The 112770-nt window shown below is 68.1% G+C and carries 102 protein-coding genes, 1 pseudogene and 2 riboswitches (1 of these 105 running past the window's edge); of the genes and pseudogenes, 50 read left to right on the forward strand and 53 right to left on the reverse strand.

Going from position 1 to position 112770, the window contains the following annotated elements:
* Positions 1-119: 119 nt before the first annotated feature.
* Positions 120-707 carry a TetR/AcrR family transcriptional regulator gene (locus tag A4F85_RS02325; protein ID WP_013802038.1) on the reverse strand — a complete coding sequence of 196 codons (588 nt, stop codon included), beginning with the start codon at positions 705-707 and terminating at the stop codon, positions 120-122.
* Between the two features lie 144 nt (positions 708-851).
* On the opposite strand from A4F85_RS02325, the gene A4F85_RS02330 reads away from it, so the two are divergent.
* From A4F85_RS02330 to A4F85_RS02345, 4 genes are all read left to right on the forward strand, one after another.
* The gene (locus tag A4F85_RS02330; RefSeq protein ID WP_063325535.1) at positions 852-2051 is read left to right on the forward strand and encodes an MFS transporter; all 1200 of its coding nucleotides are present in this window, start codon (positions 852-854) and stop codon (positions 2049-2051) included.
* 85 nt (positions 2052-2136) lie between these two features.
* Positions 2137-3135, forward strand: a complete 999-nt coding sequence (locus tag A4F85_RS02335; protein WP_063325536.1) for a TlpA family protein disulfide reductase — start codon at positions 2137-2139, stop codon at positions 3133-3135.
* Complete coding sequence (gene dsbG / locus A4F85_RS02340) at positions 3132-3938, forward strand: thiol:disulfide interchange protein DsbG (RefSeq protein WP_063325937.1); 807 nt, start codon at positions 3132-3134, stop codon at positions 3936-3938. The genes A4F85_RS02335 and dsbG overlap by 4 nt, the downstream gene beginning before the upstream one ends.
* Before the next feature lie 11 nt (positions 3939-3949).
* A complete protein-coding gene (locus A4F85_RS02345; protein ID WP_063325537.1) occupies positions 3950-4351 on the forward strand; it encodes a DsrE family protein in 402 nt (133 codons plus the stop codon).
* Here the strand turns inward: A4F85_RS02345 and A4F85_RS02350 are convergent.
* On the reverse strand, positions 4336-4800 hold the full coding sequence (locus tag A4F85_RS02350; protein ID WP_012206046.1) for a hypothetical protein: 465 nt from the start codon (positions 4798-4800) through the stop codon (positions 4336-4338). The genes A4F85_RS02345 and A4F85_RS02350 overlap by 16 nt on opposite strands.
* A 334-nt stretch (positions 4801-5134) precedes the next feature.
* On the opposite strand from A4F85_RS02350, the gene dsrO reads away from it, so the two are divergent.
* The 3 genes from dsrO (at position 5135) to A4F85_RS02365 (ending at position 10319) form a co-directional block, all read left to right on the forward strand.
* A complete protein-coding gene (dsrO, locus tag A4F85_RS02355) occupies positions 5135-5980 on the forward strand; it encodes a sulfate reduction electron transfer complex DsrMKJOP subunit DsrO (protein WP_063325938.1) in 846 nt (281 codons plus the stop codon).
* A 16-nt stretch (positions 5981-5996) separates the two neighbouring features.
* Positions 5997-7040: an NrfD/PsrC family molybdoenzyme membrane anchor subunit gene (gene nrfD / locus A4F85_RS02360; RefSeq protein WP_063325538.1), complete on the forward strand. Its 1044-nt coding sequence runs from the start codon at positions 5997-5999 to the stop codon at positions 7038-7040.
* Positions 7041-7118: 78 nt separating this feature from the next.
* Positions 7119-10319 carry a tetrathionate reductase subunit A gene (locus A4F85_RS02365; protein ID WP_063325539.1) on the forward strand — a complete coding sequence of 1067 codons (3201 nt, stop codon included), beginning with the start codon at positions 7119-7121 and terminating at the stop codon, positions 10317-10319.
* Here the strand turns inward: A4F85_RS02365 and A4F85_RS02370 are convergent, their stop codons facing one another.
* The 8 genes from A4F85_RS02370 to A4F85_RS02405 all read right to left on the reverse strand — a co-directional run bounded on the left by A4F85_RS02370 (position 10320) and on the right by A4F85_RS02405 (position 17814).
* Positions 10320-11774 carry an efflux transporter outer membrane subunit gene (locus A4F85_RS02370; protein ID WP_063325540.1) on the reverse strand — a complete coding sequence of 485 codons (1455 nt, stop codon included), beginning with the start codon at positions 11772-11774 and terminating at the stop codon, positions 10320-10322.
* Complete coding sequence (locus tag A4F85_RS02375) at positions 11771-12964, reverse strand: HlyD family secretion protein (protein WP_063325541.1); 1194 nt, start codon at positions 12962-12964, stop codon at positions 11771-11773. Before A4F85_RS02375 ends, A4F85_RS02370 begins: the two co-directional genes overlap by 4 nt.
* A 29-nt stretch (positions 12965-12993) precedes the next feature.
* A complete protein-coding gene (locus A4F85_RS02380) occupies positions 12994-14769 on the reverse strand; it encodes an MFS transporter (RefSeq protein ID WP_012206052.1) in 1776 nt (591 codons plus the stop codon).
* Between the two features lies 1 nt (position 14770).
* The gene (locus A4F85_RS02385) at positions 14771-15319 is read right to left on the reverse strand and encodes a TetR/AcrR family transcriptional regulator (RefSeq protein ID WP_013802028.1); all 549 of its coding nucleotides are present in this window, start codon (positions 15317-15319) and stop codon (positions 14771-14773) included.
* Positions 15320-15423: 104 nt separating this feature from the next.
* Positions 15424-16341: a pseudouridine synthase gene (locus A4F85_RS02390; protein WP_063325542.1), complete on the reverse strand. Its 918-nt coding sequence runs from the start codon at positions 16339-16341 to the stop codon at positions 15424-15426.
* 12 nt (positions 16342-16353) lie between these two features.
* On the reverse strand, positions 16354-16770 hold the full coding sequence (locus A4F85_RS02395) for a putative toxin-antitoxin system toxin component, PIN family (protein WP_012206055.1): 417 nt from the start codon (positions 16768-16770) through the stop codon (positions 16354-16356).
* Positions 16767-16994 carry an AbrB/MazE/SpoVT family DNA-binding domain-containing protein gene (locus tag A4F85_RS02400; protein WP_013802025.1) on the reverse strand — a complete coding sequence of 76 codons (228 nt, stop codon included), beginning with the start codon at positions 16992-16994 and terminating at the stop codon, positions 16767-16769. Before A4F85_RS02400 ends, A4F85_RS02395 begins: the two co-directional genes overlap by 4 nt.
* 64 nt (positions 16995-17058) lie before the next feature.
* Positions 17059-17814, reverse strand: coding sequence for a GntR family transcriptional regulator (locus tag A4F85_RS02405; protein WP_047216965.1), 756 nt, complete (start codon positions 17812-17814; stop codon positions 17059-17061).
* A 138-nt stretch (positions 17815-17952) separates the two neighbouring features.
* On the opposite strand from A4F85_RS02405, the gene A4F85_RS02410 reads away from it, so the two are divergent.
* The 8 genes from A4F85_RS02410 to tsaA all read left to right on the forward strand — a co-directional run bounded on the left by A4F85_RS02410 (position 17953) and on the right by tsaA (position 27117).
* The gene (locus tag A4F85_RS02410; protein ID WP_063325543.1) at positions 17953-18747 is read left to right on the forward strand and encodes an SDR family oxidoreductase; all 795 of its coding nucleotides are present in this window, start codon (positions 17953-17955) and stop codon (positions 18745-18747) included.
* 54 nt (positions 18748-18801) lie between these two features.
* Positions 18802-19734, forward strand: coding sequence for a 3-keto-5-aminohexanoate cleavage protein (locus tag A4F85_RS02415; protein WP_063325544.1), 933 nt, complete (start codon positions 18802-18804; stop codon positions 19732-19734).
* 46 nt (positions 19735-19780) lie between these two features.
* Positions 19781-20659: an SMP-30/gluconolactonase/LRE family protein gene (locus tag A4F85_RS02420; RefSeq protein ID WP_016446247.1), complete on the forward strand. Its 879-nt coding sequence runs from the start codon at positions 19781-19783 to the stop codon at positions 20657-20659.
* A 121-nt stretch (positions 20660-20780) separates the two neighbouring features.
* Positions 20781-22100, forward strand: a complete 1320-nt coding sequence (locus A4F85_RS02425) for an MFS transporter (protein WP_063325545.1) — start codon at positions 20781-20783, stop codon at positions 22098-22100.
* 37 nt (positions 22101-22137) lie between these two features.
* Positions 22138-23484 carry an MFS transporter gene (locus A4F85_RS02430; protein ID WP_063325546.1) on the forward strand — a complete coding sequence of 449 codons (1347 nt, stop codon included), beginning with the start codon at positions 22138-22140 and terminating at the stop codon, positions 23482-23484.
* 147 nt (positions 23485-23631) lie between these two features.
* Positions 23632-25905 (forward strand): AsmA family protein, encoded by a 2274-nt coding sequence (locus A4F85_RS02435; protein ID WP_063325547.1) that lies wholly within the window; start codon positions 23632-23634, stop codon positions 25903-25905.
* Positions 25906-26257: 352 nt separating this feature from the next.
* Complete coding sequence (locus A4F85_RS02440) at positions 26258-26620, forward strand: winged helix-turn-helix domain-containing protein (protein WP_013802017.1); 363 nt, start codon at positions 26258-26260, stop codon at positions 26618-26620.
* A complete protein-coding gene (gene tsaA / locus A4F85_RS02445) occupies positions 26617-27117 on the forward strand; it encodes a tRNA (N6-threonylcarbamoyladenosine(37)-N6)-methyltransferase TrmO (RefSeq protein WP_063325548.1) in 501 nt (166 codons plus the stop codon). The genes A4F85_RS02440 and tsaA overlap by 4 nt, the downstream gene beginning before the upstream one ends.
* A gap of 29 nt (positions 27118-27146) precedes the next feature.
* Here tsaA and A4F85_RS02450 read toward each other — a convergent pair whose 3' ends face one another.
* The 6 genes from A4F85_RS02450 to A4F85_RS02475 all read right to left on the reverse strand — a co-directional run bounded on the left by A4F85_RS02450 (position 27147) and on the right by A4F85_RS02475 (position 35822).
* A complete protein-coding gene (locus tag A4F85_RS02450; protein WP_063325549.1) occupies positions 27147-30533 on the reverse strand; it encodes an error-prone DNA polymerase in 3387 nt (1128 codons plus the stop codon).
* On the reverse strand, positions 30526-32025 hold the full coding sequence (locus A4F85_RS02455) for a Y-family DNA polymerase (RefSeq protein WP_063325550.1): 1500 nt from the start codon (positions 32023-32025) through the stop codon (positions 30526-30528). The genes A4F85_RS02450 and A4F85_RS02455 overlap by 8 nt, the downstream gene beginning before the upstream one ends.
* A 6-nt stretch (positions 32026-32031) precedes the next feature.
* Positions 32032-32916: a translesion DNA synthesis-associated protein ImuA gene (gene imuA / locus A4F85_RS02460; RefSeq protein WP_063325551.1), complete on the reverse strand. Its 885-nt coding sequence runs from the start codon at positions 32914-32916 to the stop codon at positions 32032-32034.
* 90 nt (positions 32917-33006) lie between these two features.
* A complete protein-coding gene (locus tag A4F85_RS02465; RefSeq protein WP_013802012.1) occupies positions 33007-34371 on the reverse strand; it encodes an HD-GYP domain-containing protein in 1365 nt (454 codons plus the stop codon).
* A gap of 102 nt (positions 34372-34473) precedes the next feature.
* A complete protein-coding gene (locus A4F85_RS02470) occupies positions 34474-35112 on the reverse strand; it encodes a 3-oxoacid CoA-transferase subunit B (protein ID WP_012206068.1) in 639 nt (212 codons plus the stop codon).
* A gap of 2 nt (positions 35113-35114) precedes the next feature.
* Entirely contained in the window at positions 35115-35822 is a 708-nt protein-coding gene (locus tag A4F85_RS02475) for a CoA transferase subunit A (RefSeq protein WP_013802011.1), read from the reverse strand.
* A 73-nt stretch (positions 35823-35895) separates the two neighbouring features.
* Between A4F85_RS02475 and A4F85_RS02480 the strand changes: the two genes are divergently transcribed.
* Positions 35896-36438: a PAS and helix-turn-helix domain-containing protein gene (locus tag A4F85_RS02480; RefSeq protein ID WP_012206070.1), complete on the forward strand. Its 543-nt coding sequence runs from the start codon at positions 35896-35898 to the stop codon at positions 36436-36438.
* A gap of 264 nt (positions 36439-36702) precedes the next feature.
* Positions 36703-38154 (forward strand): catalase, encoded by a 1452-nt coding sequence (locus A4F85_RS02485; RefSeq protein WP_013802010.1) that lies wholly within the window; start codon positions 36703-36705, stop codon positions 38152-38154.
* A gap of 66 nt (positions 38155-38220) precedes the next feature.
* Here A4F85_RS02485 and A4F85_RS02490 read toward each other — a convergent pair whose 3' ends face one another.
* Complete coding sequence (locus A4F85_RS02490) at positions 38221-38661, reverse strand: nuclear transport factor 2 family protein (protein ID WP_063325552.1); 441 nt, start codon at positions 38659-38661, stop codon at positions 38221-38223.
* Positions 38662-38708: 47 nt separating this feature from the next.
* Complete coding sequence (locus tag A4F85_RS02495) at positions 38709-40730, reverse strand: NADPH-dependent 2,4-dienoyl-CoA reductase (protein ID WP_063325553.1); 2022 nt, start codon at positions 40728-40730, stop codon at positions 38709-38711.
* 160 nt (positions 40731-40890) lie between these two features.
* On the opposite strand from A4F85_RS02495, the gene A4F85_RS02500 reads away from it, so the two are divergent.
* Positions 40891-41430 carry a PadR family transcriptional regulator gene (locus tag A4F85_RS02500; protein ID WP_063325554.1) on the forward strand — a complete coding sequence of 180 codons (540 nt, stop codon included), beginning with the start codon at positions 40891-40893 and terminating at the stop codon, positions 41428-41430.
* Between the two features lie 91 nt (positions 41431-41521).
* On the opposite strand, the gene A4F85_RS02505 is transcribed toward A4F85_RS02500, so the two are convergent.
* The 8 genes and pseudogenes from A4F85_RS02505 to A4F85_RS02540 form a co-directional block, all read right to left on the reverse strand.
* Positions 41522-42445 carry an SMP-30/gluconolactonase/LRE family protein gene (locus tag A4F85_RS02505; RefSeq protein WP_063325555.1) on the reverse strand — a complete coding sequence of 308 codons (924 nt, stop codon included), beginning with the start codon at positions 42443-42445 and terminating at the stop codon, positions 41522-41524.
* A gap of 22 nt (positions 42446-42467) precedes the next feature.
* Positions 42468-43376: an amidohydrolase family protein gene (locus tag A4F85_RS02510; RefSeq protein WP_063325556.1), complete on the reverse strand. Its 909-nt coding sequence runs from the start codon at positions 43374-43376 to the stop codon at positions 42468-42470.
* A gap of 4 nt (positions 43377-43380) precedes the next feature.
* Positions 43381-44337, reverse strand: coding sequence for a tripartite tricarboxylate transporter substrate binding protein (locus A4F85_RS02515; RefSeq protein WP_063325557.1), 957 nt, complete (start codon positions 44335-44337; stop codon positions 43381-43383).
* 39 nt (positions 44338-44376) lie between these two features.
* A complete protein-coding gene (locus tag A4F85_RS02520; protein ID WP_063325558.1) occupies positions 44377-45381 on the reverse strand; it encodes a Bug family tripartite tricarboxylate transporter substrate binding protein in 1005 nt (334 codons plus the stop codon).
* Positions 45382-45451: 70 nt separating this feature from the next.
* Positions 45452-46384, reverse strand: coding sequence for an NAD(P)-dependent oxidoreductase (locus A4F85_RS02525; RefSeq protein WP_063325559.1), 933 nt, complete (start codon positions 46382-46384; stop codon positions 45452-45454).
* Positions 46381-47067, reverse strand: coding sequence for a methyltransferase (locus tag A4F85_RS02530; RefSeq protein ID WP_063325560.1), 687 nt, complete (start codon positions 47065-47067; stop codon positions 46381-46383). The genes A4F85_RS02525 and A4F85_RS02530 overlap by 4 nt, the downstream gene beginning before the upstream one ends.
* 57 nt (positions 47068-47124) lie before the next feature.
* Positions 47125-47418: pseudogene (locus tag A4F85_RS02535) on the reverse strand (tripartite tricarboxylate transporter substrate-binding protein); the annotation flags it as partial.
* 101 nt (positions 47419-47519) lie between these two features.
* Positions 47520-48521: a Bug family tripartite tricarboxylate transporter substrate binding protein gene (locus A4F85_RS02540; protein ID WP_063325562.1), complete on the reverse strand. Its 1002-nt coding sequence runs from the start codon at positions 48519-48521 to the stop codon at positions 47520-47522.
* Between the two features lie 127 nt (positions 48522-48648).
* On the opposite strand from A4F85_RS02540, the gene A4F85_RS02545 reads away from it, so the two are divergent.
* Positions 48649-49437, forward strand: a complete 789-nt coding sequence (locus A4F85_RS02545; RefSeq protein WP_063325563.1) for an IclR family transcriptional regulator — start codon at positions 48649-48651, stop codon at positions 49435-49437.
* 40 nt (positions 49438-49477) lie between these two features.
* Here A4F85_RS02545 and A4F85_RS02550 read toward each other — a convergent pair whose 3' ends face one another.
* Positions 49478-51031, reverse strand: coding sequence for a YdgA family protein (locus tag A4F85_RS02550; RefSeq protein WP_063325564.1), 1554 nt, complete (start codon positions 51029-51031; stop codon positions 49478-49480).
* A 15-nt stretch (positions 51032-51046) separates the two neighbouring features.
* Here A4F85_RS02550 and A4F85_RS30215 point away from each other — a divergent pair, with 15 nt between their 5' ends.
* Complete coding sequence (locus A4F85_RS30215; RefSeq protein WP_156516918.1) at positions 51047-51418, forward strand: hypothetical protein; 372 nt, start codon at positions 51047-51049, stop codon at positions 51416-51418.
* Between the two features lie 6 nt (positions 51419-51424).
* Here the strand turns inward: A4F85_RS30215 and A4F85_RS02555 are convergent, their stop codons facing one another.
* On the reverse strand, positions 51425-52327 hold the full coding sequence (locus A4F85_RS02555) for an alpha/beta fold hydrolase (RefSeq protein WP_063325565.1): 903 nt from the start codon (positions 52325-52327) through the stop codon (positions 51425-51427).
* Positions 52328-52460: 133 nt separating this feature from the next.
* Between A4F85_RS02555 and A4F85_RS02560 the strand changes: the two genes are divergently transcribed.
* Positions 52461-53387 carry a LysR family transcriptional regulator gene (locus tag A4F85_RS02560; protein WP_063325566.1) on the forward strand — a complete coding sequence of 309 codons (927 nt, stop codon included), beginning with the start codon at positions 52461-52463 and terminating at the stop codon, positions 53385-53387.
* Between the two features lie 120 nt (positions 53388-53507).
* Entirely contained in the window at positions 53508-54089 is a 582-nt protein-coding gene (locus A4F85_RS02565; RefSeq protein WP_063325939.1) for a peroxidase-related enzyme, read from the forward strand.
* Here the strand turns inward: A4F85_RS02565 and A4F85_RS02570 are convergent.
* Complete coding sequence (locus A4F85_RS02570; RefSeq protein WP_063325567.1) at positions 54058-55551, reverse strand: aminotransferase-like domain-containing protein; 1494 nt, start codon at positions 55549-55551, stop codon at positions 54058-54060. The genes A4F85_RS02565 and A4F85_RS02570 overlap by 32 nt on opposite strands.
* 96 nt (positions 55552-55647) lie before the next feature.
* On the opposite strand from A4F85_RS02570, the gene A4F85_RS02575 reads away from it, so the two are divergent.
* Positions 55648-56442: an arylamine N-acetyltransferase family protein gene (locus tag A4F85_RS02575; protein ID WP_063325568.1), complete on the forward strand. Its 795-nt coding sequence runs from the start codon at positions 55648-55650 to the stop codon at positions 56440-56442.
* 4 nt (positions 56443-56446) lie between these two features.
* Here the strand turns inward: A4F85_RS02575 and A4F85_RS02580 are convergent, their stop codons facing one another.
* Complete coding sequence (locus A4F85_RS02580) at positions 56447-57451, reverse strand: LacI family DNA-binding transcriptional regulator (RefSeq protein WP_063325569.1); 1005 nt, start codon at positions 57449-57451, stop codon at positions 56447-56449.
* 230 nt (positions 57452-57681) lie between these two features.
* Here A4F85_RS02580 and A4F85_RS02585 point away from each other — a divergent pair, with 230 nt between their 5' ends.
* A complete protein-coding gene (locus tag A4F85_RS02585) occupies positions 57682-58650 on the forward strand; it encodes a Bug family tripartite tricarboxylate transporter substrate binding protein (protein ID WP_063325570.1) in 969 nt (322 codons plus the stop codon).
* Positions 58651-58693: 43 nt separating this feature from the next.
* Entirely contained in the window at positions 58694-59851 is a 1158-nt protein-coding gene (locus A4F85_RS02590) for an L-talarate/galactarate dehydratase (protein WP_063325571.1), read from the forward strand.
* A gap of 6 nt (positions 59852-59857) precedes the next feature.
* On the opposite strand, the gene A4F85_RS02595 is transcribed toward A4F85_RS02590, so the two are convergent.
* From A4F85_RS02595 to A4F85_RS02605, 3 genes are read right to left on the reverse strand one after another with little or no spacing between them, the layout of a single operon-like run.
* Positions 59858-61204 carry a sigma-54-dependent transcriptional regulator gene (locus A4F85_RS02595; protein ID WP_063325572.1) on the reverse strand — a complete coding sequence of 449 codons (1347 nt, stop codon included), beginning with the start codon at positions 61202-61204 and terminating at the stop codon, positions 59858-59860.
* Positions 61201-63081: a sensor histidine kinase gene (locus A4F85_RS02600; protein WP_012206097.1), complete on the reverse strand. Its 1881-nt coding sequence runs from the start codon at positions 63079-63081 to the stop codon at positions 61201-61203. Before A4F85_RS02600 ends, A4F85_RS02595 begins: the two co-directional genes overlap by 4 nt.
* Before the next feature lie 46 nt (positions 63082-63127).
* Entirely contained in the window at positions 63128-64435 is a 1308-nt protein-coding gene (locus A4F85_RS02605; protein WP_043821572.1) for a dicarboxylate/amino acid:cation symporter, read from the reverse strand.
* Positions 64436-64984: 549 nt separating this feature from the next.
* Between A4F85_RS02605 and A4F85_RS02610 the strand changes: the two genes are divergently transcribed.
* Complete coding sequence (locus A4F85_RS02610) at positions 64985-65359, forward strand: hypothetical protein (protein ID WP_063325940.1); 375 nt, start codon at positions 64985-64987, stop codon at positions 65357-65359.
* A gap of 85 nt (positions 65360-65444) precedes the next feature.
* On the opposite strand, the gene A4F85_RS02615 is transcribed toward A4F85_RS02610, so the two are convergent.
* A complete protein-coding gene (locus A4F85_RS02615) occupies positions 65445-67019 on the reverse strand; it encodes a methyl-accepting chemotaxis protein (protein ID WP_063325573.1) in 1575 nt (524 codons plus the stop codon).
* A 259-nt stretch (positions 67020-67278) separates the two neighbouring features.
* Here A4F85_RS02615 and A4F85_RS02620 point away from each other — a divergent pair, with 259 nt between their 5' ends.
* From A4F85_RS02620 to A4F85_RS02635, 5 genes are all read left to right on the forward strand, one after another.
* Entirely contained in the window at positions 67279-68262 is a 984-nt protein-coding gene (locus tag A4F85_RS02620) for a MerR family transcriptional regulator (protein WP_063325574.1), read from the forward strand.
* On the forward strand, positions 68223-68855 hold the full coding sequence (locus A4F85_RS02625) for a lipocalin family protein (RefSeq protein WP_063325575.1): 633 nt from the start codon (positions 68223-68225) through the stop codon (positions 68853-68855). Before A4F85_RS02620 ends, A4F85_RS02625 begins: the two co-directional genes overlap by 40 nt.
* Entirely contained in the window at positions 68852-69922 is a 1071-nt protein-coding gene (locus tag A4F85_RS02630; RefSeq protein WP_063325576.1) for an NAD(P)/FAD-dependent oxidoreductase, read from the forward strand. The genes A4F85_RS02625 and A4F85_RS02630 overlap by 4 nt, the downstream gene beginning before the upstream one ends.
* 20 nt (positions 69923-69942) lie before the next feature.
* On the forward strand, positions 69943-70122 hold the full coding sequence (locus tag A4F85_RS29210; RefSeq protein ID WP_082848095.1) for a DUF2256 domain-containing protein: 180 nt from the start codon (positions 69943-69945) through the stop codon (positions 70120-70122).
* A gap of 100 nt (positions 70123-70222) precedes the next feature.
* Positions 70223-70831 (forward strand): DUF4337 domain-containing protein, encoded by a 609-nt coding sequence (locus A4F85_RS02635; protein ID WP_012206105.1) that lies wholly within the window; start codon positions 70223-70225, stop codon positions 70829-70831.
* An 86-nt stretch (positions 70832-70917) separates the two neighbouring features.
* Here A4F85_RS02635 and A4F85_RS02640 read toward each other — a convergent pair whose 3' ends face one another.
* Entirely contained in the window at positions 70918-71409 is a 492-nt protein-coding gene (locus tag A4F85_RS02640) for a hypothetical protein (RefSeq protein ID WP_013801982.1), read from the reverse strand.
* Positions 71410-71545: 136 nt separating this feature from the next.
* Between A4F85_RS02640 and A4F85_RS02645 the strand changes: the two genes are divergently transcribed.
* The 3 genes from A4F85_RS02645 (at position 71546) to A4F85_RS02660 (ending at position 73327) form a co-directional block, all read left to right on the forward strand.
* Positions 71546-72037 carry a helix-turn-helix domain-containing protein gene (locus A4F85_RS02645; RefSeq protein WP_043821580.1) on the forward strand — a complete coding sequence of 164 codons (492 nt, stop codon included), beginning with the start codon at positions 71546-71548 and terminating at the stop codon, positions 72035-72037.
* The gene (locus tag A4F85_RS02650) at positions 72034-72441 is read left to right on the forward strand and encodes a VOC family protein (protein WP_013801980.1); all 408 of its coding nucleotides are present in this window, start codon (positions 72034-72036) and stop codon (positions 72439-72441) included. The genes A4F85_RS02645 and A4F85_RS02650 overlap by 4 nt, the downstream gene beginning before the upstream one ends.
* Before the next feature lie 391 nt (positions 72442-72832).
* A complete protein-coding gene (locus A4F85_RS02660) occupies positions 72833-73327 on the forward strand; it encodes a MerR family transcriptional regulator (RefSeq protein ID WP_063325578.1) in 495 nt (164 codons plus the stop codon).
* A 25-nt stretch (positions 73328-73352) separates the two neighbouring features.
* On the opposite strand, the gene A4F85_RS02665 is transcribed toward A4F85_RS02660, so the two are convergent.
* From A4F85_RS02665 to A4F85_RS02695, 7 genes are all read right to left on the reverse strand, one after another.
* On the reverse strand, positions 73353-74048 hold the full coding sequence (locus tag A4F85_RS02665; protein ID WP_063325579.1) for a type 1 glutamine amidotransferase domain-containing protein: 696 nt from the start codon (positions 74046-74048) through the stop codon (positions 73353-73355).
* Positions 74045-74971, reverse strand: a complete 927-nt coding sequence (locus A4F85_RS02670) for an NAD-dependent epimerase/dehydratase family protein (protein WP_063325580.1) — start codon at positions 74969-74971, stop codon at positions 74045-74047. The genes A4F85_RS02665 and A4F85_RS02670 overlap by 4 nt, the downstream gene beginning before the upstream one ends.
* A gap of 351 nt (positions 74972-75322) precedes the next feature.
* The gene (locus A4F85_RS02675) at positions 75323-76423 is read right to left on the reverse strand and encodes an alpha/beta hydrolase (protein WP_082848096.1); all 1101 of its coding nucleotides are present in this window, start codon (positions 76421-76423) and stop codon (positions 75323-75325) included.
* 54 nt (positions 76424-76477) lie between these two features.
* Positions 76478-77590 carry an alpha/beta hydrolase gene (locus A4F85_RS02680; RefSeq protein WP_231890422.1) on the reverse strand — a complete coding sequence of 371 codons (1113 nt, stop codon included), beginning with the start codon at positions 77588-77590 and terminating at the stop codon, positions 76478-76480.
* Complete coding sequence (locus A4F85_RS02685) at positions 77590-78810, reverse strand: (R)-mandelonitrile lyase (RefSeq protein WP_063325582.1); 1221 nt, start codon at positions 78808-78810, stop codon at positions 77590-77592. Before A4F85_RS02685 ends, A4F85_RS02680 begins: the two co-directional genes overlap by 1 nt.
* Entirely contained in the window at positions 78807-80237 is a 1431-nt protein-coding gene (locus A4F85_RS02690; protein ID WP_063325583.1) for an MFS transporter, read from the reverse strand. Before A4F85_RS02690 ends, A4F85_RS02685 begins: the two co-directional genes overlap by 4 nt.
* A 9-nt stretch (positions 80238-80246) precedes the next feature.
* Positions 80247-81098: an aldo/keto reductase gene (locus A4F85_RS02695; RefSeq protein ID WP_063325584.1), complete on the reverse strand. Its 852-nt coding sequence runs from the start codon at positions 81096-81098 to the stop codon at positions 80247-80249.
* Positions 81099-81223: 125 nt separating this feature from the next.
* On the opposite strand from A4F85_RS02695, the gene A4F85_RS02700 reads away from it, so the two are divergent.
* Positions 81224-82183 carry a LysR family transcriptional regulator gene (locus A4F85_RS02700; protein ID WP_063325942.1) on the forward strand — a complete coding sequence of 320 codons (960 nt, stop codon included), beginning with the start codon at positions 81224-81226 and terminating at the stop codon, positions 82181-82183.
* Positions 82184-82237: 54 nt separating this feature from the next.
* Here A4F85_RS02700 and A4F85_RS02705 read toward each other — a convergent pair whose 3' ends face one another.
* Positions 82238-83122: a LysR family transcriptional regulator gene (locus tag A4F85_RS02705; protein WP_017407463.1), complete on the reverse strand. Its 885-nt coding sequence runs from the start codon at positions 83120-83122 to the stop codon at positions 82238-82240.
* A gap of 119 nt (positions 83123-83241) precedes the next feature.
* Here A4F85_RS02705 and argC point away from each other — a divergent pair, with 119 nt between their 5' ends.
* Positions 83242-84216 (forward strand): N-acetyl-gamma-glutamyl-phosphate reductase, encoded by a 975-nt coding sequence (gene argC / locus A4F85_RS02710; RefSeq protein ID WP_063325585.1) that lies wholly within the window; start codon positions 83242-83244, stop codon positions 84214-84216.
* 125 nt (positions 84217-84341) lie between these two features.
* On the opposite strand, the gene A4F85_RS02715 is transcribed toward argC, so the two are convergent.
* Complete coding sequence (locus A4F85_RS02715) at positions 84342-84923, reverse strand: GDSL-type esterase/lipase family protein (RefSeq protein ID WP_043825486.1); 582 nt, start codon at positions 84921-84923, stop codon at positions 84342-84344.
* Between the two features lie 148 nt (positions 84924-85071).
* On the reverse strand, positions 85072-85491 hold the full coding sequence (locus A4F85_RS02720; protein ID WP_063325943.1) for an acyl-CoA thioesterase: 420 nt from the start codon (positions 85489-85491) through the stop codon (positions 85072-85074).
* A 218-nt stretch (positions 85492-85709) separates the two neighbouring features.
* On the opposite strand from A4F85_RS02720, the gene A4F85_RS02725 reads away from it, so the two are divergent.
* From A4F85_RS02725 to A4F85_RS02740, 4 genes are all read left to right on the forward strand, one after another.
* A complete protein-coding gene (locus A4F85_RS02725) occupies positions 85710-87410 on the forward strand; it encodes an electron transfer flavoprotein-ubiquinone oxidoreductase (protein WP_063325586.1) in 1701 nt (566 codons plus the stop codon).
* A gap of 404 nt (positions 87411-87814) precedes the next feature.
* The gene (locus A4F85_RS02730; RefSeq protein ID WP_012206114.1) at positions 87815-88786 is read left to right on the forward strand and encodes an ABC transporter substrate-binding protein; all 972 of its coding nucleotides are present in this window, start codon (positions 87815-87817) and stop codon (positions 88784-88786) included.
* A 123-nt stretch (positions 88787-88909) separates the two neighbouring features.
* Entirely contained in the window at positions 88910-89797 is an 888-nt protein-coding gene (locus tag A4F85_RS02735; protein ID WP_034394853.1) for an ABC transporter permease, read from the forward strand.
* 16 nt (positions 89798-89813) lie between these two features.
* The gene (locus tag A4F85_RS02740; RefSeq protein ID WP_012206116.1) at positions 89814-90608 is read left to right on the forward strand and encodes an ABC transporter ATP-binding protein; all 795 of its coding nucleotides are present in this window, start codon (positions 89814-89816) and stop codon (positions 90606-90608) included.
* 67 nt (positions 90609-90675) lie between these two features.
* Here the strand turns inward: A4F85_RS02740 and A4F85_RS02745 are convergent, their stop codons facing one another.
* From A4F85_RS02745 to A4F85_RS02755, 3 genes are all read right to left on the reverse strand, one after another.
* The gene (locus A4F85_RS02745; RefSeq protein WP_063325587.1) at positions 90676-91062 is read right to left on the reverse strand and encodes a cupin domain-containing protein; all 387 of its coding nucleotides are present in this window, start codon (positions 91060-91062) and stop codon (positions 90676-90678) included.
* Positions 91063-91138: 76 nt separating this feature from the next.
* Positions 91139-91951: an AraC family transcriptional regulator gene (locus A4F85_RS02750; protein ID WP_063325588.1), complete on the reverse strand. Its 813-nt coding sequence runs from the start codon at positions 91949-91951 to the stop codon at positions 91139-91141.
* Positions 91952-92011: 60 nt separating this feature from the next.
* Positions 92012-93472 (reverse strand): MFS transporter, encoded by a 1461-nt coding sequence (locus tag A4F85_RS02755; RefSeq protein ID WP_063325589.1) that lies wholly within the window; start codon positions 93470-93472, stop codon positions 92012-92014.
* A 93-nt stretch (positions 93473-93565) separates the two neighbouring features.
* Between A4F85_RS02755 and A4F85_RS02760 the strand changes: the two genes are divergently transcribed.
* Together A4F85_RS02760 and A4F85_RS02765 are read left to right on the forward strand one after the other, a co-directional pair.
* Positions 93566-94456: a LysR family transcriptional regulator gene (locus A4F85_RS02760; protein WP_012206120.1), complete on the forward strand. Its 891-nt coding sequence runs from the start codon at positions 93566-93568 to the stop codon at positions 94454-94456.
* Positions 94457-94715: 259 nt separating this feature from the next.
* Positions 94716-96197 carry an amino acid permease gene (locus A4F85_RS02765; protein WP_013801947.1) on the forward strand — a complete coding sequence of 494 codons (1482 nt, stop codon included), beginning with the start codon at positions 94716-94718 and terminating at the stop codon, positions 96195-96197.
* 52 nt (positions 96198-96249) lie between these two features.
* On the opposite strand, the gene A4F85_RS02770 is transcribed toward A4F85_RS02765, so the two are convergent.
* The 3 genes from A4F85_RS02770 to A4F85_RS02780 all read right to left on the reverse strand — a co-directional run bounded on the left by A4F85_RS02770 (position 96250) and on the right by A4F85_RS02780 (position 97925).
* Positions 96250-96612, reverse strand: coding sequence for a VOC family protein (locus A4F85_RS02770; RefSeq protein WP_063325944.1), 363 nt, complete (start codon positions 96610-96612; stop codon positions 96250-96252).
* 84 nt (positions 96613-96696) lie between these two features.
* Complete coding sequence (locus A4F85_RS02775; RefSeq protein WP_063325590.1) at positions 96697-97464, reverse strand: DUF6597 domain-containing transcriptional factor; 768 nt, start codon at positions 97462-97464, stop codon at positions 96697-96699.
* Between the two features lie 5 nt (positions 97465-97469).
* Complete coding sequence (locus A4F85_RS02780; protein ID WP_012206124.1) at positions 97470-97925, reverse strand: Lrp/AsnC family transcriptional regulator; 456 nt, start codon at positions 97923-97925, stop codon at positions 97470-97472.
* 367 nt (positions 97926-98292) lie between these two features.
* On the opposite strand from A4F85_RS02780, the gene A4F85_RS02785 reads away from it, so the two are divergent.
* Entirely contained in the window at positions 98293-100014 is a 1722-nt protein-coding gene (locus A4F85_RS02785) for a sensor histidine kinase (RefSeq protein WP_442856590.1), read from the forward strand.
* A 51-nt stretch (positions 100015-100065) separates the two neighbouring features.
* Here the strand turns inward: A4F85_RS02785 and A4F85_RS02790 are convergent, their stop codons facing one another.
* Positions 100066-100557, reverse strand: a complete 492-nt coding sequence (locus A4F85_RS02790; protein ID WP_063325591.1) for a DMT family transporter — start codon at positions 100555-100557, stop codon at positions 100066-100068.
* 98 nt (positions 100558-100655) lie between these two features.
* Between A4F85_RS02790 and A4F85_RS02795 the strand changes: the two genes are divergently transcribed.
* Positions 100656-101573, forward strand: a complete 918-nt coding sequence (locus A4F85_RS02795) for a LysR family transcriptional regulator (RefSeq protein ID WP_063325592.1) — start codon at positions 100656-100658, stop codon at positions 101571-101573.
* Positions 101574-101588: 15 nt separating this feature from the next.
* Here A4F85_RS02795 and A4F85_RS02800 read toward each other — a convergent pair whose 3' ends face one another.
* Complete coding sequence (locus A4F85_RS02800; RefSeq protein WP_063325946.1) at positions 101589-103193, reverse strand: fatty acid--CoA ligase; 1605 nt, start codon at positions 103191-103193, stop codon at positions 101589-101591.
* Between the two features lie 169 nt (positions 103194-103362).
* Positions 103363-103474, forward strand: a riboswitch (glycine riboswitch).
* 15 nt (positions 103475-103489) lie between these two features.
* A riboswitch (glycine riboswitch) is annotated at positions 103490-103608 on the forward strand.
* 59 nt (positions 103609-103667) lie between these two features.
* On the opposite strand from A4F85_RS02800, the gene gcvT reads away from it, so the two are divergent.
* From gcvT to A4F85_RS02830, 6 genes are all read left to right on the forward strand, one after another.
* Positions 103668-104801 carry a glycine cleavage system aminomethyltransferase GcvT gene (gene gcvT / locus A4F85_RS02805; RefSeq protein WP_442856592.1) on the forward strand — a complete coding sequence of 378 codons (1134 nt, stop codon included), beginning with the start codon at positions 103668-103670 and terminating at the stop codon, positions 104799-104801.
* Positions 104802-104937: 136 nt separating this feature from the next.
* Positions 104938-105312, forward strand: coding sequence for a glycine cleavage system protein GcvH (gene gcvH / locus A4F85_RS02810; protein ID WP_012206130.1), 375 nt, complete (start codon positions 104938-104940; stop codon positions 105310-105312).
* Positions 105313-105383: 71 nt separating this feature from the next.
* Entirely contained in the window at positions 105384-108275 is a 2892-nt protein-coding gene (gene gcvP / locus A4F85_RS02815) for an aminomethyl-transferring glycine dehydrogenase (protein ID WP_063325594.1), read from the forward strand.
* Positions 108276-108429: 154 nt separating this feature from the next.
* Complete coding sequence (locus A4F85_RS02820; protein ID WP_063325948.1) at positions 108430-110649, forward strand: PAS domain-containing hybrid sensor histidine kinase/response regulator; 2220 nt, start codon at positions 108430-108432, stop codon at positions 110647-110649.
* 20 nt (positions 110650-110669) lie between these two features.
* Positions 110670-111374 carry an RluA family pseudouridine synthase gene (locus tag A4F85_RS02825; protein WP_063325947.1) on the forward strand — a complete coding sequence of 235 codons (705 nt, stop codon included), beginning with the start codon at positions 110670-110672 and terminating at the stop codon, positions 111372-111374.
* Positions 111375-111714: 340 nt separating this feature from the next.
* Positions 111715-112770, forward strand: the 5' portion of a protein-coding gene (locus A4F85_RS02830; protein ID WP_012206134.1) for a branched-chain amino acid ABC transporter substrate-binding protein. Its footprint extends 66 nt past the window's final position; the window shows 1056 of its 1122 coding nt (coding positions 1-1056); it begins with the start codon at positions 111715-111717; its stop codon lies off the right edge, out of view.

Consider the following 112770-nt stretch of genomic DNA (forward strand, 5'->3'; position numbering starts at 1 on the left):
GCCGTCTGTATCCAAGTCGGGAACGAAAAGCGACTGAGCATCGCAGATTTGTAGCGAGGTGTGCGCCAGCATGCCGAATCTCGCAGGCACGCGCACAAGAATGCGGCCAGGTGGCCCGCTCAGGGCCGGGCCAGCAGCCCGCCCAGCAGCAGGTCCAGCGCCGCCGCGCCGCGCTCCAGCCGCAGGTCGGCATCCTCGCCCTCGGCAATCCAGAAAGCCGCTTCGGCCAGGCTGCCGTAGATCAGCGATGCCAGCGCCTGCGGATCGGCCCGGGCCACGATGCCCTGCGCCATGAGGTCCGCAATCAGCGCCTGCATGGACGCAATGCAGTGGCGCTGCGATTGCGGCAGCGCACCGCCCAAAGCCGCGCGCGCATCGCGCAGCACGATGCGCTGGATTTCAGGCTCCAGCGCCATTTCCAGGTAGGCCTGGCAGCGACTGCGAAAGCCCTGCCAGGGATCCTGGGCATGGGCGGTGATGGCCTTCAGGCGTTCATCCACCTCGGCATCGATCTGCTCGACCACGGCCGCCAGCAGGCCCTGCTTGTCGCCGAAATGGTGGTACAGCGCGCCCCGCGTCAGGCCCACCTGCGCGGTGAGATCGTCCATGGAGGCATCGGCGTAGCCCTGCTCTCCAAAGGCCTTGCGGGCCGTGGCCAGCAGCGTGGCGCGGGTTTCTTCCATCTCGGCGCGGGTGCGGCGAACCATGGCCAATCTCCTTGCATACGGCGTGCATGATTATTTACATACACCGCGTATGTATATAGGATTCTATTCATACGCAGCGTATGTATTTTCTCTCTCCCGCGACGGCGGTGCAACACCCCCCACCTGTTTGAAGGGATCTGGACCATGAATTCGTCTTCCTCCACGCGGGCCGAACCCGCCGCGCGCCGCCCGTGGCTGGCCGTGTCCGCCGTGGGCCTGGCCACCTTTTCCGTGGTGACCACGGAAATGCTGCCGGTCGGCCTGCTCACATCCATTGCTGGCAGCCTGGGCACCTCCATGGGCAGGGCAGGCCTGATGCTCTCGCTGCCGGCGCTGCTGGCCGCGCTGTTCGCGCCGCTGGTGGTGATGGCGGCGGGCGGCATGGACCGGCGCCGCATCCTGTGCGGACTGCTGGCCCTGCTAGTGCTGGCCAACCTGGCCTCGGCGCTGGCGCCGTCGCTGATCTGGCTGCTGGCCGCGCGCGTCCTGGTGGGCTTTTGCATGGGCGGCATCTGGGCAATCGCGGGCGGGCTGGCGGCACGGCTGGTACCCCAGGCGTCGATGGGCCTGGCAACTTCCATCATCTTTGGCGGCGTGGCGGCGGCCTCGGTGCTGGGCGTGCCGCTGGGCGCGCTGATCGGCGATTTCGCGGGATGGCGCTGGGCCTTTGGTGGCATGGCAGGCTTCAGCGCACTGGTGCTGGCGCTGCACGTGGCCGTTCTACCCGCCCTGCCTGCCACAGGCTCGGCCAGCCTGCGCCAGTTCAGCCTTCAGCTGGCCAACCGCAGGCTGCAGGCCGGGCTGGCACTGACGCTGCTGCTGGTGGCCGGGCATTTCATGTCCTTCACCTTCGTGCGCCCGCTGCTGCTGACGATGTCGGGGTTCGATGCGCAATGGATGAGCGCGCTGCTGCTGGCTTACGGCATCGCGGGCATTGCGGGCAACTTCCTGGCGGGCATCATCGCGGCGCGCCGCACGGCGCCGAGTCTGGCAGCGATCGCCCTGGGCCTGCTGCTGGCGCCTGTGCTGTTCCTGTCCGTGGGCGAATCGCCAACCGGTGGCGGCGCCGTGCTGCTGGTCTGGGGCCTGGCCTACGGCGGCGTATCGGTGGGCCTGATGACCTGGATGATGCAGGCTGCGCCACGCGCCGTGGAAATTGCCACGGCGCTGTACGTTGGCGTCTTCAACATCGGTATTGCCCTGGGCTCATGGGCGGGCGGCCAACTGGTCGATGGCTGGGGGCTGCACGCCACGCTCTGGCTGTCTGGCGGCTTGGCCGCTGCGGCCTTGCTGCTGTCTGCGGCCATGGGATTGGCTGGGCGAAATGGACCGGTCGCAGCCTGATGGCCATGAGGCCGTTAACCCCCCGTTAATTCCCCGCTGCCAGCATCCACGACCTGTCAGCCTGCATGGCTGAAACTCCTTGCCCATGCATCTCCGGTCATCCCCTCTTCTTTCGTCCTTCCTGCCCTTGCTTGCCGGCCTGCTGCTGGCGCCTTCGCCTGTTCTTGCCGGAGCGGCAGAGCCTGGCGGGCCGTCAGCGCTATCGGCGCTGGGCGCCTGGCTGCACCTGCCTGCCAGCCTGGCGCTGGGGCCGCTGGTCCTGCCGATGGGCGTGGTGGTGGCCATGCTGGCCTGGCTGCTGGCGCAGTGGCTGGCGCGCAGGAACGAAAGGCGCACGGGCCAGGCCGTGGATGCGCTGCTGTGGCAAAGCACCCTGGCCGGCCTGCTGGCGGCGCGCCTGGCCTATGTCGCGCAGTGGTGGACCGAGGTCGCGCCGGCCCCCTGGGATTGGAGCGGGATGCCGGCCTTCGCAGGCCGCATCATCGATATCCGCGACGGGGGATGGAACCTCTGGGCCGGTCTGCTGGCCGCGCTGCTGTACATGCTGTGGCGCAGCCGCCGCTCCCCAGTGCTGCGCCGCGCCACAGGGCTGGCGCTGGGCGCGGGGGCGGCCCTGCTGGTGCTGGGCAGCCTGCTGCAGGCGCTGCCCTCCGCAGATGCACCGGCCCTGCCGGCCTTCACCCTGGTCAACGGGCAGGCGCAGCCGGTCTCGCTGCAACAGTTGCAGCAGGCCGATGGCAGGCCCATGGTGATCAACCTCTGGGCCACCTGGTGCCCGCCCTGCCGGCGCGAGATGCCGGTGCTGGCCCAGGCCCAGCAGCAGCGGCCCGATGTGCGCTTCATCTGGATCAACCAGGGCGAGTCAGCCGAGGCCGTGATGGGCTACCTGCGGCGCGAGCAGGCAGCAGCCCCGCTGCCGCTGGCCCAGGTGCTGTTCGACCCGCAGCAGCAGGCCGGTGGGCACTGGCGCCAGCGGGGCCTGCCTTCCACCTATTTCTATGGCGCCGACGGCCGGCTGTGCGGCATGCGCATGGGCGAGCTGTCGCGCGCCAGCCTGGCCCAGCATCTGAAGGAATGTTCATGAGCGCTTCCCCCTTGTTTCCCCTGCCTGCACTGGCAGGAGCCCTGGCCCTGTCGACAGCCTTGGCCCTGCCGGCCGCGGCGTCCGAGCTGCCATCGGAGGAGTTTCTGGCCCAGCAGGGACTGACCCTGGTGGGACCGCTGCCGGCCGTGGGCGGACTCAAGGCCTGGGCCGCCTACCGCGACCGCCAGCCCGTGCCCATCTACCGCATGCCTGACGGCAAGCACTGGGTGCTGGGCACGGTGATCGACGCCCAGGGCCGCGACGTGAACGCCCAGGCCCTGCAGGCCGCCGTGCAAAAGCCCATGGGCGAGCAGCTGTGGAGCGATGTGCAGCGCGCCCAGTCCATACCGGATGGCCGCGCCGACGCGCCGCGTACGGTCTATGTGTTCACCGACCCCAACTGCCCCTATTGCAACCAGCTGTGGAACGATGCCCGGCCCTGGGTGGAGAGCGGCCAGGTGCAGTTGCGCCACATTCTGGTGGGCATCCTCAAGCCCAGCAGCGAGGGCAAGGCCGCCGCCTTGCTGACCGCGCGCCAGCCCGAGCAGGCCCTGGCCGAGCACGCACGCGCCTATGCCAAGGCCGGCCGCGCCAGCGCAGAGGGCGCGGGCGCCACGCCGCTGGCCCCGGTGCCGCAGGCCACGCGGCAGGTGCTGGCCAACCATGCCTCGCTGATGTCCACCTGGGGCCTGCGTGCCACGCCGGCCCTGGTCTGGAAGGATGACAAGGGGCTGGTGCAGGTGCGCACCGGCCTGCCGCCGGGCCTGCTGGAAGAGGTCATGGGGCCGCGTGGCAGGAAATGACGAGGACGACCATGAGCACAAGCCGTTCTCCCGCCGCTTCCACATCCTCCAGCGACTGGAGCGACCTGTTCCCCGCCCGGCCGGATGCGCCGCCGCTGCGCATCGTGCTGCATGCGCCCACGCCCGGCGCCCTGGCCCGTGCGCGCAGCAATCTGGCCAACCTGCGCCAGGACCGGCCCGGTGCCGAGGTCCGCATCGTCATCAACGGCCCGGCCGTCGAGGCGCTGCTGGACGCCGCGCCGGGCACGCCGCAGCATCTGGATGCGGCCGCCCTGGCCCATGCGCTGGTCTGCCCGAACACGCTCAGGAAGCTCGGCCGCGAGGCGCCTGCCGGCATGCGCGTGCTGCCGCAGGGCGGCATCGAGTCACTGGCCCTGCTGCAGCAGTCGGCCTGGTGCTACGTGCGCTGCTGAGCGGCCTGCGCCAGCGAGGCCAGGCAGCGCGCCTGCCATTGGTACTCGGGCTCGAACGATTCGCGGTCCGTGACAGCGCCGTGGCCGCCCTCGCCATAGACCATGGCGTAGGCCGCATAGTCGGCCGCCTGCAGCGCCCGGCCCGCCAGCCCATGCGCCGTGGCATAGGTGGCGGACACGGCGGCATGGCCGCAGCCGTCGAGGGAGCGTGATCCCTGGTGGTGGTTGGCCAGGCTGGCCGCCTCGCGGGCCAGGCGGTCCAGCTCCTGCCTGTCGATCTGGCCGTCCAGGTAGCGGCGAAGGCCTTGTGCGCAGCGGATGACGTCCGGGTCTTCCAGCAGGTGCGCGATGCGGTCCACGCAGGCCTGTGTGAATTGCAGCCTCAGGTGCTCGCCGGCTTCGGCGGCAAGGTCCAGTTCCGAAGCAAGGCTGTTCAGGGCATGGTTCATGGAGAACTCCTTGGCAGTGGCGACACAAGCAGCGTAGACCGGGGCCGCGCGCGGAAACAAGAGGGTGATTTCCGATACGCGCCCCGCATTCCCGAGGAATGCAGTCACCCTGTTAACCCCGTCTTAATCCCTGCGCCACACGCTATGGACTGCCTTGGGCGCCTGTCCATGGCAGGCAGTCGGCAGCCACTTGGAAAGCCCATTGCTTGACTCACATCAAGCCACCAAGGCCCTGAATTTCATATATTAAATTCAATATAAAAAGCATATTTTTAATGCTTTATTGAGTTTGAGCGACCACCCTCCGTGGCCGCAGGACGATGAAAGACAGGCCATGCCAAAAACATCCCGCGCCGGCAGCGGCTGCAACGACTGCAGCTGCAAGCCCTCCTCCCAGGACATCCCCGCCCGCACCGCCGCCCATGCACAGCCCGCCGCAGGAAAGCGCGGCTTCCTGCAGGACCTGCTGGCCGCTGCCATGGCGGCCGTGGCCCTGCCCGTGGCGGCGGCCACGCCCGGCACCCCAGGTTTTCAACCACCGCGCCGCCCCGGCGAGGCCGGCAGGCGCTACGGCATGCTGGTGGACCTGCGCCGCTGCATAGGCTGCCAGGCCTGCACGGTGAGCTGCTCCATGGAGAACCTGCCGCCGCTGGGCCAGTTCCGCACCACGGTGCTGCAGTACGAGGTGCAGCACGCGGGCAACGAGGACCTGCCGCCGGCCATGCTCAACCTGCCGCGCCTGTGCAACCACTGCGACAACCCGCCCTGCGTGCCGGTCTGCCCGGTGCAGGCCACCTTCCAGCGCAGCGACGGCATCGTGCTGGTGGACAACGAGCGCTGCGTGGGCTGCGGCTACTGCGTGCAGGCCTGCCCCTATGACGCACGCTTCATCAACCACGAGACGCAGACCGCCGACAAGTGCACCTTCTGCGAGCACCGCCTGGAAGCCGGCCTGCTGCCGGCCTGCGTGGAAAGCTGCGTGGGCGGCGCCCGCGTGATCGGCGACCTCAACGACGAGGGCAGCGAGATCCGCCAGCGCATGCGCGAGCACGCCAAGGACCTCAAGGTGCTCAAGCCCGCCATGGGCACGGACCCGCATGTGTACTACCTGGGATTGCCCGACGCCTTCGTCGACGGCGTGGACGGGCAGGCCAGCGTGCGGCTGGTCACTTCCCACTGAACGCAAGGAGCACCCCATGCACATCGTCGAACTCCTGACCCCCGCCTACGAATCGGCCTGGCTGCCCTGGGCCGTGCAGTACTTCTTCCTGGCCGGCATTGCCACGGGCGCCGCCCTGCTGGCCGCCGCCTGCGCCTGGGCGCCGCGCGGCAGCGCCATGGCGCGCCTGCTGCCGGCCGCCGTGCTGGTGCTGGCCGTCAGCGCCATCGCCGCACCCGTGTCGCTGCTGGCCGACCTGCACCAGCCTGCGCGCTTCTGGCATTTCTATGCGCACTTCACGCCGTGGTCGTGGATGTCGGTGGGCGCCCTGCTGCTGCCCGTCTTCGTGGGACTGGCGCTGGCCTTCGTGCTGGCCTGGTGGCTGGGCCGGCCGCAGTGGCTGCGCTGGCTGGCGCCGCTGCTGGCCGTGTCGGCGCTGACCATCACCGCCTATACCGGCGCCGAGCTGATGGCCGTGCGCTCGCGCCCGCTGTGGAACACGCTGTGGGTGCCGCTGAACCTGGCGCTCACGGGCTGGCTGGCCACGGTGGGCTGCATGCTGGTGACGGCGCGCTTTCTGCCCGCCCGCCACCGCCCCGATGCCGGCGCCCTGCAGGCCCTGCGCGTGCTGGGCCTGGCGCTGGCGCTGTGCCTGCTGGCCATGGTGGCGGTCTGGGCCGTTGCCGGCTGGCTGGGCCAGGGCCGCTCCTTCCAGGCGGCGCTGCAGCTGTGGCAGCAGTTTCCGGTCTGGCGCCTGAGCATGCTGGGCTCGGCCGTGGCCGGTGCCGCCTTGCTGTGGGCCCTGGTGCGGGGCGGGCAGCGCATGGCCTGCCCGCGCTACACGCTGGCCCTGGGGCTGGGCCTGGCCACCGCGGCCTGGGCCTTCCGCTGGGCGCTGTTCATGGGCGTGCAAGGCGTGCCCAAGTACGGCGCGGGCCTGTACATCTACCACATGCCGCTGGGCGGCGACGGCCTGCTGGGCATGCTGGGCGTGGCCGGCCTGTGCATTGCACTGGTGACGCTCGCCACCTGGGCGCTGGAGCTGTTTCCCGCGCGCTCGGCCACGGCCCGCGCCCTCTGACACCGCCGCCCTGACGACCCCTTACCCATTCACGGAGCGCGGCCCGCCACCGGCCGGCCGCGCCACAGAAAGCCTTTCATGACCGACAAGAAGAAACTCCCCCAAGCTCCCGAAGATTCCCTGGATGCCGAGGCCACACGCCGCCGCCTGCTGCTGCGCGGCGGACTCACCGCCGGTGGGCTGGCCGCCTTTGCGGCCGGCTACGGTGAAACACTGGCGCGCGGTGCCAAGGGCCTGGTCGCAGGCACCTCGGGCACGCCCACGGCCAGCGCCACGCGCGGCAATTCGCTGACGCCGGAGTTCCGCATCGACCCGGCCACGGGCGCGCTCGCCACCCAGCCCGGCCAGGTGGTCAGCCCGTCCAGCTGCCTGGGCTGCTGGACGCAGTGCGGCGTGCGCGTGCGTGTCGATACCGCCAGCAACCGCATCCTGCGCGTGGCAGGCAACCCCTACCACCCACTGGCCACCACGCGCCCGGCCGCCATGGAAGAACCCGTGCGCGAGGTCTACGCCAAGCTGGGCAAGGAGCTGGGCCTGGAGGGCCGCGCCACGTCCTGCGCGCGCGGCTCGTCCATGCTGGAGCACCAGAGTGCGCCGCACCGCGTGCTCACCCCGCTCAAGCGCGTGGGCCCGCGCGGTAGCGGCCGCTGGCAGAGCATTTCCTTCGAGCAGCTGGTGCAGGAAGTCTGCGAGGGCGGCGATCTGTTCGGCGAAGGCCAGGTCGATGGCCTGCGCGCCATCTGGGACACCAGGACGCCGCTGGACGCCGACAACCCCGAGTTCGGCCCGCGCTCCAACCAGTTGCTGGTGACCGACGCCTCCAACGAAGGCCGCGCCCAGCTGCTGCGCCGCTTTGCGGGGCCGTCCTTCGGCACCGTGAACGTCAGCAACCACGGCGCCTACTGCGGCCAGAGCTTTCGCGTGGGTGCGGCAGCGGCCCTGGGCGACCTGCCCGGCATGCCGCACGGCAAGCCGGACTGGAGCCATGCCAGCTTCGGCCTGTTCATCGGCGCGGCGCCCGCGCAGTCCGGCAACCCCTTCCAGCGCCAGGGCCGCGAGCTGGCCGAGGCCCGCTCGCGCGAGGACAACCGTTTCCGCTACGTGGTGGTCTCGCCCGTGCTGCCGACCTCGTCCAGCCTGGCTGCGGGCAGCGGCAACCGCTGGCTGGCCGTCAAGCCGGCCAGCGACCTGGCCCTGGCCATGGCGCTGATCCGTGTCATCCTGGACGAGGCGCGCCATGACACGGGCTTTCTCGCCCAGCCCGGCCCGGCCGCCATGCAGGCGGCGGGCGAGGCGTCCTGGAGCAATGCCACGCACCTGCTGGTCAACGAGCCCGGCCACCCGCGCCATGGCAGCTTTCTGCGTGGCGCCGACCTGGGCTGGGCCCTGCCCGCGCCAGCCGAAGACGGCAAGCCGGCCCAGGATGTGTTCGTGGTGCAGCGTGCCGATGGCAGCCTGGCGCCGCACACCCAGGCCGAGCCTGCACAGCTGATGGTGCGCACCCGCGTGGCCGTGCCCGGCATGAAGGCCGAAGGCGCGGACCAGGCCCCCGAGCTGTCGGTCTGCTCCTCGCTGGCCAAGCTGCATGAGCAGGCCAGCCTCAAGACACTGGACGAGTACGCGGCGCTGTGCGGCGTGGCGCGCGGCGAGATCGAGGCGCTGGCGCGCGAGTTCACCAGCCATGGCAAGCGCGCCGTGGCCGATGCGCACGGCGGCACCATGAGCGGCGCGGGCTTCTACACCGCCTACGCCATCAGCATGCTCAACACCCTGGTGGGCAACCTCAACGTGCAAGGCGGCCTGGTGCTGGATGCCGGCCCGTTCGGCCCCTTCGGCCCGGGCCCGCGCTACGACTTCGCCAACTTCGACGGCAAGGTCAAGCCGCGCGGCCTGGCGCTGTCACGCCACCGCCAGCCCTACGAGAAAAGCGCGGAATTCCAGCGCAAGCGCGAGGGCCAGCCCGAGGGCGCGAAGGACTACCCCGCCGCCCAGGCCCCGTGGTACCCGGCCGTGGGCGGCCTGTCCAGCGAGATGCTGTCCAGCGCGCTGGCCGGCTACCCCTACCGCGCCAAGGCCTGGATCAACCACATGAGCAACCCCGTCTACGGCATTGCGGGCTTTCGCAATGCGCTGGTGGACGATCTCAAGGACCCGAAGAAGCTGCCGCTGATCGTCTCCATCGATCCCTTCATCAACGAGACCAGCGCGCTGGCCGATTTCATCGTGCCCGATACCGTGACCTACGAGAGCTGGGGCATCTCGGCGCCCTGGGCCGACGTGGTGGCCAAAAGCTCCACCGTGCGCTGGCCCGTGGTGCAGCCCGCCGTGGCGCGCACGGCCGGCGGCCAGCCCGTGAACGTGGAGAGCTTCCTCTTTGCCGTGGCAGAACGGCTGGGCCTGCCCGGCTTTGGCGAGGCCGCCATCAAGGACGCCCAGGGCCAGCCCCATGCGCTGCGCTCGGCCGAGGACTTCTTCATCCACGCCCTGGCCAACGTGGCCTGGGCAGGCGGCAAGCCCGTGCCGGCGGCCAGCGATGACGACATCGCCATCACCGGCGTGGACAGGCTGGTGCCCGCGCTGCGCCAGCGCCTGAAGGACGATGAATGGCGCCAGGTGGCCATGCTGCTGACGCGCGGCGGGCGCTTCGACCGCATCGAGGACGCCTGGAAGGACGGCCACACCCGCAAGGCCCACGCGCCTGCCCTGCAGGTGTGGAGCGAGGAGCTGGCCCGCATGCGCCACGCCATGACGGGCGAGCGCTACAGCGGCTGCCCCACCTGGTATCCGGCGCGGCTGGCCGACGGCAGCGCCATGCGCACGCATTTCGGCGAGCAGCAATGGCCGCTGCTGCTGACCTCGTACAAGTCCAACCTGATGAGTTCCATGTCGATTGCCGTCTCGCGGCTGCGCCAGGTGCATCCGCACAACCCGGTGTCCCTGCACCGCGATGACGCCGAGCGGCTGGGCATCGCCAACGGCGACACGGTGCGCATCCGCACGCCGGGCGGCGCGGTGACGGCCGTGGCCATGGTGCGCGACGGCGTGATGCCGGGCACCGTGGCCATCGAGCACGGCTACGGCCACCGCGAGCTGGGCGCGGGCCGCCACAGCATCGACGGCAAGCCCATGCCGGTGAACGCCGAGCATGCCAATGGCGTGAACCTCAATGACCTGGGCTTTGCCGATCCCACGCGGCCCGGCTGCAAAAACGTGTGGGTGGACTGGGTGTCCGGCGCCACGGTGCGCCAGGGCCTGCCTGCGCGCATCGAGAAGGTCTGATCAGCGGGCGGAGCTGGCGACGGGTGAAGTAACGGGTGTAGCGCCTGGTGTGGTGGCGGCCTGCCAGCCGCCGCCCAGCGCCTGGTACAGCGCAATGGCGTTTTCCAGCTGGCTCTGGCGCAGGCGTATGACTTCCTGCTGGGCCTGGAACAGATTGCGCTGGGCGTCCAGCTCTTCCAGGTAGCTGGCGTAGCCGGCCTCGTAGCGGTCCTTGGCAAAGCCCAGGGAACGCTGCAGCACCGCCTCGCGCTCGCTGGCGTGCTGCCACTGCGACTGCAGGCGCTGGGTGCCGACCAGGGCGTTTTCCACATCGGCCAGGGCCTTGATCACCACGCCCCGGTAGGCATAGGCGGCCTGGTCGCGCTGGGCGGTCACGGCGTCGAACTGGCCCTGCAGCCGTCCGCCCGTGAACAGAGGTGCCAGCACGCTGCCGCCCAGGGCCCAGACCGTTGCCGGGTGGTATTGCAGGGCATTGACCAGCAGGCTGCCGGCGCTGGCCGTCAGCGAGACCTGGGGCAGGAAGGCGGTGCGCTGCACGGCCAGGCTTTCGTCGGCGGCCGCCAGCTGCAGTTGGGCCCGTGCAATGTCGGGGCGGCGCTGCAGCAAGGCCGAAGGCAGGCCGGCGGCCGGCGCAGGCGGCGGTGCGCCCAGCGCAGCGGACTGGCCGTCGCTTGTTGCCATGAGCGCGGCTGCCTGCTCGTCACCCTCGCCGCCGGCCAGCAGCAGGAGCGCCGTGCGCTGGCGCGCCAGCGACAGTTCCAGCTGCTCCACGGCCTGCTGCACGGATTGCAGCTCGGCCTGTGCCTGGGTGAGCTGCAGCTGCGAGGTGTAGCCCACGCGCGCCTGATCGTCAGCCAGGCGCAGGGCCTGTTCGCGCGAGCGGGCCGTGGCCTGGGCCACTTGCAGCTGCGACTGCAGCGAGCGCAGGCCCACATAGGCCTGGGCCGTGGTGGCGGCCACGGCCAGGGCCACGGCGTCGCGGTCGGCCTCGCTGGCCTGCAGGCGCAGGGCGGCGGCCTTTTCCAGGTGGGCGATGCGGCCCCACAGATCAGGCTCCCAGCTGGCCTGCAGGCCGGGCTGAACCGAGCGCGTGTGCGCCAGGCCCCTCGCGCCCAGGCTGCGGCCCGTGGAGGCGCCGACCGTGGCCGAGAGCTGGGGCAGGCCCGCAGCGCCTGCCACATCCAGGTTGGCCCGCGCCTCATCCACGCGCGACAGGGCCAGCAGCACATCGTTGTTGCGGAACTGGGCCAGTTCCACCCAGCGCGTGAGCAGCGGATCGCCAAAGGCCTGCCACCACGATGCCTGGACGGCGGCGGCCGGCTCCTGCCCTGCCCCGCTCCACTGGGCGGGCATGGCGGGCCGGGCCGCTTCGGGCGCGGTGTTCAGCGGCGGCACGCTGCAGCCGGCCAGCGCGGCGGCGCAGGCGATGGCCATGGCCAGTGCGCGGGCGGTCATGGGCGGGCCTCCGGTTGGGGTACGGGTTGCTGTGCGGGTTGGGGCTCAGGCTGCGCCGTATCCAGCCGCACCACCACCGACATGCCCGCGCGCAGCCGCGCGGCCAGCTCCTGGTCGGGATCGATTGCAATCTTGACCGGCAGGCGCTGCACGACCTTGGTGAAGTTGCCCGTGGCGTTGTCGGCCTTGAGCACGCTGAATTCCGAGCCCGTGGCCGGCGCGATCTCCAGCACGCGGCCCGTGAGGTGGGCGCCGCCCAGCGCATCGACGCTGAAGCGCACTGCCTGGCCTATGCGCACCTGGGCGGTCTGGGTCTCCTTGAAGTTGGCCACCACCCACAGCGTGTGCGGCACCACGTACATGAGCTGGGAGCCGGCCGTGACGTACTGGCCCTGGCGCACACCCACCTCGCTGACCTGGCCATCGCCGGGCGCGTGCACCACGGTGTTGTCCAGGTTGATCTGGGCCTGGCGCAGCTGAGCCTCGGCCATCTGGACCTGGGCTTCGAGCGAGGCGCGGTTCACCGTCGTCGCCTTGATCTTCTGGGCGTTGATCTCGATGTCGGCCTGGGCCTTGGCCACGTTGGTGGCCGCCAGGCGCGCGGTGGCACGCACCTTGTCGCGCTCGTTGAGCGAGACGGAGCCGCGCTCGGACAGCGCCTGCACGCGCTGCAGTTCGGCTGCGGCGCGGTCGGATTCGGCCTGCGCCGCCGCCAGGCCGGCGCGGCTGGCGCCCAGCGTGGCGCGGTTCTGGGCCTGGGTCTGGTCGGCATTGGCCAGCTGTGCGCGGGCATTGGCCAGCTGGGCCTGCGCCTGGGCCTGGGCGGCTTCGTAGGTGCGTGCGTCGATGCGCACCAGGGGCTGGCCGGCCTTGACGTTCTCGTAGTCCTGCACCAGCACCTCGGTCACATAGCCGCTGACCTGGGGCGCGAGCACGGTGACGGCGCCGCGCACATAGGCGTTGTCGGTGCTGACCACGGTGCCCGCGAAGGGGAACAGGTTCCACGCACGCAGCACCAGCAGCACGCCGGCCAGTGCGACCACCAGCATCACCAGCACGCTGCGCAGCGAGGGTTTGATGAGCTTGGGCGATGGCGAAGGTGAAGGTGAAGGCGAAGGCGCCGCAGCGGGAGCCGGCGCAGGCGAGGCAGAGGCGGCCGTGCCGCCATTGGAATTTTCGGAGTCACTCATGTTGTTGTCTTTTCTCTGGGCGAACGGTTTCAGGCGCGGGCGACGGGTTGGGTGGGTGGCTGGCCCGGCGCGTCCTGCGGCGCGGCGGCATCGGTGCCGCGCATGGCCGAGGCATCGGCAGCGGCGGCGCGCATGCGCTCCACGAAGGCGCGCTGGCGTGCGCGGCCGGCCAGGGCCAGCATCCACAGCAGGTAGAGCACGGCCACGCCGGCCGTGAGCGCGAACACGTCGTTGTAGGCGCGCACATTGGCCTCGCGGCGTGCGGCCTGCGCCAGCTGGGCCGTGCCCTGGGCCGCACGCAGGGCCGGGTCGGCAATGACGCGGGCCAGGCTTTGCTGCTGCAGACGCAGGCGGTCTGCCACGATGGGGTCGGTGGGATCGACGTCGGCCACGATGGCGGCCGAATACACCTGCTCGCGGTGCATCTGGTAGGTGCTCAGCAGGGCCGAGCCCATGAGCGCGCCCATGGCCTGCGTCATGGAGATGGTGACGATGGCCGTCAGCATGTAGTGCGCGCCGAACTTCAGGCCCTGCACCACGCCGATCAGCATCAGCGGCCCCATGAACAGGCCCGCGCCCACGGCCATGAGGAACTGGCTGCCGAAGAAGTCCTCGGGCCGGGCCAGGCTGGTGCGGCTGTGGTCCAGCCAGGCCGCCAGCGCGAACAGCACGATGGAGCCCACGATCTGCTTGCCCATGTTCTCCAGCCCGAAGGTCAGCGCCGACACGGCAATGCCCGCGATGGTGCCCAGCAGGATGACGATGAACAGCGGCTGCATCTGGTCCACCGTCATGCCCAGCATGCGCTGCATGCCGATCACGCCATAGGTCTGCTCGGTGGTCAGAAAGCGCAGCAGCAGCGCACCGATCACGAAGCGCACCGTGGGCGCCAGCACGAACCAGCGCGTCTGCAGCATGGGGTTGCGGCGGTGGTGCTCGATGTACAGCGCCACGCTCAGCAGGACGATGGAGCCGATCAGCATCCAGGCCAGCCAGGGCGTGTCCAGCCACCAGTGGTTGTAGCCCTGCACCAGCACGGCGATCAGCAGACCCACGCCGGGCACCATGAGGAAGAAGGTCAGGAAGTCCAGCCGCTCGAAGCTGCGGATGTGCACGCCCGGCGGCAGCTTGAGCACCACCACGCCCGCGAACGAGATCAGGGCCAGGCCGGCCTCGAACAGGTAGAGGTTGTGCCACTCGCTGTTGAACAGCAGGCCCGGCGACAGGATCCAGGCCAGCGGCGTGGCGATCTGCCCCAGCCCCACGCCGATCACCAGCATCTTGAGCACATGCTTGCGCGGCGCAGCCTGCAGCATGTAGAGCGTGCCCAGCGTGCTGCAGGTGGCGCCCGCCAGGCCGCTGGCCGCGCGCAGCATGAGCAGGCTGGTGTAGCTGCCCAGCACCAGGTGCAGCAGCGTCAGCAGCGCATACAGGCCCAGGCCGATCTCGGCGAACAGCCGCATGCCGAACTGCTGGCGGAATTTGTAGACCAGCAGGTTGGCCGTCATGTTGAGCATGACGTAGGCGCCGGTCAGCCAGGCGGCCTCGGAAGACGTCAGTCCCATCTGGCCCTGGATGGTGGGCAGGTTGGCCGTGAACAGTGCATTGCCCAGGCCGCCCGTCAGCGCCACCAGCACGGCGATCAGGCCATAGGCGGCGCGCACGGCCGGCTGGTGCAGCGGCATGGACGGCGAGCCCGGCAGGCTGGGCTTTTCATGCTCTTCCCAGTCCGGCGGGGGCTTGAGGTAGACGACGGGGGGCGACGGGGGCAGCACGGGCCCCGGTGGAGTGGGTGTGGTGGCCATGTCAGGCCTTCAGGCCTTGCCAGACGATCTGCAGCGCCTTGCGCGCCAGGGTGCGCCGCTGCTGCGGCGTCTCGCCGCGCAGCGAGGCGCCCAGCATGCCGAAGACCAGGGACAGCTCGGCCTGCGTCAGCGGCTGGCGGCAATGGCCGCAGGCCACGGCCCGGTCCATGGCCGGCCGAAAGATCTGCCACATGGCAACGCGGGCCTGGGCGATGACCTCGTCGCCGCGCTCCACGGTGCGCCAGTAATCGGTGATGGGGGCCGAGACCGCAATGCGCTCGGCCAGGCGCGACAGCAGCTTGTAGAAGGCATCGTCGTCCTCGGCCATGGCCTCGGCCGCGAGGCGCATGTTGTCCAGCGAACGCTCCAGCAGCGCCAGCATCAGCGCGCGCCGGTCAGGAAACTGCCGGTACAGCGTGGCGCGGCCGACCTCGGCGCGCTCGACCACCAGGTCCAGCGGCGCGGTCACGCCGTGCTCGGAAAACACGGCATCGGCCGCGTCCAGCAACTGGGCGCGGCGGATATCGGCACTGGGTCTTTTGGAAGTCATGCGGACAATTATCGGACAAAGTTGTCCGTTAAATGTCCGCAACCGGCCTATCCCATGGCGGGGCCATGGGCAAAAACCAACGGTTTCCGGCAGTGGAAAAGCCTCTACAGGTCGGTCAGCGGCAGCAGCTGGCGGCGGCTGTCAAAGCGCCGCGACTGGCCGTCCAGAGGATCGGTGAAGGCCAGGCTGCGCGCCAGCAGCTGCAGCGGGCGCGAGTAGTCGCCCTCGGGCATGTCATGCACTTCGGGATAGAAGCCGTCGCCCCACAGCGGCAGGCCCAGGGCGGCCATGTGCACGCGCAGCTGGTGGCGCTTGCCGCTTTCGGGCTCCAGCCGGTAGCGCGCCCAGCGGCCGTGCTGCTCCAGCACCTGCATGCGGGTGCGGGTGTTGGGCGCGCCGGCCACCTCGTGCATGCGAAAGAAATGGCCGCTTTCCTCCATGCGGCTTTCATGCGTGCGCGGGAAAACCACGTCCTCGCGCCAGGGGGCCACGGCCTCGTAGGTCTTGTGGATGGCGCGGTCGCGGAACAGCGCCTGGTAGATGCCGCGTGTGGCGCGCTGCACCGAAAACACCACCAGCCCCGCCGTGTCGCGGTCGATGCGGTGGATGGGCGACAGCTCGGGCAGGTCGAACTCGCGCTTGAGCCGCACCAGCAGCGTCTGCTGCAGGTACTTGCCGGCCGGCACCACGGGCAGGAAATGCGGCTTGTCGGCCACCAGCAGATGCGCGTCGCGGTGGAGGACCTCGGCCTCGAAGGGAATGGGCGGCTCGGCCTGCAGCTCGCGGTAGTAGTAGTAGCGCAGGCCCGGCGCAAAGGCCGTGCCTGCATCGGCGGCGCGGCCATGCTCGTCCACCACCTCGCGCAGCGCCAGGCGCCGCAGCCAGTCTTCGCGCGCCACGGCCGGCAGGCGCTCGGCCAGAAAATCGATCAGCAACCCGCCGCCCTGGCTGGGCAGCACCACGCAGCTGGGGCTGACGCCGTCGCGTATGGGAAGAACCTTGGGGTCGTGGGCGTTGTGCATGGATTCCTGCCCTCAGCGCTTGTGCAGCGCTGCCCACTCATCGGGCGTCACGATCAGGCCGGGAAAGCTGTCTCGCAGCGCCAAAAGGTCGCCGTCGCCGGTGATGAGCGCCTGGGCCCGGCCCACATGCGCCAGCACCAGGAACACCTGGTCCTTGTCGTCCCGGCACAGCGGCAATGCAGGCCAGGGCTGCGGCAGTGTGACGACATCGGCCCAGGGCAGGAAATCCTCCAGCAAGGCCTGTTGCTCGGCCGTTGACAGCTTGAACTTCGGGTAGGCGAGCACACGCAGCAATTCGCTGGCCGTTTCCCTGCAGACCAGGGGCTTCAACTGCTGGTGCTGCCAGGCCCGGCGTATCCACGCAAGACGGCCGGACGTGAACAGCAATGCCGAGAGCACGACGTTGGTGTCCAGGACGACACGCATCATTTGCGCGCCCAGGAGGTCGCCTCCTGCACATCCTCATCGGTGATGCCCATCTGCTGCAGCTTGTCGCGGACGGCCTGTGCGCGCTGGACACGCTGCACGTGCACGGGCGTGAGCACGATGCGGCCGTTTTCCACAGCCACCTCGAAATACTCTGCGGCCTCCACCTCGGACACCACGGCCTTGGGCAGGGTGATCTGGTTCTTCGACGTCAATTTGGCAAGCATGGCCGGCTCCTGCAAATGAGAGAAAACACGGAAATCTTACTTCCTTACCTCATTCCTCTGCGTGTCACCGGGCTTCTTCATCTGGCGAGGCTGGCCCGCTCAGTCCACCCACGCCGTTCAACCCGCTGTCCGCCGTCACCAGCACGCCCGCCGAAACGATGTAATCGGCCGCGCTTTCGATGTCGCCGCGCAGCGCCTCCTTCGCGGCAGGCGCATCGCCGCGACGCAGGGCCTCGACCAAGCGTGCATGATGACCGACCGCCACCTGTTCGCTCACGCGGCGCGAGCCCGAGCGCATGTCGTGGTTGAGGATGGGGCCTATGCGCAGCCACAGCGCCTCGATCATCTGCAGCAGCATGGGCATGCCGGCCGCGCTGTAGACGGCGAAGTGGAAATCCTTGTTGAAGGCGATGAGCCGCGCGCCGTCCGGCGAGGCGCTGGCCATCTCGGCCGCAAAGCGGTCCTGCAGGGCGGCGATGCGTTCCAGCTCGGCGGCCGGCAATTGCCGTGCCGCCTGCTCCGTGGCCAGGCCTTCGAGGTTGACGCGGATGCGCGTGATCTCGCGGAAGGCGCTTTCCGTCATCAAGGGCACGCGCAGCGCGCGGTTGGGCGTGAGTTCCAGCGCCTGCTCGGCCACCAGCCGGTGCACGGCCTCGCGCACGGGCATGACGCTGACGCCCAGCGCGCTGGCCGTAGTGCGCAGCGAGATCTGCTCGCCCGGAATCATCTGGCCCGTGATCAGCAATTCCCTGAGCTGTGCATAGACATCGCTGCTGAGGGTCTGCCGTTTGAGTGGGGTGACTAGTTCGTTGATGGCCATGGCGGCGATGGTAGCGCGGCGCCGCCGCTGTCATGCCTCATAGGGTATTCACCATATTTGATCTGTGATCACAGATACAAAATCCAAACCCAACCCGAATCCCTTTCACCTTTGTTTGAGATCCCAAGGAGTCCCCGCATGTGGAAAAACGATCTTCTGGCCGGCCAGCGCGTCCTGGTGACGGCGGGCGCCGCCGGAATCGGCCTGGAAATCAGCCGCGCCTTTGCCGAGGCCGGCGCGCGCGTCATGGTCTGTGACGTGGCCCAGGCCAGCCTGGATGCGCTGGCTGCCGCCCTGCCCGGGGCCAGCGGCCGTCTGGCCGATGTGTCGGATGCCTTGCAGGTGCAGGCCCTGTTCAAGGCCGTGGACAACGAGTTGGGCGGCCTGGACATCCTCGTCAACAACGCCGGGGTGGCAGGCCCCACGGGCGCGGTGGAGACGCTGGACCTGGCCGACTGGCAGCGCACGCTGGATGTGAACATCACCGGCGCCTTCCTGTGCACACGGCTGGCCGTGCCCCGGCTTCGGCAATCGGCACGCGAGGGCCGGCAGGCGGCCATCGTCAACCTGTCTTCGGCGGCAGGCCATCTGGGCATGCCGGGCCGCACGGCCTATTCGGCGTCCAAGTGGGCGGTGATCGGCCTGACCAAGTCGCTGGCGCTGGAGCTGGGCGCAGACGGCATCCGGGTGAACGCCATCCTGCCGGGCGCCGTGGACGGCCCGCGCATCCGCGATGTGATTGCCGCCAAGGCGCAGGCGCGCGGCCTGCCGCTGGAAGACGTCACGCGCAGCTATACGCACCAGGCCGCGCTGGGCCGCATGGCCACGGCGCGCGACATTGCCAACATGGCCGTGTTTGCCGCCAGCCCGCTGGCCGGCCATGTCACGGGCCAGGAGCTGGCCGTCGATGGGCTGACACAGGCGCTGAGCTGAGCGCCCTCTCCTCCTCCCCTCCTCTCGTCTTTTCACCGTTTGCAAGGACCTTCCATGGCCACCCGCACCAAAGCCATCATCACCTGCGCGCCCACGGGCGCCATCCACACGCCCAGCATGTCGCCCCACCTGCCCGTGACGGCCGAGCAGATTGCCCGCGCCGCCATCGATGCCGCCGAGGCCGGCGCCGCCATCGTGCACCTGCATGCCCGCGATCCCCGCGACGGGCGCCCTTCGCAGGACCCTGAGCTGTTCCGCCCCTTTCTCAAGGCGATCCGTGCCGAGTGCGATGCCATCGTCAACATCACCACGGGCGGCAGCCCGCACATGACGGTGCCAGAGCGCATGCGGCCCGTGACCGAGTTCCAGCCCGAGCTGGCCTCGCTGAACATGGGTTCGATGAACTTCGGCCTGTTCCCCATGCTGGAGCGCTTCCCGAACCTGGAACACGCCTGGGAGCGCGAGCACCTGGAAAACAGCCGCAACCTGGTCTTCAAGAACACCTTTGCCGATATCGAAGGCATCCTGCGGCTGGGCCAAGCCCAGGGCACGCGCTTCGAGTTCGAGTGCTACGACATCAGCCACCTGCACAACCTGGCGCATTTCGTGGACCACGGGCTGGTGCAGGGGCCCGTGTTCGTGCAGTCGGTGTTCGGCATCCTGGGCGGCATCGGCGGCCACCCGGAGGACCTGATGCACATGCGGCGCACGGCCGACCGCCTGCTGGGCAGCAACTACCAGTGGTCCATCCTGGGCGCCGGGCGCAACCAGCTGCCGCTGGCCACCATGGGCGCGGCCATGGGCTCGCATGTGCGCGTGGGGCTGGAAGACTCTCTGTGGATAGGCCCGGGGCAGCTGGCCACCTCCAGCGCCGAGCAGGTGCGCCGCATCCGCACCGTGCTCGAGGCCCTGAATGTCGACGTCGCCACGCCTGACGAGGCGCGCCGGATGCTGGGCCTCAAGGGTGCGGCCAACGTGGCCTTCTGAATCGCCTTCCCGGGCCAGCCCCCATGCCACCGAACAGGAGACTCCCATGCAGATCGATATCGTCGCCGACCTCAAGACCACGCTGGGCGAAGGCCCGCTGTGGGACGTCGGGCAGCAGCGCCTGTACTGGATAGACAGCTTCGACGGCCGCATCTTCCGCTGCACGGCCGACGGGCGGGAACTGCGCGCCTGGGAAGTCGGCCAGAAGATTGGCTCCATGGCACTGCGCCGCGACGGCCGCTCGGCCCTGGTGGCGCTGCACGGCGGCGTGCACACGCTGGACCTGGAAAGCGGCGAGCTGGAGCTGGTCGTCGCCCCCGAGTCCCACCTTCCCGGCAACCGGCTCAACGACGGCAAGGTGGACCGGCAGGGCCGCTTCGTCTTCGGCTCCATGGACACCCTGGAGGAGCAGCCTTCGGCGCGGCTGTACCGGCTGGACACGGACCTGAGCCTGCATGTGCTGGACGAGGGCATCATCTGCTCGAACGGCCCGTGCTGGAGCCCGGACGGCACGACGCTCTATTTCTCGGACACGTGGAGCGGCGAGATCCGGGCCTACGACTACGACACGGCCACGGGCCATGCCAGCGGCCGCCGGACCTTTGCCCCGGTCGACACCAGCGGTGGCGGCGCGGCCGACGGGGCCACGGTCGATGCCGAAGGCTGCCTGTGGCAGGCCCTGGTGTACGCGGGCCAGCTGGTGCGCTACACGCCGGACGGCCGGGTGGACCGGGTGATAGAGATGCCGGTGCGCAAGGTGACCAGCGTGATGTTCGGCGGGCCCGGGCTCGACACGCTTTACGTCACCTCCATGGGCAAGCCGCCGTTGCCGCGTTTCCCGGGCGACGGCCAGTCCCGTGGCGCGCTGTTCGCCGTCAAGGGGCTGGGCGTGCGTGGCCTGCCCGAGCAGCGCTTCGGCGCCTGAGCACGGAGCCGGGCATGCAGGCCCGGAGCCTTCGCACCGCAACGCCGCCCGCCCCGCGAAGCGGCGCCTTCATCCACACAACAATGAAACGGCACCCCCCGCTGGTGCCCGGGAGACCGCCATGGCCCAGGCCCCGCGCGCTTCGCTGCGCCAGATCCACCGCTATTCATGGGTATCCCTGCTGGTCTGCTGGCTGATCTGGGTACTGAATGCCTACGACCGCGAGATCGTGCTGCGGCTGGGGCCGACCATCTCCCGGCACTTCGGCCTGTCGGCCGACGAATGGGGCACGGTGGCCACCATCGTGATGCTGGCCCTGGCCGTACTGGACATTCCCGGGGCGATCTGGAGCGACCGCTACGGCGCGGGCTGGAAGCGCGCACGCTTTCAGGTGCCCCTGGTGCTGGGCTATACGGCGCTGTCGTTCGCCTCGGGCTTCAAGGCGCTCAGCGGCAGCCTGGCGGGCTTCGTGGCGCTGCGCGTCGGCGTCAACCTGGGCGCCGGCTGGGGCGAGCCCGTGGGCGTGAGCAACACCGCCGAGTGGTGGCCGGTGGAGCGGCGCGGCTTCGCGCTGGGCGCCCACCACACGGGCTATCCGGTGGGCGCCATGCTCAGCGGCCTGGTCGCCGGCTTTGTGCTGTACGCCTTCGGCGAGGAGAACTGGCGCTATGTGTTCTTTGTCGCGCTGGTCGTCGCCATCCCGCTGATGTGGTTCTGGGCGCGCTACTCCACGCCGCAGAAGATGGAACTGCTGTATGCCGACATCGCCGCCCGGGGCATGACCCCGCCGCAGGCCAGCGTGGCGGCGCAGGTGCAAAAAGGCCAGGCCTGGCGCACCCTGCGCAGCACCCTGGCCAACCGCAGCATCGCCCTGACGGCTGGCAACACCCTGCTCACGCAGGTGGTCTACATGGGCATCAACGTGGTGCTGCCCGCCTACCTCTACAACATCATGGGCCTGTCGCTGGCCGAATCGGCAGGCATGAGCGTGGTGTTCACGCTCACCGGCATCGTGGGCCAGCTGGTCTGGCCGGCTCTGTCGGACGTGATCGGGCGCCGCGTCACCCTGGTGATCTGCGGCCTGTGGATGGCCGCCAGCGTGGGCGCCTTCTACTTCGCCGACACCATGGCCCTGGTCGTGGTGATGCAGCTGCTGTTCGGCCTGGTCGCCAATGCGGTCTGGCCCATCTACTACGCGGTGGCCTCGGACTGCGCCCAGCCCGCGGCCACCTCCACGGCCAACGGAATCATCACCACCGCCATGTTCGTGGGCGGCGGCATCGCGCCCGTGCTGATGGGCAGCCTGATCGCCCTGGGCGGCGGCTGGACCAGCCCCGGCGGCTATGCCCTGTGCTTCCTGGTCATGGCTGGCTGCGCGCTGGGCGGCGTGGCCCTGCAGCTGGGCACGCGCGGCAACGCCGCCTCCACCGCCACCGTCTGACTCCGCTTTCCTCCACCCATCTTTCCAAGGATTTGCCATGGTCCATCACCCATCGCCCTCCCCTGTTCACGCGCCGCCCGCACGGCCGCAGCCTGCCGCCGGCGACAGGCAGTCGCTGCTCAACGCCCGCATCTTCCGCAGGCTGATGCCGCTGCTGGTGCTGTCCTATGTGATCAGCTTCATAGACCGCACCAACATCGCGCTGGCCAAGTCGCACATCGAGGTGGACCTGGGCATCTCGGCGGCCGCCTACGGCCTGGGCGCGGGGCTGTTCTTCCTGAGCTACGCCCTGCTGGAAGTGCCAAGCAACCTTGTCATGCACAGGGTGGGCGCGCGGTTCTGGATCACACGGATCATGGTGACCTGGGGCCTGCTGTCGGCCGGCATGGCCTTCATCACCGGAGAGACCTCGTTCTACGTGATGCGCGTGCTGCTGGGCGCGGCCGAGGCGGGGCTGTTCCCCGGCGTGATGCTCTACCTGACCTACTGGTTCGGCCGCGAGGAACGGGCCCGCGCCATCGGCTACTTCCTGCTGGGCGTGTGCATTGCCAACATCCTCAGCGGCCCCGTGGGCGGCGCGCTGCTGCAGATGGACGGCTTCCTGGGCTGGCACGGCTGGCAGTGGATGTTCGTGATCGAGGGCCTGCCCGCCGTGGCGCTGGCCTGGGTGGTCTGGAAGAAGCTGCCAGACGGCCCGGCCAGCGCGCCCTGGCTGACGGCCGCCGAATCGCGCGAGGTACTGCAACGCCTGGAGGCCGAGCAGGACCAGCAGGCCAGCGCCGGCCAGGTGGGCCACTCGCTCCGGGACTGCCTGCGCGACCGCCAGATCTGGCTGGCCATCCTTGTCTACTTCTGCCACCAGATCAGCATCTACACGGTGATCTTCTTCCTGCCGGGCATCATCGGCACCTACGGCCAGCTCTCGCCGCTGCAGATCGGCACGCTCAACTCCGTGCCCTGGATCGCAGCGGCCATAGGTGCGGCCTGGCTGCCGCGCTTTGCCACCCACCCGCAGCGCTGCCGGCGCATGCTGCTGGCGGGCCTGGCCACCATGGCCGCCGGCCTGCTGGTGGCCGCGCTGGCGGGCAAGGCCTCGCCCGCCCTGGGCCTGCTGGGTTTCAGCCTGACGGCGCTGATGTTCTTCGTGGTGCAGTCCGTGGTCTTCCTGTTTCCCGCCTCGCGGCTGGCGGGCGCGGGGCTGGCGGGCGGCATAGCCCTGGTCAATACCTGCGGCCTGGTGGGCGGCTTCATCGGCCCCACGGTGATGGGGATGATCGAACAGGCCACGGGCAGCACGCGCAACGGCCTGTTCATCATGGCGGGCCTGCTGGTGGTGGCCGCCCTGGCATCCACCCGGCTGCGCCAGGGCCAGGAGACGCCGTGATGACGGCCTCTTCCCAGCCGCAGGCCGCGCTGTAGGTCAATCTCCTGTATGCGGGCCTGCCGGCTGCCCGCCAGCGCGTCCCGGGCCTTGGCAAGCGTTTTCATGGCGATAGGATGGACCGAACCCCATTTAGCGGCCCCCTGCGCCATGACAGACACAGCGACCGACACAGCGAACCACAGCCCCGCCACACCAGCACCCCACCGCCCAGCCCGCCGCCGCTGGCTGCGCGCCCTTTTGTGGACGGTGTCGGCCCTGGTGCTGCTGCTCGCCGCGGTTGTGGTCCTGATCGCCACCTTCGACTGGAACCGGGCCAAGCCCTGGGTCAACGAGCGCGTCAGCGAAAGCACCGGCCGCCACTTCGCCATTGAAGGCGACCTGCGCCTGCGCTGGACCTGGCCCCAGCCCCTGGACCAGGGCTGGCGTCACTGGATTCCTGGCGTCACCGTCCAGGCCGAGCAGTTGACCCTGGGCCAGCCCGAGGGCTGGGAGGTTGAGCAGGAGCCGGCCAAGGGCAGTGCCGAGCTGCCCGCCCTGCCTGCGCCGCCCGACCAGTTGAACAAGGGCCGCCTTCCCGAGGAAAAAGCCAAGGAACAGCCCAAGGGAAAGGCGAAGGACAAGGACGAAGGCAAGGGCAAGGACTCGCAGGCCAGCCCTTCCGCGCCCAAGATCGACAGCGACAGCATCGTCCTGGCCGACGAGAAAATGGCCCCACCCCCGCGCGACGCCGACACCATGGCCACGGCCGCGCGCGCCACGGCCAGCCTGCGGCTGTGGCCGCTGCTGGGCCGGCATGTGCTGCTGGACCATCTGCAACTGGAAGGCCCTGACCTGGTCTTTGCCCGGCGCAAGGATGGCAGCAACAACTGGACCTTCAAGCGCCCCGAGTCCACAGGGCCGCGCTGGCGCTTTCAGATAGCGCAATTGAGCCTGCGCGGCGGCCTGGTGGGCTGGAGCGATGGCGTGCGCCAGATGGCGGTGCGCGCACGTCTGGACAGCCTTGTGCAGCCGCCCAGTCCAGACTTTCCGTATGGCATGCGCGTCGGCCTGACCGGCCGCATCGCCAAGGCCACGGTCGAGGCCCAGGGCCTCATCGGCCCCGTGCTGGACCTGCAAAGCGAACAGGCACGCTTTCCCGTGAAGCTGTGGGCCCATGCGGGCAGCCTGCGCGCCCGGGCCGAGGGCATTCTCGACAATCCCAGGGCGCTCAAGGGCATGGACCTGCAGGTGCGCCTGCGCGGCTCCAGCATGGCCGACCTGTTCCCTCTGACGGGTCTGCTGCTGCCGCGCACACCGCCCTTCGACACCAATGGCCATCTGGTCGGCAGCCTGGAGCCGGGGCGCGCCGTCTGGGATTACGAGGAATTCGATGGCCGCGTGGGCCAGAGCGATCTGCGCGGTACGCTGCACTACGCATCGGGCAAGCCGCGCCCCAAGCTCAGCGGCGATCTGGCCTCGCGCAAGCTGCGCCTGGCCGACCTGGGGCCGGTGGTGGGAGCACCGTCCACCAAGCAGGGCCAGAAGACCCGGCAGGCGGCCAGCGGCAAGGCCCTGCCCACGCAGCGCTTTGACACCAGCAAATGGAACGCCATGGACATGGATGTGCGCTTCAAGAGCGACCGCATCGAGCGCCCCGAGGCCCTGCCCATCGAGGACTTCAGCGTGCATGCCGTCATGGACAACGGCGTGCTGCGCCTGTCCCCGCTGCGCTTCGGCATGGCCAAGGGCCGGCTGGACATCGAGGCCGTGGTGGACAGCGGCGCCAAGCCGCCCAAGGCCAGCCTCCAGGGCAAGGTCCAGGGGCTGCAGCTGTCGGCCCTGTTCCCCGAGATCGAACTGATGAAGAAAAGCCTGGGCAGCATGGACGGCGCGCTGGGGCTGGAGGGCCGGGGCCAGTCCATTGCCGAATGGCTGGGCACCAGCTCGGGCGACATCCGCCTGTATGTGCGCGATGGCCGCTTCAGCAAGCAGCTCCTGGACCTGGCCGCGCTGAACCTGGGCAGCGTCATCGTCACCAAGCTGTTCGGCGCCGACAAGGAAGTGCAGCTCAACTGCGCCGTTGCCGACCTGACCGTGAAGCAGGGCATTGCGCGCACCCGCAACGTCAAGCTGGCCACGCCCGAGGCCATCATCGAGGCCACCGGACAGATCAGCCTGGCGCAGGAGACCATGGACCTGCGCATCGTGCCCGAGTCGCTGAAGTGGAAGTTCTTCTCGCTGCGCACGCCGCTGTACGTGCGCGGCAGTTTCGCCCAGCCCAAGGTAGGGGTGGAGCCCGGCCCGCTGCTGCTGCGCGCGGGCGCGGCCGTGGCCGCCGCCGTGGTGGCGCCAGCGGCCCTGGCGCTGGTGCCGCTGACGGTGCCGGCCGCCGAGGAAGATGCGCAATGCCAGCGCCTGCTGGCAGAAAGCAGCAAGAAGTAAACGCGTGGCCCGGATGCGCGGCAAGCGCCGCGCTGCATTGGCGCAAAAAGGCTAGCAAACCCGGTGGCAATGTGACGAAATAGCGCCGCAGCACACAGGCATCGAGACGCGGCGCCGGCAGGTCAAGAGCCTCGCCAATGCACTCGCAGACGATGCGCAGGCAGCGGGCGCCCTGGCGGCAGCAACGGCGCGCCGGCCCCGACGGCCCGTGTGCAGGAACGCCCTGCCAGAGCACCCCTTCGCTGTAGCGATCCATGCATTGCGTATTTCCCCTTAGCCCCTGTGACGGCGCAAGCCGTTGATTTCGCTTAACCTTGACGTTCGCTTTTCTCCTGTGCCAAGTCCTTTCCCCATGTCCTCCAAAGTCCAGTTCCGCCTGCGCGTATACAACGACAGCACCATTGCCATCGGTCCCGGCAAGGTGCAGTTGCTCGAAGCCATTGCCGAGGCGGGCTCCATCTCGGCTGCAGCGCGATCGCTGGGCATGTCCTACCGGCGCGCCTGGGTGCTGGTCGACGAGATGAACCGCGCGCTGCAGACACCGGCCGTCAACACCAGCGCCGGCGGCGCCCATGGCGGCGGCGCATCGCTCACCTCCACGGGCGAAGCCATCGTCAGGCATTACCGCTCCATAGAGACCACGGCGCGCATGGCTGCGGCGGCCGATATCGCCGCGCTGACACGCCTGCTCAATCCCCAGGGAACGAGCGCATGAGCGCGGCCGGCTCCACGGCGCAGGCCATCGCCTGCCGCCCCATCGGCCATGTGCGCAGCCGCTTCACCGACCCGGTGGGCATGCCCATACAGACGGCGGGCGCGGCCGACGAGGCCGGCCGCGTGGAGCTGCTGCCCGAGTTCGAGGCCGGGCTGCGCGACATCGAAGGCTTTGACTACCTGATCCTCATCACCCACCTGCACCAGGCCGTGGAAAAGCTGGAAGTCGTGCCCTTCATGGACGACAGCAGCCACGGCGTGTTCGCCACGCGCGCCCCGGCGCGGCCCAACCGGCTGGGCCTGTCCATCGTGCGCCTGGTGCGGCGCGAAGGACTGCTGCTGCATTTCCTGGGCAACGACATGCTCGACGGCACGCCCGTGCTCGACATCAAGCCCTACGTGCCCAGGCTGGATGTGCGCCAGACCGAGCGCATAGGCTGGTTCGGCAAGCGTATCGACCAGATGCCCGACATCCGCGCGGACGACCGCATGGCCTGAGCCTGCTTCGGCAGCAATGGCAACAGCCCTCAGTGGAAATTGCGGCTCGCCACGCCGGCGCCGCCCAGGCGGCCCAGCCAGCGGCTCATGTCGCGGGCGCGGTGCACGATGAGATGGCGCACGGCGGGCACCTCCTGGCTGGCCTGTTCTGCAGGCGCTGGCTCGCCGGGGTCCTTGCCGCCGCCCCAATCCGAGCTGCTTTGCCAGATGCCCTCCACCGCGAGCAGCCGCGCGCCCAGCAAGGGCTCGCCCCAGCGCGTGACGGTATCGGGCCAGACCACCAGGTTGACCGTGCCCGTCTCGTCCTCCAGCGTGATGAAGACCGTGCCCTTGGCCGTGGGCGGGCGCTGGCGCACGGTGACGATGCCGCAGGCCCGCACGCGCATGCCCGCCAGCGTGTCGCGCAGCTCCAGCGCCGTGCGCAGCCCGTGGCGGCGCAGGCGGTCACGCAGCAGGGCCAGCGGGTGGCGGCGCAGGCTCAGGCCCGTGGCCGCGTAGTCGAACAGGATTTCCTCGCCCTCGGGCGCAGCGGCCAGTTGCACGGGCGCCTCGTGCACGGGCACGCCCGCGAACAGCGGCGGCTGCACCTGCAGGGCCGCCGCATCCCACATCTGCTGGCGGCGGTGGCCTGACAGGCCCTGCAGCGCATCGGCCGCGGCCAGGGCCTGCAGCTCGGCGCGCTGCAGCCGGGCGCGCAGGGCCAGGTCCTCGGTGCTCCTGAACGGCGCCTGCGCGCGGACCTGCGCCACGCGCTCGCCCGAAGTCTTTGGCAACTGCGCCACCATGCACAGCCCCAGGCGCACGGCTGGCTGCGGCAGCTCGACGCCGGCAATGCGCTCGTGCGGCGCCTCCAGCGTGCAGTCCCAGTCGCTGTGGAGCACATCGACGGGCAGCACGCGCACGCCGTGGCGGCGCGCATCCTGGATCAGCTGCGAGGGGGTGTAGAAGCCCATGGGCTGGGCATTGAGCAAGGCCATCAGGAAACAGGCCGGCTCATGGCGCTTGAGCCAGGCGCTGGCATAGGCCAGCATGGCGAAGCTGTAGGCATGGCTTTCTGGGAAGCCGTATTCGCCAAAGCCCAGCATCTGGCGGAAGATGGCCTGGGCAAATTCGGCGCTGTAGCCGTTGGCCAGCATGCCGTCGATCAATGGGCGCTCGAAGCGGTGCACGCCCCCCTTGCGCCGCCAGGCGGCCATGGAGCGGCGCAGCTCGTCGGCATCGCCCGCCGAGAAATCTGCCGCGATCATGGCGATCTGCATCACCTGCTCCTGGAAGATGGGCACGCCCAGCGTGCGCTTGAGCGCCTTCTCGAGCGCGGGCTTTTCCAGGACCAGCTCGCCGCCCTGCCGCCGACGCTCGCGCGCCTGCAGATAGGGATGGACCATGCCGCCCTGTATGGGCCCGGGCCGCACGATGGCGACCTCGACCACCAGGTCGTAGAACACGCGCGGCCGCAGCCGGGGCAGCATGCTCATCTGCGCCCGGCTCTCGATCTGGAAGGTGCCCACGGTGTCGGCGCGGCAGATCATGTCGTAGGTGGCGGCGTCCTCCTTGGGAATGTCGGCCAGCTCCCAGCGCGGGCCGCGCAGCGCGGCGCGCGCGTGCAGGCTGCCGCGCAGCACGGTGAGCATGCCCAGGGCCAGCACATCGACCTTGAGCAGATTCATGGTGTCCAGATCGTCCTTGTCCCACTGGATGACCGAGCGGCCCTGCATGGCGGCCGGCTCCACGGGCACCAGCCGCGTCAGCGGCCCGTCGGTCAGCACAAAGCCGCCCACGTGCTGGCTCAGGTGGCGCGGGCTGTCGCGCAGTTGCAGGGCCAGCTCCAGCCACAGCCGCGCACGCTGGGGCGACAGTTGCGGGCAGTCGTCGCCCAGCCGCTCGCGCAGCCGGGCCAAGCGCAGCAGCTTGGAGCGCACCCAGCCCAGGGCGGGGTCATCGGGTTCGGGCTCCGGCTCGGCCGCCTGGTCCTCGGCATCGCTGAACCAATGGTGCTGCCGGGCCATGGCGTCGATCAGCGCCGCATCCACGCCCAGGGCCTTGCCCGCGTCGCGCAGTGCGCCACGCGTGCGCCAGCAGCTGACCACGGCCGTCAGCGCCGCACGGTCACGGCCGTATTTTTCGTAGATGTACTGGATGACGGTCTCGCGCCGCGCGTGCTCGAAGTCCACGTCGATATCTGGGGGCTCGCTGCGCTCGCGGCTGATGAAGCGCGCGATCAACAGCGTCTGCAGGGTGGGATCGACGGCCGTGATGCCCAGGCAGAAGCAGACCACCGAGTTCGCGGCCGAACCCCGGCCCTGGCACAGGATGTCCTGACTGCGAGCGAATCGCACGATGTCGTGCACGGTGAGGAAGTACATCTCGTAGCCGCACATGGAGATCAGCTTCAACTCGTTGTGCAATTGCTTGCGCACCTTCTTGGGAATGCCTTCGGGATAGCGCCCCGCCGCTCCCTGCCAGGTATGCCAGGCCAGGGTCTGGCGTGCATCCATGCCGGGCAGCACGGTTTCCTGCGGATAGTGGTAGCGGATCTCACTGAGCTTGAAATCGCAGCGCGCGGCAATCTGCAGGGTTGCATCCAGCATGGCGCGCGGATAGATGCCGCCCAGCCGCAAGCGCGAGCGCAGATGCCGCTCGGCATTGGGGTGCAGCTCGAAGCCACACTCGGCCACCGTGCAGCCCAGGCGCAGCGCCGTCACCAGGTCCTGCAGCGGCTTGCGCGAGCGCGCATGCATGTGCACATCACCGCAGGCCACGCAGGACAGGCCCAGCAACCCTGCCACGTCCTGCAGGCTTTGCAGCCACAGGCTGTCGTCTGGAGCTAGCAGCAGCTCCACGCCCAGCCAGCAGCCCGGCCCCAGCTGCGCCACGGCGGCCTGCACGGCCTCGGCCATGGCGGGCACATCGCCGGGCAACAGCTGCGCACGCTGCGGCACAACGATGCATTCGCAGCCTTCACGCAGCAGATGCCAGGGGCTGTCCGCATCGACCAGGTACCGGCCCTTTTCGGCACGGGCGCGCGCCGCGCTGATGAATTCGCAGAGGTTGCCCCAGCCGTTCAGATCGCGCGCCAGCGCCACCACGCGCAGCGGGCCCCAGGCGAATTCGCTGCCATGGATCAGGGCCATCTCGCAGTCGCGCGCGGCCTCGAAGGCCCGCACGGCGCCGGCTACCGAGCATTCGTCGGTCAGGGCCAGCGCCTGGTAGCCCAGGGCCTTGGCGCGCTGCACCAGTTGGGCGGGCGAAGAGGCGCCGCGCAGAAAGCTGAAGTTCGACAGGCAGTGCAGCTCCACATAGCCGGGCAGGCCCGGGCCCGATGCCATGCCGGACACCGGCCCGGTGGCCTGGGGCGGGGGCTGCAGCCGCTGCAGCTGCGGGGGCGGCGGCTCCAGCAGGATGTCCTGTTCAGCCATAGATGCCTTGCGCAAACCAGGCGGCGGGCGACAGCAGGGCCGGCATGCCTGGCAGCCGCTCCGATGCAGGCGTGCGCTCGCGGTAGATCCAGACATGGCCGACAGCCGCGTTGCTCGCCACGAAATAGTCACGCACGGCCAGCGCCGCATCGGCCTGCGGCTCTCCCCACCAGCCGGCCTCCAGCCGATAGGGGCCGGCCAGCAATTGCAGCGGCCCCTGCCAGCAGGGGCGGCTGCCCTGCAGGAGCAGCGGCTGGGGCGGATCAAGCAGCCAGGGCGGCAGCAGGCCCTGCCAGGGGTTGGCCGCCTTGCGCGCGTGCGCGGGCCGCCGCGGGGCCTGCGGGGTCTGCAAGGCCTCGCAGGCCGGGGTCCAGCGCTGCATGGCCTCGGGCCGGTGGTCCGATTGCAGCTGCGCCACCCGCACGCCCTGCGCACCACGGCGGGCCGAGACGCGCTCCACCCATTCATGCCAGGCCATGCCGCTGGCTGCGTCTGTCGCGCCTGCCGCCTCGCCCAGCGGCGCCGGGCCGGGCGCGGCCGGTGGCAGGCAACTGCCGGCATCGGCCGCGAAAGGCGCGGTGTCCAGCGCCACCAGCTCCAGCATGTCCGCAGGCGCGCGCCAGGGCGTGCGGGCCAGGCGTTCGCGCAGCAGGCGCTCCATGTGCTCCAGCGCCTGGGCGGGCCGGGCCGTGCGGATGTCCAGCGCTTCCCAGGCCGGCAGTTCCGTGCCGTCCACGCGACGCAGATCGTGGTGCCAGCGCAGTTGCAGGCCCAGCACGCCCTGGTGGCGGGCCTGCAGCCAGGCCTGCAGCGCACGCAGCAGGGGCCGGGCGGCCTGCAGCAGGGCCTGGGCGTCGCTGGCCGGATAGCCCAGGTCGGCGCGCAATGCAAAGTGCTCGGGCAGCTCCAGCCAGTCCAGCGCATGGGGGCTGCTGCCATAGGCCTGGTCCAGCGCCAGCAGGGCCGGCAGCCCGATGCGCCGCGCCAGGCCCGCGCGCGGCAGGGCGCGCAGCTCGCCCCAGCGGCGGCAGCCCATGCGCTCCAGGGCCGGTGCATGCTGCTCCAGTGCGGGCAGTGTCCAGATGGGCAGTGCGTCGGCAGGCGGCCAGGGCTGGCGCGAATCCGCGCCCTGCATGCGCCAGCGCAGACGCGCCAGCGCCTGCCATGCCGTGGCGCCCCGGGCCCAGAACGGCATCCGGGGGCCGCCCGCCTGGCCGTCCTCGGGCTGCTGTTCGCGCAGCGCGCGCAGCAGGCCCAGCAGCATGGCCTGGCGACCGCCCCACAGGCGCTCCACGCTGCCCACCTCCATCAACGCCACGGCCTGCCCTGCCCCGTACCAGAGGGCCACGCGCGGCGTCCAGCGCAGGGCCCACCAGGCCTGCTGCGCGCAGGCACTGCCTTCGCCATCACTGTCGCCGTTGCCCTGGCCATCGCCCTGCGCGGCATGCAGCGGCCAGGCAATCCAGTGCAGTGCTTGATTCGGCTGTGCCATGGCATCTCACCCCAGGGTGTGCGCTGCCGCCTGCAGGGCGGGCGCCTCGGCGGGCAGCAGTTGCCCGTGTCCATGAAGCCAGCGCTGCGCCTCGTCCGCCTGCCGGGTGCGCCGCTGGGCCTGGGCCTGCAGCACGTCCTGCCAGGCCCAGTGGTGCAGGGGCAGCTTCAAGGGATGCTCCAGCGCAGGCCCCCGGCGCTTGAGCAACTGCACGCGCAGGCAGGCTGGCGTGCCGCCTTCGCCCGGCTCCCCCAACTCTGTCTCCACGCGCAGCCGCAGCGGCGCGGGCGAGGCCACCGTCTGCAGGGCGGCCGAGGCCTCGCGCCACAGCCACAGAATGCGCCCCTGCGCAGCGGCCGCCCATTGCAGCCGGCGCAGCGTGGCCATGGGCAGACCGGCTGGCAGCCAGGCCAGCACGGCCAGCACGTCGCGGCAGCGCAGTGCCTGCTCACAGACCCAGGCCAGCCCTGCCCCATCGCCTGCCGGGTGAGCGCCGGGGTGGGTGTCCGGGTGGGTGTCGGCCTCCACGCAGCACAGCCGGTGCGCCGCCACGCCTGCCGCTTCCAGCCCCGGTGCAAAAGGCCTGCAAGGCGGCGCCACCAGCACCACCTGGCCCGCGCTGCGCTGCATCAGGGCCGCCAGGCCCGGCAGCAGCAGCGGCCACTCGGCATGGCCATGCGCGGGTTGCAGCAGCTCGACCATGGCGCCCAGCGGCCAGCCCCCGCCCGGCAATTGCGCATCCAGCAGCGCATGGCCCGAAGGCTGGACCCGCTGCTGCAGCGCCTGCTGCCAGCCATCGCCACGCCACACGCCCTGCAACTGAGGCAGCACACGCGCCGCGCCCGCCATGGGGGCGGGCTGCGCAGGTTGGGAGGCGTGGGGCGTGGTCATGGGGAAATTTCAAATACTGTATGAATATACAGCACTCTTGATTTCCCAAGAGATCCACGGATGTAAAAAAGCCGGGCAAGCCCGGCTGTCTCAGTGCGCTGGCGCTCTCGCTGCGCCGCCCGCTGGGGGTGTTGCGTCGATCTGCATGCAGGCTTCGCACCATTGCGCGACCGCTGTGTCCACGGCGTGGGTGCGGGCATTGATGGCGGGCCAGCGGCGCAGGCAGGCGTTGACGATGGCCTGCAGTTGCCACAGCGCCTCGCGGCTGAGCAGGGCCAGCTCGCTCATGCCCTGCACATCGTCTTTGAGGTAGGCCAGCAGGTCGGTTTGCTGGCTGGGATGCAGGCCGGCCTCGGCCAGCTGCTTTTGCAGGCCGCCGATGCTGGAGTCGATGTAGACGGCCGCCTGGTGGTCGGGCATGGCCTGCCAGCGCTCGGGAAAGGCCTGGCTGAACGTGTCCCACATCTGGAAGGCGGCCGACAGGGCGGCCACGCTGTGCGTGACCTCGGCCTGCAGCGGCGGCAGCGGCGTGCCCGGCGAGATCTCGTCGTACAGCAGCGGCAGCAGGATGCCGACCAGATCGGCCGGATAGCGGCGGTGGTTCATGCGCAGCATCAGCGACAGGCGCTGGCCGGGCAGGTCCTGGAATTTGTCGAAGAAGGCCGAGACCACCTCGGCCAGCAACAGGATCCGGCCCATTTTGGAGATGGCTTCGCCATGCACGCCGCGCGGATAGCCCGTGCCGTCCATGCGCTCGTGGTGCTCGAGCACGGCCATTTCCACGTCCTGCGAATACGCGCCCGCGCCCCGCATGATGAGCATGCCCGTGACCGAGTGCGCCACCAGGTGCTTGCGCTCGGCGCCCGTGAGCCGGTAGTTGGGGTCGGTCCAGGCCGGGTCCATGTAGAGCATGCCCACGTCGTGCAGCAGGGCCGCCGTGGCCAGCGGGCCGCATTCACGCTCGCTCCATTCGCTTTGCAGCGCCAGGTAGATGGCCACCAGCATCATCTGCAGGCTGTGGGCGAACAGCTCGGGCCGCTGCTCGCGCATGACCGTGAGCTTGAAGGCGATCTGCGGCGGCAGCACCATCAGGCGCAGCGGTGCCAGCAGCCGGTCCGTGCCGCCCAGCGACTGCACCAGGCGGCGCATCAGGTCCACGGTCTCGCACTGCACCATGGCCTGGGCTTCGATGGCCAGCACGTCCACGCGGTTGTCCACGCCCAGGTGCTTGTCGATGGGGTCGCGCAGCTTGTGCTTGACCAGGCGCTCGTACATGTTGCCGTCGATGCGCGCACCCTTGTCCACGAGCTTGACGCCCTTGTCGTTGAAGATGGGCTCGCCGGTGACCACGTTGCAATGCTCGGCCATGTCGGTGACGGCGCGCAGGAAATGCACGCCCTCGTCCTTCCATCCCTGCGCTGTCGGTGGATTGCGCACGGCCGCGACATCCGTCATAGAGGCTCCCATTGGCTCGAAATCTGAAATATAAGCAAAAGAGCCCGCGCAAGGCGGGCTCTCGTTGCGCAGGCCTGCCAAGGCAGGCCGTGCACGGCAACATCAGCGAATCAGCGTCACGCCGGTCTTGGACTGGATGTCCTCGAAGCTCACTTCGGGGGCCAGTTCCACGAGCTTCAGGCCCTGCGGCGTCACGTCCATCACTCCCAGGTCGGTGATGATACGGTCCACCACGCCCACGCCGGTCAAAGGCAGGGTGCAGGCGGGAAGAATTTTGAGGTCGGTCGTGCCGTCCTTCTTCTTTGCCACATGTTCCATGAGCACGATGACGCGCTTGACGCCCGCCACCAGGTCCATGGCGCCGCCCATGCCCTTGACCATCTTGCCGGGAATCATCCAGTTGGCCAGGTCGCCCTTCTCGGACACCTGCATGGCGCCCAGGATGGACAGGTTGATCTTGCCGCCGCGGATCATGGCGAACGACTGGTCGCTGCCGAAGATGGACGAGCCGGCAATCGTCGTCACGGTCTGCTTGCCGGCGTTGATCAGGTCGGCGTCCACGGCATCCTCGGTCGGGAAGGGGCCGATGCCCAGCATGCCGTTCTCGGACTGCAGCCACACTTCCTTGTCACCCGTGTGGTTGGCCACCAGGGTGGGAATGCCGATGCCCAGGTTGACGTAGAAGCCGTCTTCGAGTTCTTGGGCCGCGCGGGCGGCCATCTGGTCTTGGGTCCACGGCATGGTCAGGCTCCTTGTTTTTCTGTGATGGTGCGCTTTTCGATGCGCTTTTCGGGATTCGGGTTGTGCACGATGCGGTGCACGTAGATGCCGGGCAGATGGATGTCGTCCGGTGCGATCTCGCCGACCTCGACCACCTCTTCCACTTCCACGATGCAGACCTTGCCGGCCGTGGCGGCGGCAGGATTGAAGTTGCGCGCCGTCAGGCGGAACTGCAGGTTGCCGCTCTTGTCGGCACGGTGGGCCTTGACCAGGGAGACATCGGGCACGAGCGAGCGCTCCATCACATAGGTCTCGCCGTCGAATTCGCGCAGCTCCTTGCCCTCGGCCACCATGGTGCCCACGCCGGTCTTGGTGAAGAAGGCGGGAATGCCGGCGCCGCCTGCGCGCAGCTTCTCGGCCAGCGTGCCCTGGGGCGTGAATTCCAGCTCCAGCTCGCCGGCCAGGTACTGGCGCTCGAACTCCTTGTTCTCGCCCACATACGACGAGATCATCTTCTTGATCTGGCGCGTCTCCAGCAGCTTGCCGAGGCCAAAGCCGTCCACGCCCGCGTTGTTGGAAATCACCGTCAGGCCCTTGGCGCCGCTGTCACGCAGCGCGTCGATCAGGGCCTCGGGAATGCCGCACAGGCCGAAGCCGCCCACAGCCAGCAATTGCCCGTCGGCCACGACGCCCTGGAGCGCCTGCTCCGCGGAGGGGTAGAGCTTTTTCACACATGTCTCCTTCAGATTGGATGCGCTACGATACTACGTACTTGCATAGGTAGTTTTTCGTAAAGATTTGCCCATGGATATAGATTACCGGCTGGCGTTCGAAGCCGCCCCCGTCGGCCTCGTGATCTCGCGCAATCGCACCATGATCGACTGCAACCGCCAGGTCTGCGAGATGTTCGAGGCCTCGCGCGAGGTGCTGATCGGCCAGACCTTCCAGATCCTCTACCCCAGCGCCGACGAGTACGAGCGGCTGGGCGCGCGCATCGCGCCCATTCTCAACGCCCGGGGTTTCTACTCGGACAACCGCATCATGAAGCGCGCCAACGGCGAAACGTTCTGGTGCCATGTCACGGGCCGCACGCTGGACCGCAGCGACCCGCATGCCTCGGGCATCTGGAGCTTCGAGGACCTCAGCGCCCACCGTCCCGTCAAGGCCGAGCTCACGGGGCGCGAGCGCGAGGTGGCCGCCCGCCTGCTGGAGGGGCTTACCTCCAAGGAAATCGGCCGTGCCCTGGCCATCAGCCACCGCACGGTGGAGATCTACCGCGCACGGCTGATGCGCAAGTACGGCGCCTCCACGGCCGCCGATCTGGTCCACAAGCTGGTCTCTGGCTGACAGGGCGACGGCCTACACGGGCCGTATCCGCCCGCGCAACACAATGCCTTGGCAAAAAGCATGCCCGGCACGGCGCATGCGGGGGGCGGTGAAATTTTTTGGCTATGGCGCAGTTGAGATTTGCCAATCGCCAAAGCCTTGCCGCATCCATAGAACGAAACAACAATAAAAGCAATTCGATAGCACACAGCTATTGATTTTCCAAGCGCCGCGCTGCCTGCGTGCAAGCCGGCGCCGCTACCACCCCTCGATCAAGGAGAGACCATGACCCACAAGCTCACCACCGCCGCAGGCGCCCCGGTTGCCAACAACCAGGACTCGCTCACGGCCGGCCCGCGTGGCCCGATGCTGTTGCAGGACCTGTGGCATCTGGAAAAAATGGCCCACTTCAACCGCGAAGTGATTCCCGAGCGCCGCATGCACGCCAAGGGCTCGGGCGCCTTCGGCACCTTCACCGTGACGGGTGACATCACGCGCTATACCCGCGCCAAGGTGTTCTCCGACATCGGCAAGCAGACCGAAGTGTTCGCGCGCTTTTCCACCGTGGCCGGCGAACGCGGCGCGGCCGATGCCGAGCGCGACATCCGCGGCTTCGCCGTCAAGCTCTATACCGAGGAAGGCAACTGGGACCTGGTGGGCAACAACACGCCGGTGTTCTTCTTCCGCGACCCGCTCAAGTTCCCCGACCTGAACAAGGCCGTCAAGCGCGACCCCTACACCAACCTGCGCTCGCCCGAGAACAACTGGGACTTCTGGACCGGCCTACCCGAGGCGCTGCACCAGATCACCATCGTCATGAGCGACCGGGGCATTCCGCGCGGCTACCGCCACATGCACGGCTTCGGCTCGCACACCTACAGCTTCATCAACGCCAGCAACGAGCGCCACTGGGTCAAGTTCCACTGGGTCTGCCAGCAGGGCATCGAGAACTTCGGCGATGCCGAGGCCGCCGCCGTGGTCGCCTCCGACCGTGAAAGCAGCCAGCGCGACCTGCTCGAAGCCATCGAGCGCGGCGAGTTCCCGCGCTGGAAGCTGTGCGTGCAGATCATGCCCGAGCATGAAGCCGAGACCTACCGCTTCCACCCCTTCGACCTGACCAAGGTCTGGAGCAAGAAGGACTACCCGCTGATCGAAGTGGGCGTGATGGAGCTCAACCGCAACCCGCGCAACTACCACGCCGATGTGGAGCAGGCCTCGTTCACGCCGGCCAACCTGGTGCCGGGCATCGGCCCCTCGCCCGACCGCATGCTGCAGTCGCGCCTGTTCTCGTATGGCGATGCCGCGCGCTACCGCCTGGGTGTGAACCACCACCAGATCCCCGTGAACGCGCCGCGCTGCCCCTACCACGCCTACCACCGCGATGGCGCCATGCGCGTGGACGGCAACTACGGCGGCACCATCGCCTACGAGCCCAACACCAAGGGCGAGTGGCAGGAGCAGCCCGCCTTCGCCGAGCCGCCGCTGGCCCTGCACGGTGCGGCCGACCGCTGGAACTACCGCGAGGACGATGCCGACTACTTCACCCAGCCCGGCGACCTGTTCCGCCTGCTCACGCCCGATGCGCAGCAGCGCCTGTTCGAGAACACGGCGCGCAACATCGCCGGCGTGTCCGAGCACATCGTGCAAAAGCACATAGCGCACTGCACCCAGGCCGACCCCGCCTACGGCAAGGGCGTGGCCGATGCCATCGCCCGCCAGAAGGCCGGCACGCTCTGACCGGCTGACGCCCACGGCAAAACGCCCCCGAAACTTCGGGGGCGTTTTTCATGGCGCGCCCTGCCCTCAGGCCACGGCCTTGAAGGCGGGAAGCTTGTCGCCCAGCCGCTTGCCCATCTCCGTGCCCAGGGCCTGCAGGCCGCTCATGGGGCGCACCATGACCTCGAATTCCCGGATCAGCCCCTGCTCGTCGAAGCGGATGAAGTCGATGCCCTTGAGGTTCTTGCCGCCCACGCTGGCGCTGAACTCCAGCACCACGTCCAGGCCGTCATCGCTGGCCATCTGGCGGTGGTAGGTGAAGTTCTCGAACACCTGGACCACGGTGGACAGCGCCAGCATCAGCGCGGGTGCCGAGGCATAGGGCGTGTTGGCCATGGGCGAGCGGAACACTGCATCGGGATGGACGATGGTGTGCAGCTCGCCCAGGTCGCTGGCGGCAACCATGCGATGCCACAGCTCCAGGGAGCGGGCGACTGCGGGATGGGCGTTCTTCGGGGGCTGGGACATGCTTGTCTCCTGGTGGTTGAGGTGGAAAACGGAATCGGGCGGCGCCCTCAAAGGCTGGCCGCCAGCGTGGTGCCTTGCGCGATGGCGCGCTTGGCGTCGAGTTCGGCCGCCACGTCGGCGCCGCCGATCAGGTGCACGCTGCAGCCCGCCGCGCTCAGGGCCGCATGCAGCTCGCGCTGCGGCTCCTGGCCCGCGCAGAGCACGACGTTGTCCACCTCCAGCAGTTGCGGCTGGCCGTCCACGGTGATGTGCAGCCCGGCGTCGTCGATGCGCTCATAGGCCACGCCCGAGCCCATGGCCACGCTGCGCGCCTTCAGCGAGGTGCGGTGTATCCAGCCCGTGGTCTTGCCCAGTTGGTCGCCCACCTTGGTGGACTTGCGCTGCAGCAGGTGCACGCGGCGCGGCGAGGGCTCGGCCTGCGGCTGCGCCAGGCCGCCGGCCTGGGCGTAGTCCGTGTCTATGCCCCACTCCGCATAGAACTTGCGGGGCGCCACGGCGCCGCTGTCGCCGGCATGGGTCAGGTACTCGGCCACATCGAAACCTATGCCGCCCGCGCCGATGATGGCCACGCGCTCGCCCACGGGCCTGTCGCCCTGCAGCACGTCCAGGTAGCCGAGCACCTTGGGATGGTCCACGCCGTCGATGGCGGGAACGCGCGGCCGTATGCCCGTGGCCAGCACGATCTCGTCATAGCCGCCCTCGATGAGCTGGGCCGCCTCCACGCGGTGGCCCAGTCGCAGCGCCACGCCGCCCAGCTCCAGCTGGCGGCGGAAGTAGCGCAGCGTCTCGTGGAACTCCTCCTTGCCGGGCACCTTCTTGGCAATGTTGAACTGCCCGCCGATCTCGCTGGCCGCATCGAACAGCGTCACCGCATGGCCGCGCTGCGCGGCGGTGACGGCAAAGCTCAGGCCCGCCGGGCCGGCGCCCACCACGGCGATGCGCTTGGCGGCGGGCGCAGGCGCAATCACCAGCTCGGTCTCATGGCAGGCGCGCGGGTTGACCAGGCAGGAGGTGATCTTGCCGCCAAAGGTATGGTCCAGGCAGGCCTGGTTGCAGGCAATGCAGGTGTTGATCTCGTCGGCACGGCCCTGGCGTGCCTTGCGCACGAAGTTGCCATCGGCCAGCAGCGGCCGGGCCATGGAGACCATGTCGGCATAGCCCTCGGCCAGCAGGCGCTCGGCCACTTCGGGCGTGTTGATGCGGTTGGAGGTGATCAGCGGGATGCCCACCTGCCCCATCACGCGCTGCGTGACCCAGGCATAGGCGGCGCGCGGCACCTTGGTGGCGATGGTGGGAATGCGCGCCTCGTGCCAGCCTATGCCCGTGTTCAGCAGCGTGGCGCCTGCGGCCTCGATGGCCTGGGCCAGCGCGATCACTTCCTCCAGCGTGGAGCCGCCCTCCACCAAGTCCAGCATGGACAGGCGGTAGATGATGATGAAGTCCCGCCCCACGCGCTGGCGCGTGCGCCGCACGATCTCCACCGCAAAGCGCATGCGGCCCGCGTAGCTGCCGCCCCATTCGTCATCGCGGTGGTTGGTGCGTGCGGCGATGAACTCGTTGATCAGATAGCCCTCGGAGCCCATGATCTCCACGCCGTCGTAGCCCGCATGGCGGGCCAGGGCTGCGCAGCGCACGAAGTCCTCGATGGTCTGCTCCACCTCGTCGCCCGTCAGCGCATGCGGCACGAAGGGGTTGATGGGCGCCTGCAGCGCGCTGGGCGCCACCAGCCCGGGCTGGTAGGCATAGCGGCCGAAGTGCAGGATCTGCATGGCGATCTTGCCGCCCTCGGCATGGACGGCCTGCGTGACGATGCGGTGCTGGTCCGCCTCGTGCTCATTGACCATCATGGCGCCGCCCTTCATGGGCCGGCCGCGCTCATTGGGGGCGATGCCGCCCGTGACGATCAAGCCCACCTCGCCGCGCGCGCGCTCGGCGTAGAAGGCGGCCATGCGCTCGAAGCCATTGGGCGCCTCCTCCAGGCCCACGTGCATGGAGCCCATGAGCACGCGGTTTCTGAGCGTGGTGAAGCCCAGGTCCAGTTCAGCATTCAGGTGGGGGTAGTGGGTCATGCCTGTCTCGCTTTTTTATGCAACTGATTGCATGAATGTAGTCAGCCTCCTTTATTTATGCAACTGGTTGCGCAAAAAATTGCAGAAATGACTGCAGCGCTTGGCCGCACCTCCATGCAGGCCCGTAAGATGGCGCCCAGCGCCAGTCCCTTTGTTGCCGATGTCCCTGCCACACGCCCTTCTCACCGCCTTGGTCGAGCACCCCTGCTCGGGCTCGGAACTTGCCGAGCGCTTCGACCGCTCCATCGGCTATTTCTGGAACGCCACGCACCAGCAGATCTACCGCGAACTCGCGCGACTGGAAGAGGCGCAATGGATCGAGGCCCTGCCCGCCGCATCCGGCCGGGGCCGCAAGCGCCAGTACCGCATCCTGCCCACGGGCCGCAAGGAGCTCAAGCGCTGGGTGGCCGAGCAGGAAGACCCCAAGCCGCTGCGCGAGGAATGGATGGTCCGCCTGCGGGCCGAGGCGGTGGTGGGACCCTGCGGACTGCAGGACGAAGTGCAGCGGCTGCTGGCACTGCACCAGGCGCAGCTGGACGTCTACCAGCGCCTGGAGCAGCGCGACTTCCTGGACAAGCCGCCCACGCGCGAGCGGCGACTGCAGCACCTGGTGCTCAAGGCCGGCATACAGCAGGAGCAGCTGTGGATAGGCCTGCTGCAGGAAGCCCGGGAGATCCTGGACATGCCGGCCAGGCCCTGAGCAACGGTTGCGACGGCTGAGACGGCTGAGACGGCTGAGACGGCTGAGACGGCTGAGACGGCTGAGACGGTGCGACGGTGCGACGGCCGCCTCAGCCCTTGTTCAAGCCGTGCAGCGCCAGCCCCGGCGCCTCCAGCCGGGCACGCAGAATGCGCCCGTGCGTGGAGTCCGTCACATACAGCGTGCGGCGGTCCGCGCCGCCAAAAGCCAGGTTGGTGAGCGAGCTTCCCGGCACGCCGCGCAGCACCTGCACGGGCTCGGCACGGTGGTTGAGCACCCACACCAGGCCCAGGCCCGGGTTGGCCACCAGCAGCCGGCCCTGGTCATCCACGGCCAGCCCGTCGGGGCCGCTGGGGCCGTAGGAGGTGAAGAACTGCCCCACCTTGGCCACGCTGCCATCGGGCAGCAGGGGCACGCGCCAGACGCAGTTGCCGCGCGTCACGGCCAGGTAGAGAACGCGGCCGTCGGGCGACAGCGCCACGCCGTTGGGGCTGGGCACGTTGGCCAGCAGCAGGTCCAGCCGGCCGTCCGGCCGCAGGCGGTACAGGCGGCCGCTGGGATCGTGCAGGCCGCTCTGGCCCTGGTCGGTGAAGTAGAGGTTGCCCTCGGCATCGAAGACCAGGTCGTTCACGCCCTTGAAGCGCTCGCTGTTGCGCCGCTGCAGATAGGGGCTGATGCGCCCCGTGGCCACCTCCAGGCGCATCAGGCCGTTCTTGTAGTCGGTGATCAGCAGCGTGCGCTCGTCAAGGAACTTCATGCCGTTGGGCTCGCCGTCGTACTCGGCCACCAGGGTCCAGGCGCCTTGGGGATCGATGCGGAAGACGCGGCCCCAGGGAATGTCGGCCACGTACAGATGGCCGGCCGCGTCGAACACCGGCCCTTCGAGGAAGGAGTCGGTCACGGCGCCGCCCCGGTTGGCATCGGCCCAGTCGCTGCGCTCGGGGCGGCGCAGGGCGTCGGGCATGGTGGTGAACGATTCGAGTTCGCAGACCTGGGGGGCTTGCAGCAGGAACATGGTGTCTGTCTTTCTTGGAGTGTCAGGCCGCGCCGTCGAAGCCATACAGCCTTGCGGGGTTGTCCACCAGGATGCGGTCCATGGCCTCGTCCGTGCCCGCCCAGGCCTGCAGCAGATCGACAAGGTCGGCATCGTTGACGGAGCCCGGCGCCTCGGTGGTGTGCGGCCAGTCGCTGCCCCAGACCAGGCGCTCGGGTGCGGCGCGCACCAGGTCGCGGCCCAGCGGCAGCGTGTCGGCATAGGAAGGGCCGCCCACCGATGAACGTATATAGGCGCCGGAGAGCTTGACCCAGGTATTGCCGCCATCGAGCAGCCGGCGCAGCGCGGCATGGGCCGCGCCCTCCACGCCAGCCACGCCCTCAACGCCTTCAGCCGGGTCGATGCGGCCCAGGTGGTCCACGACCAGGTGGACGGGCAGCGCACCCAGCACGGGCTCCAGCGCCACCAGCTGTTCGGGCTGCACAAAGACCTGCACATGCCAGCCCAACCGTGCAACCCGGTGCGCCAGCGTGACCAGCATGTGGGCCGTGGTCTCGCCCCAGGACTGCGGCGAGACAAAGTTCACGCGCAGCCCGCAGACGCGGTGCGCGGCCAGCCGGTCCAGCTCGGCATCGGCCACGTCGTGGGCGACCACGGCCACGCCGCGCGCCACATCGCCCAGGCGCTCCAGCGCATCGAGCGTGCAGGCGTTGTCCGTGCCATAGGTCGATGGCGTGACCACCACGGCGCGCGAAGTGCCCAGGCGCTGCTGCAGTTGCCGGTACATGGCCACGTCGGCCTGCGGCGGAGTGCGCGGCCAGTGCGGCGACGGCGCAAAGCGCGCATCGAAGATGTGCATGTGACTGTCGCAGGCCAGCGGCGGCAGCGTGCGGAAAGGCCGGTTCGTGCCGGCCGAATGCGCAACGGCGATGGTCGATGCGTTCATGGCCATGCGCTCAGTCCAGCACGATGGCGCCCTTGCGCACCACCTCGCCCCACTTGGCGTCTTCCTTCTGGAGGAAGGCCGCGAACTCGGCCGGCGTCGTTCCCATGGGCTGGGCGCCCAGGTCGCTCAGGCGCTGGCGCACCTCGGCTTCCTGCAGCACCTCGGCCAGCGCCTGGTGCAGGCGCGCGGCCACGGGCTCGGGCGTGCCCGTGGGCAGGAAGATCCCGTTCCACTCATAGGCCTCGTAGCCGGGAATCACGGTCTCGGACACGGTGGGCACATCGGGCAGGCGCGCCGAGCGCTGGGGCGCGGCCACGGCCAGGGCGCGCAGCTTGCCGCCCGTGACCAGCGGATAGGTGGCCGCCATGGTGCCGAACATGAAGTCCACCTGCCCGCCCATCACATCGGCAATGGCCGGCCCGCCGCTCTTGTAGGGCACATGGACCATGTCCAGATCCAGCCGCTGGCGGAACAGCTCGGCCGCCAGGCGCTGCACCGTGCCGCTGCCGCCCGAGGCGAAGTTGATCTTGCCCGGCTGCGCCTTGGCCCTGGCCGCCAGGTCCGCCACGCTGCGCACGGGCGAGTCGGCCTTGACCACGACCACATTGGGCATGAGCAGCACCAGCGACAGCGGCTGCAGCGCGCTGCGCGCATAGGGCAGCCTGGCAAACAGATGCGGGTTGATGGAAAACGGCGTGGCGTCGTAGAGCACCGTGTACCCGTCGGCGCGCGCCTTGGCCACCTGGCTGGCGCCAATCGTGCCGCTGGCCCCGGGCCGGTTGTCCACGATGATGCTGGTGCCCAGCCGCGCGCCCATGCGCGTGGCCAGCAGGCGCGCGGCCGCGTCGGCGCCGCCGCCGGGCGCATAGGGCACGACCAGGGTGATGGGCCGCTCGGGAAAGGCGGCCTGGGCCACGGCGGCGGCCAGGGCACAGGCCGCGATCAGGGTTCCGGCAAGGAATTTCATGGCTTGTCTCCAGATTTTTTCGAGGGGGCGGCGGCCGAATCAATCCGCCTTCAGGTTCAGTTCGCGGGCGATCTGCGCATAGGACGCCGCTTCGCTGGCCACGCGCTGCGCGAAGGCGCTGCCGCAGCTGGACTCGGCATCCATGCCCAGGCCGTGCAGCTTGTCCGCGGCCGATGCACTCTTGGCAAACTCCACGGCCACGCGCTCCAGCGCCTGGGCCACGCTGTCGGGAATGCCGGCCGGCGCGAGCACGCCGTACCAGACATCGGCCGAGTAGTCGCCGCCACCCGCTTCTGCAAAGGTCGGCACCTGGGGCAGCAGGGACGCGCGTCTGGGCGAGGCCACGGCCAGCGCCGTGAGCTTGCCGCTGCGCACCTGGGGCAGCACCGAGCCCAGCGTGGCGAAGGAGCTGTCGAGCTGGCCGCCCATGAGGTCGGTCACCACGGGCGCCGCGCCCTTGTAGGGCACGTGGTTGAGCTTCAGGCCCTTGGCCCGCGCAAACATCTCGGTGGCGAAATGGCCCGAACTGCCCATGCCCGCCGTGCCGGCCGTGACGCTGCCGGGCCGGCTGCGCGCCTGGTCCATGTACTCCTGCAGGCTGCGCGCCGGCATGCCCGGCCCCACGACCAGCACCGTGGGGCTGCTGGCCACCGTGCACAGCGGCCGGAACGAGCGCACCACGTCGAACTTCACGCGGCCCTGGTACAGCGCCGGGATCATGCTGTGGTTGGTGGCGCCGAACAGCAGGGTGTAGCCATCGGCCGGCGCACCAGCCACGGCCTGCGCGGCCACGATGGTGTTGGCCCCGGGCTTGTTGTCCACCACGAAGGGCTGGCCCAGCGCCTTGCCCGCATGGTCGGCAAAGGCGCGTGCCACCACGTCGGTGGGGCCGCCCGCCGCAAAGCCCACGACCAGCCGCACGGGCTTGGCCGGATAGTCCTTCTGCGCCAGCGCGGGCTGGGCGCCCAGCGCGGCCAGCCCCACGGCGGCCAGCAGGCCGCCGCGCAAGGCCAGGCGGCGGACCTCTTGGAAATTCCTCGACATCGCTTGTCTCCTCAAATCACATGCATGCACATGCATGGGCCAAGGGCGCGCACGGCGCCCCTGCCCTGGCTCAGGCGCCGGCCGCCGCAGGCACGCGGGCCAGCACCTCCAGCACATTGCGGGCCGCGCCCACGCCCATGTTCACGTAGGCATCGCCGGTCACGCCGCCGATATGGGGGCTGAGCACGAAGTTCCTTTCGCCCTGGAACGGGTGGCCGGCCACCATGGGCTCCACCGCAAAGCTGTCCAGCCCTGCGGCCGCCACCTGGCCCGAGCGCACGGCGGCCAGCAGCGCGGCCTCGTCGATCAGGCCGCCGCGTGCGGTGTTGACCACGATCACGCCGCGCTTGCAGGCCGCCAGCGTGGCGGCGCCGAGCATGCCCCGGTTTTCCTCGGTCAGCGGGCAGTGCAGCGAAATCGCGTCGGACTCGCGCCAGATGGTTTCCAGGTCCACGGGCTGCACGTAGGCGGGCAGGTTCTTTGCGAAGGGATCAAAGCCGATCACGCGCATGCCCAGCGCATCGGCCATGCGCGCAAAGCGCAGCCCGATGGCGCCCAGCCCCACCAGGCCCACGGTGCGCCCGCCCAGCTCCAGGCTCTTGTGCGTGGCCTTGTCCCAGTGGCCTGCGTGCATGCGTGCATCCAGCGCCACCACCGACTTGGCGCAGGCCAGCAGCAGGGCCAGTGCCTGCTCGGCCACGGCCGCCGCATTGGCGCCGGCCGCGGCCACCACGGCAATGCCGCGTTCGGCGGCGGCCACCTTGTCGATGGTGTCCGTGCCGCTGCCGTGCTTGGAGATCACGCGCAGCGAGGGCGCCGCGTCCATCACGGACGCGCCCACCTTGCCGTAGCGCACGATGATGGCCACGGGATCATGGGCGCGGCACAGCGCGACCAGGTCCTCTTCGGTGGGCGTCTTGCCCGCATAGACGATCTCGTGCCGGGCCAGCAGGTCCAGCGCCTGTTGCGCCAGATCGGCGCCGGTGACGATGATGGTGCTCACAGCGATTCCCCTTCCTTGAGCACGCCGGCCGCGCGCAAGGCCGCGGGCAGCCATTTCGATGCCGTGTCGCCGCGCGCAATGGCCTCGATGCGGGCGGCCTCGTCGGCCACCTTCTTCACGGCCAGCTCCAGCATGGCGGGGGCCTTGTCGCGCTCGATGACGACCACGCCATCGGCATCGCCCACCACCAGGTCGCCCGGGTGAACCGTCGTGCCACCGGCCGAGATGGCGTGGTTGATGCGGCCCGGCACGAACTTGGTCGGGCCTGCGGGGTTGAAGCCTGCGCTGAACACCGGGAAGTCCAGCTCCAGCAGCTCCAGGCGGTCGCGGATGGCGCCGTCCACGATGACGCCGGCCAGGCCCAGCTTCTTGCAGGCGCTGAGCATCAGCGTGCCCATGAGCGCCGCCGTCTGGTCGCCCTTGCCGTCGATGACCAGCACGTCGCCGGGCCGGGCCAGCGCAATGGCGGCGTGGATCATGAGGTTGTCGCCGGGACGCACCTCGACGGTGAAGGCCGGGCCGGCCACCCTCATGCCCTGGTGCACGGGCGCCACGCGCGCATGCATGGTGCCGCGGCGGCCCGCCACGTCGGCCAGGATGGCGGCCTGAAAGCCTGCTGCGCGTTGCACGACCTGGGCGTCCACGCGCTCTATGTCACGGATGATTTCTGGGAGTTGGCTCATGATGGTTCGGTGAGATGAGGGGAAGAAAAACAGGAAGATCAGGAAGATGTGCGCGCGTCAGTCGGCCTTGATGCCGGCCTCGCGGATGAGTTGGGCCCACTTGGCGGAGTCGGATTTCTGCAGCTCGCCCAATTGCCGGGACGTGCCGCCGACCATGCCGGCCTCGGCCATGGTGGGCACGTCAGGCAGGGCCTTCAGGCGCGCCGCCGAGGTCACGGCCAGCGCGGGCGTGTCGCCCTTGTAGGGCACGTGGATGAAGCGCACGCCGCCCTGCCTTTGCAGCAGTTCGCCCTGCATCTGCAAGACGGTTCCGCTGCCGCCCGAGGCAAAGGCCAAACGGACGGGCACGGCAAGGCTGTCGCAGTCCATGGCGAGATCTCGATGGAGGAAGAAAAAGGAAGGGAGGAGGAAGGGCGGAGGAAGCGAAGGGCTGGCGCCCCTGCCCCCCGGTCTCAGTCCAGGCTGGCGCCCGAGTCCTTGACGATGCGTGCCCAGCGCGGCACCTCGGCGCGCAGCAGCGCGGCGAACTTCTCGGACGAGCCGCCCAGCACCTCGCCGCCTTCGGAGCGCAGCTTCTCGGCCACCTCGGGCACCAGCAGCGCGTCGTTGATGGCCTTGTTCAGCTGCTGCACGATGGCCTGGGGCGTCCCGGCCGGGGCCAGCACGCCGAACCAGGTAACGGCCTCGAAGTCCTTGTAGCCCGACTCGGCCAGCGTGGGCGTCTGCGGCAGCTGGTCGGAGCGCTTGAGCGAGGTGACCATCACCGCGCGCAGCTTGCCGTTGCGCACCTGACCCAGCAGCGTGGGCACGGCGGACATGTAGAAATCGATCTGCCCGCCCACCAGGTCGGTCATGGCCTGGGCTGCGCCCTTGTAGGGCACATGGCGCAGCTTGATGCCGGCCGCGTTCTCGGCCAGTTCGCCGGCCAGGTGCGCCACCGTGCCGTTGCCCGAGTAGCCCAGCGTGAGGCCGTCGGGCTTGGCCTTGGCGGCCTTGACCAGGTCGTCAAAGGTCTTGTAGGGCGAGTTGGCGGGCGCGGCCATGACGATGGGCGCCGAGGACACCAGCGCCACAGGCACCAGGTCCTTCAGCGGGTCATAGGGCAGCTTGGCGTACAGCGAGGGGTTGATGGCCAGGTTGCTGGTCTGGCCCATGACCAGGGTATGGCCGTCCGGCGCGGCCTTGGCCACGGCATCCACGCCCAGGTTGCCGCCGGCGCCGGGCCGGTTGTCCACCACCACGGTCCACTTGTTGTGGTCCGCCAGCCGCTGGGCCACGGTGCGCGCAATCATGTCCGTGCCGCCACCGGGCGGAAACGGCACCACCAGGCGGATGGGCTTGCGGGGATAGGTGTCCTGGGCCTGTACAGCGCCCATGGGCACGATGGCGGCAACGCCGACCAGGGCGGCAAGAAGGCGTGCGTTGAGGCAACGCGAAAGCGAGGGAATCGGCATGGCGGTTTGTCTCCGTTTGTTGTGTCCAACGCCCGCATGGCTGCGGTGCGTGGGACGAACTTTATGAAAACGTTTCAACCCATACAATGCCGTTTCATACAGCGCAACCAATTGCATGCCTTGCACCATGAAAAAGCCCCCCAGCACCCCTTCCCCGGCGCAGCCACCCGATGACAAGGCCAGCGCGGCCAAGGACGGCGGCGTAATCGCCGTCACGCGTGCCTTGCAGCTGCTTGGCGCCTTCGCCCTCGGGGAGTCGCACCTGTCCCTGGCGGAACTGAGCCGGCGCTGCGCGCTGCACAAGACCACGGTGCTGCGGCTGGCGCGTACGCTGGCGCAGTCGGGCTTCATGGTGCAAAGGGACGATGGGGACTGGCGCCTGGGCCCGGCCGCAGGCTGGCTGGGTGCGCGCTACCAGGCGGGCTTCGATGTGCAGAACGTGCTGGAGCCCGCGCTGCGCGCGCTCACGCAGGCCAGCGGCGAGAGCGCGGCCTTCTATGTGCGCGAAGGCAATGTGCGCACCTGCCTCGTGCGCGTGGAAGGGCCGCAGGCCCTGCGCCACCATGCGCGCATGGGCGAGGGGCTGCCGCTGGACCAGGGTTCGCCGGGGCGCGTGATCCTGGCGTTTTCAGGCGAGCCGGGGCCGGTGTACGAGCAGATCCGCCAGCGCGGCTACCACTGGTCCATCGGCGAGCGCGAACAGGGCGTGGCCACGGTGTCGGCGCCGGTGTTCGGCATGCACTGGCGGCTGATGGGGTCGGTGTGCATCTCGGGGCCGGCATCGCGCCTGCCCGAGTCCCGGCTGGAAGCCATGGCGCAGACCGTGGTGGCGGCGGCCAACCAGCTGTCCTATGCGCTGGCGGGCAGCGCCAGCACACAGGCCCCTGTGGTGCGCGCCAGCCAGTGGCATCCCTGAGAACCCCTTCCGGGGCGACGCCCGGAAGGTGGATGGCCGCTTACTGCAGCGCGCCCATGGGCAGGGCGATGGGCTTGCCGTTGAGCGTGACCTGGCCGGCCTGCATCTTGAGCGCGCTGACCAGCTTGTCGCCTTCCAGGCGGGCATAGCCCGTGGCCTGGGCCATGCCCAGCATGCCCTCCACGTCCTCGGCCGAGACATCGGGCTTGCCCGATGCCTTGATCAGCGGCTCCAGCCAGGCCTTGGGCAGGCTGGCATTGGCCTGCAGTGCCGAGGTCTTGAGCAGCGCCGGCATCCAGCCGGCCTGGGCAACCTGCTCCTGCGTGGGAGCGCTTTGCACTTCGGCGCCGTACTCCAGGTGGCCGGTCTGGCCCTGGTAGGTGGCCTGCAGCTTCATGGAGTAGGCCGGCAGGGCCGCCACCAGGCGCGGGGCGTTCTGCATCAGCACGCCCATGCCCTGCTCTTCCAGCGATTCCAGCGCCTTGGCCAGGCCCTCCTTGCGGTAGCCCTCGACCATGACGCGCTGGAAGCCGCGCAGCGCCTCGATGTCCAGGCGCTGGATCTTTTCCTCGTAGCCCACGGACTCGAAATCGATGGGGCCGATGCGGCCCGTGCCCTTGACCTGGGTGGTCATGCCCAGCGTGGTCTTGTCGGACTCGATGACCGAGCTGCCGTCCACGTTCTTGAGGTCCAGCAGCGTCTTGGCCTCGCCGCCTTCGGCGGGCGTGCTGCTCATGCCGAAGCGGGCGATGCGCACGCTGGCCTTGCCGGGGCCCAGGCCCCACAGGCCGTCGATGACCTTGTTCTCGAAGCTGCTCTCCAGGCCCGTGAGCATGATGCTGGTGCGCTCCACGGGCACTGCGGCCGGCTGGGTGGGGAGGGCCTCGTCGTTGTCGGATTCCTCCTCCTCGCCCTCTTCCTCTTCCACGCCCATGGACTTGTCGCGGCTGGGCAGGCCCAGCAGGGCCACCTCGGGCCAGCGCCAGGTGCCCTTGACGCTGCCACCGCCCAGGGCCGTGTCCAGCACCATTTCCTGCCAGCGCATGGCGACTTCCTGGTCGCCCAGCTCGCCGGCGGGCAGCAGCAGGCGCACATCCTGGCCGCCCGTGAAGTGGTGCACGCTGGTCAGCGTGGGGGCTGCGGCCTTGGCCAGCATCTGAGTGCTCTTTTCGTCCAGGCCGTCGAGCGCAAAGCGCGTCTCGGAAACCGCTGCCGCCAGTCGGCCACCGGCCAGCGGGCCGTGGCGCACCGTGGTGTCCACCACCAGGCGCACGGGCTTGGACGCAGCGACCGGCTCTGCTGCGGCGGGCGCTTCAGCTGTGTCGGCTGCTTTTGCCGCGTCAGCCGTTTCAGCCGCATCGGCGGCCTGAGCTTCCGCCGCAGGCCACTGCAGCACCAGCTTGGCCTGGGAGGAGAGGAATCCCTTGTGGTACTCGTCGGTCACGACGACTTTCTCGCCCAGCACCTTGCGCAATTCGGCCACGGCCTCCTTGTAGCCAGCCTCGGCCCGCTGGCCGGTATACCAGTTGGTTCCTCCATAGCCCACGACGGCCAATGCCACGGCAGCGGCCACTACGGTTTTCTTGTTGCTCATTGTGAATATCCCGTGATGAATAAGACCCTCCCCCTCGGGCGGGCCGCGCGACTGTATCAGTTCGGCGTTTCACCACAGATCGGCAATGGGCTGCGCATTGACGCAGCCATGCCTCCTGTCGCAGGCACGCATGGACGCAGGCCCTTGCCCAGGGCTTGCCAGGCCTTGCCTGCAGCGGTTTTCAAGATCTGCGCCCCCTGCATTGCCCGCGCAAGACAGGCACCCGGATTTTTCAATTGCTTACCATTGCCGCACATGATTGGCATGCCAATTGAATTCGGAGGAAAACGCTATGGCGTCGTGCATATGGCGTCACGGATATGGCGTGATTACACCTTTCCCCTCTTTGCCGGCTTGCCCGAATGCCGTACCGAGTGCCTCCAATGACGGCACTCACCCGGCCTGCAGCAGAAATGGCAGGGCCGCGTCCAGCAGTGCATCGGGCGCCTCTTCGGCGATGTAGTGCCCGCAGGCCAGCGGCCGGCCGCGCACATCGTCGGCCACGAGCTGCCACTCGCGCAGCGGATCGAAGCAGCGGTGCACCACGCCCTCCTCGCCCCAGAGCACCAGCAGCGGCATGGACAGCCTGCGCCCGAGCTGGCGGTCCTCGCGGTCATGCTCCAGATCGATGCCGGCCGATGCGCGGTAGTCCTCGCACATGCCGTGCGCGCTGCCCGGCAGCGCCAGGCAGCGCTGGTACTCGGCCAGCGCCCGGGGATCGAAGGGCGCCAGGCCGGCGCTGCGCCGGCCCATGATCTCGCGCACATAGGCGGCGGGATCGGCCTCGATCAGGCGCTCGGGCAGCGGCGCGGGCTGGATGAGGAAGAACCAGTGCCAGTAGGCGCGCGCAAAGGCCTCGCCGGTCTGCTCGTACATGGCCAGCGTGGGCGCAATGTCCAGCAGCACCAGACGCTGCACGCTGGCGGGATAGTCCATGGCCAGCCGGTGCGCCACGCGCGCGCCCCGGTCATGCGCCAGCACGCTGAAATGCTCATGGCCCAGCCGGGCCATCAGCCGCAGCAGGTCGCGGGCCATGGTGCGCTTGCTGTAGTTCACATGCTCGGGGTCGCCGGCCGGGCGCGAGGAGTCGCCATAGCCGCGCAGGTCGGCCAGCACCACGGTGAACTGCTGCGTCAGCCGGGGCGCGACGCGGTGCCAGATCGCGCTGGTCTGCGGGTGGCCGTGCACCAGCAGCAGGGCCGGCCCCTGGCCGCCCACCCAGGCGTTGATCTCCACCCCGTCATCGACCGTGATGCGCTGCTGGCGCAGGCCCGGCATCCATGGATCTGTGTGCATCCCGGAGATTCCTTCTACGTTGTTCATGACTGTCAGCCTGCCATGCTAATCAGTAAACCAGGCTGCATAAATAGCAAAATACTGCATTGATCCATCAGTTCAATTTACGAATCAACCATCCACCGCATCCACCATGGACGGCTTTTCCGACCTGCGTTTCTTCTCGCTGCTGATCCGCGAAGGCAGCCTGGCCGCCGCGGCCCAGCAGATGGGCGTGACACCGCCCGCCGTCAGCCGCCGCCTGTCCCTGCTGGAGCGGCGCCTGGGCGTGCGCCTGCTGCAGCGCACGACACGGCGCATCCACCTGACGCCCGAGGGCGAAGCCTACCTGCTGGATGGCGCGCGCATCCTGGCCGACCTGGAGGCGCTGGAGCGCAGCATCTCGGGCACGCGCGCCACGGCGCGCGGCCCGCTGTCCATTGCCTGCACGCTGGGCTTTGGCCGCCAGCGGCTGGCGCCCGCGCTGTCGGCCTTTGCGCGTGCCTATCCCGAGGTGCAGGTGCAACTGCAATTGACGGACAGGCCCGTCAACCTGGTCGAGCAGGGCTTTGACGCCGTGGTGCGCTTTGGCGCCCTGCCCGACTCCGCCCTCACCGCCCGCCTGCTGCTGCCCAACCGCCGCGTGCTGTGCGCCGCGCCCTCCTACCTGGATGCCCATGGCGAGCCGCGCCAGCCTGCGGACCTGCAGGCCCACCGCTGCATCGTGATCCGCGAGAGCGACGAAACCTATGGCAGCTGGCGCCTGAGCCGGCGCACGCGCCAGGGCCTGAGCGAGCACAACATCAAGGTCAACGGCGTGATGAGTACCAACGACGGCGCAGCGGCCCTGGCCTGGGCGCTGGACGGCCACGGCATCCTGCAGCGCTCGCTCTGGGACGTGGCCGCGCCGCTGGCCGCAGGCGCGCTGCGCGAGGTCCTGCCCCAATGGCAGCTGCCTGCGGCCGACATCTACCTGGTGCACGCCACGCGCAGCGAGATGTCGGCCAGAATACGCGCGCTCACCGGCTTTCTGGGCGACTGGTTTGCACAACGGCCTGAGCCGGACATGGCGCCCGCCTGAGCCCGGGCGCAATCTGCAACCTCGGCGGCAGGCAGGCTGTCATGCGCGTTCACCCCGCGCAGCGCAGGCCATGCGAACATGGCACGCAACGACAACCACCACACCCAGGAGACAAGACACATGGCCACCGCCCGCTACCCCCAGCCCGAACTGTCCAGCCTGCCCGAGGACATCCGCACCCGCATCCTTGAAGTGCAGGAAAAGGCCGGTTTCATCCCCAACGTCTTCCTGGCCTTTGCGCGCCGCCCTGCCGAGTGGCGCGCTTTCTTCGCCTACCACGATGCGCTCATGCTCAAGGAAGAAGGCAGCCTGACCAAGGGCGAGCGCGAGATGATCGTCACCACCACCAGCGCGGCCAACCAGTGCCTGTACTGCGTGGTGGCCCACGGCGCCATCCTGCGCATCTACGAAAAGCAGCCCTACGTGGCCGACCAGGTGGCGGTCAACTACCGCAAGGCCGACATCAGCGCCCGCCAGCGCGCCATGCTGGACTTCGCCATGAAGGTCTGCGAACGCAGCCATGAAATCTGCGATGCCGACTTCGAGGCGCTGTACCCGCATGGCTTCGACGACGAGGACATCTGGGACATCGCCGCCATCACCGCCTTCTTCGGCCTGTCCAACCGCATGGCCAGCTTTGCCGGCATGCAGCCCAATCCCGAGTTCTTCCTCATGGGGCGCGTGCCGCGCGAGAAGAAGTAGGCTGGCCGACCTGTACCCCCTGGCGCGCCGCAGCACCCTCGACCAAACCCCGGCATATCTCCCCCACCTGCCCCACGGCCCCCAGCAGGCGCGGCGTGGGCTCGTTGGCGCAGTTCAGGCGCAGGTGGTTGGGCAGGTCCGAGCGCGATGAGAACAGCGGGCCGGGGCTGACGCCAATGCCCAGCTCCAGCGCGCGGCGGTGCACCTCCAGTGCATTCACCTGGCGCGGCAATTCCACCCACAGCAGAAAGCCCGCGCGCGGGGCCGAGACGCGGGTGCCGGGCGGAAAGCTGGCCTCGACCCTGGCCGTGACGGCCTGCACCCCGGCCTGCACGCGGGACTTGAGGCGGCGCAGGTGCCGGTCGTAGTCGCCGCTGGCCAGCACCTCGCTCACGGCAGCCTCCAGCAGCGGCGCACCGGCCCAGTCGCCCGCCAGGCGCACCTGCAGCACCTGGGCATGGAAGCGGCCCGCCGCAATCCAGCCCACGCGCCAGCCCGGCGCCAGGGTCTTGGACACCGAACCGCAATACAGCACGTTGCCGCTGCCGTCGAAGGCCTTGCAGGCCGGCGGGCGCTGGCCGTCGCCCGCAAGGTCGCCATAGACATCGTCTTCGATCAAGGGAATGCCCGCCCGCTCCAGCAGCGCCACCAGAGCCTGCTTGCGCTCCACCGGCATGCTGGCGCCCAGCGGGTTCTGCACGGTTGGCGATGCCAGCACGGCAGCCGGCCGGTGGCGGGCAATGGCCTCGGCCAGCGGCTCCAGCAGCAGGCCTTCGCGGGGATCGGTGGCAATCTCCAGCGCCTTCAGGCCCAGGTCCTCCAGCAGCAGCAGGCTGCCGAAATAGGCGGGCCGCTCCACGGCCACGACATCGCCGGGCTTGCACACGGCGCGCAGCGCCAGCCGCACGGCCTGGGTGGCGCCTGCCGTCAGGACCAGGTCATCGGGGCCGAAACGCGCGCCCCATTGCGCGGCCCGGGCCGCGATCTGGCCGCGCAGGTCGGCGCGGCCCGGCGGCATGCTGTAGGTCTGCCCGTGCGCGTCCAGGCGGCGCCCGGCGGTCTGCAGCGCGCGCTGCAGCCGGGCCGTGGGCAGCCAGGCCGGATCGGGCAATGCCGCACCCAGCGGGATCAGGCGCGTGTCAGGACTGCTGAACAGCGAGCGCGCCAGGGCCGACAGGGTCACGGGCACGGGGCGCGACGACGGGCGGGACGCCTGCAGCGCCGCGCCGCCGGTTGCCTGCCGCACAAAGTAGCCCGAGCGCGGGCGCGCGACGATCAGGCCCTCCGCCTCCAGGCAGCGCAGCGCCTCCAATGCGGTGGGCAGGCTGACCTGTTCGCGCTCGGCCAGGCTGCGGGCGGAGATCAGCCTGTCGCCGGGGCGCAGTGCGCCGCAGGCCAGCGTCTGGCGCAGGGCCTGGGCAATGCGGCGGTACTGGGGCAAGGGTTCGTTGGTGGTGGGCATGCCAATCTGTACAGGTCAGTTTTCTTGGATTCTGCTTATACAGGCATTGGCTGCCCGGATTTATCGTTGCAGCCATCAAGCAACCCGAGGAAACCCATGCAAGCCAGCAATTTCGATCTCCAGGCCTACTTCCGCCGCATCGGCTTCAGTGCCGGTGACTCCGCCCAGGCCGATACCGCCACCTTGCATTCGCTGATGCGCCACCAGTTGTTCGCGGTGCCTTTCGAGAACCTCGACGTGCAGGCCGGCAAGATCGTCTCTCTGGTGCCCGAAGACATTGCGGGCAAGATCCTCGGCGGCGCCCGGGGCGGCTACTGCTACGAGGTGAACGGCCTGTTCGCCATGGCGCTGCAGGCCCTGGGCATTGCCTACCGCTTTGTGGCGGCGCGGCCCATGTTCTATCCGGCACGCCGGCCCCGCACCCACATGGCCCTGGTGGCCGAGGTCGAGGGACGGCGCTGGCTGTGCGACCTGGGCTTTGGCAGCTACGGCATACGCGCCCCCATGGCCCTGGACGTGCTGGACACCGAGGTCCGTCAGGACGGCGACACCTTCCGCCTGAGTCTGGACGACCAGGGCGAATACCTGCTGCAGGCCCGCGTGGACGGTGAATGGGCCAACCAGTACGCCTTCAACCTGTCGCCCCAGGAATGGGTGGATTTCGCCCCCGCCAACTACCTGAACTCCACGCACCCGGATGCCATCTTCGTGCAAAAGCGGGTGGTGGTGCTGCACCAGCCGGCCGGCCGCATGATCCTGGTGGGCGACGCGCTCAAGACCGTCACGGCCAGCGGCACCGAAACCAGGCAGCTGGCCCCTGATGAAATCCAGCACGTGCTGGGCAGCCTGTTCGGGCTGGCGACCGAGCGCCAGGCGGCTGCCGTGTGCTGACCCTCTAAGTTCGGCGGGTCGAATCCCGCTCGATCAGCTCGAACCCCAGGTCGAACGCCGAGCGCCCGGCACTGTGGCCCTTGCAGCGTGCCAGCACGAGTTCGGCGGCCAGGCGGCCTATGCCCGGCCCGTCCACATGCACGGTGGTCAGCGACGGCAGCAGGTGGGCCGCGAAATCGGCATTGCCGAAGCCCGAGACGGCCAGGTCCACGGGCACGCGCAGGCCGCGCGCCTGGGCTTCCACCAAAATGCCGTGGGCCAGCATGTCCGAGCTGCAGACCACGGCCTGCAGATCAGGCTGCTGCGCCAGCAACTGGCCCAGCGCCTGCCGGCCCAGCTCCAGGCTGCCGGGCGCGGATACGGTGACCGTGGGCACCTCGCGGCCCCAGGCTGCAAGAAAGCCCTCGCGCCGCTGCTGGGCCCGGTGGTCGCTGCCCGTGGCCATGCCCACGCGCTGCAGGCCGCGCGAGAGGAAATAGCCGGCCAGCGCGCTGCCCACCTTGAGGTGGGAAAAGCCCACCACCATGTCCAGCGGCCGGTCGCTGAAGTCCCAGGTTTCCACCACGGGAATGCCGGTCCTGCGCAGCCGCTCGCGCGCCTTGTCGGACTGCACCAGGCCCATCATCACAATGCCGTCGGGCTGGCGCCCGATCATGGCGTTGAGCACCTCTTCCTCCCGCTGCTCGTCGTAGAAGGTCTGGCCCAACAGCAGCTGATAGCCCTCCTGCGCCAGCGTGGCCGTCAATGACTGCACCGTGGGCAGGAATTGCGACACCGACAGCGCGGGCACCACGCCGGCCACCATGCGGCTGCGGCGGGACTTGAGCCCGCCGGCCAGCAGGTTGGGGATGTAGCCCGTGGCCTCCACTGCTTGGCGCACGCGCTCGCGCGTCTTCTCCGAAACGATGGAAGGATTGCCCAGTGCGCGCGAGGCCGTGATCAGCGAGACGCCGGCCGCCTCGGCCACGTCGTGCAGCGTGGCGGGCCTGGGTGGTGTGGGTGTGTTCATGGGCAAGCGCGATCGCGGGCTGGTATCGGGGACGGGCCTGAAGATAGCAGACCGCCCTCCACGCACGGGCGCCAGGCCTGCCCTGCATCGCAGAAATCGTGATTGACAGCCAAAATGACAACGATATCATTTTGCTGAAAGCGCAAATCCTTGCATCTAAAAAAACGGCATCGGCGCTTTTTCATTTCCCCGGAAATGACAACGATGTCATTCACAAATCAGGAGACAAGATGAATCACATTCTTCGTGCCATGGCGCTGGCCCTGGCCGCGCTCACCGCCTTTTCTGCATCGGCCCAGGCCTGGCCCGACAGGCCCGTCACCTTGGTCGTGCCCTTCCCCGCCGGCGGCTCCACCGACCAGGTCGCGCGCGCCGTGGCGCCCAGGCTGGGCGAGAAGCTCAGGCAGTCCTTCGTGGTGGAAAACAAGGCCGGCGCCACTGGCACCATCGGCGCGGCCTTCGTGCAGCGCGCGGCGGCGGACGGGCAGACCTTTCTCGTCACCTCGCTGGGCCCGCTGGTCATCGTGCCCCACCTGATCAAGAACCTGCCCTACGACGCCCTCAAGGACTTCGACCTGATCACCGTGGCCGTGCAGTCGCCCAACGTGCTGGTCGTGCCTGCCGCCTCGCCGCACAAAAGCGTGGCCGACGTGGTCGCCCACCTCAAGGCCCATCCGGGCAAGATGAGCTTTGCCTCGGCCGGTCACGGCTCCAGCGACCACCTGACGGCCGAACTGTTCTGGCAGCAGACGGGCACCCAGGGCGTGCACATCCCCTACAAGGGCGGCGCACCGGCCCATGCCGACCTGATCGGCGGCCAGGTCGATGCCTCGTTCCAGAACATCAATGCCGTGATCCAGCACATCCGGGCCGGCAAGATGCGCGCCCTGGCCGTGACCAGCCCGCGCCGCTCGCCCGTGCTGCCGGACCTGCCCACGCTGGCCGAGGCCGGGGTGAAGAACGTGGAAGTCGCCTCCTGGCAGGCCATCGTCGCGCCCAAGGGCCTGCCGCCTGCGCTGCGTGACAAGGCGCATGCGGCCTTTGTCGAGGCGCTCAACGATCCCCGGGTGCGCGAGCAGTTCGTCTCCATCGGCTACGAGATGGTGGCCGGCACGCCCCAGCAGTTCGCCGAGTTCCAGCGCCAGGAATACGCGCGCTGGAAGTCGGTCATCGAGGCCGGAAAGATCAGCATCGACTGATGCCTGCCCCTGTCATTTTTCCAACCACCGCACTCCCGCAGCCATGACTTCTTCCGCGCTCTCCGAAACCACCAGCCAGGACCGCATCCAGTGGATACGCCTGTCGTCCTGCTACCTCCCCCTGGCCCGGCCCATCAGCGATGCCAAGGTGCTCACGGGCCGCCAAAAGCCCATGACCGAGGTCGCCATGCTGTTCGCCGAGATCCAGACCCGCGACGGCCACCGGGGCCTGGGCCTGAGCTACGCCAAGCGCGCAGGCGGCCCCGGCCAGTTCGCCCATGCCAGCGAGATCGCACCCCAACTGCTGGGCGAAGATCCCAGCGACATCGCACGGCTGTGGACGCGCATGTGCTGGGCCGGCGCCTCCGTGGGCCGCAGCGGGCTGGCCGTGCAGGCCATCGCGGCCTTTGATGTGGCGCTGTACGACATCAAGGCGCGCCGCGCGGGCCTGTCGCTGTCCAAGCTGCTGGGCTCGCAGCGCGAATCCGTGCGCTGCTACAACACCTCGGGCGGCTTTCTGCACACGCCGCTCGATGAGCTCAAGCGCAACGCCAGCGCCTCGCTGGAGCGCGGCATTGGCGGCATCAAGCTCAAGGTGGGCCAGCCCGACTGCGCGTTGGACATACGGCGTGTGGAGGCCATGCGCGCCCACCTGGGCGATGCCGCGCCCATCATGGTCGACGCCAACCAGCAATGGGACCGCCCCACGGCCCAGCGCATGTGCCGTGTCTTCGAGGAATTCAACCTGGTCTGGATCGAGGAGCCGCTGGACGCCTACGACCACGAAGGCCATGCCGCGCTGGCCGCGCGCTTCGACACGCCGATTGCCACCGGCGAGATGCTGACCAGCGCCGCCGAGCATGGCGATCTCATACGCCACCGCAGCGCCGACTTCCTCATGCCCGACGCGCCGCGCGTGGGCGGCATCACGCCCTTCCTGCAGATCGCCGCCCAGGCCGAACTGGCCCACCTGAGCCTGGCGCCCCACTTCGCCATGGAGCTGCACGTGCACCTGGCCGCCACCTGCGCCAACGAGCCCTGGGTGGAACACTTCGACTGGCTGGAGCCGCTGTTCAACGAACGCCTGGACATCGCCAATGGCCGCATGCTCGTGCCCACGCGCCCTGGCCTGGGGCTGAGCCTGAGCGAGCAGGCACGGCACTGGACGCGCGAAAGCGTGGAGTTCGGGGAGAGGGGTTGAGGGTGCCTACCCATCCAGCCCGTACTTGCGGATCTTGTCGTGCAGCGTGGTCTTGGGCATGGACAGGGCTTCGGCCGTGCGCGCCAGGCTGCCGGCGTGGCGGCGCAGGGCGTCGGCGATGAGGGCGCGCTCGAAGGCCTCGACAGCGGCGGACAGCGGCCGGGGCGCGGCGTCCTGCGCGGTGGTGCCGGCCGGCTGGCCGAAGGGGGGCGAGCCGGTCTCGATGCCCAGCACCGTGCGCTCGGCCACGTTGCGCAGCTCGCGCACGTTGCCGGGCCAGTCATAGCCCAGCAGTTGCTGCACGCGCGCCGTGGTCAGCTCGGGCACGGGCCGCTGGTGGCGCGCGGCGCCCTGCAGCGCGAAGTGCTCGAACAGCAGCGGCACGTCCTCGCGCCGCTCGCGCAGCGGCGGCAGCGAGACGGTGGCCACGTTCAGGCGGTAGTAGAGGTCGGCGCGGAACAGGCCCTGCCTGCTGAGTTCGAGCAGATCCACCTTGGTGGCCGCGATCACGCGGCAGTCGATGGGGATCAGGGTGTTGGAGCCCAGGCGCTCCAGCACACGCTCCTGCAGCACGCGCAGCAGCTTGATCTGCATGGGCAGGGGCATGCTTTCGATCTCGTCCAGGAACAGCGTGCCGCCGCTGGCGTGCTCCAGCTTGCCGATGCGCTTCTTGCCCGCGCCGGTATAGGCGCCGGCCTCGCTGCCGAACATTTCGCTGTCGAACAGCGTGTCGGGCAGGCCGCCGCAGTTGACGGCCACGAAGTTGCCATCGCGCCGTGCGCTGGCTTCGTGCAGGCAGCGCGCCACCAGTTCCTTGCCCGTGCCGGTCTCGCCCTGGATCAGCACATCGGCCGCGCTCTGCGCCAGCCCCGTGAGCATCTGGCGCAGCTGGCGCATGTTGGGCGCGCGGCCTATCAGCCGGTGCTCCAGGCTGTCGCGCTGGTCCAGCTGCTGGCGCAGCGCCCGCACCTCCAGCACCAGGCGCCGGCGCTCCAGGGCGCGGCGCACGGCGCCGACCAGGGTTTCGGGGGCGAAGGGTTTCTGGATGAAGTCCTGGGCGCCGTCCTTCATGGCCTGTACGGCCATGGATATGTCGCCGTGGCCGGTGATCAGCACCACGGGCAGCTCGGCATCCATGGCCACCAGCTCGCGCAGGAAGGCCATGCCGTCCATGCGCGGCAGGCGGATGTCGCTGACCACGATGCCCGCGAAGTCGCGCGACAGGCGCCGGCGCGCCTGCTCGGCGCTGCCCACGCTTTCGCAGGCGATGCCTTCGAGCTGCAGCGCCTGCTCGCAGCCGAGCACGATGTCGGGGTCGTCCTCGATGATCAGGACTTTGAGTGCGTCGGTCATGGTGTGTCGGCAGAAGGTGTGGAGGGTGCCAGGGCCAGGCTCAGCGTGAAGACGGCGCCGCCGCCCGGATGGTTGCTGCCCGTCAGCGTGCCGCCGCATTCACGCACGATGCCGGCCGACAGCGCCAGCCCCAGGCCCAGGCCCACGCCCTCTTCCTTGGTGGTGAAAAACGGCTGGAACAGATGGGCCTGCGCCGCTTCGCTCAGGCCCGGGCCGTGGTCGCGCACGGTGACCTGGGCGCGGCCATCGGCCACGGCGCAGGCCAGCTCCAGGCAGGGCGCGGGCTGGCCGCGCATGGCGTCCAGGGAGTTGTTGATCAGGTTGATCAGCACCTGCTCGATGCGGTTGCGGTCGCACCAGGCCACGGCCTCGGGCACGCCATCATCGCGCAGGATGCGGGCGCCGGTCTCGGCCACGCGCGACTCCAGCACGGCCAGCGCATTGTCCAGCGCATGCGCCAGCGGCACGGCCTGGCTGGCGCCGCTGGACTTGCGCGCGAAGTTGCGCAGCTGGCCGGTGATGCGGCCCATGCGGTCGGCCAGCTGCGCCATGCGCTCCAGGTTCACGCGCGTGGTTTCGGTATCGCCGCGCTCCAGAAAGCGCTGGCTGTTGCCGGCCAGGGTGCGCAGCGCCGTCAGCGGCTGGTTGAGTTCATGGGCCACGCCCGTGGACAGCTGGCCTATCACGGCCAGCTTGCCGGCCTGCACCAGTTCGTCCTGGGCGGCGCGCAGCGTGGCCTCGGCGTGGGTGCGCTCGGCCACCTCGGCCTGCAGCGCCTCGTTGGCGGCCGACAGGTCGGCCGTGCGCTGCTCCACCTTGCGCTCGAGCTCGTCGTGCGCGGCCTGCAGCGCCTCGCGCGCGGCCAGCCGGTCGCGCAGGTGGCGGCGGCGCTCGTTGACCATCATGGCCAGCAGCAGCACAAAGGCCGCGCCCACGGCCGCGGCCAGCGCGCGGCTCTGGGCCAGCTGGTCGACCTGCTCCAGGTGCGAGAGCACGGTGATCGTCCAGGGCGTGCCCGGCAGCTGGCGCGACTGGGCCAGGAAGCGGCCGCTGACCGGGTAGACCGAACCTGGCGATTCCTCGCCATGGCGGGCAATGCGCACCAGGCGCGCGCCCTGGCCCAGGTCGCGCAGCACCTGCAGGCCCAGCGGCTCCAGCGCGCGGCGGTTGTACTGGCGCGTGTGGTCGAAGGCGGCGCGCGTGCCCTCGTCCAGCGTGCGCAGGGTGGTGAATTTCCAGTCGGAGACCGTGCCCAGGATGACGACGCCGTTCTCGTCGCCCACCAGCACGGGCGCCTCCACCGTGGACCACGATTGCTCCAGCTGGTCCAGGCTGACCTTGACCACGGCCACGCCCAGCGTGTGGGTGTCGTCGCCCAGGGTGGAGGCCAGGTAGTAGCCGGGCTCGCCGCGCGTGGTGCCTATGCCGAAGAAGCGCGCGCTGCCCGTGGCCATGGCCGTGCGGTAGTAGGGGCGAAAGCTCAGGTCCTCGCCCATGTAGCTGTCGGAGCGCCGCCAGTTGCTGGAGGCCACGACGTGGCCGCGCGCATCGACCAGGTAGGCGGTCAGCGTGCCAGCGCGGTCGTTGAGTTGCTCCAGGTAGGCGTTGACGCGGTTGGTGAGCTGCTCGTCGCCGGGCTCGGCCAGCAGCCTTTGCACATTGCCTTCCAGTGCCAGCACGTCGGGCAGGAAGGCGTACTTGCCGATCTCGCGCTGCAGGCTGGCGCCGTACAGCTCCAGCCGGTGCATGCCCGTGGCACGCAGATCGGCGATGCCCAGCCGCTGCGCCAGCAGGTACGCACCCCAGCCGCTCAGCCCGCTCAGGGCAAGCCACAGCAAAAGCAGGATGAGCTGGCGCAGGGGGCGGCGGGCGGGCATGGTGAAGGCACCGATGTTATCAGTGCCCCCCAGCGCCGCCTGGGCCTCAGGCCGAGACAGCGGGCCGCCCTTGCTCGGAATGGTCCGTGGGCAGCAGGGACTCGTCGTCATCCGTGGCCGCGGTCGGATCGACGGCGCCTTCCCACTTGGCCACCACGGCCGTGGCGATCGCATTGCCCAGCACATTGGTCAGCGTGCGGCCCATGTCCAGGAAGTGGTCGATGCCCAGGATCAGCAGGATGCCCGCCTCGGGCAGGCCGAACATGGGCAGCACGGCGGCCACCACCACCAGCGATGCGCGTGGCACGCCGGCAATGCCCTTGCTGGACACCATCAGCACCAGCAGCATGGTGATCTGGGCCGTCAGCGTCATGTCGATGCCGTAGGCCTGGGCGATGAAGATGGCCAGGAAGGTGGTGTAGACCATCGAGCCGTCCAGGTTGAACGAGTAGCCCAGCGGCAGCACGAAGCCGATGATGCGCGGCTTGATGCCGAACTTCTCCAGCTGCTCCATCAGCTTGGGATAGGTCGATTCGCTGCTGGCCGTGGAAAAGCCCACCAGCAGCGGGCCGCGGATCAGGTTCAGCAGGCGGAAGATGTCACGGCCCAGCACGCAGTAGCCGGCCACGATCAGCAGCACCCACAGCGTGGCCAGGGCCAGGTAGAAGCACAGCATGAACTTGCCGAACACCGACAGCATGCCCAGGCCATGGATGGTGATGGTGCCGGCCACAGCGCCGAACACGCCCACGGGGGCGAAGCGCATCACGTAATCGGTGACCTTGAGCATGATGTGGACCACTTCGTCCATCAGGCCCACCATGGAGCGCGCGGCCTGGTTGTGCAGATTGCCCAGCGCAATGCCGAAGAACAGCGCGAACACCAGGATCTGCAGCACCTCGTTGGTCGCCATGGCCTCGAAGATGTTCTTGGGGAACACGTGGGCGATGAAGTCCTTGAGGTTCAGCGCCGAGGTCTTGAGGTTCAGGCCCTCGGCCGACGACGGCAGGGCCACGCTCAGGCCATGGCCGGGCTGCAGCACGTTCGCATAGATCAGGCCGATGGCCAGCGAGCAGAACGAAGCCACGATGAACCAGCCCAGCGCGCGGCCGCCGATGCGGCCCACGGCCTTGGCGTCGCCCATGTTGGCCAGGCCCGACACCAGGGTGGCGAACACCAGGGGCGCGATGATCATCTTGATCATGCGCAGGAAGACATCGGTGAGGATGCCGAAGTAGCTGGCGATTTCCTTGGCGGCCTCGGGCGTGGGTGCGTAGCTGTTGCAGGCATAGCCCACCAGCACGCCGAGGACCATGGCCACAAGCACCATGGTGGTCAAGCGGTTGAATTTCATGCGGATTTTTTCGTTGGACGTATTTCGGTCTTGCAAGCGAGCCCGGCCACCACGGCTGCCGGCCACGGGCCGGATGCCACAGCGAAGACGGGCTTGTCTCCCTGCATACACAACCACGATGCACGTGGCCTGCGCCTGACAGTGCACAGACCGTGCCAGCCGCATCCGGCCCCTGCACCCCGCGCTAACTGCTTGATTCGCCTATATCGACCTTACTTTTATGCATAAGGTGGCACGGAAATCCGAACGATGGAACGCCTGCGTCGTTCGGAAAACCGGATGGCCGGGCCTGCCGCCTCCGACCCTCCCGGCCGGCGCTATCATCCGCACCGGCCCCCTGTCACGGGGCCGGTGCTTCAAAACACCTCCATCACACAGCGGCACAACCTCTTCGAAAGCGAGGTCTGTCAATGCAATTCACGGATCAATGCAATCGCAAAGGCCAGTGAATTCGCTTTGCAATGGAGCATCAAGCATGAACACCGTTTTCCTCGCACTCGCCTGCGCGCCCTCTGCTGGCGCCGCCCCTTCCACACGGAGGGCCAAGGCATGAACCCCACCCAGCCCACCCTCGCCACGGACAGCCACAGCACCCGGCAGCTGTCCAATGCCCTCATCCAGGTAGACCATCTCGTGCAGCAAGGCTGTGCAGAGATCTCCTCCATCGCCCAGCTCGCCCTGGCATGGCTGGAGACGCCCAAGGGCCATCGCCACATGGATGTGGTGGCCCGCGCCCTGCAAAGCATCCGCGACAGCGCCGAGACGCTGGCCGACTACGCCGGCACCGAGGCTCAGGCCATGGGCTGCGGGTTTGAAGACGCGGCCGAGATGCGCCGCGCCGAAGCGGCCGAGGCAGCCGCCAAAGCCATGGCACAACTGTTTGAACGCCGGCCGGTGCCCGGGCAGGACGGCAGCAGCAGCTGATGCTCCGGCGTCTGTAGAGGGGCCCGCTCTCCCAGGGTCCCGCACCGTGTCTTCACCGGTGCGTCAACCCTGCGCCAACCCTGCCTCAACCCTGCGCCTGAGGCCCCAGGCGAAAAACGCTCACGGACTGCACAAGGTCATGCGCTTGCTGGCGCAGGCTCGTGGCTGCCGCCGCCATTTCCTCCACCAGGGCTGCGTTTTGCTGCGTCGCCTGGTCCATCTGCGTGACCGCCTCGCCCACTTGTGCCACGCCGCTGCGTTGTTCGGCGGAAGCCGCGCTGATCTCGCCCATGAGGTCGGTGACGCTGCGTATGCTCGTCACCACTTCAGCCATGGTGCCCCCCGCACGGTCGGCCAGCACAGAGCCCTGTTCGACCCGCTCGACGCTGTCGGAGATCAGGGCCTTGATCTCCTTGGCCGCCGCCGCGCTGCGGCCGGCCAGGCTGCGGACCTCGGAGGCCACCACAGCGAAGCCGCGGCCCTGTTCACCGGCACGCGCAGCCTCCACCGCAGCGTTCAGCGCCAGGATGTTGGTCTGGAACGCGATGCCGTCGATGACGTTGATGATGTCGGCGATGCGGCGCGAACTTTCACTGATGCCCTTCATCGTGTCCACGACCTGGGTGACCACCTCGCCCGCCTGCCCGGCCACGCCGCTGGCCCGCTGCGCGAGCGCGTTGGCCTTGCCGGCACCCTCTGCGTTCTGGGTCACGGTGGCTCCAAGCTGCTCCATGGAGGCCGCCGTCTGTTCAAGCGCGCTGGCCTGGCTTTCGGTTCGCGAGGACAGGTCGGTGTTGCCCTGGGCAATCTGCGTGCTTGCACTTGCCACGGATTCGCTGCCGCTGCGCACGACGGTCACGACCTGCGATAGCGCGTCACTCATCTCGCCGAGGCTGCGCAGCAGGGTCCCCACTTCATCGTGGGTGGTGGCCTCCACCCGCTGCGTCAGATCCCCGCATGCCACCGCACGTGCCAGCTGGATGGCCCGTCCGATGGGGCCGGTGATGGAGCGCGTGACCCAGGTACCAAGCAGAGCGGCAAGCACGACGGCCACCAGCGCGCCGCCCAGCTCGAACGCCAGCGTCATTGCCGCCAGCGACTCGGTGCGCGTCAGGCGCTCGGCCATGAGCTGCTCCTCCTCTCGCACCAGGTCCGCCTGCAGTGCGCGCAGCCCATCCATGGCCGCCTTCTCGCGCCCCAGGGAGAACTCGCGAACCAGATCCTCGACGGTCGCCGTGCCGTCCTGAACTTGCCGCCGCAGCGCCTGCAGCGGCTGCACCGCCTGCACGAATTCACGGTGGCGCAGCCGGATACCGTCGAGCCGGCGCTGCTGGGCGGGGTTGTCCTCGGTCAGGCGTACGGCCTCCTGCCAGGAGGCCTCGAACTCCTTGAGTCCTTCATCCCACGGAGCGAGAAAACGGGAGTCACCCGACAGGAGATAGCCCCGCGAGGCCGTCTCCATGTTGACCATGCCCGTGAGCATGCGCTGTCCCTGGGACATGACCTTGAAGGTGTGCTCGTTCCATTGCTGGGCCTCCTTGAGCCGGGACTGGCTGCTCACGGCCAGCGCGATGACAAGAAGAAAAATGGCGATGACGCATGCGAAGGCAGCTGCGAGACGGCGGGCCAGTGGCCAGTTGGACAAATTCATGATGATCATCGGTACGAACTGCGTGGCCGGAAAGACTGCACAAGGGCGCGGCGATCATGGTGTGAAGCCTCGCCTGCGCCTGGGGCCGTCATCTCCTGGCCGGGATCTACAAAGCACTCGCGCCAGCGGCTGCCGGGTGGCGGCCAGCGGGCCTGCGCTTTGTTTCTCTATGTAATATATTGGACAAAACATATTTTTGTCCTAGACAATTCGCAAAATCCCTCAAAACATACCGGCCATGGCCGGACGTTTTGTCCCCCTCAGATCAATGACGCCACTTTCTGACCCCCTGCCTTTGGCTCCTGGCCCCGGGCTGCCCATCTCGGCCGTCGAGCGCGAGACCGGACTTGCCAAGGACACCCTGCGTGTCTGGGAAAGACGCTACGGCTTTCCAAGGCCTGAACGGGATTCGGCAGGCGATCGCCGCTATCCGGCGGACCAGGTTCGACAACTGACCCTGATCCGGCGGCTCATGGATACGGGGCTGCGTCCCAGCAAGCTGATGGGCGTGGATCTGGACGGCCTGCAGGCGCTGCTGGCCCGCGCCGACACCTCGCCGGGCAAGGATTTGTCCAGGACAAATCCAGAGAACGCAGCAGACTCTGACCGCTTCGCACCCATGCTCAACGCCATTGCTGCACATGATCCCGCCCAGCTCAGGCATTGCCTGAGCCTGGCCCAGTCGCGCATGGGCCTGGCCGGTTTCGTGACCGCGCTCGTGGCCCCGCTGACCACGGCGGTCGGCGATTTCTGGGCACAGGGGCGTTTTGAAGTGTTCGAAGAGCACCTGTACACCGAGGTGCTCACCGGCGTCCTGAGGCAGGCGATCGCCTCGCTCGCCCCTCCTTCCCCGCCGTCCGCGCCCAAGGTGTTGCTGACCACGCTGCCGCAGGAGATGCATGGACTTGGGCTGCTCATGGTCGAAGCCCTGCTGGCCCTGGAAGGCTGCAACTGCGTATCGCTGGGCACCCAGACGCCCATCGGCGACGTGGCCCAGGCCGCGCGGGCGCATCGCGCCGACATCGTGGGGCTGAGCTTCAGCAGCGCGCACAACGGAGCGATGGCGCAGGCTTGCCTGGGCGAGCTGCGCAGCCACCTGCCGCCGGCCATCGAGTTGTGGGCCGGTGGAGCTTGCCCGGCGCTTTATTCCAGCCCGGTCGCGGGCATCACGCCGGTGCGCCATCTCACGGATCTGCAACCGCTGGTCGCCCGATGGCGGCAGACGACAAGAACATCAAGGACATACGCATGAACTTTCCCGCCCCCCGCCCCGTCTTCACCGCCAGGCGGCGCACCCTGCTGGCAACGGCCCTTGGCGCCGGCCTGCTGGCCAGCGGTTGCGCCAGCATGCGCCCGCCAGGCTCGGTCACGCCCGTCTCACCGTTCGATCTGCAGCGCTACCAGGGCCTTTGGTATGAACTGGCACGGCTGGACCATGGTTTCGAGCGGGGCATGACCGATGTGACCGCCGAGTACACGCCGCAGGCAGACGGCAGCGTGAAGGTGGTGAACCGGGGGTTTTCCGTGCCCCGGGGCCAGTGGCAGCGCGCCGTCGGCAAGGCCTTGTTCACGGGCAAGCCGGACACGGCTTCGCTCAAGGTCTCCTTCTTCGGCCCGTTCTACGGCGGCTACCATGTGGCCGCCCTGGACCCTGACTACCGCTGGGCGCTGGTCCTGGGGCCGGACACGCAGTACTGCTGGATACTGGCCAGGGAGCCGAAACTGCCCCCGCAGACGCTGCAATCCATCGTCGCCAAGGCCGCGGAACTGGGCGTCGATACCGGCGCGCTGATCTGGGTCAGCCATGAGCGCCACCAGGAAGCGCACAGCCAGGAGGCCTTGTGAACGGCGCGCCCCCCGTCGCGGTGATCGGCGCGGGAATGGCAGGTTTGGCATGTGCACAGCTGCTGGCCGAGGCTGGCTGCCGCGTGGATATCTTCGAGAAAAGCCGAGGCCCATCCGGGCGCATGAGCACGCGGCGCGCGCAGGATCCGCAGGGTGCGTGGCAGTGCGATCACGGCGCTCCATCGTTTGCGGCCCAGGACCCGGAGTTTGTGCAGGAGGTGCGCCAGTGGGAGCAGCTCGGCGTTGTCGCCGCCTGGCGTCCGCGCGCAGTGCGCCTGCAGGGCAAAGACGTGGTGCCAGCAGATGCAGGCCCCGACCGCTGGGTGGGCGTGCCGCGCATGACCTCTCCCGCAGCGTTTCTTGTCCAGCGGCTTGCACAACAGGGGCATGGCGCACGGCTGCACCTGCAAGCCACGGTTCAGCAGTTGCAGTACGAATCTGCCTGCTGGACTGTGCACTGCGCTGAACACGGGCAGATCGGATCGGAATACTGCGCCCTGGTGCTGGCAGTGCCTGCACCGCAGGCGGCAGCCTTGCTGGAGCCGGTCTCGCCCTATGCGGCGGCACTGGCTGCCAGCGCGCGCATGCAGCCTTGCTGGGTGGCCATGCTGCGCACCGACGCCCCCCTGCCGCTGGACTGGGATGCGGCAGAAATCACGGATGGCCCGCTGTGCTGGGTGGCACGCGACAGCGCCAAGCCAGGGCGGCAGGGGCCGCAAGTGCCGCAAGGACCTCAGACCTGGGTGCTGCATGCCAGTGCACGGTGGAGCCAGGATCACATCGAGTCGGACGCCGAATCCGTGGCCCGGCAACTGCTGCAGGCATTCGAGGCCCTGGCCGGGCCACTGGCCGGCTCTCTGTCCGACTCTCTGCCAGGCGGCCTGCGCGTCACTGCCCACCGTTGGCGCTATGCGCTGCCGGCGCCGCACCTGGTCAACCGCTGCTGGTGGGACGCGCCTGCGGGCCTGGGCCTGTGTGGCGACTGGATGTGCGGCGCAGGCGTCGAAGGCGCCTGGCTCAGCGGACGGGCGCTGGCCCGGCGCGCCCTGGCCACGCTGACGCGCTGAACTGCAGGAACGCCCGCACCATGCACAAGAAGCCCCACCTGCCCTCCAAGCTGTGTGCGTGCTGCGGTCTTGCATTCACATGGCGCAAAAAATGGGCACGTGATTGGGACGAGGTCAAATACTGCTCGCAGCGCTGCCGCACCGCGCGACTGCCGCCTGATCCCCCTCCCCCATCTGCAGGCCGTCAGCCAAGGCGCTGACCTCCAAGCGGGCCATGCGCCCCGCACATCCTGGAGCCCTGGATTGCCGCCAGGCCGGCCCCATAATGCGCCACCCCATTGCATCAAGGAATTGGCACCTATGTCTTCCGGCGGCTTTCACGTCCACGGCCCACACGATCACGAACTCGAACATGCTGCCCAGGGCGAGCATGGCCAAACCGCCCACCACGGCATCGGCGGCGGCAGCCTGACCAACCAGATCGCCATGTGCACGGCAGTCATCGCCACGGTGGGAGCCATCTTCGCGTACATGGGCGGCGCCACCCAGGCCAATGCCGGGCTGTACAAGAACGACGCAGCCATCAAGAAGACCGAAGCGGCCAACCAGTGGGCCTTCTTCCAGGCCAAGAGCACCAAGCAATCGCTGTCCGAGTTCGCGCGTGATCTGGCGACCACGGAGGACAGGCGGGCCGCCTACCAGGCCAAGGTGGAGCGCTACGAAAAGGAAAAGGACGACATCAAGCGCGATGCCGACCGCCTGGAAGCCGAGGCCCGGCAATGGGACGAGAAGTCAGAGATGCAGATGCACCTGCATCACCGCTGGGCGCAGGCCACCACCGCGCTGCAGGTCGCCATTGCCCTTGCAGCCATCGCGCTGCTGACCAAGAAGAAATGGCTGGAATACGCCATGCTCGGCGTGGCAGCGCTAGGCCTTGGCGTGGGCGGGCTGGCCATGCTGCACATCTAGAGCGTGTGGCAAAGCCGCAAAGCCGCATATCCGCCTTGGAAGGCCGCTGTGAAACAGCCCCCTGATTCCCCGGCCTTGCCCGCGGCTCAGTCCTCGCTGGGACGGGGGTAGCCTGCCTCTGCCCAGGCTTGCGCAGACGTCCGGGTGAGCTGATGGTCCGGCCTGACTCCCACCTTGGCCAGCTCGCTGCCGTCGGCAGCAGTGGCGGTGAGCGTGGCGCTGGGATTGTCTTCATCGGGCTCGATATCCAGAGAGACGGTCACGCGTGACCCGCCCACCATGATCTGCACATCCTTGTGCAACTGCGCTGCCAGATGCTGCTCATGCCGGCGCATCACCTCGTGCGCCGTCTTCACGAGCGTGTTGAAGGCGGAAACGTCCAGCGGCTTGGGATTTTTCTTGTCGCGGCCCATGGTCCACGGGCCGACCAGGCTTGGCTCCACCTGGCCGTCCTGGGTCATGGCAACGGCCCAGCCATCGTCGTCTTCATTCTTGATGACGCGGGCCTCCCAGCCGTTGTGATGCCAAAGGCGGTCTTCGAAGATGGAGACGACTTCTTGTTCGAGTTCTGCGGACATGTCCAGACCCTTCCCTTGTGGAAACTATCGAGCCCGAAATTCTACTGTCCATCCATACAGTTCGCGCGCAGGGGTCTATTCCCAAACCGTGGACTCCCAAGAGACGAAAATGCTTCCCGATGGCACCGGAGACGGCATGAACAACGACCTTGCACACCAGGATCCTGAACTGTTGCGCCGGCTGCTGCGCGCGAAGGACAGCATTGACGCCGCATCGCACGAGGCCTGGCCTGTCGGCCGACTGGCGCAGGTCAGTGGCGTGTCCGAAGCGCACTTCGCCCGGTCGTTCAAGCAGGCCTTCGGCAGTCCGCCGCACCGGTACTTGCTCACGCGGCGCATCGAGCGGGCAATGACGCTGCTGCGCGAAACCGATCTGGCCATTACCGACATCGCCTTTGATACAGGCTGGGCAAGCCTGGGCACCTTCGGGCGCACCTTCCGCGATATCACAGGCGACAGTCCCAGCGCAGTCCGGGTGCGCGCCCGGGCGACGATGCACGAGCTGGGCCGCGTGCCCGCCTGCATCGTCAGCGCCGCGCACCGCCCCGACCTCACGACCGCAGTTTCGGAGAAGCGACGCCGGGCAACAAGCGATACAAACGAACCCGAACAACAGGAGATCCCATGATTCAAGGCGTTGAAGTGGTTGGTTTGTATGTGCGCGATCAAGACGAAGCACTCGCGTTCTATGTCGACAAACTCGGGTTCCGCGTCCACACGGACGTGGCAAACGGCGACTATCGCTGGCTCACGGTGCAGCACCCGGAACAGCCGTCGTTCCAGCTCGGCCTGTTCACACCCGGCCCGCCCGTGCTCGACGCAGCAACGGCGCAGGCAGTGCGCGCGATTGTGGCCAAAGGCGCCATGCCGCCCCTCGTACTGACCGTGGATGACTGCCGCGCGGCCTACGACCGAATGCTCGCAAGCGGAGTGGAATTCACGCAGGAACCCGTGGCACGGTACGGCACCGTGGACGCAGGCTTCCGCGATCCGTCGGGGAACGGGTGGAAGATGATCCAGGCGCGCCGCTAAGGGAGGCCGCCTTGAACTGGAACCACCGGATCCGGCAGATCCACCGCTGGCTGTCCGTTGCCTTCACGGTCACCGTCCTCGCCAACTTCATTGTCCGGGCGCAGGGGGAACCTCCCTCCTGGGTCAGCTACTCGCCGCTGCCCCCGCTCTTTCTCTTGCTGTTGAGCGGTCTGTACCTCTTCGTGCTGCCGTACGCCTGCATGCGACGCAGTGGAACAAGGAAGCCAGGCGATGCGAGGTAGGTGTCTTGGCCCTTGAATGGCCGCCAGCACGCATTCTTCGACAAGGGCACGTTGCACTCGCCGCAAATTGCCGCCGCAACGAAGGGCTTGCGAGTACGATAAGCTTCAAGTCTTGTTGAAGGTCAAGGACCCCTTGTCGAAGGTTGCGCATGAACATTGGTGAACTGAGCAAACGCACAGGCCTGTCCACATCACGCATTCGCTTTTATGAGCAAAGCGGCCTGCTGCAAGCGGCTGAGCGTGGCTTGAATGGCTACCGCAGCTATCCGCCTGAGATGGTGCAGATGCTGGAGCTGATTGCGATGGCGCAAGGCGTGGGCTTCAGCCTGGATGAAATTCGTGCACTCTTGCCGCCCGGCCTGCAAGGCTGGGACCATGAGGCCGTTGTGGGCGCGCTGCGCCAAAAAATTGCCGATATCAAGGCCATGGAGAAAAAGCTGCAGACCAGCAAAAAGCAGTTGCAGGCTTTGTTGACCGATATTGAAGCGCGGCCAGACAACATGGATTGCCATGACAACGCACGCCGCGTGCTCTCCCATGTACTGGCCCAGCAATCCGAATCCTTGGCCTCTGAAGCAGCGGCTGAAGAAAAAATGGGCAAGCTCATGCGCACCGGACACAAGAAGCGGGCAAGCGCGGCATAGGCCTGCGCCAGTTTGGAACGCGGCCCTAGCGCCTTGCCAGAGCCTGCACCACCTGCTTTGCAGTCGCTTTGGCCGACCCCGGGTTTTGCCCGGTGATGAGGCGGCCATCGGCCACCACATACGAGGTAAAAGGCAGCAAGGCTTTTTGATAGCGCGCACCGCGCATCTTCATTTCCTGCTCCGCGTTGTAGGGCATGGACCGGGCCACTCCGGCCAGGATTTCTTCCGTCCATGAAAAACCCGTGACCCTTTTGCCCGCGACCAGCAAAGAGCCGTCGCTGAGCTGCGTATTGAGCAGGCCGCAGTAGCCGTGGCAAACCGATGCAACGATGCCACCTTGCTCCCAGATGCTGCGTGTGATGCGCTGCAGCCCCGCACTATCGGGAAAATCCCACATCACCGCATGCCCTCCAGTGAAGTAGATGGCATCGAAATCGTTCGCGACGATATCGGCAGGTGCCGCAGTGTTCGCCAGCAGGGCCATGCGCGCGGGATCATCGAGCCAGGCTTTGGCCGAAGCATCGAAGTGCGGCCATTGGAGTGCGCGCGGCTCCAGCGGTACGGCGCCACCCAGCGGGCTCACCAGTTGCTGCAGGTACCCTTGCGCAGCAAACATATCCCATGCATGGGTCAGCTCCGACAGCCACAGCCCTGTGGCGTGCGCAGGGTCGTCGTAATGAGCGACATTGGTGACGGCATGCAAGATACGTGGCGTACTCATGAAGACTCCTGCGCGATTTGCTTGAGGCCCTGTGCGTAGCTGGTGACAGCAAAGTCGGGAAAGCGGCGCTTGAACTTGGACGAATCAAACACATTGTCGTGTGCGTAGCGTGGCAGCAGTTCACGCAGTTCGCGCACGGGCTTGGAGACCCAGCCAGCAACCACCATGGCCAGGTGGCTCAGTACCTTGTAGCGCGGCTCAACCCCAAAGGTTGCAGCCGCCAGGTTCACAAAGGCCTGATAGGTCAGCCGCTCGTCCCAGCAAGGCAGATGCCAGGTCTGGCCATACGCATCTTGCGCATTGCCAATGGCTGCCATGGCGCGGCTTGCATCGGGCGTCCAGATCAGGGTGCGCAGCTTGTCGTCACGGACCGGCACTTTGGCCTTCTGGCCCGCCTTGAGCGGGCCGATCACCAGGGTGTTGGTGATGCTTTGGGTTTTGCCGGGGCCGTAGAACTCCGGCGCGCGGGCAATGGCGACGGGGATATCGCCGCGCTGCATCTCGGCCAGCACCATCTCGGCCATCAAGGCGCGCACGCGCCCCTTGCGGCCCACCGGGGCAAAGGCGGTTTCCTCGGTCTGCCGCTGCGCGGTTTGCGGGTACATGTAGGTGTTGTCGAAGTAGACAAATTTGGCCCGCGCTGCCCGCGTGGCATCGAGTGCGTTGCGCAGCATGGCAGGAAACTGCCCCTCCCATAACTCGGTGTCTGGTGGCAGGCCAGCGGTGAAGTACACGACCTCGCTGCCACGCACGGCCTCCAGGGTTTGCGCGGGATTCATCAGATCGGCGGACACCAGCTCGTCCGTATCGTTCACCTTGCGCGGCTTGCGGCTGACCAGGCGCAGGTTCTGCGTGTAGTTGCGCTGGAGCTCGCGCGCCAGCTCCACAGCGATCTGGCCATTGGCGCCCAAAATGGTTTGCATATCGATCCTTGCAGCATCTTGTGTGATGAGAGGATATGGAGCTTAAGCTTCAACTTGAGTTGAAGGTCAAGCGGCAAACTACAGATCCCTGATACCAGGTCGAAAACAAACCCGACGGCTCGCTGGCTGTCTGCAAAACCCCGGCATCTCCATCATGCCGGGGAGCCTGGGGCCTGGACACTGCGACCTGCTTTGGTGCACCTGGTGAAGGCCCGGTTCGGGCCGGCAGCACCCATCCATGAGCCGCGAGAACGGACCTCCAGCAGCCGCCAGGCTGCGTTGGCGTTCACTGTCATTGGACTCAGCCGCTTTCACGCGCCCGTGTTGCCTCGAGTGTTCCACCCCGCCCTGTCACATGCTCTTCCCGTAGAACGGGACCAGCTTGGCCACCACGGCCTCAACGTATTCAGGGACCCAATAGGTTTCAATGTGGGTTGCTCCCTGGATCTTGAACAGCTCCTTGTCCTTGGCACCGCTGGCCTTGGCGAACGCCTCCTCGGTCATGTAGAGGCTGTCCGCCTTGCTGCCGGCAATCATCAACAAGGGTTGCTCGATCAGTTCGATCTGGTCAGTGGCGTCCCAGCGCATCAGGTCCAGCAGGCTGCTCGTCGTGTACTTGAAGGTCGAGCCGGGATGGGCATGCGTGCGCCAGTAGTACTCATAGCCCTGTCGGTACATCTCGAACGGCAGCGCTGCGATCTGTTCGTCCGTCATGTCCGCGTCGCCCGAGTAGAGGATCTTGCCACCGGCCACCTGCTGAGCACGGGCATCCGAGGCCTGCTTCAGGCGCTGCTGGATCGTGGATAGCTGCGAGTCTGCGAAGCCGTTGCGGCGGACCCTGCCGGAGTTGAACATGCTCAGCGTTGCGACGGACTTGAAGCGCTTGTCCGTCTTCGCCGCTGCCAGCGAATAGCCGCCGCCACCGCAGATGCCGAGGAGGCCGAGACGATCCGCATCGACGCCCGCGTAGGTGGTGGTGAAGTCCGCCATGCCATGAATGTCCTCGATGCGGTTCATCGGCGTGTCCACTGAACGCGGCAGGCCGCCGCTGCCGCCTTGATAGGCTGCATCGGCCGTGATCGCCACGTAGCCGTGCTCGGCCAAGCGTTGGGCATACAGACCGGCGGTCTGTTCTTTCACACCACCGTTGGGGTGTGCAACGACGACAGCGGGGTACTTCCTTGCCGGGTCGAAGTTCGCCGGCGTATAGACATTGGCCACGATGTCCAAGCCGCCAAGTTTGTACTTCACCGGGTGGATGTTCACCTTGCCAGGCAGGTTCTGCGTGATGGCGTCGCCATAGACGAGCGTGAAGGGGTTCTTCTTGTAATCGGCCGCTGTTGACGGCGAGGGAAGGGTCATGGCTGTAGCTCCGAGGGCTGCTGCAGAAATTGCGATGGCCGAAGTGCCCAGGAACTCGCGGCGCTTCGTGTCAATGGATACGTGGGTCATGGGTCGTCCGATCTACTGAGACATCTGTGCGGTTCTTGCGACCAGGCGAAAGGGTCAATCGAGCCTCTTCCTGGTGAGGAAGGAAGACACCAGGTCCGCGATCTGGACGTTGTTCAGGTCGGACATGATGAAGTGGGTGTTCCCGCGTATGCCCATCTCCGGCAGATGCACGAGCTGCGCATCTCCGCCGTGCCTGTTGACGGCGTCCACCCAAAGGCGAGCCATGGCGAGCCGGACGCGCCAGTTGTCCTGGCCGCGCTCGGTGGTGGGCTCAGTGGGGAAGTTGTCGCCGTAGTAAATGACGATGGGGATGCGGGTGAGCTTTTGGAAGTCTTGTGCCGAGACAGCCTCCGGCGCCAGGGTTCCCGCAGCGCTGGGCATGGCGTCCGGCAATTCCCCCGGCGGGAAGATGAAGCCGCTGCCCGGCTCGAACGCCACGACGCCCTTGACGTTGGCGCTCTTGATGGCTGTCAGCCAGCCAGGTCCGCCGCCCTGTGAGTGCGTGAAGAGGATGGCCGGGCCTGTCTTGGTGAAGAGCGCAGCCATCGCCTCGGCGATCACGTTGGCGTCATAGGCGCCGGTGTTCGGCGTTACCGATCGCAGGAACTGGTTCAGTGTCTCCGGCTGGCGGTCGAACTGCACGTTGTCGAAATAGCTCGGCCACTTGCCAAAACGGAACTGGTCGAAGAACAGCTGGTCGTAGGGCGTCGGCTCGGTCGTCGTGGCGACGGTGCTGTTGCCGGCCCTGCCTCGGCGCGGCTGATCGACAAGGTAGACCGGGAAGCCGCGGCGCAGGAACAGGTTCTGGAAGCCCTCGCGGCCATCCGACGTCGTTTCCCAGCTCCGAGCCGACTGGAAGGCGCCGTGCAGCATCACGATGGGCAAAGGCCTCGGATTCTGCGGGACCTGATAGAAGGCGTAGAGGTGATCGCCGTGGAAGCTTTGCCCTGCGCTTGTGGGCTTGTCGTTGTCGTAGACGCCGGGCACCGTCTTCACAACGCCACCGACCGCGAAGCTGCCCTGGCGCTGAATGACCAGGGGCCTCGGCGAACTGTCCGAATGAGAGGCGCAACCTGCCAGCGATACAGCCAAGACAAGTGCTCCTGCGCGGAAGATGCGGGTGATGCGGGTGATGCGGGTGATGCGGGTGATGCGGGTGATGCTCATCATCTGCCTTTTGATGCAGCGTCGAGGGCCTGCACGAGTGCGTCATTGGCGCGGGCGGCCACCTCGGGGCCGACCTCTTGCGCCAGCGCTTGGCTCAGCTGCCGCAGTTGCGATGCGGTCAGACCCACGCGCAGGCTGGCTCGCATGTGGGACCGCAGCTGGTTCTCTGCACCCGGTGTCGCAGCCAGCGCTCCGACCGTGGCCAGCTCGCGGCTGCGCCAATCGAGGTTGTCGCGCTCGAAAATGTCGCCAAACAGGTGAGCCTGCAGAAACTGATTGATGATCGGCGCGAACTCGAACACCGGGCCCTGGACCGGTCCACCGGAAATCTTGGCCTGATTGGCCTGGCCGGCCAGCACCAACTCACGGCCGGTGGACACGGCTCGGCTGGGGTCGTGACCCGGAGCGTCCTGCAGGCCGCGCTGCTTGCGCAGCTCGACGACCTTGAGCAGTTCGCCGAGCGCATTGAGACTTCTGGGGAAGCCCGCGTAGGCATAGAGCTGCACCAGGACCTCCTTGGCCTCGCTGACTGTCATGCCCGCGTCCAGCCCCTGGTTCAGTGCCATGCCCAGCCGGGGCATGTCACTGATTGCCGTGAAGGCGGCGATGAGCGGAATGGCGCGTTGCCTGGGGCTCAGCGAATCGGACGCAGGCTGCACGACCTGCTGTGGCTTCTGTGGCTTCTGCGGCTGCTGTGCCCTCTGGCCGGCCATCGCGGAAAGGCCTGCGCTCACCACGGCGGCCTGGTAGTCCTGCTCGCAGAGTTTGTCCTGCCAGGCCACGGAGCTGCCGTTTTCTTTCTCGGCAATGGCGATGTGGGTCATGGAGCCTGAAGGCCCGGCGCCATGCCAGTGGCGCACGTTGGGCGGGATGGTCACGACATCGCCCGGGCGAATGATGAGCGCCGGCTGGCCTTGTTGTTGCACAAGGCCCTGTCCCTCGGTGACGATCAGCGTCTGACCGAGCGGATGGGTATGCCAGGCCGTCCGCGCACGGGCCATGAACGTGACGGTCGCTCCACCGGCCGTTGCGGGGAGCAGCGCCTGAAAGGGTGAGCTGATGCGGACGTCGCCGGTGAACGTCTGGGCCGATCCAACGCTGACCTGCTGCGCAGACGCGGAGCGAACTTCGACGACGGGCGGCATTGCGCCAGGACCGGAAGACTGCGCCGCAGCGACTGTCACCGCACCGCTCAGGGCCATTGAAAGCAGTGATTTCACGAGAGCGCCTCCTGTTGTGTCGCCTGATGGCGGCGGTGCGGCTTGACGATAAAGAACCACGAGACGATCAGCGCCAGGCCGAGCAGCACAGCGGCCACGTCCATGACGGCAGCAATGCGATGCGCGAGGGCAGCACTGTCTTGTTGCTCGATGGACGAACCAGCGCTGGCGAAGACAAGAACCAGCAGTCCAAGCCCCAGTGCTCCCCCCAACTGGTGAGCCACGTTGACCAGGCCGGAGGCAGCACCGGCGTCCTCACGCGCCACTCCCGCCACACCGGCCGCGGTCAGCGGCGCCAGCAACAAGCCCTGGCCCAGTCCGATCAGGACCATGGGCGGGGCGATGCCGGTCCAATAGCTCGATAGCGCATGCGCTTGACCCAACCAGGCGAGGCCCACCACTCCGAGCAGCAGGCCGGCGAGAAGCAGCGTCTCGTTGCCGAAGCGGCGGGCCAGCCCGGGCACGGCCATGGCCGAGGCAAAGTTGGGCAGCGTCACGGGCAGGAAGGCAATGCCGGCTTGCATGGGCCGCAGATGCAGCACGCCCTGCAGGAACTGCGTACAGAAGAACCAGAAGCCAACGGCGCCGCCCAGGAAGAGCATGCGAGTGATGTACGCACCGGCTCGCTGCGGGCTGGTGAACAGGCGCATCGGCAGGATGGGTTGCCGGACCCGGCGCTCAATGCCGATGAAGAGCAGGATCATCAGCATGCCGCCGACCAGGGCCCCCTGTGCGAGGCCATCGTGCCAGCCAGCTTCGGCTGCTCGAACCAGGCCGTAGACCAGCGCCGTCATCCCTATGGTCGAGCTGATGGCGCCGCCCACGTCGAACTGGCCTTCCTGCTTCTGGGTCTCGGCAATGTGGCCACGCGCAGCGACGATCAGCAGCAACCCTATCGGCAGGTTGATGAAAAAGCCTGCGCGCCAGGACACCAAATCAGCGAACAGGCCGCCCAAGACCAGGCCCAGGGTTGCGCCGACACCGGCAGCCGCCGCGTACAGCGAGAGCGCCCGGGTGCGGCCTGGCCCCTCCGCGAAATGCGTGGACAGCAGTGCGAGCGTGGACGGCGCAAGGACGGCGGCGCCTACACCTTGAATAGCGCGGGAGACCAGCAACCAGCTTGCGCCAGGCGCCAGGCCGATGGAGACGGAGGCGAGTGTGAACAGCGCCAGCCCCAGGATGAACATCCGCCGGCGGCCCAGGATGTCGCCAGCGCGGGCACCCAGGAGCAGCAAGCCACCGAAAGCCAGCGTATAGGCATTGGTCACCCAGGACAGTTGCGCCGAAGTGAAGCCCAGGCTTGCCTGGATGCGGGGCAGACCCGTGATGACGATGGAGATGTCCACGACGATCATCAGGTAGCTGGCAACGATGATGGCCAGGACCTTGTTCTCGTTGCGGATGGGGCAGGATTGCGCGGCGTTCATCGCGGTCACTCAGATGTCCAGCCTGCGCTCGGACATCCACTTGACGATGGCCGGGTCGCGGTGAGAGAAGAAGCTGCTCGTGTTGGTGTCGAGCGTGGCGATGCTTGCCATGTGGGCGTCGCTGAGTGCGAAGTCGAAGATGGCGATGTTCTCTGCCATGCGCTCCTTGCGGACCGACTTGGCGAGCGCGACGATCCCGCGCTGTACCAGCCAGCGCAGCACCACCTGGCCGACCGACTTGCCGTAGTGCCGGGCGATGCCGAGCAGCACTTCGTTCTGGAAGAGGCCGTTGCGGCCTTCGGCAAACGGAGCCGAGGCCTCGGCCTGCACACCCGTCTCTCTCATGAAGGGCACGGCTTCCAACTGCTGCTGGAAGGGATTCACTTCGACTTGGTTGACCGCCGGTGCAATCTCGTTGAACGCCTTGATGTCCATCAGGCGGTCCGGTTGGAAGTTGCTGACGCCGATCGCGCGCAGCTTGCCCGCGCGGTAGGCGTCCTCCATTGCGCGCCAAGAACCGTGGACGTCGCCGAAGGGCTGGTGAATCAGGTACAGGTCGAGGTAGCTGAGCTGCAGCCGACGCAGGGACTTGTCGATGGCTTGCTGCGTACGCTCGTAGCCGGTCTCCTGCACCCAGAGCTTGCTGGTGACGAAGAGCTGGTCACGCGGCACGCCACTGGAGCGCAATCCCTTGCCGACCGCTTCTTCGTTCATGTAGGAGGCGGCGGTGTCGATCAGCCGGTAGCCGGCTTCGATGGCGTCGACGACGCTGCGCTGGCACTCATTGGCATCGGCGATCTGGAAGACGCCATACCCGACCATGGGCATGTGAAGACCGTTGTTCAGAACGACGTGTTGCATGAGCTTTGCCTTGTAGAAGTTCGATGGCACGAACTTTAGGCAAGGGACTGGCATCTGAATAGATGCATTTGAGTTGTTGAATTAGCATCAATTCAATGACAATGAAAGCCGCGAGGAGGCCACTCATGGCGATCAACGAGCTTCGATCCATCACGACCTTTATCAAGGCAGCGGAACTTGGCAGCCTGCGCAAAACTGCAGCAGACCTTGGCATCAGCCCCCAGGCGGCAAGCAAGGCATTGGCCCAGCTGGAAGCCCATCTGGACGTGCGCCTGTTCCATCGGACAACGCGTGTGATGTCGCTGACCGATGCAGGACAGCGGCTGTTCGAAGACGTGCGGCCGGCCGTGACGGGAATGCACAGAGCGCTACAGTCCGCCAAGTCGGCACGGGATGAATTTGCGGGCCCGCTGCGCATCACGGGACCTCGCACCACGTTCCAGCCGATTCTTTGGCGCCTGGTCGACGAGTTTTGCGATATGCATCCAGGGATCCAGCCCGACGTCCTGCTGGACGACCGTATCGGCAACTGGGTGGAGGATCGCGTGGACGTGGGCTTTCGCCTCGGCCCGTCGCCCCATGAGGGCGTGATTGCACGACGGCTGTTCCCGGTTCAGTTGCCCATCTGCGGTGCGCCTTCTTACTTCGCGAAGCACGGTGTGCCCGAATCGTTGGCTGACCTGGCCACACACCGCTGCAGCGCCTATCGGCATCCGAGCACGGGGAAAGTGCTGCCGTGGCGGGTGAAGATCGACGGCCAGGCCGCCGACCAGCCAGTCGTCCCGACGATCTGCAGCAACGACGAGCTGTTTGAGCTGCAAGCCGTCCTGGCCGGCAAGGTGCTGGCCCAGCTCGCGGGCGTCACCGCGGCACCGTTTATCCGCTCCGGCAAGCTGATCCCGATCCTCGTGGACCACATGCCGGACTACGCCAGCTACTTCGTCTACTTCGGAAGCAGGTCGTCCCAGCCAGTACGAGCCCGTGCATTCATCGATTTGGCCGTTCAACGTCTGGTGGACAGCCCCGAGTACGTACTCAACCCCAGCGAGCTCCGGGGCAAAGTCGGGCGACCAGGCCGCGCTTGATGCGGCGCAAGCAACATCAGCCATGGCCCCGAGCGCACGGCGCCCCCTCCCCCTTCAACGCCCCCGCATCCCCATCAAAACCTCAATCGTCACCGTCGTCGCGTCGTCATCCGGCCTTTTGCGATGCGCGATGCCCAACGCCCTTGACAGTGCTGGCCGCAGGGGCCGCGTGGTGATGCGGGGGTCAGGCTGCGGTGCGCCGGCCTCATGGGGCAGCAGCGCGGCGCCGTAGCCCGCTGCCACCAGGCTCTTCATTGCGTCGTTGTAGTTCAGCTCGATCCGTGCCTGCGGCCGGGCGCCGCCTGCGGCAAACCATTCGGCGGTCTGGCGCGACAGCCGGGTGCCACGGTCGTTGGCGATCAGGGGGCGGGCCGCAAGCCAGGCGGGCGTGATGTGCCGCGGCGGCTTCCAGGCGGCCGGGATGAAGGCCAGCACGGGGTCCTGGCGCCAGGCCTGCACCTGCAGCCCGCGCAGCACGGGCTGCGGCAAGGCAACGATGCCGATGTCCAGGCTGCCGGCAGCCAGGCGCGCCAGGGCCTCCTCGCTGGTCATCACCGCCACTTGCACATCGATCTCGGGATGCCGGGCGGCCAGGGTTTCCAGTGCCTGGGGCAAGAGGTGCGCGAGTGCGCCGGTGGAGGCGCCCAGGCGCACGCGGCCCCCGCGCGTGGCGATCTGGCGCTGCACGGTCTGCAGGAGATCGTCGGCCTCGGCCAGGAGCTGGCGTGCCTTGTCTATCAGCAGGCTGCCCGCCGATGTGGCGGTGACGCCGGCCGGTGCGCGGTGCAATAGACGAGTTCCCAGACGCTCTTCGAGCTGCGCCACATGCAGCGTCACCGTGGGCGGCGCCAGGTGCAGCACCTTGGCGGCGGCAGCGAACGAGCCCAGGTCGGCCACCGTCAGCAGGGTGCGCAGACGGTCCAGATTGATTTCGCGCATGGTGCGGTGTCCCAGGTTGCCAGCAATTCAGGAATCATGAATCCGTAGTTTGTCAGATTCAACTGGCCTGCATTCGGCAGGCGCTGCACCATGCGCTCCACACCCAATCGGAGCAACCCATGACCTCTCTTGTTTTCATCGATGGCGACCAAGGCACTACCGGCCTGCAGGTGCGCGAATGGCTGGCGGATCGGACCGACCTGCGCCTGCTGCAACTGCCGGCCGACCAGCGCAAAAGCACGGCGCACCGCGCCGAGGCGCTCAACGACTGCGACATCGCCTTGCTATGCCTGCCGGACGAGGCTGCGCGCGAGGCCGTGGCACTGGTGCGCCGGCCCGGCGTGCGCGTGATCGATGCGAGTTCTGCGCATCGCACCGCGCCGGGCTGGGTCTATGGCCTGCCCGAACTGGAGGCAGGCCAGGCTGAACGCATCGCCCATGCCCAGCGCGTCAGCAATCCCGGCTGCTATCCGACAGGTGCTCTGGCACTGCTCAGGCCCTTGATCGACGCGGGCCTGCTGCCGCCCGACTACCCGCTGGCCATTCACGCGGTATCGGGCTACTCGGGACGGGGCCGCGCAGGACTGCTGGACCATGAGGGCGCTGCCGCCGCGACTGCCGTGCCCCTGCAGGTCTATGGCCTGGGACTGCACCACAAGCACGTGCCCGAGATCCAGCAGCATGCCGGCCTGGCCCATGCGCCGGTGTTCGTGCCTGCCTATGGCCACTACCGGCAAGGCATCGTGCTGACCATCGCCCTGCATCTGCGGCTGCTGCCCGCTGGTGTGACCGCCCGCAGCCTGCACGCTGCCCTGCAGGCGCGGTACCAGGTCCAGCCCTGCATCGAGCTGCAACCCATGGAGGAGGACGCCGATGCGCAGCGGCTCGACCCGCGCGCGCTCAATGGCAGCAACCGGATGCGGCTCGCGGTGTTCGGACAGCCGCAGGACCAGCAGGTGCTGCTGACCGCCGTGTTCGACAACCTGGGCAAGGGCGCCGCTGGCGCGGCGGTGCAGAACCTTGATCTGATGCTCGGGCTGCAGCCGATGCTCCACGGCTCAACGAATCCGTCGCACATTCCCCTCCCACTCTGAGCAAAGGGGCATGCACACCCTGCCGAGCGCGGCGAGCAGGCCGCAGCCTTGCTGCCAGCCAGACCGAAGCGGGTACCGCGCCAGTCGGCCTGAACCGTGCGGCTCGGCGGCCCGGGCCTGCGGTTTCAGCGGGGCAGCCTGTCGATGGTCTGGATCAGCAACTGGGCCAACCTGTCGCTGGCGGCCTGGGTGCGGTGCACGCCATCCGGGTTCAGGTCCTCGTCACCGCGAAAATCCGCATCCCAGCCGGCGTGCGGTATGCCCTGTTGCGTGGCGATGTCGTGCATCACCGCGTTCAGGGCGTCCAGGTTGTCCGTCCATTCAACGGGAAAGCGCCCCAGCGGCATGCCGGGCAGGCCCGTGAACACGGGAGTGGAGCCGCATTCCCGGCTGATGCGCACGGCCTCCAGCAGGTCGGCCCGGTACTCGTCTGGCGGGACCAGGCCGAAGCCGTCATTGGCGCCCAGGGCGATGACCGTGACGCGGCTGTTGTGCGGCACGTCGGCAAACGTCAGCATGAGTTTTTGCAGCCGCAGGCCGTTGATGCACCTGTCATCCAGCGTCCACCAGGGGCGTGCCGCCTGGATGCGCTGCACCGGCGTGATGTCCACGCCGTAGCCGTTGAGAATGCTGTCGCCGTTGAGCTCGATGCTCAACGGGCAGCGATAGCCAAACAGCCGGCACAGCAGCTTTTGCAACCAATCCATATCGAACCTCCTGGGGAATGCGGGCATGGACGACACGGCATGTGTCGTTCATCCGATGATCCGCGAGGCTCCCTCGCCCGCAGGCACTCCGGGCGCCACGGCCTGGCGTGCAGTGCCCAGGCACATCATCTGAAGGGCGCCAGGGCCGCTATCCCACCATCTCCCGCACCCAGCCCGGCAACTCGATGGCCTTCTGCCTGGGAAAGTCCACCCAGATCACGGTGCCGCCGCCGGCCGCGCAGATGACGCCGGGCTCGGAGATGCGTTCCATGGTTCCCCAGGTCTCGAAGGTGGTGCGGCCGGGGTCGCTGACGTACATCTTGAGCAGCACTTCGTCGGGATAGGCCAGCTGCTGGTGAAAGTTGCAGAACGCATTGACGATGACCGGCCCCTGCCCGCCCGGCGCAGGCGCCATGCCCGCTTCAACCATCCAGTCGATGCGGGCAGTCTCCAGATAGCGGAAGTACATGGCGTTGTTGACATGGCCCATGGCGTCCATGTCGCCCCAGCGCACTTTGAATCGCATCTCGTGAACGCATTTTTTATATTCTGGAATCTCTATGCGCATGCCTGCAGTCTCCTTGTTGTAGCGCCACCGCAAGGCACCATGCCCCGCAGCCCCCGGTCACTGTGCAGCAGGGCGGATTCCCGCGCTGTCACCTATCAGCAACGACGGGGTCCACGCACGTCATAGAATCCACCGCATTGCGGCATTTGCGCTGCAGCCGAACGAACGTTCGGTCTGCCGAACATCCTGTTTTTTCAATATCCAAGCGAGACACCCCGATGACGAACGAAGAAATCCTGGCCCAGTACGGGCCGCGCGAAGCCATGGAATACGACGTGGTGGTGGTTGGCGGCGGCCCCGGCGGCCTGGCCACGGCCATCCGCCTCAAGCAGCTGGCGGCCGAAAAAGGCCAGGATGTCTCCGTCGTCGTGCTGGAAAAGGGCTCGGAGCCCGGTGCCCACATCCTCTCGGGCGCCATCATGGACCCGCGTGCGCTGACCGAGCTGATCCCTGACTGGAAGGAAAAGGGCGCGCCCCTGACCCAGCCCGTCACCGATGACGCCATGGTCTTCCTGGGCGAGAAATCCGCCCTGCGCACCCCCAACTTCCTGCTGCCGGCCTGCTTTCAGAACCATGGCAACTACATCGTTCGCCTGGGCTACGTGGTCAAGTGGCTGGGCGAGCAGGCCGAGGCACTGGGCGTTGAAATCTTCCCGGGCTTTGCTGCCGCCGAGGTGCTCTACAACGAGGACGGCTCGGTCAAGGGCGTGGCCACCGGCAACATGGGCATCGGCAAGGACGGCGAACCCACGGGCGACTTCCAGCTGGGCATGGAGCTGCACGCCAAGTACACGATCTTTGCCGAAGGCTCACGCGGCCACCTGGGCAAGCAGATCATTGCCAAGTACCAGCTGGACGCCGGCAAGGACCCGCAAAGCTACGGCCTGGGCATCAAGGAGCTGTGGGAAATCGACCCGGCACGCCACAAGCCCGGCTTCGTGATGCACACGGCCGGCTGGCCCATGGACAGCAAGACCTACGGCGGCGCCTTCCTCTACCACCTGGACGACAACAAGGTCACGCTGGGCTTCATCACGGGCCTGGACTATGCCAACCCCTACCTGAGCCCCTTCGAGGAATTCCAGCGCTGGAAGACCCATCCCAACATCCGCTATTACCTGGAAGGCGACGAGTCCAAGGGCATCAAGCCGGCCAAGCGCCTGGGCTACGGCGCGCGCGCCATCACGGCCGGCGGCCTGCTGTCCCTGCCCAAGTTCGTGTTCCCGGGCGGCGCGCTCGTGGGCTGCGACGCAGGTTTCCTGAACGTCAGCCGCATCAAGGGCAGCCATGCCGCCATCAAGACCGGCATGCTGGCCGCCGAGGCCGCCTATGACGCCATCGTCGCAGGCCGCCAGGGCGACGAGCTGGGCGCCTATGTAGAGGCCTTCGAGAACAGCTGGCTGTACGAAGAGCTGAACAAGTCGCGCAACTTCAAGGCCTGGTTCAAGAAGGGCCTGACCACGGCCACGCTGATGAACGGCATCGAGCAGTTCGTGCTCAAGGGCAACATCCCCTGGACGCTGCACCGCGACAAGCCTGACCACGCCTACCTGAAGCCTGCGGCCGAGTGCAAGCCCATCGACTACCCCAAGCCCGATGGCAAGCTGACCTTCGACCGCCTGTCCAGCGTCTTCATCAGCAACACCAACCACGCCGAAGACCAGCCCGCCCACCTGACGCTCAAGGACGCCTCGGTGCCCGTGGCCATCAACCTGGCAAAGTACGCAGGCCCCGAGCAGCGCTACTGCCCGGCCGGCGTCTACGAGTTCGTGGACGACACGGCCCAGGGCGGCAAGCGCCTGCAGATCAACGCCCAGAACTGCGTGCACTGCAAGACCTGCGACATCAAGGACCCCACGCAGAACATCGTCTGGGTCACGCCCGAAGGCGGCGGCGGGCCGAACTACGCGGGCATGTGATCCGCACGCCACACCGGCCCTCCTCTGAAGCCTGCCCAAGCCTGCTTGTGCAGGCTTTTTCTTTGAGCGCCGTCAAAGCCATGCAGGCCCAGAAAGCATAGAAGGCCATCCGAAAGGCACTTGCACGCAATAAAAATGCACGGCAAAGCCAAAAACAGGCCCCTGAAGACGCAAACCTGCACCGCCAAACCTGTCCAACACGCATGAAAAAGTTGCACCTAGGGCATTCCCCGCAGATTTCATGCCAATTTTTAGATACAAACCTATAGGTGAAAACCGGGTCGTCCAAACGCCAAGGCGTACAGGGCGGCTGCAGTAGACTTTGCCGCGAAGCGCCGCGACCGTCCTGTGCGGCCTTCTGCTGAGCAAACAGGAACAAACACAAGCACGTTGGAGATACACGTATGAAGCACTTGTCTTGGGCGCCCCTGGGCGCGCTGGCCCTGGCAATTTCCGCCATCGCGGGCGGCGCCCACGCCGCTGACGAGAAGTCGGTCGCAGTGACCGCCATCGTCGAGCACCCTGCACTCGACGCCGTGCGCGACGGCGTGCAGGCCGCGCTCAAGGAAGCAGGCTACGAAGCCGGCAAGAACCTCAAGTGGCAGTACCAGAGTGCCCAGGGCAACACCGGCACGGCCGCGCAGATCGCACGCAAGTTCGTGGGCGACAAGCCTGACGCCATCGTGGCCATCGCCACGCCCTCGGCCCAGGCCGTGGTCGCATCGACCAAGACCGTGCCCGTGGTGTTCTCCGCCGTGACCGACCCCGTGGCCGCCAAGCTGGTGCCCAGCTGGGAGCCGTCCAAGAACAACGTGACCGGCGTGTCCGACCTGCTGGCCCTGGACAAGCAGATGGATCTGGTCAAGCAGGTCGTGCCCAACGCCAAGCGCGTGGGCATGGTCTACAACCCCGGCGAGGCCAACTCCGCCGTGGTGGTCAAGGAGCTCAAGGCCCTGCTGCCCAAGCTGGGCATGACCCTGGTGGAAGCCGCCGCACCCCGTTCCGTGGACGTCAGCAGCGCCGCGCGCAGCCTGGTCGGCAAGGTCGATGTGATCTATACCAACACCGACAACAACGTGGTCTCGGCCTACGAGTCGCTGGTCAAGGTCGGCCAGGACGCCAAGATCCCGCTGGTGGCCTCGGACACCGACTCCGTCAAGCGCGGCGCCGTGGCTGCCCTGGGCATCAACTACCGCGATCTGGGCGAGCAGACCGGCCGCATGGTGGTGCGCATCCTCAAGGGCGAAAAGCCCGGCGACATGAAGACCGAAGTCAGCACCAAGATGGAGCTGTTCGTGAATCCCGGCGCCGCCGAGAAGCAAGGCGTCAAGCTGTCCGACGCGCTGGTCAAGTCGGCCGCCCAGGTGATCAAGTAATACCCGGGGTTTGCCTGCCCGGGACCAACCCGGGCAGTGCGCCCACGGTGGCAGGCGCCATGGCAACATGGCCCTGCCCTTTTTTTAAGTCGTTTTCTGTCCCACGCGCCTGTCGCTCCTCCTATGTCTCTTTTCTCATTGCTCGGTGCCGTCGAGATCGGCCTGATCTTCAGCCTGGTGGCGCTGGGCGTCTTCATCTCGTTCAGACTGCTGCGCTTTCCCGACCTCACGGTGGACGGCAGCTTTCCGCTGGGCGGCGCCGTCTGCGCCATCCTGATTTCCACGGGCACCAATCCCTGGCTGGCCACGCTGGCCGGCACGGCCGCAGGCGCCGTCGCGGGCCTGATCACGGGCTGGCTCAATGTGCGCCTGAAGATCATGGATCTGCTGGCCTCCATCCTGATGATGATCGGCCTGTATTCGGTCAACCTGCGCATCATGGGCGGCCCCAACGTGCCGCTGATCAACGAGACCACGCTGTTCACCCTGCTGCAGCCCGACAGCGTGGCTGACTATGTGATGCGCCCGGTGATCCTGTTCGTGATCGTCGTGCTCGCCAAGCTGGGCCTGGACTGGTTCTTCGCCACCGAGCGGGGCCTGGCCATCCGCGCCACGGGCTCCAACGCCCGCATGGCACGCTCGCAGGGCGTGAACACCGGCGCCATGATCCTGCTGGGCATGGCGATCTCCAACGGCCTGGTCGGCCTGGCCGGCGCGCTGTTCGTGCAGACCCAGGGCGGCTCGGACATTTCCATGGGCATCGGCACCATCGTCATCGGCCTGGCTGCCGTGATCGTGGGCGAATCCATCCTGCCCTCGCGCCGCATCGTCTGGGCCACGCTGGCCGTGGTGGTGGGCGCCATCGTGTACCGCTTCTTCATCGCAGCGGCCCTCAACAGCGATTTCATCGGCCTCAAGGCCCAGGATCTGAACCTCGTCACCGCCCTGCTGGTGACTGTCGCCCTGGTGATCCCCCAACTGAAGCGCAAATTTGCACAGCGCAAGTCCTGATCGCCGGAGAACCCTCATGCTGAGCGCACAACAACTCGAAATCACCTTCAACCCCGGCACGCCCATCGAAACGCGGGCGCTGCGCGGCATGTCGCTGGACATTCCCGACGGCCAGTTCGTCACCGTCATCGGCTCCAACGGCGCCGGCAAGTCCACCTTCCTGAACGCCGTCTCGGGCGACCTGTCCGTGGACAAGGGCCGCATCGAGATCGCCGGCCAGGACATGACGCGCCTGCCCGTGTGGGCACGTTCCGAACGCGTGGCCCGCGTCTTCCAGGACCCCATGGCGGGCACCTGCGAGGACCTGACCATCGAGGAAAACATGGCCCTGGCCCAGCGCCGCGGCACCTTCCGCCGCCTGAGCCGCGCCGTCAAGGCCGAGATGCGCGACAACTTCCGCGAGCGCCTGTCCATCCTGGGCCTGGGCCTGGAAAACCGCCTGACCGACCGCATCGGCCTGCTCTCTGGCGGCCAGCGCCAGGCCGTGAGCCTGCTGATGGCGGCGCTGCAGCCTTCGCGCATCCTGCTGCTGGACGAGCACACCGCCGCGCTCGACCCGCGCACGGCCGACTTCGTGCTGCAGCTGACGGCGCGCATCGTCTCCGAGGCCAAGCTCACCACCATGATGGTCACCCACAGCATGCGCCAGGCGCTGGACGTGGGCGAGCGCACGGTGATGCTGCACCAGGGCCAGGTCGTGCTCGACGTCAGCGGCGAAGAACGCGCCCGCATGGACGTGCCAGACCTGCTGCACATGTTCGAGAAGGTACGCGGCGAAAAGCTGGCCGACGACGCGCTGCTGCTGGGCTGAGCGCTCCGCACTTCCGGGAACAAGGGGCGCTGCGGCGCCCCTTGTTCATGGGATGGCTGCGGGCTGGCTAAACCCACACATCGTTGAGCGCCGTCCTCTCGCCGCCTTCCTCCCCGGTGTTCAGCACCCCGCGCGGCTCGATCAGCATGAGGCGGGCTTCCCGCTCGGCGCTGGGCTTGTGCTCCGTGCCTTTGGGGACCACGTAGAGCTCGCCCTGGCGCAGCAGCACATGGCCATCACGGAAGTCGATGCGCAGCTCGCCGTCCAGCACCAGGAAGGCTTCATCCGTTTCGGCATGCGAATGCCAGATGAACTCGCCCTGCACGCGCACGATCTTGAACTGGTAGTCGTTCATCTCGGCAACGACGCGGGGGCTCCACTGGCCGGTGAAGCGGCTGAATTTCTCGGGGAAGTTGATGGCCTCGTAGGGGCGGTTTTCAACGGGGAACGTCATGGGCAGACCTTATGAAAGCGTGTGAAGCCTCCATGCTAGGAAGCGCCATCCCTCCGGTCTTGCACGATCGTGCAGCTCAGGCCGCGCCCAGGCGCCTGAGCCAGCGTGCGGGCGGCACGCCATAGGCCATGGCGAACTGGCGCGCCATGTGGCTCTGGTCGAAGAAGCCGGCCTGCAGTGCGGCATCGGCCACGCCCTGCCCGGCCAGCAGCAGGCGTCGCACGGTGTCCAGCCGGCGCATGGTCAGGTAGCGGTAGGGGCTGGTGCCGTAGAGCGCGCGGAAGTCACGGCACAGCCGCCAGCGGTCCAGGCCACTGGCCTGTGCCAGAGCATCCAGGGTCACGCCCTGCACCAGCGCGTCGTGGATGCAGGCGCGGGCGCGCTCCACGGCCCCCAGGTCGGGCAGGCGCCGGACGTTGCGGCGGCCCGCCACGGCGTCCAGCGCCCATGCCAGGTCGTAGATGGCGTCGTCGCGGGCCAGCGGCTCCAGGTCTTCATCCAGGCCCTGCAGCAGCGGCAGCAGCGCGGCCTTGAGCCGCGGATCGGCAGACAGCCCGCCCTCGACAAAGGGCAAGGGCCTGCCGCCCAGCACCTGCTGGATCAGGGCTGGCTCCACATAGACCATGCGGTAGCGAAAACCTGCGTCGGTGCCCGCGTGGCCGTCATGCAATTCATCGGGATGCAGCACCATGGCACCGCCCGGCAGGCTGTGCCGCTGGCTGCGGCGGTAGGCAAAGCTTTGCACGCCGGACAGCGTCAGGCCCAGTGCATAGGTGTCGTGCCTGTGGGGCGCATAGCCGTGCCCGCCGAAGTAGGCCTCGATGCGCTCCAGGCCTGCGCCCAGTTGCGAATGCCGGACCCAGTCGCTGGAGATGCTCGTTTCTGCCATGTGGGTTGGTGGTGAGGGGTGTGCAGAGCAGCCGCAGATGGTAACTGCGGGCCAGTGACCTCAAGGCGAGCAGGCCGGCTGCTCCGCGCCCGGCACGGCCTGGCTTGCCGGTGCGCGGCGCATGCCCGCAGACACCACCCACCCCAGCAGCGCGATCAGTGCAGCACCCCATTCGGCCTGCTGCAGCCCCCGGGCCGTGGCCTCGCGCAGCGCATCGGGCGCCGTGATGCCGGCCAGCGGCGCCGTGGCCACCATGACCAGCAGGGCCAACCCCAGCGCCGCGCCCACTTGCTGGGCCGTGGCCGCAATGCCCGAGGCCACGCCCTGCTGCGCAGCCGCCACGCCCTGGCCGGCCACCACCCACATGGCGGTCCAGCACGCGCCCTGGCCCAGGCTGAGTACCACGAAGCCGGGCACTAGCCAGACATAGCTGCCGCCCAGCGGCAGCGCCCAGGCCATGTAGGCCAGGCCGATGGTGCCTGCGGCCCAGCCGCCCACGAGCACGGTACGCGGCGTGGAGCGGTGCAGCCAGTGTTCGGCCCAGCGGATGCCCAGCGTGCAGACCGCCGTGGGCAGCAAAAAGGCCATGCCGGCCTGCAGCGGGCTCCAGCCGAAGATCTGCTGGAAATACAGCGCCAGAAAGTAGTACTGCACACCAAAGCTGCTCATGAAGATCATGGTCAGCAGCATGGCCGCGCGCAGGCTGGGCACGCGCAGCAGGGACAGCGGCATCAGCGGCGAGGCGATGCGCGCCTCGATGCGCCAGAACAGGGCCAGCGCCGCCATGGCCACGGCCAGCGTCCCCAGCGTGGCGGCGCTGGCAAAGCCCCATTCAGGACCTTGCACCAGAGCCGTCACCAGCAGGCTGCTGCCCACGGTCACGCTCAGGCAGCCGGCCAGATCAAAGCCCTGGCCCGGCGCGGCGCGCCCGGTCTGGGCCGAGGGCGGCAGAAAGCGCAGCGCCGCCATGGCACAAGGCCAGGCCACGGGCACCAGCACCCACAGCACCCAGTTCCAGCCCAGCGTCTGCGTAAGCACGCCGCCCAGCAGCGCGCCGGCCGCCAGCCCGCCGGCCGACGCCATGCTCCACACGGCCAGGGCGCGGTTGCGCTCGGGCCCTGCCGCATACAAGGTGTTGATCAGCGACAGCGTGGCCGGAAACAGCAGCGCCCCGGCCACGCCCTGCCCTGCGCGGCCCAGCACCAGCTGCCAGGGCTGCGAGGCAAAGCCGCCGACCAGGGAGGCCAGGCCGAACAGCGCCATGCCCGCCACATACATGCGCCGCTTGCCCAGCAGGTCCGCGCAGCGCCCGCCCAGTAGCAGGCAGCCGCCAAAGGCCACGCTGTAGGCACTGACCACCCATTGCAGATGGTGCGCGTCCATCTGCAACTGCTGGCCCATGGCGTCGAGCGCGACGAAGACGATGGTGGCATCCAGCGCAATCAGCAGCTGGGACAGGGACAGCAGCGCCAGGGCGGCGCGCGGGTGGCGCAGGGCGCCGGGGGAATCGGTCATTGGCATGGCGCCGATCCTAATTAATGCACTTGTGAAGATAAACAGCAGATTTTCATTTTTCTTATGCAAAACTGCATTAATCGAATCTGGAGACATGCCATGGATCTCAACGCCGTGCACCTGCTCATCAAGGTGGCCGAAAGCCGCAGCTTCACCCAGGCCGCCACGCTGCTGGGCACCAGCCAGCCACGCATCTCGCGCGCCGTGGCCCAGCTGGAAAAGGACCTGGGCACGCGGCTGCTGCACCGCAATACGCGCAGCGTCTCGCTCACGCCTGATGGCTGTGCGCTGGTGGACCGCTGCGCCCCGCTGATCGCCGGGCTGGAAGAGGCGCGCCAGCTGGTAAGCGACCGGCGCTGCGCGCCCAGCGGCGTGCTGCGCATGACGGCGCCGTCCATGCTGGGCCGCATCGTGCTGGTGCCGCTGCTGGGGCAGTTGCTGCGCGAGCATCCACAGCTGCAGATCGACACCAGCTTCACCGACCGCATGGTGGACATGGTGGAGGAAGGCTTTGACGCGGCCGTGCGCATCGGCCCGCTGGCAGACAGCCGCATGATTGCCCGCGCCCTGCCGCCGCTGCGCTGGGTGACCGTGGCCTCGCCCGCCTACCTCGCGGCGCGCGGCACGCCGCAGACGCTGCAGGAGCTGGCGCAGCACAGCTGCATGGCCGTCTACAACCACTACCTGGGCCGGCGCGTGCCCTGGCAGTTCCTGGCGGGCAATGGCGAGATGCTGGACTGGCCTGCGCCGCAGACCGTGACCTTCGACAGCGGCGATCCGCTGGTGGAAGGCTCGCTGGGCGGCCTGGGCGTGGCCCAGGTCATGGAGTTCGCGGTGCGCGAGCACCTTCAGGCGGGCCGGCTGGTGCGGCTGCTGCCCCAGCACGAGGGCCGCGCCCGCGAACTGTCCCTGGTCTACCCGCGCACGCGCCAGGCCTCGCCGCGCATCAAGGCACTGGCCCAGCTGCTGCTGGCGCAGACACAGTGGTAGGCAGGCAGGCAGGCGGGCCGCAGACGGCGTGGCGCCATGCACACAGTGGGTTCGGATTCAGTTCCGCTTATGTGGGTGAAGGGGGATTAAACTCCTGCCTTTCCACGATGGCAGCGTTCTCGGACAATCACGCCTTTTCGTGGTGCATGCACCTTGATGGGGCCGCGACACAGCGGCTCTTTTGTTTTTCCTGTTTTGCATTCCTGCCCCCGCGCCGGCCAGCGGCCGCGCGGGATCTGATCCACCAATCGACACATCCATGGCAGCAGACAACTCCAAGAATGCCGCTCCCACCGCGCTCAGGCGCGAACTCAAGGCGCGGCATCTGTCCATGATCGCCATCGGCGGCTCCATCGGCACCGGCCTCTTCGTTGCCTCGGGCGCCACCATCTCGCAGGCCGGCCCCGGCGGCGCCCTGCTGGCCTACATGATCGTGGGCCTGATGGTCTACTTCCTCATGACCAGCCTCGGCGAAATGGCCGCCAACCTTCCCGTCTCGGGCTCGTTCGCCACCTACGGCGCGCGCTATGTGGACGAAGGCTTCGGCTTCGCGCTGGGCTGGAACTACTGGTACAACTGGGCCGTCACCATTGCCGTGGACCTGGTGGCCGCCCAGCTGGTCATGGCCTACTGGTTCCCCGACGGCAACGGCATGCTGTGGAGCGCCCTGTTCCTGGCCATCATGTTCGGCCTCAACGCCATCTCGGTCAAAGGCTTCGGCGAGGCCGAGTACTGGTTCGCCGCCATCAAGGTGACCACCGTCATCCTCTTCATCGGCGTGGGCGTGCTCATGATCCTGGGCATCGTGCGGGGCGGCGCGCCTGAAGGCGTCTGGGGCAACTTTGCCCTGTGGAGCCAGGGCGACGCGCCCTTTGCGGGCGGTTTCTCGGCGCTGATCGGCGTGGCCATGATCGTGGGCTTCTCCTTCCAGGGCACGGAGCTCATCGGCATTGCCGCTGGCGAATCCGAGAACCCCGCCAAGAACGTGCCCCGCGCCGTGCGCCAGGTGTTCTGGCGCATTTTGCTGTTCTACGTCTTCGCCATTCTGGTCATCAGCCTGCTGATCCCCTACACCGATCCGCACCTGCTCAAGAATGATCTGGGCGACATCAGCGTGAGCCCCTTCACCCTGGTCTTCGAGCGCGCGGGCCTGCTGTCGGCCGCCGCCGTGATGAACGCCGTGGTGCTGACCTCGGTGCTGTCGGCCGGCAACTCGGGCATGTACGCCTCCACGCGCATGCTCTACACGCTGGCCTGCCAACGCATGGCGCCGCGCATGTTCTCGTATGTCAACAAGCGCGGCGTGCCCACGCTGGCCCTGCTGGCCACCACCGTGGTGGCGGCCCTGTGCTTCCTGACCAACATCTTCAGCCCGCAGCTGGTCTACATCTGGCTGCTGAATCTGTCGGGCATGACGGGCTTCATCGCCTGGCTGGGCATTGCCATCAGCCACTACCGCTTTCGCAAGGGCTTCGAGGCCCAGGGCCTGGACCTGAACCAGCTGCCCTACCGCGCATCCTGGTTCCCGTTCGGCCCCATCTTCGCCTTCGTGCTGTGCATGGTGATCACGCTGGGCCAGAACTACGAGGCCTTCATGGCCGACCGCATCGACTGGACCGGCGTGGTCGCCACCTACATCGGCCTGCCGCTGTTCCTGCTGATCTGGGGCGGCTACCGCCTGGTCAAGGGCACGCACATCGTGAAGTACAAGGACATGCAGCTGGGCTCCAACGTCGATTGACGCCCGGCCCAGTCCCCATGAAAAACAGCCCGCAGATGCGGGCTGTTGGCTTTCAGGCATCGGCCGACCACACGGCCAGCTCGTAGCCGTCCGGATCGGTGAAGTGGAACCTGCGGCCACCCGGGAACGCGAACACCGCACGGCTGATCACGGCCCCGGCCCCGGCTGCCTCCACGCGGCGCTGTGCCTCGGCCAGATCGTCGGCGTAGAGGATGACCAGCGGGCCGCCGGGCCGCACCTCCTCGCCGGTGGTGAAGCCGCCCGTCAGCCGGCCGTCGCTGAACTCGGTGTAGCTCGGCCCGTAGTCGGTGAAGGTCCAGCCGAAGGCCTCTCCGTAGAACGCCTTGCTGCGCGCGATGTCGGCCACGTTGAACTCGATGTTGTCGATCTGGTGGTTCTTGCCCCTGATACCCATGTGCTGCTCCGTTGAATGCTGGTAGGCCGCCATCATCGGCCACGCCGTGGCAGCGGTCTTGAACAAAACGGCCAGACGGGCCGCTCAATCCAGCAGTTGCTGCAGGGCAGCGCGGGGCGTGATGCCGCACAGCGCCCTCACTTCGCGCGACAGATGCGCCTGGTCCGCATACCCGGCGTCCGCCGCCAGCGCCGCAAGACCTGCCTGCCGGTCAGACCGTGCCAGGGCCAGCAGGCGCTGAAAGCGCAGCACGCGCTCCAGGGTCTTTGGGCCGTAGCCAAACTGCGCGTGGCACAAGCGGCGCAGGCTGCGCTCGGGCATGTCCAGCTGCGCGCGCATGGCGGCCAGCACACCGGATTCATCCCGCCCGGCTGCAGCCGCCACATTGAACAGCTCCATGGCCTGCCGGTCCGGCGCTGGGGCGTCGCGGCCCATTTGCACCAGTCCATGGATGAACACGGCCTGCCCAGCGCCCGGCTGCGCATCGTTGATGCGATGCACCCACTCCCGCGCACGCGGCCCCAGCAGATCGCCCAGCTCCACCGCCTGCCCCACGATCTCGTCCATGGGCAGGCCCAGCCAGGCGCTGGCCGCACCGGGGCCGAAGCGCGCCCCCCATACCTCGGACCCCGGCACCAGCGCGGGCCGCGCAGCCACCCTGTCAGGCCCCACGGCCAGCAGCCGCCCGCCTTTGCAGACGATGTCCACGCAGCCATCGGGCACCACGAGAAAGCCACCGGCATAGTCCGGGGCCACGGTACTGCTCCACAGGCACTGGAAGTGCGGCCGCAAGGCGGGCGGCGGAGAGTGTTCGCGGTAGGGAGCGGGCGGCGGCGCCTGGCCAGAGGGCATGGACTTCAGACCCCCAGCGGCAGGTCGGCCTTCTTCAGCGTGCGCAGCACAAAGCTGGACTGGCTGTGGCGTATGCCCTTGATCTTGTAGAGCTTCTCGCGCAGCAGGCGCTCGTAGTCACGCGTGTCCTTGACGACGACGCGCAGCAGGTAGTCGTACTCGCCCGAGACCAGATGCGCCTCCACCACCTCGGGAATGGTCGCCAGCATCTCGCCGAATTTCTCCAGCGTGTTGTCCGAATGGCTGTCCAGCGTGACCTGCACCAGCACCGTATCGCCCAGGCCCAGCGCCAGCGGGTTCAGGCGCACGGTATAGCCCTCGATCACCCCCGCCTCTTCCAGCTTCTTGATGCGTGCCCAGCAGGGCGAGGCGCTCAGGCCCACGGCCGCGCCGATTTCCTGCAGGCTGGCGCGCGCGTTGGCCTGCAGGGCGGAAAGAATCTTTCTGTCGAGGATGTCCATGGCCGGCAATCTACTGCAAAACAGGCAGGCGCAGAATAATTTTCTGTAGCAACGCCTGTTTTGAAGAAATAAAGCAGCATTTTCTGAGACCAAACGCGCACACTTGTCTGCATGGGAGCACGCTTACCGGCGCAGCAAAACCATTCACCCAGCCCCGCCGACTACCGCCAGCGCCCGGATGCGTGATCCAGACCAGGAGCCCGTTACAGGCCGCCCCGCTTATCCGCAGCGGGGCGGCCTGTTGCATTGGGGCACTTGGCAGGCGACAGACAGCGCTTTCCCGCAATGGCCGCCGGTGCACAATGGCCCCCCGCAAGCCTGCACGGCGGACATATATGGGCGCACGCCACTTCAACCAATCGGACCCTTGATCCACACGCAAGACAACCCCACCGAAGGCCGCCGGAGGCACTGGCGAACGGGTGCTGCAGCGCAATGGCTGGTGCAGACCCTGGTGCAGGCCCTGGCAGCTGCAGCGCTTCTGGCACTGCTCACCCGCTTGCTGCCCAACCCCCAGGCAGACCAGGGCATTGCGGTCTTTCCCGGCAGGAGCATGGCGCCGGCCGCCATGCTGCTTTACGCGTACATGGGCTCGGCCCTGGCCATCACGCTGATGAGCCTGATCCTGTGGTGCTGGCTCAGGGAAAGGCTCTACATTCTTTGCGCCGCGCTCCTGGCAGCCGGCTTTGCCTACGCTGCTTTCCGTTACCGGCCCGAAGGCCTGTGGCTGCCCGGCGCCGACCAGCCCCAGCATGCGCTGTCCATCGCCTACTGCAGCTTCTGTGTGGTGGCGACGGTGTTTTTCAGCCAATTGTTCGAGTTCCGCCGCCATTGGATCTGGGCTGCGCACCTCTTCAGCGTAGTGGCCTGGCTGAATGCCATCGCACTGGGCCTGGCACTGTTGGGTGGCTATGCGCAGATCTCGCGTGCCGTGGTGTTCACGGCCCTGGTGTCCACATCGTTCGGTGCGGTCTTCGTGCTGTACCTGCTGGTGGTCCGAAGGCAGTGGCAATACCTGCCGGGCGCGCTGGCGTTTGCGGTGCCTTCCGCCCTGGGCATCCTGAACCTGCTGAGAACCCAGGGCCTGCTGCCGGATGTTGCGCTGCCATCGGCACAGATGCTGTGGTTTGCCGGGCGTGTTTCCGAGGCCATCCTGCTGGGAATGGCGGTGACCAATCGCACGCGGGTGGCGGAGCGTGCCCTGCGCAGTGAGCGGACGCAGGCCCTGTCACGCGCCCAGGCGGCCGAGCGCGAGCTGGAATCCAAGGTCCTGCAGCGCACCGCACAGCTGCAAACGGCCCAGCAGGCCTTGCAGACAGCCTTGCACAGCGAGCGCGAGATGCGGCTGGAGCAGCGCCAGTTCTTCAACATGATCAACCACGAGTTCCGCACCCCGCTCACCATCGTGGACGGCGCCGCGACCGAGCTGCAGACGTTCCCGACGACGGACGCGGACTCCCTCATCGAGCAGGCGTCCCAGATACGCAGGGCTTCGCGCCGGCTGATGACCCTGGTGGACACCTGCCTGATCAACGACCGGCTGGACGCGGGCGCGTTCCGGCTGCAACTGGAGCAGACGCCATTGGATGAACTCCTGGAGGAGTCTGCAGAGCTCGTCGGCTGGTCCCGGCGGCATCGCCTGAAACTGGATCTGGAACACGGCCCGCAGCAATGGCAATGCGACCCTGTCCTGGTGCGCATCGCCATCTCCAACCTTGTCGGCAACGCCATCAAATATGCCAAGGCGGGCGACATCACCCTGGCCGCCCGCTGCGATGCGTCCGGTGACCTGCTGATTTCCGTCAGCGACCAGGGGCCGGGCCTTGCGCCCGAAGCGGCAGGACAGGTTTTCGAGCCCTATGAACGCGCAAGCGCCACCAGGCACGTCAACGGGCATGGTCTGGGCCTGTCCGTGGTCAGGCGCATCGCCAGGCTGCACGCAGGCGACGCGTTCTTCCAGCCGGCTGCCGGAGGCGGGGCCTGCTTTGTCATCCGGCTGGGCCGGTTCCTGCCCGGCACGGCAGATGCCCGCCAGGAACGTCCGCCAGCGGCAAGGCCGGCCGCCGTGCCGCCGGGCATGCCCGCCTGACGCGGGCAAGGCCGGGGCCTTCGCCGCTGAAGCAGGGCGTGCTTGCGGCACTCATGGGGCCGCCGCTGCACGGGCCGTCCCGCCCTGCACCACCAGCAGCACGCCACCCAGGATCAAGGCCACGCCGGCCAGGCGCGTTGCGTTGACCGGCCGTGCACCCAGGCCCATCAGGCCGAAGTGGTCCACCAGCACCGAGACCACGATCTGACCCGCCACCACGCAGACCAGGAAGCCGCCTGCGCCCAGCCTGGGCGTGACGGCGGCCGCGCTGGCCACATAGATGGCCCCCAGCACACCGCCTATCCATAGCCACCATGGCCCCGCTGCCGCCTGGGCCATGGCCGGAGCGGGCGCGCGCAGCACCCACAGTGCAGGCACCACGACCATGATGCTCACGGCCAGCGAGACCAGCGCGCCCCACAGCGGGTGGCCCAGCAGGCGGCCCACCAAGGCATTGCTGGCAGCCTGGAATGGCAGGATGGCCCCCGCCAGCAGCGCCATGGCCACGGGAGCAAGGGCGGTGAATGTGCTTTTACCTGTCATGCAGTAAGACCTTTCTTCTTCTGTCAATCGATGCCTGCATGCTCTCGCATCCAGTGCGTTGATGGAAATCGTTTGTGTGCACGGTCTATATTCATGGCATGGATGAACTGCGCCGGATCGACCTCAACCTGCTGCTGGCCCTGCACGCCCTGCTGGCCGAAAAACATGTGACGCGCGCGGCCCTGCGCCTGCACAAGAGCCAGCCGGCCATGAGCCATTCGCTGGCGCAGCTGCGCGAGCATCTGGGCGACCCGTTGCTGGTGCGGCGCGGTGGCCGCATGGCGCTGACGGCACGCGCGCAAGGCCTGGTGCAACCGCTGGCGGATGCGCTGGGCAGCCTCAACGGCTTGCTGGCACAGGCGGAGTTCGACCCCGCCCACGCACGCGGAAGGCTGCGGCTGGCGCTGTCGGACTACGCATCGCGCATCGTGCTGCCGCCGCTGATGCGGCATCTGCGCCAGCACGCACCCGGGCTGGACCTGGCCATCAGCCAGTCCACGCGCGAGGTGATGCTGGCCCAGCTGGCCGATGGCGAACTGGACCTGGCCCTGGGGCCCTTCCCCGACGCACCCGACCTGCCCGAGGGCATCGAGGTGCAGGATCTGTTCCAGGAGCAGTTCGTGAGCGTGGCCGACCAGGCCGTGCTGCCTGCACGCGGCGGGCTGTCACTGCAGGACTGGCTGCAGCGCCCGCACGTCATGCTGGCCATGCGGCCCGACGCCAGCGAGGAAATCGAGAAGGCGCTGGCCGCCCAAGGCCTGAGCCGCCGCGTGGTGCTGGCCCTGCCCCACTGGAGCGCGGCGCTGGAGGTGCTGGCAGGCACCGACCTCGTGCTGACCGTGGGCAGCCGCGCCATTGGCGACCTGCGCCGCCACAAAACGCTGCGCCGTTTCGCTCCGCCGCTGGAGCTGCCCCGGTTTGCCTACCAGCAGGCCTGGCATGTGCGCAAGCAGGGGGATGCCATGCATCGGTGGCTGCGCAACTCGATGGCGCAGTGCTGTACTGCGCAGAAGTAAACGCAGGCCGCAGCCTCAGGCTGCCACCACCACCCTCAGCAACTGCTTCTGTATCTTCCCGCTGGCCGTCTTGGGCAGGGCCTCGCGGAAGTGGTAGCGGCGCGGGCGCTTGTAGGCGGCCAGGCGGTCGCCGTGGACCAGGAAGGCGTCCAGCGCCTCGGCCGTGGGCGTGGCGCCAGGCTTGGCGACCACGTGGGCGGCGACGATCTGGCCCCAGCGCTCATCAGCCTCGCCGATGACGGCGACTTCGAGCACGTCGGCATGCTCGACCAGCGCGTCTTCCACTTCGCGCGGATAGACGTTCTCGGCACCCGAATTGATCATGTAGTCGATGCGGTCACGGATCCAGAGATAGCCGTCGTCGTCGATGTGGCCCAGGTCGCCCGTGTGGTACCAGCCGTGCGCCAGGGCGCGGGTGTTGGCGTCGGGGCGGTTGAGGTAGCCGGCCATCATGCAGGGGCCGCGCACCAGGATCTCGCCCACCTCGCCGGGCAGGCAGGCCTCGGCCGGATCGGTGGGGGCGTTGTCTTCGCGCAGGCGCGCCACGATGAGGTCATGGCCCATGGAGGGCAGCCCCGCCGAGCCCGCGTGCGAGAGTTGCTCGCGCGGCAGGAGGATGGACATGCAAGGTCCCATCTCGGTGGTGCCGTAGACCTGGACCAGGTCGCTGCCGACCTTGCGTGTCCATTCGCGGATCAGGTGCGGCGCCATGGAGGCGCCGCCGTACTCCACCAGCCGCAGCGCGGGCGCCTGCTCGGGCGAGGCGATGGGGTCGGCCAGCAGCATGGTGACCATGGTGGGCGCCGCGAAGAAGAAGCTCACGCGCTCTTCGCGGATCAGGCGCCAGGCCTCGGTCACGTCAAAGCGGCGCAGCAACACCTGGGTGGCCCCGGCCTGCAGGCGCGGCAAAAAGCTGGTGTGCAGCTCGGCCGTGTGGTTGAGCGGCGCCATGGCCAGGCCCACGTCGTCGCGCGTGAACTGCATGGTCTGGTGCATGAGGGCGTTGTGCGCCAGCTTGCTGCGGTGCGTATGCAGCACGCCCTTGGGCCGGCCCGTGGTGCCGCTGGTGTACATGAGGATGCAGGGGTCGCTCTCGCGCACATGGGCCTGGGGCGGCGCGCTGCTGCGGCCCCTGGCCAGGGCGGACAGGCGCTGCGTGGCCCAGACCGGCAGCGGGTCGGCCGGGGCATCGTCGGCAAAGATCCAGTGCTCGATGCCCGTGCCAATGCCGCCGCCTTCGGCCTTGAGCAGGGCCTGGGCGCGTGCGGCCACCTCGCCGCCCTCGTGCTCGAACACCAGGGCGCGCGCAGCACCGTCCTTGAGGATGAAGGCCAGCTCCTGCGCCGCCAGCCGGTAGTTGATGGGATTGAAGATGGCGCCCAGGCGCGCGGCCGCCAGCATGGTGAAGACAAAGGCCGGCGTGTTGTAGAGAAAGGCCGCGACCACGTCGCCATGGCCTATGCCCAGCTCGGCCAGGCCGTGGGCGTGGCGGTTGACTTCGGCATCGAGCTGGGCGTAGGTCCAGGCGCGGCGCTCGCCGCCCTCCCAAGCGACCAGTGCTTCCTTGTTCGGCAGGTAACGTGCCGGCCAGGCCAATGTGTCTCCCAGCGTCTGCTGCATGTGCGCTTCTTCCTTCTCGCTCACGAGATTTCATATATCGATGCATCTCAATGTAGGAGATTTTTTAGACAGTTATGCAATTTGCAAATGCATCCATGCAGGCAAGCGCATGGAACGGCAGTCGGCCCGCGGAAATCCCGAAGCCGCGCGGACGCTGGCCGCAGCTAGAATGCGCCGGTCAGGAGAGAGTGCCCGCCCGGCCGCAATGGTCACAGGCAGCGGCACCGCCGAAGGCGCAGGGTTCGCCCCGAACGCTCAGGCAAAAGGACTGGCACCGCCTGCCGCCACGGCCGCAGGCGTTCCTAGCTGGAGAGAGATGCAGGGCACGGCGGTGTGCCCCATCCACCGAAGGAGCAAGCCCCACGCATGGAAGGTGCGGGTGAATCTCTCAGGTAAAGCGGACAGCAGGGCAGGACATCCCGGGATTCCGGGATGGCGTTGTGCCTTGCCCCTTGCCGAAAAGAGAGTCCCTCCTTGACCGCTGCCTCCACCACCGATCTGCTCAAGACCCCGCTGTTCGACCTGCACCAGGAACTGGGCGCGCGCATGGTGCCGTTTGCCGGCTACTCCATGCCCGTGCAATACCCGCAGGGGCTGATGGCCGAGCATCTGCACACGCGCGAGGCGGCAGGCCTGTTCGATGTCTCGCACATGGGCCAGATCAGCCTGCGCGGCCCGGATGCCGACGCGGCGCTGGAATCGCTGCTGCCCATGGACGTGCTGGGCCTGGGCGAACACCGCCAGCGCTACGGCCTGCTGCTCAACGACGCGGGCGGCATTCTGGACGACCTGATGTTCGTGCGCCGCGAGGACGACCTGTTCCTGATCGTCAACGGCGCCTGCAAGCACGAAGACCTGGCGCACATCCAGGCCCGCATCGGCCAGCGCTGTGAAATCGAGCCCCAGTTCGACCGGGGCCTGCTGGCGCTGCAGGGCCCGCAGGCAGCAGCCGCCATGGAGCGCCTGCTGCCCGACACGGCCGGGCTGGTGTTCATGACGGGCGGCCACTTCGACTGGGAAGGCGCCGAGCTGTACATCACGCGCAGCGGCTATACCGGCGAGGACGGCTTCGAGATCTCCCTGCCCGCCAGCCACGCCGAGGCCTTTGCCCGTGCCCTGCTGGCCCAGCCCGAAGTCAGGCCCGTGGGCCTGGGCGCGCGCAATTCGCTGCGCCTGGAAGCCGGCCTGTGCCTGTACGGCAACGATCTGGACACGACCACCACCCCGGCCGAGGCCGCCCTGAACTGGGCCGTGCAGAAGGTCCGCCGCATTGGTGGCGAGCGCGAAGGCGGCTTTCCCGGCGCGGCCACCGTGCTGGCCCAGCTGCAGTCGCCCGAGCTGCTCACGCGCAAGCGCGTGGGCCTGGTGGCCCTGGAGCGCGTGCCCGTGCGCGAAGGCACGGAGCTGCTGGATGCCAGCGGCCGCAAGGTCGGCCAGGTCACCAGCGGCCTGCTGTCGCCCACGCTGAACCAGCCCGTGGCACTGGCCTATGTGGAGCCGGGCAGCGCCGCCATCGGCACCACGCTGCAGGCCATGGTGCGCGGCAAGGCCGTGCCCATGCAGGTGCAGGCCACGCCCTTCGTGGCGCCCCGCTATCACCGCGGTTGAGGACAGCCTGCGCGCTTGGCGTGGATCGAGTTCGGCGGATTCGTTTTTCCTGCCATCGCATGCCGCTACAGTGCGCACTGACCTTTCTCAAACCGCCTTTCACAGGTTTCTTTTTCAGTTTCTATCGGAGCAAGCCATGAGCATCCAGTATTCCAAGGACCACGAATGGATCAACGCCGCCAACCCTGACGCGGCCATCGTCGGCATCACCCTCCACGCGCAGGATGCGCTGGGCGACGTGGTGTTCGTCGATCTGCCCGCCGTGGGCACCAGCTTCAACCAGGGCGATGTGGCCGGCGTGGTCGAGTCCGTCAAGGCCGCCGCCGATGTCTACATGCCCGTCAGCGGCGAGATCGTCGAAGTCAACGAAGCCCTGCGCGACGACCCCTCCCTGGCCAACAGCGACCCGCTGGGCGAAGGCTGGTTCTTCAAGGTCAAGCTCAGCGACGCAGGCCAGCTGGCCGCGCTGCTCGACGAAGCCGCCTACACGGCCTTCGCACAGAGCAACTGACGCCACTTTCCAGCCAGGACGGGCGCCAGGGCCCGCCCTGGCGCTTTTCAGCTTTTGAGACAGGTCCCTCCATGCTGATGTCCTCCACCCAGCCCCTTGCCGCCCTCGAGAACGCCACCGAATTCGTGGCCCGCCATATCGGCATTGCGCCCGAAGACGAGGCCCACATGCTCAGCGCCATTGGCGCGGCATCGCGCGATGCGCTGATCGACGCCATCGTCCCGCCCTCCATCCGGCGCCACCAGCCCATGGCGCTGCCGCCGGCGGCCACCGAGGCACAGGCGCTGGCCGAGCTCAAGGCGCTGGCAGGCCGCAACCAACTGCTCAAAAGCTTCATCGGCCAGGGCTACTACGGCACGCACACGCCCGGCGTCATCCTGCGCAACATTCTGGAGAACCCCGCCTGGTACACGGCCTACACGCCCTACCAGGCCGAGATCTCGCAAGGCCGCATGGAGGCCCTGGTCAACTTCCAGACCATGGTCTGCGACCTGACGGCCATGCCGATTGCCAACGCCTCCATGCTGGACGAGGCCACGGCGGCCGCCGAGGCCATGACGCTGGCCAAGCGCTCCGTCAAAAGCAAGAGCAACCGTTTCGTGGTGGCCGGCGATGCCCATCCCCAGACCATCGAAGTCATCCAGACGCGCGCCGCGCCGCTGGGCATCGAGGTGCTGCTGGCCAACTCGCTGGAAGAATGGAACCAGCTGATGGAGGGCGACTACTTCGCCGTGCTGGCCCAGTACCCCGCCACCAGCGGCCGCATTGACGATCTGCGCGCCGACGTGGACAAGGCCCATGGCAAGCAGGCCGCCTTCATCGTGGCCACCGACCTGCTGGCGCTGACCCTGATCACGCCGCCCGGCGAATGGGGCGCCGACATCGTGGTGGGCACCACCCAGCGCTTTGGCATGCCCATGGGCGCGGGCGGCCCGCACGCCGCCTTCATGGCCTGCCGCGACGAGTTCAAGCGCTCCCTGCCCGGCCGCCTGGTCGGCGTGAGCGTGGACGTGCATGGCAAGCCCGCCTACCGCCTGGCACTGCAGACGCGCGAGCAGCACATCCGCCGCGAAAAGGCCACCTCCAACATCTGCACGGCCCAGGTGCTGCCCGCCGTGGTGGCCAGCATGTACGCCGTCTACCACGGCCCCGAGGGCCTGGAGCGCATCGCCCGCCGCGTGGCCTCGTACACGGCCATCCTGGCGCGCGGCCTGGCCGAGCTGGGCGCGCCGCTGCGCGAGGTGCCCAGCTTCGACACGCTGAGCCTGCACACGGGTGCGGCCACGCAGGCCATCGTGGAGCGTGCCGTGTCCCTGGGCGCCAACCTGCGCGTGTATTTCAAGGAATACCTGTGCATCTCGCTGGACGAGACCACCACGCGCGCCGATGTCGAGCTGCTGTGGAAGATCTTCGCCAGGGACGGCCAGGCCCTGCCCAGCTTCGCCGCCTTCGAAAAGGGCGTGGAGCCGCTGATCCCTGACGGCCTGCGCCGCAGCAGCGACTTCCTCACGCACCCGGTGTTCAACACCCACCGCTCCGAGACCGCCATGCTGCGCTACATCCGCCAGCTGTCGGACAAGGACCTGGCGCTGGACCGCAGCATGATCCCGCTGGGCTCCTGCACCATGAAGCTCAACGCCACCAGCGAGATGATTCCCATCACCTGGCCCGAGTTCGCCCAGGTGCACCCCTTTGCCCCGGCCGACCAGCAGCAGGGCTATGCGGAACTGGACAAGCAGCTGCGCGACTGGCTGTGCCAGGCCACGGGCTACGCCGGCATCAGCCTGCAGCCCAATGCCGGCAGCCAGGGCGAGTACGCGGGCCTGCTGGCCATCAAGGGCTGGCATGCGAGCCGGGGCCAGTCGCACCGCAACGTCTGCCTGATTCCCAGCAGCGCCCACGGCACCAACCCCGCCAGCGCGCAGATGGTGGGCATGCAGGTGGTGGTCACCGCCTGCGATGCCAACGGCAACGTCGACATGGCGGACCTGGCGGCCAAGTGCGAGCAGCACAGTGCCAACCTGGCGTGCATCATGATCACCTACCCCAGCACGCACGGCGTGTTCGAGACCCAGGTCAAGGAGCTGTGCAAGCTGGTGCATGACCATGGCGGCCGCGTCTACGTGGACGGCGCCAACATGAACGCCCTGGTGGGCCTGGCCGCACCGGGCAGCTTCGGCGGCGATGTCAGCCACCTGAACCTGCACAAGACCTTCTGCATTCCGCACGGCGGCGGCGGCCCGGGCGTGGGCCCCGTCTGCGTGGTCGAGGACCTCGTCCCCTTCCTGCCCGGCCATGCCACGGCGGGCCTTGCGGGCGGCACGGGTGCCATCAGCGCCGCGCCGCTGGGCAATGCGGCCGTGCTGCCCATCAGCTGGATGTACATCCGCATGATGGGTGCCCAGGGCCTGACCCTGGCCACCGAGACCGCCATCCTCAGCGCCAACTACATCAGCGCCCGGCTGCGCGACCACTACCCCACGCTGTACGCAGGCGAGCACGGCCATGTGGCGCACGAGTGCATCCTTGACCTGCGCCAGTTCAAGGAAAGCACGGGCGTCATGGCCGAGGACGTGGCCAAGCGCCTGATCGACTACGGCTTCCATGCGCCCACGCTGTCCTTCCCCGTGCCCAACACGCTGATGGTGGAGCCCACCGAAAGCGAAAGCCTGTACGAGCTGGACCGCTTCGTTGACGCGATGATCGCCATCCGCGAGGAAATCCGCGCCATCGAGCAGGGCAGCCTGCCCCAGGACGACAACCCGCTCAAGAACGCGCCGCACACGGCCGAGACGCTGCTGGCCTCGGAATGGGCCCACCCCTACAGCCGCGAGGCCGCTGCCTACCCGGTGGCTGCCCTGCGCCAGTCCAAGTACTGGTGCCCGGTGGGCCGCGTGGACAACGTCTACGGCGACCGCAACCTGTACTGCAGCTGCATCCCCGTGGACGCTTACCTGAGCTGAAGCACCTGCCACCGCAAGGGGCGCTTGTGGCGCCCCGCCTGGCGCGCGTACACTGCGGCCCTGCCCGCGCCGGGCTCCGGTAATCTGCCGGACGCCGGGCGCGGGCCACCAGGATTTGTGCGGCATGTGCCGCTTTCCCCAGCGCCAGCCCGCGATGAGCAGCCCAGACCATTCCGATCCGCCTCGCGACGACGAGCACCTGCCCCTGCATGCGCTGCTGGCGCCCGGCGCCGACCTGCCCCCCGTCGAACGCTTCCCCCTCTTCCAGCCCGAAGACGACCCGCTGCAGGCCCTGGTGGCCGAGCTGCGCAACTACCAGCGCGAACTGGAAATCCAGAACCGCGTGCTGGACTACAGCCAGGCCGTGGCCGAAAGCGCCTCCGAGCGCTTCGAGGCCCTGTTCGCCAGCATCCCCCTGCCCCTGCTGGTGGTGGACGAGCACGACATGGTGGTGCAGGCCAACGCCATGGCGCACAGCGCCTTCCAGCCCTCCGAGCATGACCGGCTGCTGGTCAATTTCGCGCCCTTCGTGCACCCGGACGACGCCGAGCGCGTGCGCGAGACCTTCTCCGCCGCACGCGAGCTGGGCCGCACCGAGGCCCACGAGGTCTGCTTCGAGATCACCGAGCAGCACCAGCTGCGCGCCGACCTGCACGTGGCCTGCATCGCCATCCCCCAGCAAAGCGGTCCGCCCATTGCCCAGTACCTGTGCGCCGTGGTGGACCAGGGCCCGCTGCTGGCCGAGCGCCTGGCACTGCAGCAGCGCAACCACCAGCTGTTCCTGAGCGAGCGGCGGCTGGAATCGGTCATCAACTCGGCGCTGGACGCCATCATCTGCCTGGACTCGGACCAGCGCATCACCGTGTTCAATCCCACGGCCGCCGCCCTGTTCCTGTGCCCGCCGCACGACGCGCTCGGCAGTCCGCTGGAGCGTTTCCTGCCCGACGCAGCCCAGGCCCTGTCCTTTGCACCGCTGACCACGCAGGCCGTGCTGGGCGAGATGACGGCGCGCACGGCCAGCGGCCGCGAGATTCCGGTCGAGGTCAGTGTCTCCTTCGAGCACCACAGCGGCGGCGAGACCACCACCGTGTTCGCGCGCGACCTCACCAGCCGCAAGAAGGCCGAGGCCCAGCGCAACGAGCTGGAAGACCAGCTGCGCGAATCGCACAAGATGCAGGCCCTGGGCACCATGGCCGGCGGCATTGCGCACGACTTCAACAACATCGTGGGCGCCATCCTGGGCAACGTGGAGCTGGCCAAGGCCGACTGCGGCGGCAATGCCGCGGCCATCGAAAGCCTGCAGGAGATCGAAAAGGCCGGCCGCCGCGCGCGCGACTTGGTGCGCCAGATCCTGACCTTCAGCCGCAACGAGCCGCCCCAGCGCAAGCCCGTGCAGGCGCGCGAAGTCATGGGCGACACGGCGCGGCTGCTGCGCGTGACCCTGCCGCCCGCCGTGGAGCTGCAGGTGCATGTGCCGCCGCAGCTGCCCCCCATGCTGGCCGACGCCATGCAGGTGGAGCAGGCCCTGTTCAACCTGTGCACCAACGCCATGCACGCCCTGGGTGAGCGGCGCGGCCTGATCCAGATGGACGCCGACCTGGTGCGCCCCGACCAGCGCCTGTGCGAGCGCCTGGGCCTGCCGCCCGTCAGCTACGTGGCGCTGTCGGTGCAGGACAACGGCCCCGGCATGGATGCGCGCACGCTGCAGCGCATCTTCGAGCCCTTCTTCACCACCAAGCCCGTGGGCCAGGGAACGGGCCTGGGCCTGCCCGTGGTGCACGGCGTCATGCGCAACCACGGCGGCGCCGTGGACGTGTACAGCATTCCAGGACAAGGCAGCCGCTTCACGCTGTACTTTCCCCCGGCCGACGCCCTGGCGCCCGCCGAGCACGCACCAGCCCAGGCGCCCGTGGCCGAAACGCCGCCCAGCCTGCCGGAGCCGCTGGCAGCCGCAGAAACCCCGACCGGCCCGCAGTTCGCCCTGCTGCCCGACCCGCAGGCCGCACAACAGCATGTGATGTACGTGGACGACGACCAGGCCCTGGTCTTCCTCGTGCAGCGCCTGCTGCGCCGTCGCGGCTACCAGGTCAGCGGCTTCACCGATCCGCACGAGGCCACCGAGGCGCTGCGCGCCGCCCCCCAGGACTACGACCTGCTGGTCACCGACTACAACATGCCCGGCTACAGCGGCATCGACCTGGTGTACGAGGCGCTGTCCATCCAGCCCCTGCTGCCCATCGCCCTGGCCTCGGGCTACATCACCGCCGAGATCGAGCAGGCCGCCATGGCCGCTGGCGCCCGGGCCCTGGTGCACAAGCCCAATGACGTGGAGGAGCTGTGCGCCACCGTGCACAGGCTCCTGAATGAACGGTGAGCGGCTCAAGCGCTGAACGGCTGCAGGAGTGCCTCGGTGCTGGTACTGCTGCCGATGCCGATGCAGATACCGATGCAGGTGTCTCCTGCCTGTACGAGGACGCCGAGCTGCTGGTGCTGGACAAGCCCTCCGGCCTGCTGTGCGTGCCCGGGCGCGGCCCCGACAAGCAGGACTGCCTGAGCGGCCGCGCCTTGCAGCGCTGGCCCGATGCGCTGGTCGTGCACCGGCTGGACCAGGCCACCTCGGGCCTGGTGGTCATGGCGCGCAGCCTGGCCAGCCAGCGCCTCCTGAGCGAAGCCTTTGCGCAGCGCCGCGTGCACAAGCGCTATGTGGCCGTGATCGCCGGCCGCCCTGCCGCGCAGCAGGCCGACGCCTGGCAAAGCATCGACCTGCCGATAGCCGCCGACTGGGAGCGGCGCCCCTTGCGCATCATCGACGCCCTGCAGGGCAAGCCCAGCCAGACCCTGTGGCGCGCCATGCCCGCAGCCACCGAAGACCAGGGCACACCCACCACGCGGGTGCAGCTGCAGCCCGTGACGGGCCGCACCCACCAGTTGCGCGTGCACATGGCGGCGCTGGGCCATCCCATCCTGGGCGATGCGCTCTATGCCGATGCCGCCGTGCAGGCCCTGTCGCCGCGCCTGCTGCTGCATGCGCACCAGCTGGAGCTGGCCCATCCCCTGTCGGGCCAAACGCTGCGTTTCGAATCCACCGTGCCGTTTTGATCCACCGCAGAAACACGGAAACCGGCGCCACCTGTCGCGTTGCTGCAATGCAACATTCCGTGTACGTGTTTCCCCTTCTTGCAGTCGGTCATATTGGTTTCATGCAGCACCGTCTGGGTGCACCGTCGGCATCAGGCGTTTTCGTCGCCCAAAACCGGCGTTGACAAGCGGCCTGCGATGACATCCAGCCCTTAGCGAAAAGCCTGCATGCGCGCCAGCCCCGGGATACCCTGTTGCCATTGGTAACCAGGAGATTAATCTGTGCTTCTTTGCGCGGATCGCCCCTACAGGAGCCACCGCGTTTTTCAGAACGCTTTACCCAAAGTTGAAGGAAGTACTCATGAGCATTCCGTTCCGCATGCACACCGTCGTCGCCGCCCTGGGTTTGGCTGGTGCCGCCTTGTTCTCCACAGCGCATGCGCAAATCAAGATCGCCATGGTGGTTCCCACCACCGGCCCGCTGACGCAGTACGGCGACATGGTCAAGGAAGGCGTGAACACCGCCGTGGAAATGGCCAATGCGGCTGGCGGCGTCAATGGCAAGAAGATCGAGCTGGTGTCCGTCGATGACGCCTGCGAACCCAAGCAAGGCCCCGTGGCCGCCAACCGCGTGGTCAACGCCAAGATCGGCTACGTGATCGGCCCCGTCTGCTCGGGCGCATCGATTGCCGCCGCCCCGATCTACAACAACGAAGGCGTGGTCGTCGTGACCCCCTCGGCCACCTCCCCGGCCCTGACCGACGGCAAGAACTACCACTTCATCTTCCGCACCATCGGCCGCGATGACCAGCAGGGCCCTGCCGCCGCCAAGTTCATCCTGGACAAGGCCAAGCCCAAGAAGGTTGCCGTGCTGCACGACAAGCAGTCGTATGGCCAGGGCATTGCCTCCTCCGTGCGCGACGACCTGAAGAAGGCCGGCGTGGAAGTGGCCCTGTTCGAAGGCATCAACGCCGGCGACAGCGACTACTCCGCCGTCATCACCAAGCTCAAGAGCGCCGGTGTGGACTTCGTCTACTACGGTGGCTACCACCCTGAAATGGGCCTGCTGCTGCGCCAGGCTTCCGAGCAGGGTCTGAAGGTCCGCATGATGGGCCCCGAAGGCGTGGGCAACCCCGAAGTCAACGCCATCGCCGGCAACGCCGTCGAGGGCATGCTGGTGACCCTGCCTGCAGACTTCTCGGCCAACCCCAAGAACGCCGCCGTGGTCAAGGCCTTCAAGGACAAGAAGCGCAATCCCTCGGGCGCCTTCCAGCTGACCGCATTTGCCGCCACGCAAGTGCTGCTGGACAGCATCAAGGCCGTGGGCGACAGCCCCGCCAAGGTGGCTGACCACCTGCACAAGTCCAACTTCGAGACCGTTCTGGGCTCGGTGGGCTGGAACAAGCAGGGCGACCTG

Origin of the sequence: Delftia sp. GW456-R20 (assembly GCF_001622915.1) — a bacterium.
Taxonomy (GTDB): Bacteria; Pseudomonadota; Gammaproteobacteria; order Burkholderiales; family Burkholderiaceae_C; genus Comamonas; species Comamonas acidovorans.

Bases quoted from the DNA above. Each gene is read 5' to 3' on its own strand.
- A4F85_RS02325 (WP_013802038.1), bottom strand. From the start codon at position 707: ATGGTTCGCCGCACCCGCGCCGAGATGGAAGAAACCCGCGCCACGCTG.
- A4F85_RS02330 (WP_063325535.1), top strand. From the start codon at position 852: ATGAATTCGTCTTCCTCCACGCGGGCCGAACCCGCCGCGCGCCGCCCG.
- A4F85_RS02335 (WP_063325536.1), top strand. From the start codon at position 2,137: ATGCATCTCCGGTCATCCCCTCTTCTTTCGTCCTTCCTGCCCTTGCTT.
- dsbG (WP_063325937.1), top strand. From the start codon at position 3,132: ATGAGCGCTTCCCCCTTGTTTCCCCTGCCTGCACTGGCAGGAGCCCTG.
- A4F85_RS02345 (WP_063325537.1), top strand. From the start codon at position 3,950: ATGAGCACAAGCCGTTCTCCCGCCGCTTCCACATCCTCCAGCGACTGG.
- A4F85_RS02350 (WP_012206046.1), bottom strand. From the start codon at position 4,800: ATGAACCATGCCCTGAACAGCCTTGCTTCGGAACTGGACCTTGCCGCC.
- dsrO (WP_063325938.1), top strand. From the start codon at position 5,135: ATGCCAAAAACATCCCGCGCCGGCAGCGGCTGCAACGACTGCAGCTGC.
- nrfD (WP_063325538.1), top strand. From the start codon at position 5,997: ATGCACATCGTCGAACTCCTGACCCCCGCCTACGAATCGGCCTGGCTG.
- A4F85_RS02365 (WP_063325539.1), top strand. From the start codon at position 7,119: ATGACCGACAAGAAGAAACTCCCCCAAGCTCCCGAAGATTCCCTGGAT.
- A4F85_RS02370 (WP_063325540.1), bottom strand. From the start codon at position 11,774: ATGACCGCCCGCGCACTGGCCATGGCCATCGCCTGCGCCGCCGCGCTG.
- A4F85_RS02375 (WP_063325541.1), bottom strand. From the start codon at position 12,964: ATGAGTGACTCCGAAAATTCCAATGGCGGCACGGCCGCCTCTGCCTCG.
- A4F85_RS02380 (WP_012206052.1), bottom strand. From the start codon at position 14,769: ATGGCCACCACACCCACTCCACCGGGGCCCGTGCTGCCCCCGTCGCCC.
- A4F85_RS02385 (WP_013802028.1), bottom strand. From the start codon at position 15,319: ATGACTTCCAAAAGACCCAGTGCCGATATCCGCCGCGCCCAGTTGCTG.
- A4F85_RS02390 (WP_063325542.1), bottom strand. From the start codon at position 16,341: ATGCACAACGCCCACGACCCCAAGGTTCTTCCCATACGCGACGGCGTC.
- A4F85_RS02395 (WP_012206055.1), bottom strand. From the start codon at position 16,770: ATGATGCGTGTCGTCCTGGACACCAACGTCGTGCTCTCGGCATTGCTG.
- A4F85_RS02400 (WP_013802025.1), bottom strand. From the start codon at position 16,994: ATGCTTGCCAAATTGACGTCGAAGAACCAGATCACCCTGCCCAAGGCC.
- A4F85_RS02405 (WP_047216965.1), bottom strand. From the start codon at position 17,814: ATGGCCATCAACGAACTAGTCACCCCACTCAAACGGCAGACCCTCAGC.
- A4F85_RS02410 (WP_063325543.1), top strand. From the start codon at position 17,953: ATGTGGAAAAACGATCTTCTGGCCGGCCAGCGCGTCCTGGTGACGGCG.
- A4F85_RS02415 (WP_063325544.1), top strand. From the start codon at position 18,802: ATGGCCACCCGCACCAAAGCCATCATCACCTGCGCGCCCACGGGCGCC.
- A4F85_RS02420 (WP_016446247.1), top strand. From the start codon at position 19,781: ATGCAGATCGATATCGTCGCCGACCTCAAGACCACGCTGGGCGAAGGC.
- A4F85_RS02425 (WP_063325545.1), top strand. From the start codon at position 20,781: ATGGCCCAGGCCCCGCGCGCTTCGCTGCGCCAGATCCACCGCTATTCA.
- A4F85_RS02430 (WP_063325546.1), top strand. From the start codon at position 22,138: ATGGTCCATCACCCATCGCCCTCCCCTGTTCACGCGCCGCCCGCACGG.
- A4F85_RS02435 (WP_063325547.1), top strand. From the start codon at position 23,632: ATGACAGACACAGCGACCGACACAGCGAACCACAGCCCCGCCACACCA.
- A4F85_RS02440 (WP_013802017.1), top strand. From the start codon at position 26,258: ATGTCCTCCAAAGTCCAGTTCCGCCTGCGCGTATACAACGACAGCACC.
- tsaA (WP_063325548.1), top strand. From the start codon at position 26,617: ATGAGCGCGGCCGGCTCCACGGCGCAGGCCATCGCCTGCCGCCCCATC.
- A4F85_RS02450 (WP_063325549.1), bottom strand. From the start codon at position 30,533: ATGGCTGAACAGGACATCCTGCTGGAGCCGCCGCCCCCGCAGCTGCAG.
- A4F85_RS02455 (WP_063325550.1), bottom strand. From the start codon at position 32,025: ATGGCACAGCCGAATCAAGCACTGCACTGGATTGCCTGGCCGCTGCAT.
- imuA (WP_063325551.1), bottom strand. From the start codon at position 32,916: ATGACCACGCCCCACGCCTCCCAACCTGCGCAGCCCGCCCCCATGGCG.
- A4F85_RS02465 (WP_013802012.1), bottom strand. From the start codon at position 34,371: ATGACGGATGTCGCGGCCGTGCGCAATCCACCGACAGCGCAGGGATGG.
- A4F85_RS02470 (WP_012206068.1), bottom strand. From the start codon at position 35,112: ATGCCGTGGACCCAAGACCAGATGGCCGCCCGCGCGGCCCAAGAACTC.
- A4F85_RS02480 (WP_012206070.1), top strand. From the start codon at position 35,896: ATGGATATAGATTACCGGCTGGCGTTCGAAGCCGCCCCCGTCGGCCTC.
- A4F85_RS02485 (WP_013802010.1), top strand. From the start codon at position 36,703: ATGACCCACAAGCTCACCACCGCCGCAGGCGCCCCGGTTGCCAACAAC.
- A4F85_RS02490 (WP_063325552.1), bottom strand. From the start codon at position 38,661: ATGTCCCAGCCCCCGAAGAACGCCCATCCCGCAGTCGCCCGCTCCCTG.
- A4F85_RS02495 (WP_063325553.1), bottom strand. From the start codon at position 40,730: ATGACCCACTACCCCCACCTGAATGCTGAACTGGACCTGGGCTTCACC.
- A4F85_RS02500 (WP_063325554.1), top strand. From the start codon at position 40,891: ATGTCCCTGCCACACGCCCTTCTCACCGCCTTGGTCGAGCACCCCTGC.
- A4F85_RS02505 (WP_063325555.1), bottom strand. From the start codon at position 42,445: ATGTTCCTGCTGCAAGCCCCCCAGGTCTGCGAACTCGAATCGTTCACC.
- A4F85_RS02510 (WP_063325556.1), bottom strand. From the start codon at position 43,376: ATGGCCATGAACGCATCGACCATCGCCGTTGCGCATTCGGCCGGCACG.
- A4F85_RS02515 (WP_063325557.1), bottom strand. From the start codon at position 44,337: ATGAAATTCCTTGCCGGAACCCTGATCGCGGCCTGTGCCCTGGCCGCC.
- A4F85_RS02520 (WP_063325558.1), bottom strand. From the start codon at position 45,381: ATGTCGAGGAATTTCCAAGAGGTCCGCCGCCTGGCCTTGCGCGGCGGC.
- A4F85_RS02530 (WP_063325560.1), bottom strand. From the start codon at position 47,067: ATGAGCCAACTCCCAGAAATCATCCGTGACATAGAGCGCGTGGACGCC.
- A4F85_RS02540 (WP_063325562.1), bottom strand. From the start codon at position 48,521: ATGCCGATTCCCTCGCTTTCGCGTTGCCTCAACGCACGCCTTCTTGCC.
- A4F85_RS02545 (WP_063325563.1), top strand. From the start codon at position 48,649: ATGAAAAAGCCCCCCAGCACCCCTTCCCCGGCGCAGCCACCCGATGAC.
- A4F85_RS02550 (WP_063325564.1), bottom strand. From the start codon at position 51,031: ATGAGCAACAAGAAAACCGTAGTGGCCGCTGCCGTGGCATTGGCCGTC.
- A4F85_RS30215 (WP_156516918.1), top strand. From the start codon at position 51,047: ATGAATAAGACCCTCCCCCTCGGGCGGGCCGCGCGACTGTATCAGTTC.
- A4F85_RS02555 (WP_063325565.1), bottom strand. From the start codon at position 52,327: ATGCACACAGATCCATGGATGCCGGGCCTGCGCCAGCAGCGCATCACG.
- A4F85_RS02560 (WP_063325566.1), top strand. From the start codon at position 52,461: ATGGACGGCTTTTCCGACCTGCGTTTCTTCTCGCTGCTGATCCGCGAA.
- A4F85_RS02565 (WP_063325939.1), top strand. From the start codon at position 53,508: ATGGCCACCGCCCGCTACCCCCAGCCCGAACTGTCCAGCCTGCCCGAG.
- A4F85_RS02570 (WP_063325567.1), bottom strand. From the start codon at position 55,551: ATGCCCACCACCAACGAACCCTTGCCCCAGTACCGCCGCATTGCCCAG.
- A4F85_RS02575 (WP_063325568.1), top strand. From the start codon at position 55,648: ATGCAAGCCAGCAATTTCGATCTCCAGGCCTACTTCCGCCGCATCGGC.
- A4F85_RS02580 (WP_063325569.1), bottom strand. From the start codon at position 57,451: ATGAACACACCCACACCACCCAGGCCCGCCACGCTGCACGACGTGGCC.
- A4F85_RS02585 (WP_063325570.1), top strand. From the start codon at position 57,682: ATGAATCACATTCTTCGTGCCATGGCGCTGGCCCTGGCCGCGCTCACC.
- A4F85_RS02590 (WP_063325571.1), top strand. From the start codon at position 58,694: ATGACTTCTTCCGCGCTCTCCGAAACCACCAGCCAGGACCGCATCCAG.
- A4F85_RS02595 (WP_063325572.1), bottom strand. From the start codon at position 61,204: ATGACCGACGCACTCAAAGTCCTGATCATCGAGGACGACCCCGACATC.
- A4F85_RS02600 (WP_012206097.1), bottom strand. From the start codon at position 63,081: ATGCCCGCCCGCCGCCCCCTGCGCCAGCTCATCCTGCTTTTGCTGTGG.
- A4F85_RS02605 (WP_043821572.1), bottom strand. From the start codon at position 64,435: ATGAAATTCAACCGCTTGACCACCATGGTGCTTGTGGCCATGGTCCTC.
- A4F85_RS02610 (WP_063325940.1), top strand. From the start codon at position 64,985: ATGAACCCCACCCAGCCCACCCTCGCCACGGACAGCCACAGCACCCGG.
- A4F85_RS02615 (WP_063325573.1), bottom strand. From the start codon at position 67,019: ATGATCATCATGAATTTGTCCAACTGGCCACTGGCCCGCCGTCTCGCA.
- A4F85_RS02620 (WP_063325574.1), top strand. From the start codon at position 67,279: ATGACGCCACTTTCTGACCCCCTGCCTTTGGCTCCTGGCCCCGGGCTG.
- A4F85_RS02625 (WP_063325575.1), top strand. From the start codon at position 68,223: ATGGCGGCAGACGACAAGAACATCAAGGACATACGCATGAACTTTCCC.
- A4F85_RS29210 (WP_082848095.1), top strand. From the start codon at position 69,943: ATGCACAAGAAGCCCCACCTGCCCTCCAAGCTGTGTGCGTGCTGCGGT.
- A4F85_RS02635 (WP_012206105.1), top strand. From the start codon at position 70,223: ATGTCTTCCGGCGGCTTTCACGTCCACGGCCCACACGATCACGAACTC.
- A4F85_RS02640 (WP_013801982.1), bottom strand. From the start codon at position 71,409: ATGTCCGCAGAACTCGAACAAGAAGTCGTCTCCATCTTCGAAGACCGC.
- A4F85_RS02645 (WP_043821580.1), top strand. From the start codon at position 71,546: ATGAACAACGACCTTGCACACCAGGATCCTGAACTGTTGCGCCGGCTG.
- A4F85_RS02650 (WP_013801980.1), top strand. From the start codon at position 72,034: ATGATTCAAGGCGTTGAAGTGGTTGGTTTGTATGTGCGCGATCAAGAC.
- A4F85_RS02660 (WP_063325578.1), top strand. From the start codon at position 72,833: ATGAACATTGGTGAACTGAGCAAACGCACAGGCCTGTCCACATCACGC.
- A4F85_RS02665 (WP_063325579.1), bottom strand. From the start codon at position 74,048: ATGAGTACGCCACGTATCTTGCATGCCGTCACCAATGTCGCTCATTAC.
- A4F85_RS02670 (WP_063325580.1), bottom strand. From the start codon at position 74,971: ATGCAAACCATTTTGGGCGCCAATGGCCAGATCGCTGTGGAGCTGGCG.
- A4F85_RS02675 (WP_082848096.1), bottom strand. From the start codon at position 76,423: ATGACCCACGTATCCATTGACACGAAGCGCCGCGAGTTCCTGGGCACT.
- A4F85_RS02680 (WP_231890422.1), bottom strand. From the start codon at position 77,590: ATGAGCATCACCCGCATCACCCGCATCACCCGCATCACCCGCATCACC.
- A4F85_RS02690 (WP_063325583.1), bottom strand. From the start codon at position 80,237: ATGAACGCCGCGCAATCCTGCCCCATCCGCAACGAGAACAAGGTCCTG.
- A4F85_RS02695 (WP_063325584.1), bottom strand. From the start codon at position 81,098: ATGCAACACGTCGTTCTGAACAACGGTCTTCACATGCCCATGGTCGGG.
- A4F85_RS02700 (WP_063325942.1), top strand. From the start codon at position 81,224: ATGGCGATCAACGAGCTTCGATCCATCACGACCTTTATCAAGGCAGCG.
- A4F85_RS02705 (WP_017407463.1), bottom strand. From the start codon at position 83,122: ATGCGCGAAATCAATCTGGACCGTCTGCGCACCCTGCTGACGGTGGCC.
- argC (WP_063325585.1), top strand. From the start codon at position 83,242: ATGACCTCTCTTGTTTTCATCGATGGCGACCAAGGCACTACCGGCCTG.
- A4F85_RS02715 (WP_043825486.1), bottom strand. From the start codon at position 84,923: ATGGATTGGTTGCAAAAGCTGCTGTGCCGGCTGTTTGGCTATCGCTGC.
- A4F85_RS02720 (WP_063325943.1), bottom strand. From the start codon at position 85,491: ATGCGCATAGAGATTCCAGAATATAAAAAATGCGTTCACGAGATGCGA.
- A4F85_RS02725 (WP_063325586.1), top strand. From the start codon at position 85,710: ATGACGAACGAAGAAATCCTGGCCCAGTACGGGCCGCGCGAAGCCATG.
- A4F85_RS02730 (WP_012206114.1), top strand. From the start codon at position 87,815: ATGAAGCACTTGTCTTGGGCGCCCCTGGGCGCGCTGGCCCTGGCAATT.
- A4F85_RS02735 (WP_034394853.1), top strand. From the start codon at position 88,910: ATGTCTCTTTTCTCATTGCTCGGTGCCGTCGAGATCGGCCTGATCTTC.
- A4F85_RS02740 (WP_012206116.1), top strand. From the start codon at position 89,814: ATGCTGAGCGCACAACAACTCGAAATCACCTTCAACCCCGGCACGCCC.
- A4F85_RS02745 (WP_063325587.1), bottom strand. From the start codon at position 91,062: ATGACGTTCCCCGTTGAAAACCGCCCCTACGAGGCCATCAACTTCCCC.
- A4F85_RS02750 (WP_063325588.1), bottom strand. From the start codon at position 91,951: ATGGCAGAAACGAGCATCTCCAGCGACTGGGTCCGGCATTCGCAACTG.
- A4F85_RS02755 (WP_063325589.1), bottom strand. From the start codon at position 93,472: ATGCCAATGACCGATTCCCCCGGCGCCCTGCGCCACCCGCGCGCCGCC.
- A4F85_RS02760 (WP_012206120.1), top strand. From the start codon at position 93,566: ATGGATCTCAACGCCGTGCACCTGCTCATCAAGGTGGCCGAAAGCCGC.
- A4F85_RS02765 (WP_013801947.1), top strand. From the start codon at position 94,716: ATGGCAGCAGACAACTCCAAGAATGCCGCTCCCACCGCGCTCAGGCGC.
- A4F85_RS02770 (WP_063325944.1), bottom strand. From the start codon at position 96,612: ATGGGTATCAGGGGCAAGAACCACCAGATCGACAACATCGAGTTCAAC.
- A4F85_RS02775 (WP_063325590.1), bottom strand. From the start codon at position 97,464: ATGCCCTCTGGCCAGGCGCCGCCGCCCGCTCCCTACCGCGAACACTCT.
- A4F85_RS02780 (WP_012206124.1), bottom strand. From the start codon at position 97,925: ATGGACATCCTCGACAGAAAGATTCTTTCCGCCCTGCAGGCCAACGCG.
- A4F85_RS02790 (WP_063325591.1), bottom strand. From the start codon at position 100,557: ATGACAGGTAAAAGCACATTCACCGCCCTTGCTCCCGTGGCCATGGCG.
- A4F85_RS02795 (WP_063325592.1), top strand. From the start codon at position 100,656: ATGGATGAACTGCGCCGGATCGACCTCAACCTGCTGCTGGCCCTGCAC.
- A4F85_RS02800 (WP_063325946.1), bottom strand. From the start codon at position 103,193: ATGCAGCAGACGCTGGGAGACACATTGGCCTGGCCGGCACGTTACCTG.
- gcvH (WP_012206130.1), top strand. From the start codon at position 104,938: ATGAGCATCCAGTATTCCAAGGACCACGAATGGATCAACGCCGCCAAC.
- gcvP (WP_063325594.1), top strand. From the start codon at position 105,384: ATGCTGATGTCCTCCACCCAGCCCCTTGCCGCCCTCGAGAACGCCACC.
- A4F85_RS02820 (WP_063325948.1), top strand. From the start codon at position 108,430: ATGAGCAGCCCAGACCATTCCGATCCGCCTCGCGACGACGAGCACCTG.